The sequence below is a fragment of the Rhizobium mongolense USDA 1844 genome (genome assembly GCF_000419765.1).
GTDB lineage: Bacteria > Pseudomonadota > Alphaproteobacteria > Rhizobiales > Rhizobiaceae > Rhizobium > Rhizobium mongolense.
This window is the reverse complement of the sequence record NZ_ATTQ01000002.1, coordinates 1-114,219: the sequence shown is the minus strand read 5'-3', so window position 1 is coordinate 114,219 and position 114,219 is coordinate 1. Positions and strand designations below refer to the sequence as shown.

Sequence of the window (114,219 nt, the reverse complement as noted above, 5' to 3'; positions counted from 1 at the left end):
TGACGCAGCAGCTCGCGAAGAACCTGTTCCTGTCGCCGGATCGCACTCTGGAGCGCAAGGTGCAGGAAGTGCTGCTCTCATTCTGGCTAGAGCAGAAATATACGAAGGATCAGATCCTTGCGATGTATCTGAACCGCGTCTTCTACGGCTCGAATGCATACGGCGTCGAGGCGGCCGCCCGCCGCTATTTCAACAAGTCCGCGCGTGACGTGAACCTCGGGGAAGCGGCTTTGCTCGCCGGTCTCGTCAAGGCGCCGTCGCGCCTCTCTCCGGCCCGTGATCCAGACGCCGCAAACGCCCGTGCCCAGGTCGTACTGCAGGCCATGCGCGACCAGGGCTATATCACCGACAACGAGGTGAAGACGGCGATGACGCAGACGCCGTCCAAGGCGAAGAGCTACTGGTCGGGCGCCGGTCAATATGTGGCCGACATGGTTATGGACGGGCTACCCGGGCTGGTCGGCGAGGTGAAAGAGGACCTCATCGTCGATACGACGATCGACAAGGGGCTGGAAAAGAAGGCTGAGCAGTCGCTCAACGACATTCTCGGCAAGGACGGCGCAAAGCTGGATGCGTCCCAGGCCGCCCTCGTCTCGATCGACGGGACTGGCGCGATCCGGGCGCTTGTCGGCGGCAGGGATTATGCCGAAAGCCAGTTCAACCGCGCGGTCAAGGCAAAGCGCCAGCCGGGCTCCTCTTTCAAACCTTTTGTTTATGCCGCCGCACTCGAAAAGGGTCTGACGCCCTATTCCGTCTTCAACGACGCACCAATTCGCATCGGCAACTGGACGCCTGAAAATTACGAAAAGAAATACAATGGCGAGGTGACACTTGCGACCGCGCTTGCGAAGTCGTTGAATACCGTCGCCGCCCAGCTCGTCATGTATGACGGGCCGGAGCAGGTGATCAAGCTTGCGCACCGACTCGGCATCGAGACCGAGCTGCAGCCGAATGCCTCGATCGCGCTTGGCACGTCTGAAGTGTCGCTCACGGAGCTCACCGCTTCCTACGCCGCCTTCATGAACGGCGGCTATAAGGCAACCCCGCATGTGATCCGCCGGGTGACGACCGCCGAGGGCAAGGTTCTCTATGAGAACACCTATGACAACCCGCCGCGCGTTGTTTCTGAAACGGTCGCCGCCAACATGAATGCCATGATGATGGGCACGATCGAGACCGGCACGGGCAAAAGCGCCAAAATTCCTGGCTGGCAGGCGGCCGGCAAGACGGGCACGACCCAGAATTCGCGCGATGCGCTCTTCGTCGGTTTCACCAGCAATCTGACAACCGGCGTCTGGTTCGGCAATGACGACGGCACGCCGATGAGGAAGGTTACCGGCGGCGGCCTGCCTGCGAAGGCATGGCAGGAATTCATGATTGCCGCGCACAAGGGTCTTTCTCCAGCTCCGCTTTTCGGAAACGGCCAGTTCATTGCGGACCCGAATGGGTTCGGCAATCAACCGATGGCGCAGGCTGAACCGCAGCCGATGCAGGAGCAACCGACAACGATCGGCGGCATCATTTCCGGCGTTTTCGGAGGTGGAAGCAGCACGGAGGCGCAAACATCGTTTCCACCGGCACCCGGCCAGCAGCAACAGGCCGTGGCGCTCCCTGGCGGACCGATTCCACCGGGAGATGTCGGCAGCCCTGCGGCCACCTCTTCCGTCCAGCCGCGCCGCACCACGCTGCTTGACCTGATCATGGGCCAGTGAGCGCAGCCGCCTCATGCTCGGTGCAAGCCGGCTTTGGTAAGTCCGCGGAGACGCGAAGCAAGGCGGACTTTTTTCGCCCACCGTAGAAAGTGAATGCAACACGTTCGTTTTGCTGGATTTCGGGCTCATTCTCGCCTTGCAGTCAAGAAAACCGCTCCTTATATACGCCGCATCACCGCAATCACGATTGCGTTAATTCCGAAGACCCACATCCCGTAAGGGGCTGTCAGGGAAATGCCTTCTCGGGGTTCCGACAGCTTGCTTCAAGGAGTAAATGACATGGCAAAAGTAATTGGTATCGACCTCGGAACGACAAATTCCTGCGTCGCTGTCATGGACGGCAAGGACGCGAAGGTCATTGAGAACGCGGAAGGCGCACGCACGACTCCTTCCATGGTAGCATTTACCGACGACGGCGAACGCCTTGTCGGCCAGCCGGCAAAACGCCAGGCCGTCACCAATCCGACGAATACGCTCTTTGCTGTCAAGCGCCTGATCGGCCGCCGTTACGAAGATCCGACCGTCGAGAAGGACAAGGGTCTTGTGCCTTTCAGTATTTCGAAGGGCGACAATGGCGATGCCTGGGTCGAAGCCAATGGCAAGGGCTATTCGCCCGCGCAGGTCTCCGCAATGATCCTTCAGAAGATGAAGGAAACGGCTGAATCCTACCTCGGTGAAAAGGTCGAGAAGGCCGTCATCACGGTTCCGGCATACTTTAACGACGCGCAGCGCCAGGCAACCAAGGATGCTGGCAAGATCGCGGGTCTTGAGGTTCTGCGTATCATCAACGAGCCGACCGCAGCGGCCCTCGCTTACGGGCTTGACAAGAAGGAAGGCAAGACGATTGCCGTCTACGACCTTGGCGGCGGTACCTTCGATATTTCGATCCTCGAAATCGGTGACGGCGTCTTCGAAGTGAAGTCCACCAACGGCGACACCTTCCTCGGCGGTGAAGATTTCGACATGCGTCTCGTCGAATACCTCGTTGCAGAGTTCAAGAAGGACAACGGCATCGACCTCAAGAACGACAAGCTCGCACTGCAGCGCCTGAAGGAAGCTGCCGAAAAGGCCAAGATCGAGCTCTCGTCCTCGCAGCAGACCGAAATCAACCTGCCCTTCATCACGGCTGACGCTTCTGGCCCGAAGCACCTCACGCTGAAGCTGACGCGCGCCAAGCTTGAAAGCCTGGTCGATGACCTCGTGCAGCGCACGATCGCGCCGTGCAAGGCAGCCCTCAAGGATGCCGGCGTCACCCCGGCTGAGATCGATGAAGTCGTTCTCGTCGGTGGTATGAGCCGCATGCCGAAGGTTCAGGAAGTCGTCAAGCAGTTGTTCGGCAAGGAGCCGCACAAGGGCGTCAATCCGGATGAAGTCGTTGCGCTCGGCGCTGCCATCCAGGCCGGCGTTCTGCAGGGCGACGTCAAGGATGTGCTGCTGCTCGACGTGACCCCGCTATCGCTGGGCATCGAAACCCTGGGTGGCGTCTTCACCCGTCTGATCGAGCGCAACACGACGATCCCGACCAAGAAGTCGCAGACTTTCTCGACTGCCGATGACAACCAGCAGGCCGTCACCATCCGCGTTTCGCAGGGCGAGCGCGAAATGGCTGCCGACAACAAGCTGCTCGGCCAGTTCGACCTCGTCGGCCTGCCGCCGGCGCCGCGCGGCGTTCCGCAGATTGAAGTTACCTTCGATATCGACGCGAACGGCATCGTGCAGGTTTCGGCCAAGGACAAGGGTACCGGCAAGGAACAGCAGATCCGCATCCAGGCTTCCGGCGGCCTTTCGGACGCCGACATCGAAAAGATGGTCAAGGATGCAGAATCGCATGCCGCGGAAGACAAGAAGCGCCGCGAAACCGTAGAGGCCAAGAACCAGGCAGAAAGCCTGGTTCACTCCACGGAAAAATCGCTGAAGGATTACGGTGACAAGGTTTCCGAGGCCGACCGCACCGCGATCTCCGATGCGATTGCGGCTCTGAAGTCTGCAGCCGAGGCGACCGACCCGGATGCCGAGGACATCAAGGCGAAGACGCAGACCCTCATGGAAGTGTCCATGAAGCTCGGTCAGGCGATCTACGAAGCCCAGCAGGCGGAAGCCGGTACGGCAGATGCTTCGGCAGGTGATGACAATGTCGTTGATGCCGACTACGAAGAAGTCAAGGACGACGACCGCAAGAAGTCCGCATAATTCGCGGCGAAGCGGTTATGCTAAACACTGCAATCCGGCTGCCCGAGGGCAGCCGGAAATCCATTTCCGGGGTTTAAATTGGCAAAAGCGGACTTTTACGAAACTCTGGGCGTCGCCAAAACGGCGGATGAAAAAGAGCTGAAAAGCGCCTTCCGCAAACTGGCAATGAAATATCATCCGGACAAGAACCCGGACGATAAGAACGCCGAAATCAAATTCAAGGAAATCAACGAGGCCTATGAAACGCTGAAGGACCCGCAGAAGCGTGCGGCCTACGACCGTTATGGTCACGCAGCCTTCGAGCATGGCGGCATGGGTGCGGGCGGCTTCGGCGGCGGTGCAGGCTTCGCCGGTGGTGGCGGCTTCTCCGACATCTTCGAAGACATATTCGGCGAGATGATGGGTGGTGGCCGGGGACGGCAGCGCTCATCCGGCGGACGCGAGCGTGGTGCCGACCTTCGCTACAATATGGAAATTTCGCTGGAAGAGGCGTTCTCCGGCAAGACGGCGCAGATTCGTGTTCCAACCTCGATCACCTGCGATATGTGCTCGGGTTCCGGCGCCAAGCCCGGCACGCAACCGAAAACCTGCGGCACCTGTCAGGGCTCCGGCCGCGTTCGCGCGGCCCAGGGCTTTTTCTCGATCGAACGAACCTGCCCGACCTGTCATGGCCGCGGCCAGACCATTCCCGATCCATGCCCGAAGTGCCATGGCCAGGGCCGCGTAACGGAAGAGCGTTCGCTCTCGGTCAATATTCCGGCTGGTATCGAAGATGGCACGCGCATCCGCTTGCAGGGCGAAGGCGAGGCCGGCATGCGCGGCGGACCGGCGGGCGATCTCTATATCTTCCTGTCGGTGAAGCCGCACGAATTCTATCAGCGCGATGGAGCCGACCTCTATTGCGCCGTTCCGATCTCGATGACGACGGCAGCGCTCGGCGGCACTTTCGATGTGGCGACGCTCGACGGCACGAAGTCGCGCGTCACCGTTCCGGAAGGCACGCAGGCCGGCAAGCAGTTCCGCCTCAAGGGAAAGGGCATGCCGGTGCTGCGTTCCAGCCAGACGGGCGATCTCTACATCCAGATCCAGATCGAGACGCCACAAAAGCTCTCGAAGCGGCAGCGCGAACTGCTCCAGGAATTCGAGCAGCTTTCTTCGAAGGAGAACAATCCGGAATCGACGGGCTTCTTTGCGCGCATGAAGGAATTCTTCGAGGGATAAGGACTGGCGTGCAAACATAGCGCAGGTTGAAAGCCGGGGTTTCCATCCCGGCTTTTTTCATGCCCTGGACGGCGTCGCCCAGACATGGTCGCTCATGTTAGCCGAGGAAACGCTCCTTCCGATGCCAGTTCAGGGCATCCATGCTGAGGTGCAGTCTTGGTTGGGTAGGCAGACGTAGCGGCTGACCCTCAGGTCGTAATAGTGCCTTCCGTTCTGGAAGAACTCCTTCAGGCGCCCGCTTACGACAAAGCGGAAATCAGAATCGGCGGGTGCGTTTCCGCGATCGAAAACCTTGTGGATCTCCGCACGGAGCAGAAGCTCATTGCTGATCGGGTGCTCACCGCCGGCTCCATGGCCCTGATGTGCGCGCATCACGCGGGACCGCGGTCAGGACTGCGTCGGCAAAACAGGCTTTGCAAAAGGGAGGCATATGACAGCGCATGCCGTGATGATTGCGACCATCATCCACGCTTCGTTGAGCGCTTGGACGGTTGCCCCTGTCTGGACAAGGGGGTTCAATATTGCTGTCGCGTCCGCATCAAAAGCGCCGGTGTGACCGGCAACGATCTGGGCCGATGAGCCGATGAACTCGGCAGCCTCCAAATCCCCTGCCTGCAAGCGATCCCAGAGCTTTTGTCCAAGCGGCTCCGAGCGCGTATATAGGACGGTATCGATGAGCGCGATCCCAATTGCGCCGCCAAGGTTTCGCATCAAATTGAACAGTCCACTTGCATCTGGAACACGCTCGGGCGGCAGCGTGCCGAGCGCCAGACGGGTCGGCGGCAGGAGGCAAAACATGATGGAGACGCCTCTTATGATCTGTGGCCAGAACATTGCGTCATAATCTGAGCGAGGGTCTTGTGAAGCACTCATGCCGATGCCGATTGCAAAGAGCGCGAAGCCGGCGGCGGACAGCAGGCGGGGGTCCATTCGCTTCTCGAGCGCAACAGCAATTGGCGCTGTGCATAATTGCGCGATGCCGGTTACGAGCATTGTCATACCGATTTCGAATGCGTTATGTCCTCTGACAAAGGCCAGAAACACAGGCATCAGATAGACAGAACCGAATAGACCGAAGCCGAGGATGAAGCTTAGCGTCGAGCCCACCATAAAGTTTCGATCTTGGAAATTATGAAGCTCTACCAACGGCCGGGCTCGATGCAGCGATCGCCATATGAATGCCAATGCTGATAGGGCTGAGACGGCGAACAGACCACTGTCATAGACTGACATCCAGCCGCTCGTGGGCGCTTCCTTCAATCCAAGCTCCAGTGTAATCAGAGCGACGGCCATTGTGGCCAATCCCACCGCGTCAAGCCCGCGAAGTTCCCAGACGTCGACGCGCTCTTGAGGGAGCGATCGCATTGCAATAAGAGCCGCAAGAATTCCAGGAATGATATTGATCAAAAAAAGCCAATGCCAGGAGTAGGTCTCTGTCAGCCAGCCGCCGACAATCGGCCCGACGGTCGGAGCGAGGACGGCAAGAACGCCGGCAATGGTCGTGGCAAGGGCTTGGCGCTCGTTTGGAAACAGAATGAACACCGCCGAGAAGACAGAGGGTATTAGCGTTCCGCCTGAGAAGCCCTGCAGAACCCGCCAGGCGACGAGTTCGCTGAAGCCGCTGCTGATCGCACACCCCGCGGACGCGATCACGAAAAGTACCAGCGACGTCACGAACAGCCATCGCATGGTGAGAAAACGCGTCAGGAACCCGGTTAACGGGATGGCGACTACCTCGGCAATCAGATAGACGGTCTGAATCCAGCTCATCTGCTCGGGATCGATGTCGAGAGCAGACTGGATCGTTGGCAACGACGTCGCCACAACTTGCACATCCAAGATCGCCATAAACATGCCGATGCACATGGCGAAGAAACCGATCCAGATGAGGGTCTGGCGGCGATCGGTAAGTTCAGACGCAAGCCGGTTCGGCATGGGACAATCCTGCAAGTGCGGCATTCTCGGCCTTGAGGCGAATGGTCACAATGATTGCATTGGCGATGGAACACAGAAGTGCGTAAAGTGGCAAAACCGAGTGGGAGTGCCGCGATCTCGCCCATCACGACAACATAGTTCGGGTGGCGAAAGAACGATACGGGCCATTGGATCGTCCCGTCCAGCGCCACAATGATGCTCAGACAACAAAACGGATGATGGGGCTATCTCAGTTCAGGCGGGTCCAAATCTGGGTCCTGCACAATACGCTCGTCGCGCAGCCCCGGAGTTTCAGGCTGTTTCCTGATACAGTGAGCCTGCCGCTATAGGTTGTCTTGGTCCGCGGATCTGTGAGCCGGCCGGTGTATGTATCGGCCCTGCCTGAAAAGAAGCCGATCTGCTGTCCCGCATAACGCCCGCTCTTCGCCACAATGCAAAAATTCGCTCCGCAATGGTCGATCGCCGATGTCTCACCGGTTTCCGTCTTCCAGGTTCCCACGACTGTATCGGCACCACTCGCGACGCTGGCTATCAATATGAAGATTGTTACGAACACAGACCTGCTCGTCATCTGGAAACTCCCATTGCGATGTCTGCCTGATATGTAACGGCAGTAGCGCCATCGAGTTCCTCGGACTTCTGATAGGCGGCTGCGCGCGATCTTCTGCGCTGATATCTTTTGAGATGGACTATGACTGGCGGGCTCCCGGATTTCGGGTCACCGGTCTCAATCATCGCAAGGACGAGATCATTAAGATCGTCGCTGCCCGCGCGCAGGCTCATCATGTCGCCGGTCATCGACGGTTCCTTCGAAACAGGTTGGTGTCAGCAACCCGATCCAACGGGGGAACATCGATGGCCACCGCTACGCCGCTTGCTCGCTACGGCGCTGTCGAGGGCGCGCTCCCGAGCGGCCTCGCTACCGTCCAGCCACACCACTTGTCGGGACGCGACCCCGGATGGACCGCCGCCCGGCACATGGCGCGCATGTCTCAAAACCACACGAATCGAGAACCGCTCCGTAGTGCCGGCCAATTCTGTTCCAATTTGAAACAGAGAAAAGCGGCAATACGTCCTGCGTTAACGCAGGCTGCGGATGCCGCTTGCAACCTGCTGAAATGGCATCACTACTACCCTCATAATTCTGGGGAACAAACCAAATGAAGGTCACTTCCATGACGGCAGCAGCCTCCTTGTCCTTTCAGCCGGATGACGTCGACGTCCTTGCCGGCGCGCTTTACGCTTGGTGTGCCGAGCGCAACATCAAGCTTCGCAGCCAGCAGGGCCTTTCGATCGCCAGCATTGCGATCGACCTTTATCATGCCGGGCATCACACGCAGGACGACTTGCTTGTCGCGCTGCACGAGCGCGAACTTCATTAGAATCCCGAAAAAAAGAAACCCGCCTGCGGCGGGCATAGTACCGGGATACTCTTTTGTTATGGCGCCGCAATCGGAGCGTCAGGCAGCCTTTTCCGCGCTCATCAGCGTCAGAATGGTCTTGACCGCTTCTTTGCCCGCCGGCGAGTGAAGCCTGTCATAATTGACAGCCAGTTCATAAGCCTCGGGGCTTAGCGCCACTTTCGACGGGAATTGCGACGTTTCCGCGCCCTCAAAGAGGGCGGAGATCTCAACGCCAAGAAAGACCGCGATCTGGTGCAACTTGCTGGCGGAGACGCGGTTGGTGCCTTTTTCGTATTTCTGAATTTGCTGGAACGTCAAACCAAGAGCTTCCCCCAGCTCGAGTTGCGAGACACGGCGGCGGGCGCGGAGTTGTCTGACGTTGCGACCGACGAGGATATCTACGGGATCCGGCACCTAGCATTCCCTCATTTATTAACGAATTCCTAACGATACTATGCCGGTTCTTGAGCAGAACTCAACCCGATAGTTGCAAAATTCAACCGACTTTTTTTGGACTTTACGCTACGTCAGGGTAACCGAGCGTCAGTGCGTAGATCGGCGCATGAGCAGGATTGCGCAGACCAACCAATTCGCCGATCCGCGTATGGCTTAAGGCCGCGGTGGGGCAAGCCGTCATGCCGTGCGCCGTGGCCGAAAGCATGATGTTTTGCCCGATGTGCCCGGCCTCGATCAATACCACGCGGTAGGCGTTGGCATCGCTGTATTTCCACATGCTGCGGTCCATATGGGCAACGAGCACGATCATGCAGGGCATGGTATCCGCCCATTCCTGGCCGCCCACGAGATCGGCGAGAGGAGGCGAAGCGTCCGATATCTTTGCCAGCGAATGCTCGAAGGCCGAATAGTGATAGATTCCTGGCGCCAGCCCATCGACCGCCTTCACAAAAACATAGGCTTCATAAGGGTTGCGTGCGCCGCCGGACGGTGTCATCGACAGCGGCAGCGTCACCACGGAATTTCGTGCAGTGCCGGTAATCCCAAGGCCCGCGAAAAGCGCTTCGGAGAGCGCGTGCAATGACACGGCCTTCGTAAGACCGTGGCGTTGAGTCCGCCGCCTCGCCATCAGCTCCAGCAAGGAATTTCCGGAGGGTTCGGCGGATAGCGAAATGACATCGCCTTGCCCCGAATTGAGGCTGTAGAGCTCGATCTCGCCATCGCTTGCGAGCGCAGCGCGCTGCAGATCTTCGGCCTCATTAAGGGACATGTAATCGGGGTCCTGAACGCAAAAATGCATCAGGGCGGCGGGCACGCCCCACTTCCAATGCTGGCGGAAAGCGTCTTCCCGCATCTCAAGTTCAGATCCTTCGACGACGAGTGCGGACATCTCGACGAGCGCCGCAAGCGTTTCATCGAGTTCGTCCTCACTATGGCCGGGCGCTTGATCGCGGATCGCGGCGCGATCACTCCACTCGGCAACAGCGCGCAAAAAATCCAGAAGGTCCGGGCTGCACTCGAAGACAGCCTTGGTGAGGAAATTACAGGCTACGAACTCGGCACCATCATTATGGAAGACGAGTGTGCGGGAGGAACGATAGCGCATCGCAGAAAAATGCCCGCCGCAACGCATTCGCCCGGCAGGCATCTCATCGCTTAATCGATGCGGAACATCATGCCGCGGCTGACAAACGTCGGCTTGGCCTTGGCTGCAGTCACCTTAAGGTTCGGCTTGCTCTTCTTCTGCATGCTCCATCTCCTCGGTTCGAAAGCAATCGGTGTTGATCGCAGCCCGAACAATGAGGCGCCAATCGAAAATATTCGATTAATTCGCAAATATTAGTTTGATACATCACAGTGGCGTATTGCTTCAGTTTAAGTCAAAAATCGATAATTTCTGAATTAAAATCGTTATTTTTGTGTTTATACAGAAATATCTAGCCGAAAAACGTGAATTATGCCAATCATAATGTGAGAATGAACTCGACTAGACGCCGGAGAAAGCACGATGACTCATAAAAAGACTGCACAAGCCGAACAAACGCTGATTTTGAATGATGGGGTCGGTGACTATACGATCGACATGCTGAACACGCTGATCGCGCAGAGCCGCAGCGCCCGGCAGCCAATGCTGACCTACCTCTTGTCTATGGCGCTGATCGAGGCGCACCGCGTCAACGTCGATCACGCGCCCGCGACCCATGAAGCCGGGCTGTCGCTCAACTAACCGAGATCGCGTGTGACCGAAGAGATGAAATCGGCACGTTGCTGGGTAATCATGTCCCGTACGATCCGCGGAACGGCCTCATCGGCCGTTCGGTAGACTTTCGCGACGCGCAGCGCCGTTCTGAGGTTTATCCTCGTGCTCAGCGGCACCATCACAACGGCGCTGAAGGACGGTCCAGCGGGCGTAAAAATCATGGCGTGCCCTCCAAGCAGCTTCTCGGAAAATGGCAGCCACCGAAGGCGCATGAGCGTCGGCTCTTGTGTACCAATCTGATTGGCCGCGACGAAGGAAAGGCAATTGAGCCGCTCGACGACAATGCCTTTGTGATCGCCGGTGAAGCGGGACCAATATTCGCCCTTCTTGATCGCGCGATTGGTAAGACGCCGGAAAGTCGTGGCGCTTCCCTGCTTGGCAATTACAACAACGGCACAAAGTAGGCTCTCCGGCGTACCAGGGATCGTCATGTAGGCATGATAAATGCCGGGTGCGATACCCGCGGAAGGATCGGCAAAGAGGAGCGGTTCCAGTGCATCCCGCGCAGCAGACAAGATGCGTTGCGCTGATGGACGGCCGTGGTCCAAATCGACCGCAACCGGCCGCTGGTACATCTCTTCCTCGGTCACACCGAGATATTCGCAAATCTTCTTTACAGAGGCCCGGCCGGGTGCGCGCCGTGCCTGAAGATAGGATTCGATCTGCGAACGGCCGATCTGCATACCGCGCGCGGCAGCGCTGATGCTGCCTGCCTTGGCAAGGCAGAGGCGCCGCAGATTTTCGGCGAAATTCTCAAGTGCAGACATGTCCGCGATGGCTTCCAGGAGATGATTCGGCCTCAAACTAGCGGCTCGAAAGACGGAACACAAACGGGCCGCGAGACAAATCCGGGGATGATCCGGTTGAGCCTGATCTGCGCGGCGGCGATACACACTGCCGGCAGCCCGTGTGATCTGCCGGTATTTTTTCGTTATAATTCAACGATAAATGAAGCGATGCGCCGGACAGCCGGCATGACCAGCGACAGCACCGGAAAAGCGACACCCTAAGAAAGCAGCCATTGGACACACAGCCAAAGCAAGCGGGCCAATGCTTTGCGTGGCGACGATAACGATGGCGGAGACGACGCGTGTCATCGCGTTGATTGACGTAAACGCTTACCGAGCTTTGCTTGAAGCAACGGCATTCCTGTGCTCGAAAGCCCACAAGCTTCCGATCGTGCCATGCGCGTCCGTCATTCCCGTCACAATCGAATCGGATAAGATGCCGCTGATTTTGACATGGGGGTATCATTGTTTCTGTTCTCGAAGTTAGTCTGGGTCGTCGGCCAGCCGCTATCGCTGGTGTTCTTCCTAATTCTCTTCGCATTCCTTGCCGTCGTTCTCCGCTTCAGAAGGCTCGCCGTGTTTTTCTCGGCGCTCGGCACACTGCTGCTCTTCGTCATCCTTTTCACCACAACAGGCAATTACCTCCTCCAGGATCTGGAGTTGCGCTTTCCAAAGCCGGGCCGTGATCCGGATAATTTGCAATGCATGATCGTTCTCGGCGGCGCATTTGAAAATGAAGTGAATACGACCAGCCACGGAATTGAGTTCAATGCGGGCGCGGATCGTTTTATCGAGGCGCTGCGGCTGGCGCAGCAATATCCGCAATCGCGTATTCTGATTTCCGGCGGGGATGGCTCGATTTCTGGAAAATATGAAGGCGATGCGGCCGCCTCGTCGCGCTTCTTTCCGCTTTTCGGGATTGCGCGTGAACGGCTTGTCGAAGACAGAACATCCCGCACGACCTTCGAAAATGCGCTTCATACCAAGGAATTGCTGGCAAGCCAGGGACTTTCGAACTGCCTGATGATCACATCAGGCTATCACATGCCGCGTTCGGTCGGCATTTTCCGCAAGCAAGGCATCGATGTCGTGCCGTGGCCGACGGATTACCGGACGGATGGTCATGTTGCGCTGGGCATCGACTTCACCCAGCCGAGCCTCAATGCCCAGAACATGGCGACCGCCGTGCGCGAATGGTACGGTCTCGTTGGCTATTACTTTGCTGGTCGAACGTCCGAGCTCTATCCAGGCTGAACCACTATTTCTTTGAAATGGTGACAAACTTCGTGCCGCGAACGCGCGCCGTTACGATACAGGGACCACCGTCGGTGCGATCGCAGAAGCGTGGATGCATCTTCATGGCCAGCACCATATTGCCGAAGCGCTTGATGAAATCGTAGCCGTAAATCTGCGCCGTCGCGATCATGAAATAGCCGCCCTCGGCCACCTGCAGGTAGAAATTATAGGTGCAGCCATCGTCGTTGCACTGCGGCCCCTTCTTTCCGTCGCAGGTCAATTCGCCCTCATTGACCACGGCGTCGATAAGGCCGTCATTGTTGATGTCCTGGCGCGTGATGTAAGCGTCCGAAAATTCGGCCTTCGTACATTGCTCGGTGAAATGCTTCTTCTCGTAGATTTCCGGATCCGAGATCAGCGATTGCTGCGCAGAGGCCGACTGGGAAACAAGGAGGGCTACGAAGTTCAGGACGATGAGAAGCGCTTTCACGGCTTTCCTCTTTTGTCGGATGGACACTGACAGGCGTCCATCCTGGACGATCTGCCTTGCGCAGCCCTTGCCGCCGTGATTCAGTTCAGTATCGTCTGCCGGCTTTGGGGGCCAATCAATGTCTCTGCTCGTCTATCTCGATTATGCTGGCATCGCACTCTTTGCCGCGACGGGTGCGCTCGCCGCCTCGCGCAAGCAGCTCGACCTCATCGGCTTCCTTTTCTTTGCGATGGTAACAGGCACCGGCGGCGGTACGGTGCGCGATATCGTGCTTGGCCGCGTGCCGGTATTCTGGGTGCTGAACCCAGCCTATATCGTCATCTGCTGTCTGGTAGGCATCGTGGTTTTCTTCACCGCCCATCTCGTGGAGTCGCGTTACCGGCTGCTGATCTGGCTCGATGCGGTGGGGCTCGCCGCCTATTGCGTCATGGGTGCGGCCAAGGGACTTGCCGCGACAGGCTCGCCGACGATCGCGATCGTGACAGGGACACTGACGGCAACCTTCGGGGGCGTGTTGCGCGATCTGATGGCTAACGAGCCTTCCGTGCTCCTGAGACCCGAAATCTACATCACCGCAGCACTCTTCGGTGCGGGCATCTTTACCGGTGCAACTGAACTCGGCCTGCCGCTTTATGGCGCGTCCGCCCTCGGCGTTGTCGCAGCCTTCGCCGTACGCGGCGGCGCATTATGGTTTGGATGGACGTTCCCGACCTACAGGCACAAGCCCGGTCGCCACCCTGACGATGTCATGTGAACTTCAGCGCTTCGGGCGCAGGCGGATTACAACGTCGACATGGGCGATTTCCATGCCCTGCGGCGGCTCCGGTAGATTGCCGATCATTAAGTTGCTGACCGGAATATCCAGCACTTCATTTTCGCCTTCGACAAAGAAGTGATGATGGTCGGAGACGTTGGTGTCAAAATAGGTCTTGGCGCTCTCGACGGCGAGAACACGGATCATGCCGGCCTCGGTAAACTGGTGCAGCGTGTTGTAGACGGTCGCCAGAGAAACCGGGACGCCGGCGGTAACTGCTTCCTCGTGCAGTTCCTCGACAGTCAGATGCCGGTCGCCTTTTGCAAAAAGCAGATCGCCGAGCGCAACGCGTTGACGCGTCGGTCGCAGGCCTGCGCTGCGCAGTCTGGCTTCGATTGCGATCGGGGCTGCAGCCGCCATAAGGGAAGAACTCCGGTTATTCTAGCGTCAATCAATCAGGTTTCCTAAGCCATATATCTTTTGCGCGGGAGCCTTTCAATAGTTCCGATGGGGACAATGGCCCCCGAAACGCCGGAAAATCGGGCTTTTGACGCAATTGGGTCTGGCCGGGGCCTTGGCCTTCCTGTATGCGACCACCAAATAAGGCGACAAGTCAGTTCAAAGGCGGGGTAGAACTAGCCATGCTTATGCTTCATTTTCCTTGGAACTTGGACTAAACACTCACTCCATTGGCACGTGCGGGGGAAACAGAATTTTGATGACAACGAAACGATCCAGCTTCACCTATGAGGAAATCCTGACCTGCGGCCGCGGCGAAATGTTCGGCCCGGGTAATGCGCAGCTGCCGCTGCCGCCGATGCTGATGTTCAATCGCATTACGCAGATTTCCGAAGACGGTGGACCGCATGGCAAGGGTTTCATTCGCGCCGAATTCGACATCACGCCGGACCTCTGGTTCTTCCCCTGTCACTTCATGGGCGATCCCGTGATGCCGGGCTGCCTCGGCCTTGACGCCATGTGGCAGCTGACCGGCTTCTTCCTCGGCTGGCTCGGTGAGCCTGGCAAGGGCCGTGCAATCTCTACCGGCGAGGTGAAGTTCACTGGCATGGTGACGCCGAAGACGAAGCTTGTCGAATACGGCATCGACTTCAAGCGCGTCATGCGCGGCCGTCTCGTTCTCGGCATCGCCGATGGCTGGATGAAGGCCGACGGTGAGGTCATCTACAAGGCTACCGATCTGCGCGTCGGCCTTTTCCAGGAAAAGGCCGCCTGACTCTACCGGGCGAAACGGCCCGGTATTCCAAGATAGAAAAAACGAAAAGGTCGAAACACATGAGACGGGTAGTTGTCACGGGTCTGGGCGTTGTTTCCTCGATCGGCAATGATGCTGGTGAGGTCACGGCCTCGCTGCGCGATGCCAAGTCCGGCATTTCCTTCTCCAACGATTTTGCCGAGCATGGCTTCAAGTGCCAGGTCTGGGGTCGTCCCAGCCTCGATCCGACCGATCTGGTCGATCGCCGCGCAATGCGCTTCCTGTCGCAAGGCGGCGCCTGGAACCATGTCGCCATGAAGCAGGCGATTGCCGATTCCGGTCTCGAAGAGTCCGTCATCAGCGGCAACGAGCGCACCGGCATCATCATGGGCTCCGGCGGTCCATCCACCCGCACGCTGATCGAAGCTGCCGAGATCACCATCAAGAACAACAGTCCGAAGCGCATCGGCCCGTTTGCCGTGCCGAAGGCAATGTCGTCCACGGCTTCGGCGACACTTGCAACCTGGTTCAAGATCCACGGCGTCAACTACTCGATCTCGTCGGCCTGCTCGACTTCTGCACACTGCATCGGCAATGCCGCGGAGATGATCCAGTGGGGCAAACAGGACGTGATGTTCGCCGGCGGTCACGAAGACCTCGACTGGACCATGTCCAACCTCTTCGACGCCATGGGCGCGATGTCTTCCAAGTACAACGACACGCCGGAAACGGCTTCGCGCGCCTACGACGTCAACCGTGACGGCTTCGTCATCGCCGGCGGCGCCGGCGTTCTCGTACTTGAAGAGCTGGAGCATGCCAAGGCACGCGGCGCGAAGATCTACGCCGAGATCGTCGGCTACGGCGCGACCTCCGACGGTTACGACATGGTCGCTCCTTCGGGCGAAGGTGCTGTGCGCTGCATGCGTCAGGCACTCTCGACGGTGAAGGGCGATATCGACTACATCAATACGCACGGCACCTCTACGCCGGTGGGCGACAGCAAGGAAATCGGCGCGATCCGGGAGGTCTTCGGCGACAAGATGCCTCACATCCAGTCGACCAAGTCGCTGACAGGTCACTCGCTGGGTGCAGCCGGCGTCCAGGAGTCGATCTATTCGATCCTGATGATGCAGGAAGGCTTCATCGGCGAAAGCGCCCACATCAAGGAACTCGATCCTGAATTCGATGGAGTGCCGATCGTCCGCAAGCGCATCGACAACGCCAAGATCGACATCGCCCTTTCCAACTCCTTCGGCTTCGGTGGCACCAACGCGACGCTCGTTTTCCAGCGCTACAACGGATAAGAACATGACCGCAATCATGCAGGGTAAGCGCGGGCTCATCATGGGCGTCGCCAACGACCATTCTATCGCCTGGGGTATATCAAGGGCGCTTGCAGCCCAAGGCGCCGAGCTTGCCTTTACCTATCAGGGAGAGGCGCTTGGCAAGCGGGTGAAACCGCTCGCAGCGGAAGTGGGCTCGGATTTCGTCCTACCCTGCGACGTCGAAGACATTGCCTCAGTCGACGGCATTGTCGGTGCGCTGGAGGCGCGTTGGGGCAAACTGGATTTCATCGTCCATGCCATCGGTTTTTCCGACAAGAACGAGCTGAAGGGCCTCTACGCGGATACGACGCGCGAAAACTTCAGCCGAACGATGGTCATCTCCTGCTTTTCCTTTACGGAGATCGCCAGGCGCTGCGCACCGCTGATGGCCGAGGGCGGTTCGATGCTGACGCTCACCTATAACGGTTCCACACGCGTCATCCCGAACTACAACGTCATGGGGGTTGCAAAGGCTGCTCTGGAGGCGTCCGTGCGCTATCTCGCCGCCGACTACGGTCCGCGCGGCATCCGCGTCAACGCCATCTCCGCGGGCCCGATCCGCACACTGGCCGGCGCCGGCATCTCGGATGCCCGTGCAATCCTCTCCTGGAACCAGCGGAATGCTCCCCTCCGCAAGACCGTCAGCATCGATCAGGTCGGCAATTCCGCCCTCTACCTGCTCTCCGACCTGTCAGCAGGCGTGACCGGCGAAATCCATTTTGTGGACGCTGGCTACAACATAACCTCGATGCCGACGCTGGATACGCTGCGTAAGGCAGATGTAGAGTAAGCGTGGCAGATTAATTTAGTCGCCGGCGATGCCTGTTGCTCCAGGGCGGCAGGACACCGGTCTTCTATCAGCGAAATGGCCGCAGCGGATATCTGCTCTGTTATTGGACAGAGTTCGGAAAGCCGTCAGTTGTCACCGCTTGCTCGCTTCAATTCCGAAAGGCCGCTCCTTACAAATCGCCGCTACAATCTGGTGCGGGGTTCGGTCTGCCCAAGCAGCCAGCCAAGCGCTTCTTTGGTTATCTCGAAGTGCTTCCGGTAGCGCGCCTTCACACAGGCTTCGATGACGATCTTGTACCAGGCTTTATGGCGGTACAGCCGGCGGTCCTGGTCTTCTCCAGTCCCCGGAGGAATTGCAGGGCGTGGGATGGCGGACTGGCCGCCTTTCCTATTTCTTCGCCCAGAGCACTTTGAAGCGCGCGTTTCGGCAGGTTTCGCCGCTTTCCTTGAAATTTGCAGCAAGCACCGGCTCGTAGGGCAAACCGCGATTGGCGACGAGCATGAGACGGCCGCCACCGCGTAGCGCCGATGCAGCCGTCTTGATCATTGCCTGGCCGAGCGAAGGCTCAGCCGCGTGTCCTTCATGAAAGGGCGGGTTCATGATGATCAAATCGTACTTGTCCTTGACCGGTTCGGCCGCCAGATCGTGCCAGAAGAAGCGTGCCGGTGCGTTCGGGCAGTTCTCGGCCAGATTGGCCTTGGCGGCCTCCAAAGCCGCGTGGTTGGCCTCGTAGAGGTCGAGGCGCTCGAGGTTCGGCGATTTCTCCGCAAGCTCGACCGAGAGATAGCCCCAGCCTGCGCCGAAATCGGCTGCGTCGCCGGTGAAATTTGTCGGAAGGCGCGAGGCGAGCAGCTCCGAGCCGTCATCGATGCGGTCATGCGAGAACATGCCGGCTGAAGCATTGAAGCGTCCGTCGACGCGCACCGGTGACTTGGCGAATTTCGAAACAGCTTCGCTGACGTCCTTCGGCCGCGTAAACCAGAATGCAACACCGTGGTATTTCGGCATGTGCTTGATATCGAGGCCGAAGCCTTCCAGATGCTTGCGCAACGGCTGGATGCCGTCTTCCTTGCCACCGGCAACGACGATCAGGCCACCGGCCTTCAAGCGGGAAAGTGCTGCAGCGATATTCGCTTCGTTCTCGCCTTTGTGCTTCGTGCAGAGCACGAGCGCCGCATCATAATCTTCGCCTTCGATCTGAGGCCATGCTTCGATTCGCTGCGACAGAAGCTGCCTGTAGAGCGGCCGGAAGCCCTGTACGGCGCTGAGGGACGCGGCAAAGCCCTCCGGCAGCACGAAGCCTGCTTCGGCACCCAGGAACAGTACGCGCGCACCCTCGCGCGGCGGATCAATGGTACCGCTCGCAAAGGGATGGAGCAGGGTCTTCAGCGTTTCGCGGCTCATGATCTCTTCTCGATTTCATACAAAAAGGGCGCGAGAAAAATCCCGCGCCCATGAACGGTTGGTAAGGCGCGGCTTACTCAGCCGCCTCCTCCTTCTTCTTTTCGGCAGCCGGGAGTTCCTGGCCAGTCGTCTGGTCGACGACCTTCATCGACAGGCGGACCTTGCCGCGCTCATCGAAGCCGAGGAGCTTGACCCAGACCTTCTGGCCTTCCTTGACGACGTCCTGCGTTTTCGCAACGCGCTCGGAAGCCAGCTGCGAAATATGGACGAGGCCATCACGGGCGCCGAAGAAGTTGACGAAAGCGCCGAAGTCAGCGGTCTTGACGACCGTGCCTTCGTAGATCTGGCCAATCTCCGGCTCGGCGACGATCGAGTGGATCCACTTGCGGGCCGCTTCGATTTCCTTGCCGGAAGACGATGCGATCTTGACGGTGCCGTCGTCTTCGATGTTGATCTTCGCGCCCGTCTTTTCGACGATTTCGCGAATGACCTTGCCGCCGGAGCCAATGACTTCACGGATCTTGTCGACCGGGATGTTCATGACTTCGATGCGAGGAGCAAATTCGCCGAGCTGGCCGCGGCTTTCGGAGATGGCCTTCGCCATCTCGCCGAGGATGTGCAGACGGCCGCCCTTCGCCTGATCCAAAGCGATCTGCATGATCTCTTCGGTGATGCCGTGGATCTTGATGTCCATCTGCAGCGAGGTGATGCCTGCTTCCGTACCGGCAACCTTGAAGTCCATGTCACCGAGATGGTCTTCATCGCCGAGGATGTCGGAAAGAACGGCAAAGCGTTCTTCCTCCTTGATCAGGCCCATGGCGATACCGGCGACCGGCTTTGCGAGCGGAACGCCTGCATCCATCAGCGCCAGCGACGTACCGCAGACGGTTGCCATCGAGGAGGAACCATTGGACTCGGTGATTTCCGAGACGACGCGGAGCGTATAGGGGAACTGCTCAACCGACGGCAGCATCGGGTGGATGGCGCGCCATGCAAGCTTGCCATGGCCGATCTCGCGGCGGCCCGGGGAACCCATGCGGCCCGTTTCACCGACCGAGTAGGGCGGGAAGTTGTAGTGCAGCATGAAGTTTTCCTTGTACATACCCGTCAAGGAATCGACGTACTGCTCGTCTTCGCCGGTGCCGAGCGTGGCGACAACGATCGCCTGCGTTTCACCGCGGGTGAACAGAGCCGAACCGTGCGTGCGCGGCAGCAGGCCGACTTCAGCGACGATCGGGCGAACGGTCTCGAGATCGCGGCCGTCGATGCGGCTCTTGGTGTCGAGAATGTTCCAGCGAACGATCTTTGCCTGCAGGTGCTTGAAAATCGCGCCGACTTCTTCGGCCGTATATTCGGCTTCGCCTTCTTCCGGCAGGAAGTGCTCCTTTACCTTCGCCTTGACGGCATCGACAGCGGCGTAGCGATCAGCCTTCTGGGTGATCTTGTAGGCTTCGCGAAGTTCGGCTTCTGCAAGGCCAAGCATTGCGTTTTCGAGAGTCGAATAGTCTTCCGGTGCAAAATCGCGAGGCTCCTTGGCGGCAACTTCAGCGAGCTTGATGATCGCTTCGAGAACCGGCTGGAAGCCCTTGTGGCCGAACATGACGGCGCCGAGCATGACGTCTTCCGGAAGCTCCTTGGCTTCAGATTCGACCATCAGAACCGCGTCATGCGTGCCGGCGACGACGAGATCGAGGCTCGATTCGTCCATCTCGTCGAGATGTGGGTTCAGGACGTATTCGCCATTGATATATCCGACGCGCGCGCCGCCGACCGGACCCATAAAGGGAACGCCGGAGAGCGTCAGGGCAGCCGAGGTCGCGATCATCGATAGGATGTCCGGATTGTTCTCCAGGTCATGCTGGACGACAGTGACGACGACCTGCGTGTCGTTCTTGTAGCCTTCCGGGAAGAGCGGACGGATCGGGCGGTCGATCAGGCGGGAAACGAGGGTTTCGTTTTCGCTCGGACGGCCTTCGCGCTTGAAATAGCCGCCGGGGATCTTGCCGGCCGCGTAGGTCTTTTCCTGGTAGTTGACAGTGAGCGGAAAGAAGTCCTGGCCCGGCTTCGGCGCCTTGGCGGAAACGACGGTGGCGAGAACCACGGTTTCGCCGTAAGTCGCGAGAACGGCACCATCAGCCTGACGGGCGATCTTGCCAGTTTCGAGCTTCAGCGGGCGGCCAGCCCACTCGATTTCCACGGTATGGGTATCGAACATATGTCTTGTCCTTCGATGCGGGAGCGCGCGCCGTCGCGGAAAGCGCAGCGCACAGTCGACCGCAATTAGTGTGACGTATCATGGGCAAGACAACGGGAGGCTTTTCATCCCCAGCTTCCTGAGAAACCGGACCAAAGCCCTCCTTGAAAGACTTTGGCCGAAAGCATCCGGCAATCCTGCCCCATGACAGGTCAACGGTTGGTTTGGCAGAACCGGCCCATCCGGGTCCACCGTATTTCCTCCACGCGAAGATAGGGCGCGGCGGCAGAATTTCATGGGGCCATCGGCCCCCTCAAAAGCATCCGGCGGGCGTCCATAAGGAACGCCCGCCGGAAATCATTAGCGGCGGATACCCAGGCTGGTGATCAGCTTGGTGTAGCGGCCTTCGTTCTTCTTCTTGAGATAGTCAAGAAGCGAGCGGCGGCTCGAAACCATCGTCAGCAGGCCACGACGGGAATGGTTATCCTTCTTGTGACCCTTGAAATGTTCCGTCAGGTTGTTGATACGCTCGGTCAGGATCGCAACCTGAACTTCCGGAGAACCGGTGTCGCCTTCGAACGTTGCGTATTCCTTGATGAGAGCCTTCTTGCGCTCAGCTGTAATCGACATCGGATGTTCCTTTCTATGAGAGGAGATTAGGTCGCCAAAAGCCGGGATGTCGTCCAGCTTCGGCCGCGAACGCACTCAGGTCCTGCCTGATGCTGGCGCTGCCTATAAACCAAATGAGCCTCGATGGAAAGGGCCCCGCACCAGATGGCGGATTTATCACTTGCCCGCCATCGCGTCACGGATCATCGCATCGTACCCTTCGGGATCCTGCAGCATTGCGAAATGGCTGGCATCCTTCAGGATGACGAGCTAAGCACCGGGGATCTCCTTCGCCATCCTTTCGGTGTGATCGAGCTTGATCGCTTCGTCGTGATCGCCGATGGCCAGGGTGACGGGCACGGTAATCTTGCCGAGGTCGGCAGCAGTCCAGGCGGGCTCACTCATCCACATCGCCGAAATCTGGTTGACGAATGCGTCATATTCGTTCGGTGTCGGCGAGAGCTTCTTGTAGGCTTCGCCCGCGGAATTAATGTAGGCGCTGAACGTCTTGTTCGTCATCACGTCCGGCTTTACGCCCTCCGTCGTCACATTGGCAGCCTGCGCGATGACACGCGTCAACTTCTCGGGATGTTTCATCGCCATATCGATGCCGATGATGCCTCCATCCGACCAGCCGACAAGCGTGACCTGGTCGAGCTTCAGATAATCGAGCAGTGCGACATAATCGGACGTCATGAGATCATAACCGAAGGGCTCTCCGCTGCGCGTCGAACGCCCGTGCCCGCGGCTGTCGGCGACGATCACAAGATGGTCTTTGGCAAAATCCTCGACCTGACGGCCCCGGACGTCGGCACTGCCGAGGCCCCCATGGATGAACAGGATCGGGTCGCCCGCACCGTACGCGGCGTAATACATCTTGATGTCGTTTACTGGCGCCATGCCGCTCGCCTTCGTCGCCGGCATGGGAGGGAAGGCGGGCAATTCCGCCCGGCCGACCGGGCGCTTGCGGCCGTAAGAACGGCCGAAAGAATATCGCGACTGCGACCGCAACTGCGCGCATGACCTGCTCCTCAAGCCGGGCGGCCTTCTAGCCGCAAAGAGGAGAAACATAGCTCAAGGGCGATGATTGACAATTACCATCCGTAGCTCAATTCGGCGCGGTGGCGTTCCCGGAAAGACGCATTGCGACTTAAACGAAGACGCGCTTCGGGCGGAACTCTCCCTGACCGATCTCGCCGATGGCGACGAGCTTTCCGCGTGCCGTCGCATAGGCTTCGCTTTCGGAAACCGGCGCATCACGGCCACGCACCAGAATGGGATTGCCCATCCTCAGGCGATGTGCCTGATCGTCGTTGACGGCAAGGTGTGGGAGTGAGGACAAGGCTTCGCTGGTATCGATCAGCAGGGCGTCGAGCGCGGCAAGACGCTCGTCCATGTTTTCAAGTTTCTCAAGCGCAACGAGGCTTGCGAGAGCCACCATGCTGTCTTCGGCAAAAGGTGCCACGAAGGTCCGGCGTAGCCCGGAGATATGGCCGTAGCAGCCGAGCTCGCGGCCGAAATCGCGAGCCAGCGCGCGTACATACGTGCCCTTGCCGCACTCGACTTCGAAATGCGCGGTATTCTCATCCAGGCAGGCAAGCAGCGTCAGGCGAAAAATCTCGACTTCACGGGAAGGAATCTCGACCGTCTCGCCGTCGCGCGCCAGATCATATGCGCGCTCGCCGGCGATCTTGATCGCGGAAAACTGCGGCGGCACCTGGCTGATGACACCGGTGTATTTCGGAAGAAGATTGCGGATCTGCTCCTCTGTCGGGCGCTTGTTGGAACTCCGAGTCACCTCGCCTTCGAGGTCGTCGGTTGCGCGCTCCTCCCCCCAGGTCACTTTGAATTCGTAAATCTTGCGGCCGTCCATGACATAGGGAACAGTCTTCGTCGCATCGCCCAGCGCAATCGGCAGCATTCCAGACGCCAGCGGGTCGAGCGTGCCGGCATGGCCGCATTTCTGCGCTTTGAAGAGCCACTTGATCTTGGAGACGGCCTCCGTCGAACCGAAATCAACGGGCTTGTCGAGGATCAGCCAGCCGGAAACCGGGCGGCCTTTGGGTTTGCGTGGTTTAGACATTCGCTTCTTCTGCTATTCTTCTTCAGTGTCGCCGTCGAGGTCGCGCTGGACTTCGGGCGAGCGCAGCAATTCATCGATCTTCTTGTAGTTGTCGAAGCTCGTATCGTCGCGGAAACGGACCTCCGGCATGTATTTCATCTGCCGAAGCTGCGGGCCGAGACGGCCGCGGATGTATTTTGCGTTGCGGTTCAGCGCATCGATGACTGCGCCATGATCGGAAATGCCAAGCGGCGTCACATAGGCCGTCGCGATCTTCAGGTCCGGAGACATGCGGACTTCAGAGATCGAAATGACGGTCTTTTCGATCACGTCATCGCGCACTTCGCCGCGCTGGAGAACCTGCGTGATCGCGGCACGCACTTGTTCGCCGACGCGCAACATGCGCTGCGAAGGTGCCGAGGATGTGGGTTTTGTTGCCATTATTCTCTGCCCAAAAAGGTTCGGGCGCCGGCCTCTGATGATCCGGCGCCCGTCGAAAATTCCAGTCTCGCGCCGTTAAAGCGTGCGGGTGATGTGCTCGACGCGGAAGCATTCGATCGTGTCGCCCGCGCGGATGTCTTCGTAATTCTCGAAGGCCATACCGCATTCCTGGCCGGAATGTACTTCCGAGACTTCATCCTTGAAGCGCTTGAGTGTCTTGAGCTTGCCTTCGTGGATGACGACGTTGTCGCGGATGAGGCGGACGCCGACGCCACGCTCGACCTTGCCTTCGGTAACGCGGCAACCCGCGACCTTTCCGACCTTCGTGATGTTGAACACCTCGAGGATCTCGGCATTGCCGAGGAAGGTTTCGCGCCGCTCCGGAGAGAGCAAGCCTGACATCGCTGCCTTAACGTCATCCACGAGATCGTAGATGATGTTGTAGTAACGGATTTCTATGCCCTGACGCTCGGCGAGCGTACGCGCCTGCGCATTCGCACGAACGTTGAAGCCGATGATTGCAGCACCGGATGCTTCCGCAAGGGAGATATCCGACTCGGTGATACCGCCAGCCGCAGAATGCACGATGCGAGCGCGAACTTCGTCCGTTCCCAGCTTGTCGAGCGCACCGGCGATCGCCTCGATCGAGCCCTGCACGTCGCCCTTGACGACCAGCGGGAACTCCTTGACGCCAGCCGTCTGAAGCTGGCTCATCATCTGTTCCAGCGAGCCGCGCTGGCCCGAATGGCGGGCAGCAGCCTTGTCGCGGGCAAGCCGCTGACGGTACTCGGAAATCTCGCGGGCGCGAGCTTCGTTTTCGACAACGGCGAACTTGTCGCCCGCCTGCGGCGTGCCTGAAAGTCCCAGAACCTCAACCGGAGTGGCCGGCCCCGCTTCCTTGACATGGTTTCCCTTGTCATCGACGAGGGCACGCACGCGGCCCCAGACATCACCAGCGACGATAATCTGGCCGGGACGCAGCGTACCCTTCTGGACGAGGACCGTCGCAACGGAACCGCGACCGCGATCAAGCTGAGCTTCGATGACCGTGCCTTCCGCGGTGCGGTCCGGGTTGGCCTTCAGATCAAGGATTTCCGACTGCAGCAGGATCGCCTCGAGCAGCTTGTCGAGGTTGGTGCCGTTCTTCGCCGAAACTTCGACGTCGAGAACTTCACCCCCCATGGACTCGACGAAGACCTCATGCTGCAGAAGTTCGGTGCGAACCTTCTGGGCATTGGCAGTCGGCTTGTCGATCTTGTTGATCGCAACGATGATCGGAACGCCTGCCGCCTTGGCATGGTTGATCGATTCGATCGTCTGCGGCATCACGCTATCGTCGGCAGCGACGACGAGAACGGCAATATCGGTTGCCTGCGCACCGCGTGCACGCATTGCCGTAAAGGCGGCGTGGCCGGGGGTGTCGATGAAGGTGATCTTCTGACCGTTCTGTTCCACCTGATAAGCGCCGATATGCTGCGTAATGCCACCGGCTTCGCCAGCAACCACGTTCGCATGGCGGATGGCGTCGAGCAGCGAGGTTTTGCCGTGGTCGACGTGACCCATGATGGTGACGACCGGCGGACGCGAGACCTGTTCGCCGCCTTCATCCGTCACGTTGAAGATGCCGAGTTCGACGTCGGATTCAGAAACACGCTTAACGGTATGACCGAATTCGCCAGCGATGAGTTCTGCCAGATCGGCGTCGATGACGTCGCCTGGCTTCATCATCTGGCCTTCCTTCATCAGGAACTTGATGACGTCGACGGCGCGTTCGGACATGCGCTGCGACAGTTCCTGAATGGTGATGGTCTCCGGCAGAATGACTTCGCGGGAAATCTTCTCGCGCGTTTCCTGCATCTGGCTGCGGCGGAACTTCTCCTGGCGGCGACGCATAGCGGAAAGCGAACGGCCGCGCGCATTGCCGTCGTCGTCGACATTTGCCGTCGTGATCGTCAGCTTGCCGCGGCGGCGCTCCTCTTCGGTCTTCGGACGCGTCGTCACCGGCTTTGCCGGTTCCGGACGAACGACCCTGCCACGGGCAGGAGCCCCGCGAGGAGATCCGCGCTCTTCCTCCTCACCTTCGGGACGGCGGCCACGGACCACCGGCGCAACCCCAGCTGGAGCCGGACGTGCAGAAGCAGGCGCCGAAGTCTCGGGACGGCGCACGGCCGGCGCCGGGCGCGGAGCCTCCGCCTGGACCTCAACTGCTTCGGGCGCAGGAGCTTCCTCGACCGGCGCAGACGGACGGGCGGCCTCTTCGGCTGCACGTCGGGCTGCTTCGGCTGCTTCCGCTTCGCGGCGGGCGGCGTCTTCGGCTGCACGGCGCTTTTCTTCTTCAGCCCGGCGGACTGCATCTTCTGCATCACGGACCTGGGCCAGCGCTAGCGCGCGCCGTCGGGCGTCCATTTCCTCAGGCGAAAGATGGTTCAGGACAACCGGACGCGGGCGGTCCTGCTGGCGAGGAGCCTGCGAAGCCGGCTGCTGCGGGCGCGGCGGCTGGCCGCCCGGCTGTTGGATGCGAGGCGCAGGCGCCTGCGCCTGCGTTGCCGCCGGAGCGGATTCTGCCGCGCGGGGCGCTGGAGCCGGCGTGGTCGGGCGATCGTCTTCGGGGCGCATCGGGCGCCGCTTGCGCGTCTCGACAACGACCGCCTTGGTGCGACCACGGCCCATATCCTGGCGCACGGTGCCCTGGCTTATCCCCGATGGCTTCAGGGTAAGCGTCTTCTTTGCTCCAAGCGTCTTGTCGTCATTGCTATCTGTCATTCGTTCCCGTTCCTTCGGACAGGGAGCGATGACGTCATCAAACCCTATCGTTCAAATACTTTTCGATCAATGATAGGCCGGCCGGTGCCGGTCGCCGCATCATTGTTTTTGCTGGCCAGCGCCGCCTGGTGCCCGGGATTGACCGCCGCTGCGGTACATTTCGAGCATCTTTGCGCGCTTCACTACACCCTCACCTGCCTGCCCTGCAAGCACTGCGGCATGGATAAAAGCATTCTGGCCCATCACGCCTTCCATTTCGCTCTCCGAGAAGAGACGGAAAGAAGGTATTTTCTCCTCGGTTTCCATTCCGAGGTGCCAGGCCTTACGAGCCTGGTCGATTTTTCTCACGCCATCGTCCGCGGCATCCGTCGAATGGAACACGGCGAGTGCTGCTCCGCTTCTGACTGCGGCATCCACTTTCGAGGAGCCGCTGACGAACTGGCCCGCCTTGCGCGCCATGTTCATCATCTGCATCAGCTGCTGTGCCAGCAGCCGGTCGACGGTTTCACCGAGATCGGCTGCTGCCTTCACATCCGCCTTCAATGCGCGGGCGAAAGACTTCTTCGCCACCGCCTTGTCGACCAACGCGCGATCAAGCTTGACCCAGCAGCCGCGTCCCGGAAGCTGACGCTTCAGATCGGCGATCACCGTCCCGTCGGGCGCTGCAACGAAGCGGATCAACTCATCCGGCGATCCGCTTTCACGCGTCACAATGCACATGCGGCTGTTCACGTCATAACCTGCAAGATCATCATCCTCAGGAGAAGCGTGCAGCTCCGCGATCATTATGCTTCCTGCTCGGCAGCGTCGGCTTCGACTACTTCAGCGTCCTTCGCAAGATCCTCCTCGGTAATCCAGCCGGCAGCAAGGCGTGCCTGGACGACCATCTGCTCGGCCTCGACACGTGAAACGTCGAACTTCGAGAAGAGGCCTTCGAACTTCTTGGTTTCGCCGTTCTTGCGCTCTGTCCAGCCGACGAGATCGTCCGCCGCGCAGCCTGCGAAATCTTCCAGCGTCTTGATGCCGTCTTCGCCAAGCGCAACCATCATCTGGGCGGTCATACCGTCGATCTGACGCAGTTCGTCGGAAACGCCGAGCGCCTTGCGCTTCTCGTCCATCTCCGCTTCGAGCTTCTCGAGATATTCGCGAGCACGCTGCTGGATTTCCTGCGCCGTCTCTTCATCGAAGCCGTCGATCGACGAAATTTCGTCGAGGTCGACGTAGGCGAGTTCTTCAACGGCGGCAAAACCTTCGGAAGCCAGAACCTGGCCGACCATTTCGTCAACATCGAGCGCATCCATGAAGAGGTTGGTGCGTTCGTTGAATTCCTTCTGACGGCGCTCGGATTCTTCGGCTTCCGTCATGATGTCGATATCCCAGCCGGTCAGCTGCGACGCGAGGCGCACGTTCTGACCGCGACGGCCGATCGCCAGCGAAAGCTGCTCGTCGGGAACCACGACTTCAATGCGTTCTGCATCTTCGTCGAGAACGACCTTGGCGACTTCAGCCGGCTGCAACGCGTTGACGACGAAGGTCGCCGGATCCTGCGACCAGGGAATGATGTCGATCTTTTCGCCCTGAAGCTCGCCAACGACGGCCTGGACGCGCGAACCGCGCATACCGACGCAGGCACCGACCGGATCGATCGAGCTATCGTTCGAGATGACGGCGATCTTGGCACGCGAACCCGGGTCGCGGGCGACCGAGCGGACCTGGATGATGCCGTCGTAGATTTCCGGCACTTCCATGGTGAAGAGCTTGACCATGAACTGCGGATGCGTGCGCGACAGGAAAATCTGCGGACCGCGCTGTTCGCGGCGGACGTCATAGACATATGCGCGAACGCGGTCGCCGTAGCGGACGTTTTCGCGCGGGATCATTTCGTCACGGCGGATGATACCTTCGCCACGGCCGAGATCGACGATGACGTTGCCGTATTCGACGCGCTTGACAGTACCGTTGACAATTTCGCCGACGCGATCCTTGAATTCGTCGAACTGCCGGTCACGCTCGGCTTCGCGAACCTTCTGGACGATGACCTGTTTGGCCGACTGGGCGGCAATACGGCCGAAATCCATCGGCGGCAGCGGATCAGCGATGAAGTCGCCAAGCGCTGCGTCGGGATTGCGGTCGCGGGCCAGCTCCAACGGGATCTGCGTGGAGTAGTCTTCTGCCTTCTCGACGACTTCGAGCAGGCGCTGCAGGCGAATTTCGCCGGTCTTCGGATTGATATCGGCGCGGATGTTCGATTCCGTGCCGTAACGGGAGCGCGCCGCCTTCTGAATCGCATCCGCCATCGCGGCAAGCACGATTTCGCGGTCGATGACCTTTTCGCGCGCCACTGCATCTGCGATCTGCAGAAGTTCGAGCCGGTTCGCACTAACTGCCATTGTCTTATCTCTCCGTCCTGGCCTTCCGGGTTCCCGTCCCTGGAGCCGTAGTTGATCGGTTATTCTTCGTCTTCCGCCTCGTTCTGATTCGCTGCCTGCGCTTTCGCGGCCTTATCGGCGCGCAGCGCATCGCGAATCAGATCGTCGGTCAGAATGAGCTTCGCATCGCTGAGCGCCGTGAAGGGAATGGTGACCTTCTGCTCTTCGCCATCGGCAACCTGGTCACGTTCGAGCGTGAAACCATCCGCGTCCGCTTCGATGATCTTTCCGCGAAAGCGCTTGCGGTTGGCGACTATGATCGACGTTTCGCACTTCACAAGGTGCCCTTGCCAACGGGTGAAATCGGATTTCCGCACCAAAGGACGGTCGATACCGGGCGAAGACACCTCCAGATGATACTCCCGATCGATCGGATCTTCCACATCAAGAACCGGAGAAATGGCCATCGAGACCTCTTCGCAGTCTTCGACGCTCATCGTGCCATTGTTGCGCTCTGCCATGATCTGCAGCGTAGCGCCGTTCTGGTTGAGCATGCGCACGCGGGTCAGGCGAAAGCCCATGCCGGTGAGCACGGGTTCGATGATGTCGGCAAGGCGCTGGTCAAGCCCGGTTTCGGTAATCAACCGCGGCTCAAGTTCATTGTCTGCGTTCGTCGGATCCGACAAGCGATGCGCTCCTCGCAATTTTCATGCATTTAGACGATCGCGCTAATAAAAAAGAGCGGGTCCTTGCGGCCCACTCTTCATCGCACGATCAAGAATTTGAGTGGCATATAGGCCTGTTTTTACGAAATTGCAAGCTCTCGGCTCAAATGCGCCGCGGCGGCGCAATCGCGCCTAGCCACCGTCGAGCTTCATCATATATTGGAAGCCGAGGGAAATTTAGCAAGCGGGAGGAATCGTGCCATCCAATTCATCAACGCTGGCGCCGCTGAAGCATGAAACCTACCGCACAATCTGGTTCGCAAGCCTCGCCTCGAATTTCGGCGGGTTGATCCAGGCGGTAGGGGCCGCGTGGATGATGACGACCCTCACCGCTTCCGAGGACATGGTGGCGCTGGTCCAGACCTCGACAGCGCTTCCCATAATGCTGTTCTCGCTCATCTCGGGCGCGCTCGCCGACAATTTCGACCGGCGGCAGGTGATGCTGACGGCGCAATTCCTCATGCTAGCCGTCTCGACGATCCTCACCGCCTGTGCCCTGCTCGGCTGGATCACGCCCTGGCTTCTCCTGTTCTTCACCTTCCTGATCGGCTGCGGCACGGCGCTCAACAACCCCTCCTGGCAGGCCTCCGTCGGCGATATGGTGCCGCGGGCAGACCTGCCGAACGCGGTGACGCTGAACAGTATGGGCTTTAACATGACCCGCAGCGTCGGCCCCGCCATCGGCGGCGTCATTGTCGCGACGGCGGGTGCCGCCGCTGCCTTTATGGTGAATACGGTCAGTTATTTTGCGCTCATCTACGCACTCACGCGCTGGAAGCCATCGCTGCCCGCTTCCAGTCTCCCGCGCGAAAGCCTCGGGAGTGCGATCTCCGCCGGTCTTCGATATGTCTCGATGTCGCCCAACCTTGAAAAGGTACTTATCCGCGGATTGATCTTCGGCGTGGGCGCGAGCTCGGTGCTCGCGCTTCTGCCGATCGTCGCAATCGATCTTGTCGGCGGCGGGCCGCTGACCTACGGCTTCATGCTCGGCTCCTTCGGCATCGGCGCAATCGGCGGCGGGGCGCTCAATGCGCGGCTGCGCGAAATGTTCAGCAGCGAGACCATCATCCGCTACGCCTTCACCGGTTTTGCCATCAGCATGGTGATTGCCGCGGCAAGCCCGTTTGCCGTGCTCACCTCGGCGGGGCTGCTCGTTTCTGGCGCGTGCTGGGTACTCGCGCTTTCGCTATTCAACACGATCGTACAGCTTTCGACGCCGCGCTGGGTCGTCGGCCGGGCGCTGTCGCTTTATCAGACGGTCACCTTCGGCGGCATTGCCGGCGGCAGCTGGCTTTGGGGTGTGGCCGCCGATCGCTTCGGCGTTTCGAATGCGCTTTATGGCTCAGCCGCGGTTATGCTGGTCGGCATCTTTATCGGACTTCGCTTCTCGATGCCGGCCTTCGCCTCGCTCAATCTCGACCCGCTCAACCGGTTCATCGAGCCCGCGCTTGGGCTCGACATCACGCCCCGCAGCGGACCGATCGTCATTCAGGTCGATTATCACATCGGCGATAGCGACCTGCCCGAATTCCTGAAGCTGATGGGGGAACGGCGGCGCATCCGAATCCGCGACGGAGCACGCAACTGGGCACTGATGCGAGACCTCGAAAATCCCGGCACCTGGACTGAAACCTATCACACGCCGACCTGGGTCGAGTATATTCGCCACAACCAGCGCCGCACGCAGGCCGATGCGGAAAACGCCGATCGCCTGCGCGCCCTCCACCGCGGCACGGCAGCGCCGCATGTTCACCGCATGATTGAGCGGCAGACCATCCCCCCATCCGACGATGTGTTCCACAAGGCGCCGATCGATCTTCACCACTGAGGCAATGCGATGATCCACGCATTCCGAAAAGCCCGCGAAACCGATCTTATCGACATCATCCGGCTGCTTGCCGACGACGATATCGGGCGAAGCAGAGAGGTCGTCGCCAATCCCGTCGATGGGCGCTATCAGACAGCCTTTGCCGCAATCGAGGCGGACAAAAACCAACTGCTGGCGGTTGCCGTGGATCAAAAGCATCACGTCGTCGGCTGTTTGCAGCTCTCGTTCATTCCCGGACTGTCGCGCACCGGCATGTGGCGCGGGCAGATCGAGAGCGTAAGGATTGCTAAGGAAGCGCGCAGCAGCGGGCTAGGGACCGAATTTATCGAATGGGCGGTAGAGACATGCCGTGCGCGTGGCTGCAAGCTCGTGCAGCTCACCTCGGACAAATCCCGGGCGGATTCCATCCGCTTCTATGAAAAGCTCGGCTTTACTGCGAGCCATGAAGGGCTGAAGCGTAGCCTATAGGACGGCTACTTCAGCTTGCCCTTCATCGAAGCATCGGGAAAACAGGTCGGTTGCATACCGTTCTTTTCCTGCCACTGTCCGATCGAACGGCGGGTCTTGTAGCCCGGCAGGCCGTCCGATCCGCCGACGTCGTAGCCTTGGCGCTCCAGTGCTTTTTGCATTGCCGCCACATCGGATCGTAGCATTTTGCCGACATCGCCCCAAGCACCCTGAAAGGCGCCAGAGCCATAAGCGATCCGGTCGGCGAGGTTGCCGATATAGAGCGCGTAGAGATCGGAGTTGTTGTATTCCTTGATGATGTAGAAGTTCGGCGTGACGATGAATTCCGGCCCATCCCGCCCCGCCGGCACAAGCATCATGCCCGCAGCCTTCATTTCCCCGGATGGAAAGCCCTTGCCGGACTTGCGATTGATGCCGAGCGAAGCCCAGTGCGAAAGCGGCTGTGCGATATCGGGTCCTTCCTGCGCGCAGGAAATCGCCGCCGGGATCGTCACCTCGAAGCCCCAGTCACGATTTCGCTGCCAGCCTTTCTTAACAAGATAGTTGGCTATGGATGCCAGTGTATCAGGTACGGACGTCCAGATATTGCGGTGCCCGTCGCCATCGAAGTCGACCGCATATTTCAGATAGCTGGTGGGCATGAATTGCGGCTGGCCGAGCGCTCCCGCCCAAGAGCTCCTGAAGCCGGCCGGCGTCACGTCACCGCCATCGAGAATGTGAAGCGCCGCGATCAGCTCGACCCTGAACATTTCCTTGCGGGTCGACATAAAGGCCTTGGTCGCCAGCACCTCGATCGCCGAATTCGGGATCTTCGCCGCGCCGAAGCCCGTCTCGCGGCCCCAGATCGCCAATACGATCGAGCCCGGCACGCCATAGGTCTTTTCGATGCGCTTCAGCGTCGAGGCATATTGTGAGGCAAAACCGCGTCCGGTTGCCGCCAGCTTCTTCAGCCGGTCCTCGTTGAAATACGGACCCGGCGAAGAAAACTCCGCCTGCGTCTGCTTTCGTTCTTTCGCCGGTGGGAATCCGGGAGGCGCAAGATCGGGAAGACTCCAGTTGAGGGCGATACCCTTGAATGCGGCCTGAAGCGTCTTTTCTGAAATGCCGGCCTTCTTCGCATCAGGGCCAAGATCGCTGATGATCCATTGCTGGAACTGTCTTTCCACCGCCGGCCTGTTCTGGGCAAGCGCAGGAAGAGGGAAGAGAGCGAGGAAACATGCCAAAGCAATGGCCCAACGGCAAATGCTGCCCCACTCCGCCCTGCTGGGCATCTCTCCCACAATGGGGGAGATCGGCAGGAAGCGGCCTCGCCGAGCGCCATCTGATCTCCCCCCTCGTAAGGGGGATGTCACAAAGTGGCAGAGGGGGGTGTCGTCTCGCATTTTTCCTCCTCAGATCGCAGTCCTTGCCCTCAAGGCAGCAGCCAGTGTCCCCTCGTCGAGGTAGTCGAGTTCGCCGCCCACCGGCACGCCATGCGCCAGCCGCGTGATCTTCACGTCCAATCCCGTCAGCTGGTCCGTTATATAGTGCGCTGTGGTTTGACCCTCGACGGTCGCGTTAACGGCGATGATGAGTTCGCGAATACCGCCTTCCCCGATGCGATCGATCAGCCCGCGAATGTTCAGGTCATCCGGTCCGATGCCATCGAGCGGCGAAAGCGTGCCGCCGAGGACATGATATGCTGCGTTCATCGCTGCGGCGCGTTCCAATGCCCAGAGGTCGGAAACATCCTCAACGACGATGATGACGGAGTGGTCGCGGCGCGCGTCGGTGCAAACGGTGCAGGGATCGACGGTATCGACATTGCCGCAGCGCGAGCAGACCTTCACCTTGTCATAGGCCTCACCCATCGCGGTCGACAACGGTCCGAGCAGTTGGTCCTTCTTCTTGATCAGGTGCAGCGCCGCGCGCCGGGCCGAGCGAGGCCCGAGACCCGGCACCTTCGCCAGAAGCTGGATGAGTTTTTCGATTTCGGGGCCGGTGACTCGCTTTGTCATGTGCCGTTCTTAGCCCATATGTCGTCAAAACGGAATCGCGGAAAGAGTCGACCTTATGATGAAAATACGTGCCGTCTGCACCGCCAATCCTGAGCGGCTGCCCGGCAAGAAATACAAGACGGGTATCTACAAGCATGCCGTCAAGGGCGCCGTGATCATCGACTCCGAAGGTCTCGTCGGCGACGCCATTTGCAACCGCGAGCATCACGGCGGTGTCGATCAGGCCGTCTATCTCGAAGGATCGCTAACACTCGACTGGTGGGCGGGAGAGCTCGGGCGCCCGATCGAGCCCGGCACGTTCGGTGAAAATCTTGTGATCGACGGCCTCGACAACCGCGCAGTTTCAGTTGGCGATCGCTTAATCGCGGGCGAGCTCGTTCTCGAGGCGACGTCGGCGCGCATTCCGTGCGCGACCTTCGCCACAAGGATGGCCGATCCGAAATTCGTGAAGCGCTACACCAAGGCCAGCCGCCCCGGCATTTATTGCCGGGTTATCACTGGTGGGGTGGCGGAGGCGGGAATGCCCGTCGAATACGTGCCGTACGGAGGTCAGAAGGTGACGATGCCCGAGATGCTCGCAACATTCGGCAAGTTGCTCTCCGCCGAAGACCGTGGGCGGTATCTCGCCGCGCCCATTCACAACAAGCTGCGCCACCTTCTGGAAGCGCAGCTCTCGGACTTGCAACGATGACGGTCATCCGGCTGCCAAGCACGCACCAGCACATACGCCCTACTTGAAGCATTTTTTCAGAGAGGCTGCGGCTGACGGGAGAGGACTGCTTCATCCTCTCGCCGTTGGAACTTGAAGCCACTGTCCACAGCATCGCCGCAACGGCGCGGTTACGATTTCGCTCGTGCTGCGCGGCGAACCGCCAAAGCCGGTTGGTCGCGATCTGTTGCGACTGACCTAAACCGCTCCTGACAGTCGGCTGCTTGTCGACGAAAAGCGATGTTGTGGATTTCGCCCGGATGTGACTCAGCGCATCGCGATTGCGACGGCGGCACCGGCCATGGTTCCGGCGCTGGCACGGTTTGCGATCCTGATCGCACGACGGCTTTTCAGGAAGCCGCGGGCTTTTGCGGCAAGCAATGCCCAGCTGACGTCGATCAGAATCAGTACGACGAACATGGTCGCGACGAGTTCTGTCCAGCCGACAATCGTCACCGAATGGATATCGATGATCGAAGGCAGCAGGGCGACGTAGAACATCATGATCTTCGGATTGCCGAGCGTCACCGCCATGCCAGCAAAGAAGAGCTTTGCGGCGGATTGCGCTTCAGGAAGCTTTTCCTCGCTCGCATCATACGAGGCGAACCACATCTTCCAGGCGAGATAGAGCAGATAGCAGACCCCGAGCCACTTGATGGCGACGAAGGCCAAATGGAAGGTTTCGGCAACTGCGGCAAGGCCAGCCACCGCACAGGTCAGCCAGATCGCTTCGCCGATCCACATGGCGGCGAGGAATGGCAGAACATCACGGGCGCCCTTCGACAATACGCGGGCGACAAGCGCCGCAACGCTCGGCCCCGGCGAACCGGCGGCCATGAAGAGAGCGCCGGCAAAAACAATGAGACTGGTCAACGTCATCGACGCTCTGCCCACCTAGATCGCTGCGAAGCTCAGAAGGGCATCTTGAAGCCGGGCGGGATTGGCAGGCCAGCGGTCAGCGCCTTCGTCTTTTCGGCTGCAGCGGCTTCCGCCTTGTCCTTGGCATCCTTGTGGGCGGCAATGATCAGATCCTCGAGGATCTCGACATCGTCTTCCTTGAAGAGCGACGGGTCGATCTTCAAGCTCTTGAGTTCGCCCTTGCCGCTCATGACAACGGTCACGAGACCGCCGCCCGCCTTTCCTTCAGCCTGGAGCTCGGCAATTTCCGCCTGCATCTGCTCCATCTTGGCCTGCATTTCCTTGACTTTGCCCATCATGCCCATGAGGTCGCGCATCGTCTGGTTCCTTCTTCACCTTCAGAATTCTATGTCGTCGCCGGGCAGAATGTCACCCTCTTCGGATTCAGCGACTGCAGGCGGTTTCGCCTCGCCTTCCTCCTCCGGTTCGGGTGCCCTTACCCGGACGTCGATGATCTTTGCGCCCGGGAACTGCGCCAGGATTGCCGCCACATCCGGATCCTGCCGGGCGTCGCTCACCTGCTGCTCCTTGGCCTTGGCTTCTGCCTCGACCATCGTCGGGTCGCCGGCCTCGCGGCTGAGGCTGACGATCCAGTGTATGCGGGTCCACTCCTTCAACTTGACGGCAAGCTCGTTGAGCAGTGTCGCCGGCGCCCCGTCGGTGAGGCTAACGTCGAGACGGCCTGCTTCGATCTTCACGGGCCGCACGAAATTGCGCACGAGTGCCTTCAGCTTCGGGTCGCGCTTTTCCGCAGCGAGATTGACGATATCGGCGATCGAATTGACATGAACGAGCGGCTTCGGCGCTTCCGCTGGCTTCGTCTCGATGCGGCCTGCCGTCTGCATTAGCTGCGGATCGGGATCGGGTACGGCACGCAACATGGCCGGTCCCCCTGAAGGCTGCGGCCTCGGCGTGCTCTCCGTCGCGCGCACGGCTAGCGTCGACTGATATGGTACATGGGCACCATTGCCGCTACCGTTACCCGACGGCGTAGGCGAAGGACGCGTACCGCTGCCGTTTTCGGAGAGCTCGGCAAGGCGACGCGCGGCATCTTCGGGCGACGGCAGATGCGCCGCATGTGCCAGCCGGATCAGCACCATTTCCGCCGCACCGGCCGTGCGCGAAGAGCTTTCGGTCTCCGGAATGCCCTTCAACAACATCTGCCAGATCCGCGACAGCGTCGTTACCGCAATCCCTTGAGCGAACTCGGAAGCCCTGGTTCGCTCAACTTCGCTGAGCGACGGGTCATTAGCAGCGTCCGGCACATATTTCAGCCGGGTAACGAGATGGGTGAAATCGGCAAGGTCGGTCAACACGACGACCGGATTTGCGCCGGCTTCGTACTGCGCCTGAAATTCGCCAAGCGCTGCGGCGACATCGCCTCTGGCAACATGCTCGAAGAGATCGACGATGCGAGCGCGATCGGCAAGGCCCAGCATGCCGCGCACCGCGTCCGCCTGGACCACGCCGCTACCATGGGCGATTGCCTGGTCAAGCAGCGAAAGGCCGTCACGTGCCGAGCCTTCGGCGGCACGCGCGATCATCGCCAGCGCATCCGGCTCCGCATCGAGGCCTTCCTTCGCTGCGATGGTTGTAAACAAGCCGACGAGATCCGCCGCGCTGATGCGGCGGAGATCGAAGCGCTGGCAGCGCGAGAGAACGGTAATCGGAACCTTGCGGATTTCGGTGGTCGCAAAAATGAACTTCACGTGCTCCGGCGGCTCTTCGAGCGTCTTCAGCAAGCCGTTGAAGGCCTGTGTCGAAAGCATGTGTACTTCGTCGATGATATAAACCTTGTAGCGCGCCGACACCGGCCGATAGCGTACCTGCTCGATGATTTCACGGATATCGTCGATACCGGTATGGGAGGCGGCGTCCATCTCGATCACGTCGACATGGCGGCCTTCCATGATCGCCTGGCAATGTTCGCCCGGCACGCGCAGATCGATCGTCGGCTTGTCGATCTCGGGCGTCTTGTAATTCAGCGCGCGCGCCAGAATACGGGCTGTCGTCGTCTTGCCGACGCCGCGGACGCCGGTCAGCATGTAGGCCTGCGCAATGCGGCCGGTCTCGAAGGCGTTGGTCAGGGTGCGGACCATCGGCTCCTGGCCGACCATGAGGTCCGTGAAATCCTTGGGGCGGTATTTGCGTGCCAGCACCCGGTACCCGGTGCCCGTCGAGGCGGCATCTTGTGACTGTCGCTCGGTGTCGCTCATCGCCCTGCTTATCGCCCGGAACGCCGGGCATTTGGAAGAGAGAAGGGTGGGAGGCTGGCACGATGACCCGTGCCGGGCTCGTTAGGGCTGCTTCCTTCCGGACCTGACCCGGTTGGCGAGTGGCTCGTCCACCACCAACCTCCCGGATGCACATATCGGCAATATCGCCATCAAAAGCAAGCCAAGCTCAAAAAAAACTGCTAATCATAGGAAAAATATGGAGGAATGCCTGTTGGACGATTTCATTCTCGACCGTCGGCTGGAGAGCGATAGCGACAGCGTCATGCAAACGGGTCTGTGCGATCTCCGATTATCGAAGGACGCCCGCTGGCCGTGGCTGATCCTGGTGCCACGCAGGGCCAACATGACGGAGATCTTCGAACTCACGCCGCTCGATCAGGTGCTTCTCACCTTCGAAACGGAAATGACCGCGGCTGCCCTGAAGAAGATCACCGGCGCCACAAAAATCAACATCGGGGCCCTTGGCAACATCGTCCGTCAGCTTCATGTTCATGTCATTGCCCGCTTCGAAGGCGATGCCAACTGGCCAGGCCCCGTCTGGAGCTTCGGTAAGGCCGAGCCCTATGAGGCGGGCAAGAGAGATGAATTCATAGCGAAGTTGCGGGAAGCCCTTTCATCATGAACCGTTCGCTTTTCGATTCGGATGTCCCACATCCGGAACCCAGCAATCTCACCGCCTTTGCCGCAAACGACCTCAACCGCGATTCTGAACATCGCGACGAGCAGTCCGTCGAAAATGCGCTGGCGAAGGACGGCACGCATATCTTCGCCTTCGCCAAGGACAAGCTTGTCCTGAAGCATGATGGACAAGTGCTCGATCCGCTGTTTGCCCGCTACGAACTGCAGGAACTGCAGCCACATTGGGATGAGACGATCCTGCTCGGCTACCGCAAGACGGGCGAACCGCGGCTCGCCGTTCCCGTCGGCATTCCGGCCGAGGAACTTGAAAGCCATTACAAGCCCGCCGACGGCCGGACGCTCTACCGCGACCAGCTCGTCGACGACGTTCTGCTTGGCGAATTCGCCCAGGCCGCAAGCCTCATTCGCTGGAACGGCGACAACCACTTCTGCGGCCGCTGCGGTAGCACGATGGAGATGCGCATCGGCGGCTACAAACGGGTGTGCACGGCCTGCGAACACATGATCTTCCCGCGCACCGACCCGGTGGTCATCATGTTGACGATCGATGAACAGCGCGACCTTTGCCTGCTCGGCCGCAGCCACCATTTTACGCCGGGCATGTATTCCTGCCTCGCCGGCTTCGTCGAGCCCGGCGAAACGATCGAAAACGCCGTGCGCCGCGAGACGCTGGAGGAATCCGGCATCAAGACCGGCCGGATTCGCTACCACGCGTCGCAGCCCTGGCCGATGCCGCATACGCTGATGATCGGCTGCTATGCCGAGGCGAAATCAACAGAGGTCCACCGCGACGAATCGGAACTTGAAGATTGCCGCTGGTTCACCCGCGAGGAAACACTTGAAATGCTCGAACGCCCCGGCGCCAACGGCCAGGCTTCGCCGCCCAAAGGCGCTATCGCGCACCGCCTGATGCGCGATTGGGTGGAGTGGAAAAAGCAATAGGCTGATGCGATGGCGCGCTCGGAACGCCTTCTGACCCTGCTTCAGACGTTGCGGCGCTACCGCCGTCCGGTGAGCGGTGCCGTCCTGGCAACGGAAACAGGCGTCAGCATCCGCACGCTCTATCGCGATATCGCCAGCCTCCAGGGGCAGGGCGCTCTGATCGAAGGCGAACCCGGCGTCGGCTACGTCTTGAAACCCGGTTTCATGCTGCCGCCGATGATGTTTTCGCAGGACGAAATCGAGGCACTGGTCCTCGGCTCGCGCTGGGTCGCCCGCGCCGCCGATCCGCGTCTTGCTGCTGCCGGCGCCGATGCGCTGGCGAAGATTGCCGATGTCCTGCCACACGAAATGCGCGATGAAATCGAGACCTCGACGCTTCTCGTTCACCTACGTCCGCCCGTCGCCGACAAGGCGGATCTTGACGCCATTCGCAAGGCGATCCGCAGCGAACGGATTCTCAAGCTGACCTATTCCGATGAGAGCGGAACCGTCTCCGTCCGCAATATCTGGCCCTTTGCGCTCAGCTACTTCGAGCAGGTCCGCGTCGTGGTGGCGTGGTGCGAACTGCGGCAGGATTACCGTCATTTCCGCACCGACCGGATCGTCGAAATGAGACCCCAAGAGGTACGCTATCCGCGCCGCCGCGCAGTGCTTCTCAAGGAGTGGCGGGATCAACAGGAAATTTCGTCTTAGCCTCGAGGATACTGCCATAAACTGACAGTGGTCAGCGCTATTATCGGGACGATCCCAAACTGGAGGACCGATGATGACGAGCTTGAACCTCACCCGATCGACATGCAGAAATCGCGTTGTCGAGGACACGACTACGCAAGCGAGATACCCGCAATCTCTGATGCTGCGAATGATGCTGAACGCATCGCGCAACCTGGTGCGGAGGCGCTATCCTCAGCTCGATCTCGATGCGATGTCCGAGTATATGAAGCGCGATATCGGGTTCATGGACTGGAACCACCCCCACCACGAGAGCAACTGAATTCGCTACATCGCCTCATCGACGTAGCGCCGCCGCATCCGCGGCGGCTTTAGCGCTTGCCGTCGGTAGTCGCCGGTAAGCGCTAAATCTGTGCAACCTTTTCCAAATACGAGGGACACCGATATGACCAGCCCGAACCTCATTATTCTTTACGTCAAGGATCCTGCCGAAAGTGCGATCTTTTACAAGGATCTGCTCGGCCGCGAACCCGGGGTTGCCGCGCCGAATTTCGTCGCGTTCCCGCTCGACGGCGGCTTCACGCTCGGCCTGTGGCGGCGCAGCACGGTCGAGCCGCAACCTTCCGCGATCGGCAATCGCGGCGAGGTCGCCTTCATGGTGGCTGGCGAAAATGCCGTTGCCAAACAATACGAGGATTGGCGAAAGCGCGGTCTGCCGATTGCTCAGGAGTTGACCGATCTCGATTTCGGCCCGACCTTTGTCGCGCTCGATCCGGACGGCCACCGGTTGCGCGTCTGCGAACCCGACAAGTAAGAGAGCAGCAAGGGCGCCACCGGCGCCCCTCGTCACTTGTGCAGTTGGCCGCGCATCGGGTGGCCCCTGTAGACCCCGAGAATGCGGACATTTTCTGAAAAGAACCGCAACTCTTCCAAAGCCCGGCGCACATGGGCATCGTTCGGATGGCCTTCGATATCGGCGTAAAACTGCGTCGCCACGAATTTGCCACCCAGCTGATAGCTTTCAAGCTTCGTCATGTTGATGTTGTTTGTCGCGAAACCACCGAGAGCCTTATAGAGCGCGGCCGGAATGTTGCGGACGTTGAAGACGAAGGTTGTGACGATCTTTTCTTCCCCGGAGCTGCGGTTTGCCCATTCCTCGTCGCGGGAGAGCACGACAAAGCGCGTAACATTGCTCTCCGTGTCCTCGACATTTTCGGCAACGATGTCGAGGCTATAGAGTTCGGCGGCAAGACGCGGTGCAAGCGCCGCCATGGTTCGGTCGCCGGTTTCCTTGACGAGCTTCGCGGCACCTGCCGTATCTCCCGCAATCACCGGCTTCCAGCCATTTGCGCGCACGATCTTACGGCATTGGCCCAGCGCGTGGATGTGGCTGTGCACGGTGCGTATTTCGTCCTTCGAGACGCCAGGGAGCACCATCAGCTGAAAACGGATCGGCATGAAGTATTCGGCGATGATGTGCAGCCGCGACTCCGGCAGGAGGTGATGGATATCGGCGACTCGGCCCGCGATCGTGTTTTCAATCGGGATCATCGCAATATCGGCATCACCGTTGTCGACCGCCATGAAGGCGTCTTCAAATGTCTGGCAAGGCAACGGCTCCATTGTCGGGAACATGTCACGGCAGGCCATGTCGGAGTTCGCGCCGAATTCGCCTTGAAACGAGATTCGATTGGTCTTGATGTTCATGACGATGTCCTTCATGCCTTCCTTGCCGAAAGAATGCGGCGGGCTTTCTCGAGATCGGCAGGCGTATCGACCCCTAGCGGAACGGTTTTAACGATCTCCACGTCGATGCGCATGCCGGCTTCGAGCGCGCGAAGCTGCTCCAGGGATTCGCGCTTCTCAAGGGCCGACGGACCGAGCGAGACGAATTTCTCGAGCGCAGCCCGGCGATATGCATAGAGGCCGATATGGTGATAGAGCGGCCCTTGGCCATAAGGCGCTGTCGCGCGGGTGAAATAGAGCGCGTGAAGACGCGTTTCAGAGAGCGGAGACCCCACGACCTTGACAACGTTCGGATTGGTCCTCTCTTCCTCATCAGTGATCTCGACGGTCAGCGTCGCGATATCGACGGTCTCCTCTTCCAAAGGGCGCAATGCAGCGCGGATCGTTTCGGGATCGATGGTCGGCAGATCACCTTGGACGTTGACGACGATCCTGGCGCTCGCGTCCGGATCGACCTTGTGCAAGGCTTCGAAAATGCGATCGGAGCCGGATTGATGATCCTTGCGGGTCATAACGACTTCGAAGCCGGCCCTCGAAACCGCCTCGAAAACCTCCTCGTCGTCGACCGCGATGACGACACGGCCGATCTCCGCTTCCTTCGCCCGCAAAGCTACCTGGACGATCATCGGCAATCCGCAAATATCGGCTAGCGGCTTGCCGGGAAGGCGGGTGGACGCCATGCGGGCGGGGATCAGAACCAGCACGTCATCTAAATTTGAAGCAGTCATCGTTCGGACCTTCTATTCCAGGCGGGAAAGTGTCAAAAAGTCTCACGTACAAGACCATTTAGACAGTTGCAACGAACTGCCAAAAGACATAGGTTCCGCGCGATTTCAAGATGGTGCCTATTCAGGGTCTGCCGACTGCACGGGGAGCATTGCAGATGAATTCTTATGTCAATATGGGCGTTGGGGCGCTGCTCGGAACGATTTTCGTCCTGATGTCAGTGTCGATCGCGTCCGAAGGGATCTTCCACTCCGAAGCGCCGGAGAAGGAAGGTTTCGCCATCGTTGCGGCAGAGGCACCCGCTGCCGGCGGTGGCGAAGCTGCACCTGCAGCAGCTATGGTTCCGATCGCCAAGCTTCTTGCCAGCGCCGATGCCAAGGCTGGCGAAACGGTATTCAAGAAGTGTCAGTCCTGTCATGACGCGACCAAGGGAGGGCCAAACAAAGTCGGCCCGAACCTCTATGGTCTCGTCGATCGTCCGATCGCTTCTCATGCGGGCTTTGCCTATTCCTCCCCCATGAAGGATTTCTCCAAGGGCGGCAGCGAAAAGTGGACCTTCGATCACCTGAACCACTTCCTGCTGGCACCGAAAAAGCAGGTTCCGGGTACGGCCATGGGCTTTGCCGGTCTGCCGAAGGAACAGGATCGCGCGAACGTGATCCTTTACTTGCACACGCTGGCAGACGCCCCAGTTCCGTTGCCGGATCCGAACGCGCCCGACACCGTTACGCAGTAATCCTGCAGAGCTTTCCGACGGAATCGAGAGCCCGGCCGACGTCGGGCTTTTTTTGTTGCGATCAGGCGCCGAGCAGGTAGGCCCAGAGCGAAACCGAAATGGCCCCGAGTGCCGTCGTGACCGTGATGGTGGAGGCCGCGAGGCTGTGGCCGACGCCGAAACGGTTGGCGATCAGCCAGGCGTTGACGCCGGTGGGAACAGCGGCGATCAGCACCAGCGCCGCGGTCCAGCTGCCTGTCAATCCAACCAGGTGGCTTGCGGCCCAGACGCAGCATGGAAGCAACACCAGTTTGAAGGCAGATGTGACGCTGGCAATGCCGACATTGCCGGAAACGCCATACTTCTCGAGCGCCATGCCCAGAGATACCAGGGCCACAGGCCCAGCAACGCCTGCCAGCTGGTCGACAATGGTCGCCACCGGCAGCGGCATTGGAAGACCCGCAACGTGCACCGCAGCACCTGCGACAAGACCGATAACGAGCGGATTGCGGACAAGGTTGAGACCGATCTGGCGAAAGAGTTTCAGCATGCTGCGTTCGCCTTTGCCCGCAATCTTCCGCTCCGCCCGCTCCATCATGATCGTGCCGATGACCATCATGACGGGCAGATGCACGGCGATCAGGATGGAAAGCGGCACAAGGCCCTCATTGCCGACGGTGCGTTGAACAAGCGGCAGACCGACGAAGATCGTATTGGCAAATGCCGACGAAACGCCGGCAAGCACGCCGATGCGATCATCACGGCCAAAAAAACGGGTCGCAGCGATGTGACCCGCCGTCCAGGTCACCGCAACGCCGGAGAAATAAGCGATCCAGAGACGAAACGGCGAAGCGCCATGAAAATCCGCTTCCGCGATCGTGCGGAAAAGCAGCAGAGGGACGGCAATCTTGAATACGAAATCGCTCAAGGCGTCGCCGACATCTGCCTTCATCAGTCCAGTTTTGACGATCAGCCAGCCGATCAGGATCATGATGAAGATGGGAAGGACGTCGAAAATGATGGCTATCATGCGGAGGGATGCCTTGCGCGGGGATACCCTGCTCTAGCAGCAAAACTTCTTCGTTGACAAATGGATTGGCCAAAGAGGCGCGCAAGGAACCGGACGGAAGCCACAAAAAAAGCGGGCAGTGCCCGCTTTTCCGCATCCGGACTGGCCGGACACCCGGTTCCGGTGCTGCCAGTTCATCCGTGGTCAGCGCCTGCTCCGGTACAGTCGAAGGGCATCATCCCCTTCTCATCCGGCCGCAACCCAAAGGCTGCTCATGCCGGTCTGCTTGTGATCGTGTCTAAAAGCTCAAGGTGACACCGGCATGACGGATCGGCGGCATTTGCGAAGAAATGGGCCACTGGCGGCGTTTTTTCTTCCAAAGCCCGGAAATTCCGGTAAGACCGGATCCCGGCTATCATCTAATCCGGAACCTTCCCTTTCATGACAAAATTCGATGTTCTGACTGTCGGCAACGCCATCGTCGATATCATCGCGCGCTGCGACGACCAGTTCCTCATTGACAACAACATCACCAAGGCGGCGATGAACCTTATCGACGCCGCCCGCGCCGAACTTCTTTATTCGCGCATGGGACCGGCACTCGAAGCTTCAGGCGGCAGCGCCGGCAATACGGCAGCGGGCGTTGCAAGCCTCGGCGGCAGGGCCGCCTATTTCGGCAAGGTCGCGGAGGATCAGCTCGGCGAGATTTTCGCCCACGACATCCGGGCACAGGGCGTACATTATCAGACGAAGCCAAAGGGCACGTTTCCACCGACCGCGCGCTCGATGATCTTCGTCACGGATGACGGCGAACGCTCGATGAATACCTATCTCGGCGCCTGCGTCGAACTCGGCCCGGAGGATGTCGAACCCGAGGTCGTGGCACAAGCCAAGGTGACCTACTTCGAAGGCTATCTCTGGGATCCGCCGCGCGCCAAGGAAGCGATTCGCGAATGCGCCCGCATCGCGCATGAGAACGGCCGCGAAGTCTCCATGACGCTTTCGGACAGCTTCTGCGTCGATCGCTACCGCGCGGAGTTCCTCGACCTCATGCGCTCCGGTACTGTCGACATCGTGTTTGCCAACCGGCAGGAAGTACTCGCGCTCTACGAGACGGACGATTTCGAGGAAGCGCTCAACAAGATCGCCAAGGATTGCAAGATCGCGGCCGTGACGATGAGCGAAAACGGCGCCGTTATGCTGAAGGGCAACGAGCGCTGGTATGTCGATGCGATCCGCATCAAGGAAGTGGTCGATACGACCGGCGCCGGCGACCTCTTCGCTTCAGGTTTCCTCTATGGTTACACGCAGGGACGGACGCTGGAAGACTGCGGCAAGCTTGGCTGCCTTGCAGCCGGGATCGTCATTCAGCAGATCGGACCGCGGCCGATGAAATCGCTTTCCGAAGCCGCCCGCGACGCGCAGCTTATTTGAAAGCTTCGCCCGGGTAAGCGCCCCAGATTTCCGACTGCGCCACCCAACCTTCGGCGCTGTCGGCTTCGGCATGACACCAATCTCCGTTGCATTCGGCGATATGGATCATCACACCCGGCTCCAGCTTGGCAACCACGGTCGCTGACGACTGCGGCTCACGGCGCATATTGACATAGACGAACTTGCCTTTGCCCTTCATCCACGGTGCGGCAATCGCCGCGCGCTGGCCCGACAGCAGCGATTGGTTGACCCATCCTTCCGTGCCATCCGCATCGCGGATACGGCGCCAGTTGTCGTATTCCTGGATGATTTCGACCGGCAGGCCGGCTTTCAGATACATCCACGATGCTGCATAATCCGTTCCCGGGCCGATGCGCAGATTGACGCGCTTCGACTTCAGCGAGACGAACCGCGGAAGCGGTAGGCCGCTCGGGCCCTTTGCCACCTGCGCATACGCGGGTTCGACGGCGTCCGCCGCAAACATCAGACCAACCGCAAAGACGAGGCAGACCTTCAAATAATTTCCACGCATGGAGATTTCCGTTCGCTCAAGTTCGCCAGCAGATCCAGCCTGCTTGCCGCCGGGCTTTGAGATTCACCTAACGCTACCCGCGAGTTTTGTTTGTCTTCGCGTGCGGGTCTGGTAGAAAATGCCCGAGACGGGAAAATTATCCCCCGTCTTGGTTAAAGACCTCTGAACAAGGCATGGCCGGCCGCGATGACATCAAAGAAAAAACCGAAGGTCTACATCACCCGGAAACTGCCGGATGCGGTGGAAACCCGCATGCGGGAACTTTTCGACGCCGAGCTCAATATCGATGATTCGCCACGCTCTGCCTCTGAACTCATCGAGGCCGTAAAGACAGCCGACGTCCTGGTGCCGACGGTGACGGACCGCATCGATGCCGCTCTTATCGAGCAGTCCGGGCCGCAAATGAAGCTGATCGCGAGCTTTTCGAACGGCACCGACCACATCGACGTCGAGGCGGCAGCCCGCAGGGGCATTACCGTCACCAACACGCCGAATGTTCTGACCGAGGACACTGCCGACATGACCATGGCGCTGATCCTCGCCGTGCCCCGCCGTCTCGGCGAAGGTGCACGGGTGCTTACCGACAAGCCCGGCGAATGGGCCGGATGGTCGCCCACCTGGATGCTCGGCCGGCGCATTCACGGCAAGCGCATCGGCATCGTCGGCATGGGCCGGATAGGCACGGCCGTTGCACGCCGCGCCAAGGCATTCGGCCTGTCGATCCATTATCACAACCGCAAACGGGTGAGCCCGGCGACCGAGGACGAACTAGAGGCGACATATTGGGAAAGCCTCGACCAGATGCTGGCACGGGTCGACATCGTTTCCATCAATTGCCCTTCGACGCCCGCAACCTTTCACCTGATTTCTGCTCGCCGCCTCGCGCTGCTGCAGCCAACAGCCTATATCGTCAACACGGCGCGCGGTGACGTCGTGGATGAGAGCGCCTTGATCAAATGCCTGAGGGAGGGAAAGATCGCCGGCGCCGGCCTCGACGTTTTCGAAAACGAACCTGCCGTCAACCCGAAGCTTGTCAAACTTGCGAACGAGGGCAAGGTGGTGCTGCTGCCGCACATGAGTTCGGCAACGATCGAAGGCCGCATCGATATGGGCGACAAGGTGATTATCAACATCCGCGCCTTCATCGATGGCCACCGGCCGCCGAATCGCGTTTTGCCCGGCCGCTAAAGGGCGAGCACCTTGCGCATTTCGATATAGGTGACCCGATCGAAACCCGGATGAGATTTTTCGGCCGTCTTCGCAAAACCCCAGGCGGCAAAGACTGAATGATTGCCGGTCAATTCGATGCGCGTGTCGAGTCGCAGCGCAGATAGCAGACGCTCTCTCGCAGCCGCCTCGGCCACCTGCAGCAACAGCCTGCCGATACCCCTGCCCTGCGCCTCCGGCGCGACCGCGAGTTTGCCGAGATAAAGACATCCCGGCTCGGGCCGCAAGAACATGCAGCCAAGCAAATCCTCGTCTTCAAGCACGACATAACCGATCTCGTTTAGGGTTTTCTCGGCAAGCGATTGCGGTGTCAGGCTGAGCGCCGAAGACGGCGGATTGATGCGGCCGTTCATATAGGCGAAGGACGAGAGGATTAGTTGCAGCAACTCGTTCCAGCGGTGAAAATTCGCATCGATCCGGACGATCTTCATGAAACGCTCGGCCCTTGCGCGCGGCGGCGCTTGTAACGGACGCTGTCGAAACGGGCAGCAAGCGCATCGTAGAGCAGCAACCGGCCGATAAGCGGTTCGCCTGCGCCGGTAATGAGCTTGATCGCCTCCATCGCCATCAGCGTGCCGATGACACCGGTCAATGCTCCGATGATGCCGGTTTCGGCGCAGGCGGGAATGAGGCCCTCCGGCGGGATTTCCGGAAAGAGATCGCGATAGGCGGGGTTGAGCGCGCCGTCTTCGGCTCGTTCGTAAGGTTTCAACACAGTCAAAGAACCGTCGAAACGGCCAACAGCGCCGCTCACGAGCGGAATTTCCGCTTTCTCAGCGGCATCGGCTGCGGCGTAACGCGTCTCGAAATTGTCCGACGCATCGATCAGCAAATCGAAGCCGGAAAGTTGGCGGCGAGCGGACTCCGACGAAAAGCGCTCTTCGAAGCGGATGATGTTCACATTCGGATTCAGCCGGGCGATTGCAAGGGCGGCGCTTTCCGTCTTCAGTTCGCCAATTGTGCCGGAGTCATGAATGACCTGCCGCTGCAGATTGGAGAGCGAAACGCGATCGTCATCGGCAATGCCGAGTGTGCCGATCCCGGCAGCTGCCAGATATTGCAGAACCGGTGCGCCAAGCCCGCCCGCGCCGATTACCAGCACACGCGCGGCCTTCAGTCTTTGCTGACCCGCCCCGCCGATCTCAGGCAGCAGAATATGACGCTGATATCTTGCGATTTCTTCCGAGCTCAAAGGTTCCATGGACGCAATGCTATCATGGCCTGAAGGCGCGGGGAAAGCGGCATCCGTCATTCGAAGACGCGGCCCTCGGCAACAGTGAAGAATTGAGCGCGGTCGCCGAGGAGAGAAAACATCGAGCGATCGGTGCCGGTCATGAAGGCCTGGCCGCCAAGCGCATCGATGAGATCGAAGAGCGCTCCGCGGCGGGCCTCGTCAAGATGGGCGGCGATTTCGTCGAGAAGCAGAACCGGCGCGTGGCCGGTGAGATTGGCGACGAGCTTGGCATGGGCGAGGATCAGTCCGACAAGCAGCGCCTTCTGTTCGCCCGTCGAGCAACGCTCCGCTTCCATCTGCTTTTCGCGGTGCCGGACCAGCAGATCGGCTCGGTGCGGGCCGTCAAGCGTGCGCCCGGCGCCGGCGTCGCGATAGCGGTTTTCAGCGAGCATCGCGGCATATTCATCTTCCAAGTCTACGGAAGGACGCGCGAACTGGCCATCCATGAAACCGGAAAGTTCGAGTGTGGCGGAGGGGAAAGGCGAGGTTTCGCGCGTTTCCTCTATCAGGCGGGTAAGCAGGCCGAGCATTTCCTCGCGTGCAAGCGCCATGGCGATGCCGAGGCTTGCCATCTGCTCTTCGATGCCCGAGAGCCAGGCGGGATCGAAACGGCCGTCGTCCAGGAGTTTGTTGCGGCTGCGCATGGCGCGCTCGAAATCGGTGGCGCGGCGGCCGTGTGCGGGATCGAGCGACAGCACGAGGCGGTCGAGAAAGCGGCGCCGGTCTGAAGATCCGCCGGTAAAAAGGCCATCCATGGCAGGCGTCAGCCAGAGCACGCGTAGATGATCGGTCAACTCGTCGGCCGTCTTTGCGGGCGTGCCGTTGATGCGCAGCTTGCGGCCGGCATTTGCATCGCTAGTATCGATGCCAGTCCCGATCTCGACCTCACCTTCCATACCGTCAAGTTCGGCAAAGATCGAAAACCCCGCGGAGGCCCCGACCCGCGTGACATCAGCATAGGTGGCGCGGCGAAGACCGCGACCAGGCGAGAGGAAGGAAACCGCCTCCATCAGATTGGTCTTGCCGGCACCGTTATCCCCAGTCAGCACGACATGCCGCCCGTCGAGCACGAGCGAAGCCGCCGCGTAGTTGCGGAAGTCGGTCAGCTTCAGACACGAAAGGGAAACCTTGTGGGGCATCGAATATCCGGATTCGGGGTATTGGGGCAGAGCTATGCCGAACGGCAGTTCATGGCAAGGGTCGGGTATGAGACAAGCCGCTTTATAACTGCGGGGCGGCTGCTAGAATGGTTCGCTTGGGAAACGACACCACGCCGACCAGCACCGAATATTAACTTGAAATCTGGAGATCTTGGTGGAGAAGCGGGCTACAACTCTCCCCATCTTTTTCGTGTTTTGTTTAAAATTGTTGTTAAAATTCAATTGGTTCTTTGACTAAGGCTGGGTACTTTTGTGGGTACGCACCCGAGATTTCATGCCAGCGCCATTGTCAGCCGACACCAAGTACCTCGAAAGCCACGGGCGCAAATGGCGTGTGGTCGTAAACGTTCCGAGGAAGCTCCGGAAGAAGCTCGGAACTAAGCTCAAGCGCCCTCTTGGCGAAGAGGCCGACTGTCGCCTTGTGTCGGAAGTTGATAGACTTCGGTCACGATCTCAGTGGAAAGGTCCATGTTTTCCGCACGGCCCTCGACCGATCGGGGCACGTTGCTGTCGTCCAGCGAGATCGAGCGCTCAGGACTTGGGCTGACCGCGACTGCGTCGAGAGTGAAACTCGGTCGGACGTGTCCAGAAGAATCGCCCGTATCCTGGTGCGGTTGGGGACGTTTCACGCGCGTAAGTCCGAGGCAGAGCTCTTAGTAAGGTTCCCATGATCTACGGCGAGTGGGGCTTCTGATGAATGAGTCGTCCGGTCAGCCACCAGATCGCCAGCGCTACTGCGGTCGCCACATAGCCATCTACGGCGTAGTGCCAGCCGGTGTAGACCGAACCATAGAAGATCATGGCTGCGAAAGCCCAGCCGACAACGCCAAGCCACCTGTTCAAAGAGGACAGGAACAGCGCGTTGAGCACTACAAGGCCGACATGCACGCTGGGCATGGCCGAGATACCGCTACCTAGCCCTGTCTGGCCCGCCTCGTAGAGGTCGAGCAGGTAGTAAGCGTATTCGCTATGGCCGAGGCCGTCCATCGCGACCTTCAGGCCGTGGAACCGGTCCCCTTCGACAAAATGGTCGTAGTAGATCGGGCCCACCGAGGACAGCGCTACGGCGAGGACGGTGCCTATGGTGAAGATCGTCAAGGCATGGGCCCATAGATAGCGAATGCGGCCCACCCTGTTAGACCAGAGAGAGACGAAAAGCACGGTCCCGAACCACTGTACGAACCACAAGACCTCGTAGCACTTTAAGACGATGAGAGACCACATCTGGTTGTCGAAGCGGTGCACCAATTCCCAGCTCGGAGCCCCATGAAGCCATTCGTCCAGATCGGCGAGCCAGATGTCGGCGTAGTAGGGCACAATGAATGGGATGGTACTCTTGAAGGTTGAGAAGGCGGTCAGTCCCGTGAAGAAGAACGCCATGACCGTCGCGAGAGTGCGCCAGCGTTCCTTGAGGACACTAACTGCATAGCGTGTGGGGGCGTCCCGACCAAACAGCAGAGCCATTGTCCCCAGCCCACCAATAAGTAGGATGGGTGTGCTGGCGATGAATTTACTGGCATAGACTTCCGCAAGGGTCGCGAAGGACGATGGCCGAAGAAGCAGGGCCGCTATGGCATAGAGAGCTATAAAGAAAGCCAGCCGGGTGGACCATTTATCCGATTGGCTGTCCTGGCTGAGCGCAATTTGTAAGTTCATCGTGCAATCCGACAGCTCATGGGGTGTCCGCAACCGGTGGCAATGCACGGTTGTAGGCCTGCCAACCTTAAAATGCGGTTTACATTGTTGCTGGATGCTGATCTGGGCAGAAGCCATTTCACTTAGGCATGAAGCTGGGACGCGACTTGGCCTTGGTTGCCCGGGGGGCTTCTACAAGCTGGTTCGCCTCGTTCAGCTACCAAGCATCGGATTTCCACCACCAGAGGTGTCGCGGCGCAGCCTGTATCCCGACGCCGACCTCGCCGAGCGGCGGGCGCTACCAGACCGACTGGAGAGACCGAAAGACGGCTCGAGTGCTGAGCGAGGGTCCACGGGCCAGTGGGAGGCAGTGAGGGATTGCATTTCTTTGGTAATTAGAGATCGAGAAGAGAGTGGTGGAGCTAAGCGGGATCGAACCGCTGACCTCTTGCATGCCATGCAAGCGCTCTCCCAGCTGAGCTATAGCCCCATCAGGGTGGTCCGGTATTTTGCCGGTCCTGGGATACTCCGTGGCATATGCCTAGCGGAGTGGCGGCTTCTTACTTGCGGTTTTCGCAGATGGCAAGCCAAAAAAACGGCCCGGAGATTTTTTGTCGTCCGGGCCGCGCTTTACGATCAGACTTCGTCTTCGTCGCCGGTGACGCCGATGATGTCGCTCATGTCGTCATCTTCATCGTCTTCGTCGGCTTCGAGGAAGGTATCGTCGTCATCGCCTTCGATTTCGACGTCGTCATCGCCGATATCTGGGATATCATCGCCGGATGCGCCTTCATCAGCGTCTTCCAGCGATACGAGTTCGACTTCGGTGTTTTCGGTATCGACTTCCTGAACCTCGTCTTCTTCGGCGATCTCGGCTGCTGCGGCCGAGGTTTCCTGGAAGAAGGACAATGGGTAGGACTTTCCGGTATATGGTGAAACGATCGGATCCCGGTTCAGATCGTAGAATTTCTTGCCGGTTTCCGGATCGGTACGCTTGGTTCCAAGTTCCGCTTTCGCCACTATAAGCCTCGTGAGAATGGCCGAATGCTAAATTCGGCAAATGCCGTTCAAACCGGCGTTTCATCGGAATTTATAAGCCGGTCCCCATAATCGTTGCGGCCAACGATGTCAAAGCTAAACTTCGCGCTGCAACCAGTATGGCGAAATGATCGTCAGATGACCGGCAAATAACATTGTGTTAGGTAGCGCCGGAAACGATAAATCATCGAGAAACAGATGTATCAATCGCCCCATTTCAGGGAAGATGATCTGGCGACACAGCACCAGCTGATCCGCGCCCATTCAGGGGTCGTCCGTGATGCACCTGAGGATTTCATCCGAGCGCAACTCAAAGGCATCATCGGCGTCGAACTCGAGATTGCGGCGATCGAAGGCAATTGGAAAGTCAGCCACAACCGGCCGGTCGCAGATCGCGAAGGCGTGGCGAAAGGCGTCGGCGATACGACTGGTGAGGCCGAGATGCTGGACCTTGTGAAGCGCTACCGCAGGCTGGAAGGAAACCATTGAGCAAGACATTTATAATCGCCATCGACGGACCCGCAGCCGCGGGCAAGGGTACCCTTTCGCGGCAGATCGCCGATGAGTACGGCTTTCATCATCTCGATACTGGCCTGACTTATCGAGCGGCCGCGAAGGCGTTGCTCGATGCCGGCCTGCCGCTCGATAACGAGCAGGTCGCCGAAAAGATAGCTCGCGAGGTTGAACTGGGCGACCTCGCACGCGATATACTTTCAAAGCATGAGATCGGCGAAGCCGCCTCAAAGATTGCCGTCATGCCGGCCGTGCGCCGGGCGCTGGTGGAGGCGCAGCGGCGGTTTTCGGAGAAGGCTCCGGGAACAGTGCTCGACGGACGTGATATCGGCACCGTCGTCTGCCCGGAGGCGCCGGTTAAGCTTTATGTGACGGCTTCCCCGGAGGTGCGGGCCAAGCGCCGCTACGAGGAGATCATCGGCAAGGGAGGAACGGCGGATTTCGATGCGATCTTCGAGGACGTCAAGCGGCGCGACGAACGCGATATGGGACGGGCCGACAGCCCCTTGAAACCAGCGGAAGAAGCACACTTGCTTGATACGTCGGAAATGAGTATAGAGGCCGCGTTTCAAGCTGCGAAATCGATCATCGATGCAGCATTGAGCCGAAATAACTGAATTCGAGCGATCGTTCCGTGCTTTTGCCGGGAAGCGCTTTATTGAAAGCCTGAAATTCCGTCCAAGCGCCGGATTGCTTCCTTGCAAGGAGGCGGACTGGGTTCAGGCCCGTTTAACACGAACCAACCGGCGCATACGTGGGCCTTGTCAGTATCAAAGGTCACGCAGGAGATTTTATGTCAGTAGCTACTCCCTCTCGCGAGGATTTCGCGGCCCTTCTCGAAGAGTCCTTTGCCAAGAACGATCTGGCTGAAGGCTATGTCACCAAGGGCATCGTCACCGGCATCGAAAAGGATGTCGCCGTTGTCGACGTCGGCCTGAAGGTCGAAGGCCGCATCGCGCTCAAGGAATTCGGCGCGAAAGCCAAGGATGGTTCGCTGAAGGTCGGCGACGAAGTTGAAGTGTATGTCGAGCGTATCGAAAACGCGCTTGGCGAAGCGGTTCTGTCGCGCGAGAAGGCTCGCCGCGAAGAAAGCTGGATCAAGCTTGAAGCAAAGTTCGAAGCCGGCGAGCGCGTCGAAGGCGTAATCTTCAACCAGGTCAAGGGCGGCTTCACGGTCGACCTCGACGGTGCGATCGCCTTCCTGCCGCGTTCTCAGGTCGATATCCGTCCGATCCGCGACGTTTCCCCGCTGATGCACAACCCGCAGCCCTTCGAAATCCTCAAGATGGACAAGCGCCGCGGCAACATCGTGGTTTCCCGCCGTACGGTTCTGGAAGAGTCCCGTGCCGAGCAGCGTTCTGAAATCGTTCAGAACCTCGAAGAAGGCCAGGTTGTTGACGGCGTCGTCAAGAACATCACCGATTACGGTGCGTTCGTTGACCTCGGCGGCATCGACGGCCTGCTGCACGTCACCGACATGGCATGGCGCCGTGTGAACCATCCGTCGGAAATCCTGAACATCGGCCAGCAGGTCAAGGTTCAGATCATCCGTATCAACCAGGAAACCCACCGCATCTCGCTTGGCATGAAGCAGCTCGAGAGCGATCCGTGGGATGGCATCCAGGCCAAGTATCCGGAAGGCAAGAAGATTTCCGGTACAGTCACGAATATCACCGACTACGGTGCGTTCGTCGAGCTGGAGCCGGGTATCGAAGGCCTGATCCACATCTCGGAAATGTCCTGGACCAAGAAGAACGTACACCCCGGCAAGATCCTGTCCACGAGCCAGGAAGTCGAAGTCGTCGTCCTCGAAGTCGATCCATCCAAGCGCCGTATTTCGCTCGGCCTCAAGCAGACGCTGGAAAATCCGTGGGCAGCATTCGCCCGCAACCATCCGGCCGGCACTGAAGTCGAAGGCGAAGTCAAGAACAAGACCGAATTCGGCCTGTTCATCGGTCTCGACGGCGACGTTGACGGCATGGTGCATCTCTCCGACCTCGACTGGAACCGTCCGGGCGAGCAGGTCATCGAAGAGTTCAACAAGGGTGACGTCGTCAAGGCAGTCGTTCTCGACGTCGACGTCGAGAAGGAACGCATCTCGCTCGGCATCAAGCAGCTCGGCAAGGATGCGGTTGGCGAAGCAGCTGCTTCCGGCGACCTGCGCAAGAATGCAGTCGTTTCCTGCGAAGTCATCGCAGTCAACGACGGCGGCATCGAAGTGAAGCTCGTCGACCACGAAGACATCACTTCGTTCATCCGCCGCGCAGACCTCTCGCGCGACCGCGACGAGCAGCGTCCGGAACGTTTCTCGGTTGGCCAGGTTGTTGACGCCCGCGTCACCAACTTCTCCAAGAAGGACCGCAAGATCATGCTGTCCATCAAGGCGCTGGAAATCGCAGAAGAGAAGGAAGCTGTCGCTCAGTTCGGTTCATCCGATAGCGGCGCTTCGCTCGGCGACATCCTTGGCGCGGCTCTGAAGAACCGCGGCGAGTAATCGTTAAGCCTTTGAAATCAAGATCCCGCTGGAGCGATCCGGCGGGTTTTTTGTTTGCTTATTCCCAGCCGGCCATGCGCTGATAGAGTGCGTAAACCGGATCGGCGACGGTATTGCCGGATGCTGTGGCGTCGACCTCGGGCAGATCCTGCGGCGCGACGCCTTCCGCTCGTTGCTCGCCTTCAGCCTCTGCGTCCTGATGCTCGCTGCCTGTGTTGGCCTGCTGCTCGTCCTCGGAGCCACTGCCTTCGTAGTCCCGACGATGCATTTCGCCGTCGCGACGTTGGGCACCGTCCTTGGCGAACTGGTAAGGATGCTGGGCGTATGGCATCCCATCAATTGGCTTCAGCAAACCTGACTTCTGCACGGCCTCTGCAACATCGGCAGGATGAACCTGCGGCTGCGCCACGATGTCTTTCTGCTGGTGGATAATCTGTGTGGAATCGGCAACCGGTAACCGCGCAGTCACGACTGTCTGCTGCAGCTTGGCAGGGACAGCGGCTTCGGAAATGTCTGCCGCCGGCTCTGCCTCGGCTACCATGTCCCCGGCTGTCGTCTCGGTTGTTCCCGGCACCGCTGCCAGATCGTCCAGGAGTGTTGCCGTTTCCTGCTCGCCGATGATTGCAACGATGAGCTCCGAAGCTTCTTCGGTCATCGAGGCAAGAACACCGGTCCAGACTTTCGGAATAACCGGCTCCGAATGATCCGAGCGCACCGTCGGGATCTGAGCTTCAACGTCTATTGGCTCGTCGATCAAGTTCGGCGAATCCGCCGAAACCGGATCCTCGGCCTGCACGTCAACCGCATCACGGTATTCGAGAGGGTTGTCCTCTGCGCGCGCAGGCTCTTCAAATGCCGCCTCGACGATTTTGACCGGTTGCTCCGCCAATTCGGCAATGAGCACAGCTGGCGCAAGCGGCAACGCTCTCTTGGTTGGCAGGGAGGCCTGAGCTTCCCGTACGGGCAATTGCTGCGCCTTTGCGATTGGCGGCAATTTCTCTTCCTGGATGGCGATGTTTGGCCGTGCTTCCGGGCGCAGAGGCGAAGCGTCGTTCTGGCGATAGGAGCGAACGACGGCGCGGGCCGCCAGATCACGATCCTTATAACGGATCGTTTCCAGATAGGCGATCACACGGGCTGCCTCCGGACCGGCCGGATTCTTCAGTGCCTCAGCAATCAACCGCAGTGGCAGAGTATGACCGGCGCCTGCGAGCTGGGTCTCGATCTCGTTGATCCGGGCGTCCGGAAGCTTCTGGATGGCTTCTGCGAGACGCGATGCAAAAGCGAGGTTGCTTTCCAATTCCCGGCGCGGCAGCGGCAGCTCGCTGGAGGCGGCATTGATGGCATCGAGCAGCGCGTCGAACATGCGCTCGCGAGCGGCTGCGAGAAGGATATTGAGCTTGCCGGCAATCGCTGAATTGAGGTCTGCGGCTTCGACTGCCTGGACAGGCGTCGGCGCAACGACTGAGCGACCGAGCCCGTTGGCAACGATCACCGCAGTTTGGCCGTGGGAGGAAAAGCTTGCATTTGACGCTGCACGAACCGGAGTCAACATGGCATGCTCCTTTTGTCGCAAAGTGACGATGGAAGCAGATCACAAGAAGACCGCGCTCATCCGGCCCCTCGCATTCTCCCGCAGATCCTCCTGTCCGCATGGCGCGTCATCGCACCGTCGAATGCATAAAAATTAACGACAATGTTACCGACGTTTCGTTAATGAAACGCTAACGGCCGGGCGGGGATGAAATCCCGCCCGGCCGCCGCAGCCGTGTTTTGGCCTTAAAGACTTCAGCTATGGGCGAAGATATCCGCTTCTTCCCAGCCCAGCAGATCGAGTTTGGCGCGGGTCGGCAGGAATTCGAAGCAGGCGGTTGCGTGGTCGATGCGGCCGTCGCGGATCAGCCGCTCGGTCAGCTTGTCGCGCAACGCATGCAGATAGAGCACATCGGAGGCGGCATATTCGAGCTGCGCCGGCGACAGGGTCGCCGCTGCCCAATCCGACGACTGCTGCACCTTGGAGATGTCGACGTCGAGCATTTCCTTGAGATTGTCCTTCAGGCCGTGGCGATCCGTATAGGTGCGGCATAGGCGCGATGCGATCTTGGTGCAGAAGACCGGCGCCGTGGTGACGCCGAAGGTGTGGAACAGCACAGCGATATCGAAGCGTCCATAATGGAAGATCTTCTGGCGAGCCGGATCGGCGAACATGGCGACGAGGTTGGGCGCTTCCTTCTGTCCGGCGGCAATGCGGATGACATCGGCGGTGCCGTCGCCCGGCGAAAGCTGCACGACGCAGAGCCGGTCGCGGCGCGGCACGAGGCCGAGCGTTTCCGTATCGATCGCGATCGCGCCTGTATAACGGGCGGCGTCCGACTCTGAAATATCGCCTTCGTGGTAACGGATGGTGGCGGCCATGGCTGTCTCTTATCGTTTCAATGTCTCACGTCGCGCTATAGCGCAAAGGCAGCCGTAGCGATACCGCTTAACGCTCATTGAGCGTTAGAATGTGGGTGGCGTATTGATCCACAGGAGCACGGTCTCGCCATCGTGACGATTGCGCCAGGAATGATAGCGGCGGCTTTCGAAGTAGAGCGAGTCACCGGGGCCGAGATCGAAGAACTGGTCGGAATCGAGAACGAGTTCGAGGCGACCGGAAAGTACATGCATGAATTCCTCGCCTTCATGCCGGTAGGCGCCTTCGCTGGCAGCCCCCGGTGCCAGCACGAAACGATGGCAATCCATCATCCGTCGGCCTTCGGCCAGCAGTTGCACCGTAACGCCGGGCGTCGTCTGCGGCCAGGTGCGCCATTCGCCGGAACGGATGATTGCGGTAACGTCTTCGCTCTCCTCGCCGGAAAGGCGCGAGACTGTGGTGCCGTAATATTCCGCGAGATCGTGCAGCGTCTTGAAGCTGACACCCTGCGACGTGCGCTCCAGTGTCGACAGGGTCGAAGAGGTGATGCCCATATCGCTCGCCACCTGCTCCAGCGTCTTGCCCGCCGCATGGCGAAGGCTGCGGAGCCGGCGGCCGATGTCGGAAGTGCTGCTGCTCTCGGCGTTTTCGGCCGATGGCTCCTCGATTTCCAGCGCCTCGCGGATCGCCGCCGGATTGAGGCCACGCTCGACGCGATACCACGAAATTCGCTTCAGGCGGGCGACATCCTCGGCGCTGTATTGCCGATGCCCTGTTTCCGAGCGGCCGGGAACGAGCAGGCCCTGGCTTTCCCAGAGGCGCGCCGTGGAAGCGGAAATGCCTGCCAGCCTTGCCGCTTCGGCCACCTTGTAGCGTACCGGACCGTTGTTGTTCATCAAGCAATAAATCCCTGATTCCGTTTTTGTTTTAGGCGCCGTGCGCGTCAGAATCTTCTGGCGAGCATCCATCAAAAAGCGTGATGTTTGAAGCAAAAAATGCCGCTTGATTTCCTACAGGAAAAATGTAGGAATTTTCTAACTTCCTTGCAGAAATTATGCAAGATAATTCCTCGACCCTTTCCAGCGCAGGAGCGCGAGCGCACGATGACCACGATCACCCTTACAGACCGGAAGAATGCCGCGATTTCGCGCGGCGTTGGCATGACCACGCAGATCTATGCCGACCGGGCGGAGAATGCCGAAATCTGGGACAAGGAGGGACGTCGCTACATCGATTTCGCGGCCGGTATCGCAGTGCTCAACACGGGCCACCGTCATCCACGGGTGATCGCCGCGGTAAAAGATCAACTCGATCACTTCACCCATACTTGCCATCAAGTCGTGCCTTATGAAAGCTATGTGCATCTCGCCGAACGTCTGAACGCACTCACGCCCGGAAACTTCGCCAAGAAGACGATCTTCGTGACGACGGGCGCCGAGGCCGTCGAAAACGCCGTGAAGATAGCGCGTGCTGCGACCGGCCGCTCCGCCGTCATCGCCTTTGGCGGCGGCTTCCATGGCCGCACCTTCATGGGCATGGCGCTGACCGGCAAGGTCGTGCCCTACAAGGTCGGTTTCGGCGCGATGCCGGGCGATGTTTTCCACGTGCCCTTCCCCATAGAGATGCATGGCGTGTCTCTTGAACAGTCGCTTGCCGCCCTGAAGAAGCTCTTCGCCGCCGATGTCGATCCGCAGCGCGTAGCCGCTATCATCATCGAGCCGGTTCAGGGCGAAGGCGGTTTCTATCCGGCGCCGGTCGCATTCATGAAGGCGCTACGCGAACTCTGCGACCAGCACGGGATTTTGCTGATTGCGGACGAAGTGCAGACGGGCTTTGCACGCACGGGTAGGATGTTTGCGATGGACCACCATGAGGTCGCGCCCGACCTGATGACCATGGCAAAGAGCCTTGCCGGCGGCTTTCCGCTGGCTGCCGTCACCGGCCGCGCAGAGATCATGGATGCACCTGCCCCTGGCGGTCTCGGCGGCACCTATGGCGGCAACCCGCTCGGCATCGCCGCGGCGCATGCCGTGCTCGACGTCATCAAGGATGAGGATCTCTGCAACCGAGCCAACCAGCTCGGCAGCCGCCTGAAGCAACGGTTGGAATCTCTGCGCGACAAGGTGCCGGAAATCGCCGACATCCGCGGGCCGGGCTTCATGAATGCCGTCGAGTTCAACGACAAGGCGACAAAGCTGCCGAGCGCGGATTTCGCGAATAAAGTCCGCCTGATCGCACTGGAGAAGGGTCTCATTCTTTTGACCTGCGGCGTGCACGGAAACGTCATTCGCTTCCTTGCCCCGATCACCATCCAGGACAATATCTTCGTCGAAGCGCTCGATATCCTCGAAGCCTCTATCCTTCAAGCAAGTGCGGGCAAGTAACCGCCCTTCGGAGTAAATGACATGTCATTCACGACTGCACTGACCAAGCATGTGCCCTTTTCTTCGCCGTTCCTCCGCGACTCCGGATTCATCAACGGCGAATGGACAAGGGGCGAAGCAACGAAAACCTTCGACGTTTTGAACCCGGCCACAGGCGAAGTGCTCGCCTCGCTGCCGGACATGGGTGCCGCCGACACCCGCAAAGCGATCGACGCGGCCTATGCGGCGCAACCTGAATGGGCAGCACGTCCTGCAAGGGAGCGTAGCGCTATCCTGCGCAAGTGGTTCGACCTGATGGTTGCCAACGCCGATGAGCTGGCGGCGATCCTGACGGCGGAAATGGGTAAGCCCTTTCCTGAAGCGCGCGGCGAGATCCTTTATGCCGCCGCTTATATCGAATGGTACGCGGAGGAAGCCAAGCGCATCTACGGCGAAACGATTCCCGCTCCTTCCAACGACAAGCGCATGATCGTCATCAAACAGCCGGTCGGAGTCGTGGGCACCATCACGCCCTGGAACTTCCCGGCGGCAATGATCACCCGCAAGATCGCTCCGGCGCTAGCTGTCGGCTGCACGGTTGTTTCGAAACCCGCCGAGCAGACCCCGCTCTCGGCAATCGCGCTTGCGGTTCTTGCCGAACAGGCCGGCATTCCGGCTGGCGTCTTCAACGTCATTGTCGGCGAAGACGGTCCGGCGATCGGCAAGGAACTTTGCAGCAACGACAAAGTGCGCAAGATCAGCTTTACCGGTTCGACGGAAGTTGGCCGCATTCTGATGCGCCAGTGCGCCGACCAGATCAAGAAGGTGAGCCTCGAGCTCGGCGGCAACGCACCATTCATCGTCTTTGACGATGCCGATCTCGATGCCGCCGTCGAAGGCGCGATCGCCTCCAAATACCGCAATGCCGGCCAGACTTGCGTTTGCGCCAACCGGCTCTACGTCCAGTCAGGCGTCTACGACGCATTTGCGGCCAAGCTGGCAGCAAAGGTCGAAGCCATGTCCGTCGGCGACGGCTTCGAGGCAGGCGTCACGATCGGCCCGCTGATCGACGCGCAGGGCCTTGCGAAGGTCGAAGATCACGTCAGCGACGCGCTTTCCAAGGGCGCCAGGGTTCTGACCGGCGGCAAGCGCATCGAAGGCGCCGGCACCTTCTTCACGCCGACCGTATTGACCGGCGTTGCCCGCGGCATGAAGGTAGCACGTGAAGAAACTTTCGGTCCTGTTGCTCCACTCTTCCGCTTCGATACTGTTGAAGAGGTGATTCAACAGGCGAACGACACCGAATTCGGCCTTGCCGCATATTTCTTCGCCGGCGATCTGAAGAAGGTCTGGAAGGTTGCCGAAGCGCTAGAATATGGGATGGTCGGTATCAATACCGGCCTGATGTCCACGGAGACGGCACCCTTCGGCGGCGTCAAGCAATCCGGGCACGGCCGCGAAGGATCGCGCCATGGCGTCGACGATTATCTCGAAATGAAATACCTCTGCATCGGCAATCTCTGAGCCGAAAGGAAAAGGGCGCCGTCAGGGGCGCCCTTTTTCTGCCAGTCAATAGTGCGGTGGACGCGTGATCGCCGGGGCTTCGAGGGATTGCTCCTCAAGGGACAGAAAGCGTTCCGTCAGCCGGTCGAGCTTGGTGCGCATCTGCTCGACTGCCTTCCATTGCTCCGCGAGTTGATCGGAAAGCTCGTCGATCGTCTTTGCCTGATGGGCGACCATTTCCTCAAGTTTGGTGATTCGACCCGTCTCGTCGGACATCGGTTTTCTCCCGGCAATTTCTGCCTTTCCAAAGCGGAAATAAGTCTTTGCGTCAATGCTTTCGAGGCTCGTAAAAAACGATTCCGAAAGTGAACCGTTTAGTTACTAATAGGGCTTGCCGTCCTTGCTCAGGTGGGATAGGCCCTGTCTAATCAGGGAGGAAATCTGATGGATGTAGGAAACGGCTTTCTTCATCCGGACCGGCTCTTTCCGGCCGATCCGGCAACGCGAACCATCGCGCGCGAGCTTTACGAAGCGGTTCGCAATTTGCCGATTGTCAGCCCGCACGGGCACACCGAACCTTCGTGGTTTGCCGAGGACAAGCCTTTCGAGGATGCGGCTTCGCTGCTTGTCATTCCCGATCACTATCTTTTCCGCATGCTGCACAGTGTCGGCGTCAAGCTCGACGATCTCGGCGTGCCGCGGCTCGACGGCAAGCCGGTCGCAGAGGGCCGGGCGATCTGGCGGGCCTTTTCTGTACAGTATCACCTTTTCCGCGGCACGCCTTCCAGCCTCTGGGTCGATCATGCGATGTCGGCCGTGCTTGGCTGCGACGAACCGCTGACGCCGGATAATGCCGATAAGCTTTACGACCACATCAACGCACAATTGGCGCTGCCCGAGTTCCGGCCGCGCGCGCTGCACAAGCGTTTCGGTATCGAGACGATTGCGACGACGGAAGGCGCGCTCGACCCGCTGACCCATCACCAGAAGATGGCGGCGGAGGGCTGGATCGGCCGCGTGCGCACCACATACCGGCCGGACAGTGTCACCGATCCGGATGCCGTCGGTTTCCGTGCCAATCTCCTGCAATTCGGCGAAATCACCGGCACCGACATTACCCGGTGGGATGGCATGGTCGATGCGCACCGCAAGCGCCGCGCCTATTTCCGCCAGTTCGGCGCAACGGCCACTGACCACGGCGTGCCGACGGCCTTTACCGCCGATCTCCCGCTTGCCGACAAGCAGGCGCTGCTCGACAAAGCCCTGAGAGGCCCTCTTTCTGGGGCAGATGCCGAGCTTTTCCGTGGCCTGATGATGACGGAGATGGCCGGCCTCTCGGCCGAAGACGGCATGGTGATGCAAATTCATGCCGGCTCCCGCCGAAACACCGACAGCGGCCTTTTCCAGACGCGCGGTCCGAACATGGGCGCCGATATTCCGACACGCACGGACTGGGTCGGCGGCTTGAACGCACTGCTGGCGAAATACGGCCATGCGCCCGGTCTCAGGGTTGTGCTCTTCACGCTCGACGAGACGACCTATGCCCGCGAACTGGCACCGATGGCCGGGCACTGGGAGTGCCTGATGATCGGCCCGCCCTGGTGGTTCCATGACAGCCCGAACGGCATTCGCCGCTATCTCGACCAGGTCGTTGAAACGGCCGGCTTTGCCAATCTCGCCGGCTTCAACGACGATACGCGGGCACTGCTTTCAATCCCCGCCCGCCACGACGTCTGGCGCCGCGAGGTCTGCCGCTTCCTGGCGCAGCTCGCAGCCGAGCACCGGATTTCAAAGAAGGATGCCGAAATCGTCGCGCGGGAACTTTCCTATGACAATGCGAAGAAGGCATACAAGCTGTGACGGAGCGACTGCAAAACCTGACGGGCCTCGCGCCGAGGGCAAAACTTCCGGCCTATGATCGAAGCAAGCTGAAAAGCGGCATCCTGCATCTCGGTCCGGGTGCCTTTTTCCGCGCGCATTTTGCACCCTTTACCGATGCGGCACTTGCGGCCGCCGGCGGCGACTGGGGCATTGAAGTCGCAAGCCTGCGCACCGCCGATGTCGCGGATCACCTGAACGAGCAGAACGGCCTCTATACGATGCTGATCCGCGATACGTCGGGAACGACGGCGCAGGTGATCGGCCCGATCCTGAAGGCGCATGTCGCAACGCGTGACCCGGCAGGGCTGCTTGCGCGCCTGGAAGATCCGGCAATCCGCATCGTCAGCCTGACGGTGACCGAGAAGGCCTATGGTCTGGATACCCTTACCGGCGGCCTCGATCTCAACCATCCCGACATCGCCGCCGATCTTATCCATCCGCATACGCCGCGCGGCGTTGTCGGCTATCTTGTCGAAGGGCTGGCCCGTCGGCGTAAAAAGGGTACTGCGCCCTTCACGCCGCTAAGTTGCGACAACCTGCCGAGCAACGGCGCAGTCCTCAAGCGCCTGGTTCTCGAATTCGCGAGCCGCATCGATCCTTCGTTGCACGACTGGATCGAACAGACCGTACCCTTTCCCTCCACGATGGTGGATCGCATCACCCCGGCCAGTACCGACGTTACCTATGCCGATGCCGAGCGCCTGACGGGACGGCAGGATCTTGCGGCGATTGAGACCGAGCCCTTCACGCAATGGGTGATCGAAGACCATTTCGCCAATGGCCGCCCGGCCTGGGAGAAAGCTGGCGTGCTGATGGTCGAGGAGGTCTCGGCCTACGAGAAGATGAAGCTTCGCATGCTGAACGGGGCGCATTCCCTGCTCGCCTATCTCGGATATATAGGTGGCTATGAATACATTCGCGATGCCATGGAAGATGCCGGGTTGGCAGCGCTTGCGCGGCGGCACATGAGCGCGGCAGCTGCGACCCTCGATCCCGTTCCAGGGATCAATCTCGAGCACTATGCGGAAGAACTCATAGCGCGCTTTGCAAATAAGGCGATCGCGCACCGCACCTATCAGATCGCCATGGACGGGACGCAGAAACTGCCGCAACGTCTCCTGGAGCCGGCAACGGAAGCGCTTGCTCATGGCAGCAAGGCGGAGACTTATGCAATCGCAGTCGCCGCCTGGATGCGCTATGCGCTGGGCGTCGACCGGAACGGCAAAAGTTACGAATTGCGTGATCCGAGAGCTGGTGAAATCGCAGATCTCCTTACAGATGTCCCGCGAAACGGCGCTGCGGTAGCGGCGACGATTTTCGGCCTGCCTGGGCTCTTCCCGGCGGCACTGGCGAAAAACGCTGCTTGGACCGAGGACGTGGCGAACAAGCTGGAGATTCTGATCCAGGATAACAGGCTGCCGTTGATTTGAGTGGGGGCGCGCCGCGTTACTCCGCCGCCGCTGCGCGCCCAGGTCATTAGACGCTGAGGCTCGTTAAACGGGTGATTCACGGCGCAGACGCGACGTCTCTGGGCGCCTGTCACAAGGACAGGAATGAGGAGAGAGCTGAGCGCTTGCCACAATCTGGCAGTACAGCCGCATTGCAAACGCCTATTAAGCCTTGATGCGCTTCATCTCCGGATCATAGAGCGGCTTCAGCGACACCGTGCAGGGAATACGCTCCCTCGCAACGTCCAGTTCATAGGTTCCCGACAACATGAAATCCTCGGTCACGCCGTCGGGATTGCGGATGTAGCCGTAACCGATCGGTTTGCCGATCGTGTAGCCGAAACCGCCGCTGGAAAGCCAGCCGACACGTTTGCCATTCCGATAAATGGTTTCGCGGCCGAGAAGGACGGTCTCCGGATCGTCCGGCACGACGCAAGCGAGCATCTTTTTCACACCGCCTGAAAGTTGGCGCTCGATCGCCTTGCGACCACGGAAGTCGATGTTCCTCTTCGTTTTGACTGCCCAGGCGAGCCCCGCCTCGATCGGTGTATGATCCGGACCGATGTCCGAACCCCAGGCACGATAGCCCTTTTCCAGACGGCAGCTTTCGATGGCACGGTAGCCGGCATTGACGAGACCGAAACCGCTGCCGGCAGCCATCAAGGCATCATAGACCGTCGTTGCATATTCGACAGGGACATGGAGTTCATAGCCCAATTCGCCGACATAGGTGATCCGCAACGCCCTGACGGGGCAGCCGACGATGCCGATGGTCTTTACCCGGCCGAATGGAAAGGCGGCGTTGGACACATCACTGGTAGTGACTTTCTCAAGGACAGTGCGGGAATTCGGCCCCATCAGGGAAAGAACCGAATAGGCCGATGTCACATCGACAAGTTCGGCCCGCATATCTGCCGGTATATTGCGGGCGATCCAATCGAAATCGTGAGTGGCAAAGCCGGTGCCGGTAACGATGTAGAATTCGTTCTCGGTGATGCGGGCGACGGTGACGTCGCATTCGATGCCGCCCTTGTCGTTCAGCATCTGCGTGTAGGTGAGCGATCCGGCGGGCTTGGCGACATCATTCGAGGCGATCCACGAAAGAGCAGCCTCTGCATCCCTCCCCTTCAGAACAAACTTTGCAAAAGATGTTTGATCGAAGATGACAGCCGCTTCGCGCACGGCCTTGTGCTCGCGGCCGACGGCATCGAACCAGTTTTGACGGCCGTAGGTATAGACATCCTTCGGCTCCTCGTCGGCAAAGAGATCGGCGAACCAGTTCGGCCGCTCCCAACCGAGTTTTTCGCCGAAGCAGGCGCCCTGAGCCTTGAGGCGATCGTAAAGCGGCGACTTGCGGCAGGGGCGGCCGCTCGAATGTTCTTCGAAGGGCCAAGCCATCGTATAATGCTTGCCATAGGCCTCGAGCGTGCGGGTACGCACCCAGTCGGTATCGAAGTGGGGGCGGCCGAAGCGGCGGATGTCGACCGGCCAGAGATCATAAGGCGGCTCACCTTTGGCGACCCACTCGGCGAGCGCCATCCCGGCACCACCGCCGGAGGCGATGCCGAAAGCGTTGAACCCGGCGCCGACGAAGAAATTCCTCAGCTCCGGGGCTTCGCCGAGAATGAAATTGCCATCCGGCGTGAAACTCTCAGGTCCGTTCAGGAGCTGTTTGACCCCCGCCTTCTGCAAGCCTGGAACCCGCTCCAGCGCCTGCTCCATGATCTGCTCGAAGTGATCGAAATTGCTGTCGAGCAGCGTGTAATGGAAACCTTCCGGAATGCCGTTCACCGCCCAGGGGATTGGATTCGGCTCATAGCCGCCCATGACGAGCCCGCCAACTTCTTCCTTGTAGTAGGTGAGGCGATCCGGATCGCGCAGCGTCGGCAGATTGGAAGGCACGCCGAAGGATTCGGTGATGATGTACTGATGCTCGACGGAGACGAGCGGCACGTTCACGCCGAAACGGGCAGCGAAAGCCCGGGTCCACTGGCCGGCGCAGACGATGACGCGTTCGCATTCGATGCGGCCCTTTTCGGTGATGACGGCGCGGATCTTTCCTTTGTCGATTTCGAGGTCGAGGACTTCCGTATCCTCGAAGATCGAGACGCCGGACATCCGGGCGCCTTTCGCCAGCGCCTGCGTGATGTCGGAAGGATTGGCCTGGCCGTCGGTCGGCAGATAGGCCGCGCCCACAAGGTCGTCGATCGTCATCAGCGGCCAGAGTTCGAAGGCTTCCTGGGGAGTGAGCAATCGCATGTCGAGACCGAAAGATTGCGCTGTCGTTGCCTGGCGCTTCACTTCCGTCCAGCGCTCTTCATTGCAGGCAAGCCGCAATCCACCGTTCATCTTCCAGCCGGTGCCGAGACCGGTTTCGGCTTCAAGTTTTTTGTAAAGATCGACGGAATAGCCAAGCAGCTGGGTGATGTTGGCGCTGGTGCGCAGCTGACCGACGAGGCCCGCGGCATGGAAGGTGGTGCCGGAGGTGAGCTTCTTGCGCTCGAGCAGCACCGTATCCGTCCAGCCGAGCTTGCCCAAATGATAGGCCGTCGAGCAACCGATGATGCCGCCGCCGATGACCACGGCTTTCGCCGTCTTCGGTAATTCCTTCGCCATATTACTGGTCCTGTTCAAATGCCTTGTAGGCACGCTCGAAGCGCGCGAGGTTTTCGGCTGTGTAGGCTGCATAATTGAAATCGATGGTCGAATGGATCTCGGAGACCATGCTCCAAAGCGTTTCGCGAAGCAGAGAAGAGCATTTCATGGCGCTATAGCGCTGCCAAAGATCCCGCGTCAGCGGCCGGCCGAAATAGGTTTCCAGCATTTGCCGCTCGGCACCTTCCGAAAACTCGTTGTTCGAGGCGAGGCCGCCGAGATCAAAGAGAGGCGTGTTGAAACCCGCGTAGTCCCAATCGATCAGCCAGAGACGCTTGCCGTCATCAAGGAAGTTCGCGGCGAGAAGGTCGTTGTGGCCGAAGGCGATATCGAAAGGGCCGGCGGCCTGTTCGAGGAGTTCGGCCCGTTCGAGCAGCGCGGGAAGCATCGGCGCATAGCCGCTTTCCGCGGCAACCAGAGTGGCCGCGTAGTCGCGGATGACATGGAAGACCCAGAAGATCATCGCCTGGCCCCGGAAATGAAGGGGGATGTCATGATGGCAGGCGCGAACCAGTGGCACGATGCGTGCGAGCATTTGCGCATCCTGGATGTCTTCCGCCGTCAGAGCCCGCGCCTCGATGAAATCGAGGACGAGCACGCCGGGCTCATGATGGATGACCGCAGGCGAAAGTCCGGCAGCGTGGGCTGCCTGGCTGGCCGCAAGCTCGTTCTGGCGGCTGATATGATGAACCGGGATGTCGACGCCGAGGCGCACGACGCGGCGCGATATGCGATCGGTTACGAGATAGTTCCGGTTGGTAATGCCGCCGGCAATCGGTGCGATTTCGATCGGGCCTTGCCAGATGCCGAGTGCATGAATCCTATCTTCAGGCGTCACGCTTTCCCCCTCGCAACCCACCTGCAAAGGATGGGCCAGAGCAGGCTTGGCTGTCAAGCAGAGCAGGCTTTATATCGTGGCGCCCGAAGCATCGAAAACATGACAGCGGGCGGGGTCGAAGGACGCCGTCACATTCGTGCCGCGCTCAACCTTCTGCTGACCGTCCAGAGCCACCGTCAGGTTCTGGCCGTCCGGCGTCTTCGTATAGAGCATAGTGGCGCCGCCAAGGTTTTCGACCAGGTCGATGTCGACGGTCGCAAGTGCGATGCCACCATCAGCCACGGACAAGTGTTCCGGACGGATGCCGAAGGTAACCTCCTGACCGGCCGAACCTTTCAAGCGGCGCGGCAGGCGGATTGAACTGCCGCAGACATTGATCGTCGTGTCGCCGTCATTGACCCGCTCGATCTTCGCCTTCAGGAAGTTCATCTTCGGGCTGCCGATGAAGCCTGCGACGAAGCGATTTGCCGGATTGTTGTAAAGGTCGAGAGGAGCGCCGACCTGCTCGATGCGGCCCGAATTCAGCACCACGATCTTGTCCGCCATGGTCATGGCTTCGACCTGATCGTGGGTGACATAGATCATCGTATTGCCGAGATTACGGTGCAGGCGGGAAATTTCGACGCGCATCTGAACACGCAGTTCCGCATCAAGGTTCGACAACGGCTCGTCGAAGAGAAAGATGCGTGGCTCGCGCACGATGGCGCGGCCGATCGCGACGCGCTGGCGTTGACCGCCGGACAAGGCCTTCGGTTTGCGCTCCAGAAGCTTCTCGATCTGCAGGATTTCAGCGGCGCGGCGCACCTTCGGTTCTATCTGGGCCTTCTTGTATCCGGCCGTCTCAAGACCAAAGGCGAGGTTCTTGTAGACCGACATATGCGGATAGAGCGCATAGGACTGGAAGACCATGGCGATGCCGCGCTTGGCAGGCGCCACTTCGTTCATGCGCTCGTTGTCGAGCAGCAGGCCGCCGCCTGAAATCTCCTCAAGGCCGGCGATCATGCGCAACAGCGTGGACTTGCCGCAGCCGGACGGGCCGACGAAGACCACGAACTCGCCGGGATCGATCGTGAGGTCGATGCCATGGATGACATCCAGCGACCCGTAGCGCTTCTCGACCTTCTGAAGAACGACACTTGTTGCCATCTTCTAAACCCTCTCCTGGTCCGTTATCTCGTTCTTGCACGCCAGTCGGCGTATTTAGGGCTGTCGCGACCGATGGGCAGCGCTACGTCTGCGCCGCTATCGGACGATTGATAGATCGCTGTTACCAGTTCCAGCGCACGCCGCGCATCGGCGCTGGTGACCGGCAGCGGACCATTACCGCTGAGATAATCATGAAAGCGGGCCATTTGCGTGTTGAACCGCGGCGCAACCGGTCGCCAGTCGCCAACCGCAGCGTCAATCCTTGCCTGCACTTCGTCGTTTGCGGCGATGATCTGCCACGGCCCCTTGCCCGGCGCGTAGGGATCGTGGTTGCTTTCGAAAGTAACGTTCTCGAAATGTAGCCGCAGCCGGCTGATCTGCTGCTGCGAACCCAGCGTGCAGGAAAGCGAAACGAAGGCGCCGTTCTGCATCTGAAGGCTAACGGAGGCGCAATCTTCCACCTCGATGTTATTGACGCGAGTGGCAACCCTGCCAAAGACGCGGGCGGCCGGACCTGCGAGGTGGAAGAGCATATCGTGCAGGTGCAGCGCATGCGTTACGAGTACGCCGCCGAGTTCAGTCGCCCATTTGCCGCGCCAGGGAACCGCGTAATATTCGGGCTTGCGCAGCCAAAAGGTCTCGACAGCGCCCATGTAGAACTTGCCGGCTATGCCTGCGTCGATGATGTATTTCGCCTTCTGGATGCCATCGCCATAGCGATACTGGAAGATCGGCATCAAAGCGCCCTTGGCGCGTTTTTCAGCCTCCACGATCTCATCAACAGCGGCCAGGGAGCCGGTGAGCGGTTTTTCGCAGACGACATGCTTGCCCGCCGCAAGAGCTGCCACGACCTGTTCACGATGAATGCCGGGTGGCGTGCAGATATCGATGATGTCGATGCCGTCGTCGCCCAGAAGCTCCGTAAAGGAGGTCGTACGCTTCTCAATTCCAAACTCGGCGCCGACGGCCTTCAGGCGCTCCTCATTGAGATCGCAGATGGCTGCGACCCTGAACTTATCCGGATGCGGCAGGTAGCCCTCGACGATGTGAGAACGCCCGATACCGCAGCCGACGATGGCAACAGTCTTGATGCTCATGTCACTTTCCCATCCGCATCAGCGCTTCATGCCGGTCGTGGCGATGCCTTCGATCAGCAGGCGCTGGAAGAAGAGGAAGAAGAAGAAGACTGGCACGAGCGAGAGCGTCGACATGGCGAATAGGCCGCCCCAATCCGATGCACTGGTCGAGTCGACGAAGGTTCGCAGACCGAGCTGGATCGTGTACGTGTTCATGTCATTCAGGTAGATCAGCGGACCAAAGAAATCGTCCCAGGTCCAGATGAAGGAGAAGATTGCGGCCGTCGCCAACACTGGCAGCGATAGCGGCAGCATGATCTTCCAATAGATGCGCCAAGCGCTGCAGCCGTCCATCATCGCGGCCTCATCCAGTTCGCGCGGAATGCCGCGGAAAAACTGCACCATGAGGAAGATGAAGAAGGCGTCGCTTGCCAGGAACTTCGGCACCACCAGCGGCAGGATGGTATTGACCCAGCCGAGGTTCAGGAAGAGCACATATTGCGGGATCAGCGTCACGTGATAGGGGATCATCAGCGTGCCGAGCATGATCGCGAACCAGAAGTTCCGGCCAGCAAAGCGCAAGCGCGCAAAGGCGAAGGCAGCGAGGGAACAGGCAATGACATTGCCGATCACCGTCAGCACCGAGATCACCAGCGAGTTCCAGAAGAACCGACCGAAGCTGACATCGAGGCCGACCCACCCACGAAGATAGGACGAGAAATCAATGGACGATGGAAAAATCGACGTTGACGTGAAGATTTCGCTTTCCGGCCTCACCGAAGCCGAAACCATCCAAAGCAACGGATAGAGCATCAGGAGCGAGCCGCCGATCAGCAGGGCATGGACCAGGATCGAGCCCGCCAGGCTGCGCTTGTTGACGTCCGAAGGCGGCTGCGGAGCGGTGACAATGGCAGTCATCTCAGTCATCGTAGTGCACCCAGTAACGCGAGGACAGGAATGAGAAGGCGGTGAAGATCGCGATAATGATCACTAGGATCCAGGCAAGCGCCGAGGCATAGCCCATGCGGAAGTTCCCGAAGGCTTCCTGGTAGAGATAAAGCGTATAGAACAGCGTCGAATTGATCGGGCCGCCGGTGCCGCCGGAGATGATGAAGGCGGGCGTGAAGGCCTTGAAGGCGTCGATCGTCTGCACGACGGCGTTGAAGAAGATGACCGGCGTCAGAAGCGGCAGCGTGATCTTGTAGAACTGCCGGAACTTCGAGGCGCCGTCGAGACTGGCGGCTTCGTACATGTCCTGCGGGATCTGACGCAGACCGGCAAGGAAGATGATCATCGGCGAGCCGAACTGCCAGACGCTCAGCGCAACCAGCGTATAGATTGAATAGTTCGGATGCGAAATCCAGCTCGGTCCCTGAATGCCAAATTGTGCAAGTGCCGCATTGACCAAGCCGTCACCGGCAAAAAGCTGGCGCCAGAGGACGGCGATCGCCACGCTCGCGCCGAGCAGCGAGGGCAGATAGAAGATAGCGCGATAGATTGGCAGGCCTTTGATGCCCCGGTTCAGCGCCAACGCAACCATCAGCGCGAAAGCAAGCTTGAAGGGCACGGCCAACATCACGTAGGTTAGTGTGACCGACATCGCCGAGGCGAATTTCGGATCGGCAGTGGCGATGCGCACGTAGTTTGCCGCGCCCACCCAGCCCGGCGACCTCAACATGTCGAAGTCGGTGAAGGATAGGTAGAGCGACATCAGGGCAGGTCCGAACGTCAGCCCGAAGAAGCCCAGAAGCCAGGGCAGCAGGAAGAGATAGCCTGGAGCATTGGCATTCCACAGCCGCTTGAACCGGCTGTCGGCCACCGCCCCCCGATACCGTTCTACCGTCGCCGCCTCTGCAGGCATCGTGCGCATCGCATTATTCATATGGATCAGCCCCGCGCGAGAATGCGCGTAAGTTCGTCCACGAGCTGCTTGGCGCCGTCTGCCGCTGTCAACTGCCCGAAGCCGACCTGCTCAGATATGTTTCGAAGCGTGAGCTCGCCCTCACCGGCACCCGCAGGCGGCGGTGGCGGCAACTTGCCGGCGAGATCGCCAAGGCCGGAGACGTATTCCAGCGGCACTTTCCCGACAGCGTCGAGCTTGGCTGCCACGACCTCACGCATCGCTGCCGATTCCGGAATGCCGCGTTCAACACCCAGCGCCAGCGCGGCATCCGGGTTCGTGACGAAGAAATTCACGTAATCGACTGCCTGATCGACCACTTTCGACTGAGCTGAAACCGAGAAGAACATCGAAGGCTTGCGGTAGTGGCCGCCCTTCGAGTCCTTTGTCACTCGCATGTGGTTTGCCAGAGTGAGCTTGTCCTTGTTCATCTGCTGATATGCCACGAATTGGTTCGAGTGCGCGAAACCAGCGGCAGACTTGCCAAGGGTCAGCGTATTGGTCTCGATGTCGTTCTTGTCCAAAGCCTGAATGTCAGGCGGAACGCATGCACCGCTTTCACGGAACTTGTTCCACATATCAAACCATTCGGATGCCTCTTCGACGCCAAAGCCAATCTTCGCATCGGCAGTGTAAAGCGCCTTTCCGCGTTGGCGAAGGTAGTTTTCGAAAAGCGGCTCCCCACCACTGCCATCGGCCATTCCGAACATGCCTTTGCGCTTGCCAGCCTTGGTCAGTTCGGCTGCCATCTTGCCAAACTCTTCCCAGGTCGTTGCCTTAGTCGGAAGATCGATGCCCGCTTCCTCGAACGCGGTCTTGCTCAGCATGGTTGCCGCCGAATTCGCACCCAGGCTCACGCCATAAAGATGTCCATCGACGCTGCCGCCCTCGATCTGCGCCTTGTCAAAGTCACCTAGATTGAGCTTCGACGGCATGTAGGAATCGAGAGGCGCAAGTGCGCCGCGGTGTGCATACTCGACGATGTAGCGGTAATCCATCTGGATAACATCGGGGGCATTCTTGCCAGCGACCTGCGTCGCGAGGCGAGGCCAGTAATCACCCCAACCGAGAAACTCGCCGGTTATCGACGTACCCGGATTCTTTGCCTTGTAGAGTTCCGATACCTTGTTGGTGCGATCTGCACGTGGCTGGGATCCCCACCACAGCAGCCGCAGGCGTGCGTCCTGCGCAAAGGCACTGGAACCCAGTGCCGAAAGCGAGAGAAGCGTTGCCCCGCCCGCCATGAAGTTACGTCTGCTTACGCGTAGTGTCATCTGTTTTTCCTCCTCCCTTGGGGAGCGCCTCCACACGCTCCTTGCTGGTTTCTCTTGCAACAAATAACTAATTGGTTACAAGCTATGGACAAGCATCGGGCCTGTCAAGCGGTGATAATTTCGCGAGGTTCTCCTCCCGGATTGTCGCTTTTACAATCTTGCACCGAAGCCTTATGAGCGCAACAGAGCGTCTGGGGAGATAAGCGGATGGATAATAGCGGCGAGACCGGGGAAAAGAAAAAAGCCAAGCGGGTGGCCAGCGAACGCGTATTGCAACGCGACCCCGAAAGAACCAAGGCCGCGATCCTGGAAGCAGCTACGCGCGAATTTGCCGAAAACGGCATGGGCGGGGCGCGCGTCGACGCAATTGCCGAGCGGGCCGGCACCAATAAGCGCATGCTCTATCACTATTTTGGCGACAAGGAGCAGCTGTACCTGCGTGTGCTGGAGGAGGCTTATGTCGGCATCCGTACAGCTGAGCGTGCCCTGCATATCGGCGACCGCAGCCCGGAAGAAGGAATCAGCGAACTTGCGCTCTTCACCTGGCGCTATTTCCTCAAGCATCCGGAGTTTTTAAGCCTTCTCGGTACGGAAAACCTGCACCGCGCCCGGTGGCTTCGGCAGTCTGTCCGGCTCAAGGAATTGCATTCTCACCTGATCGGCGAGCTTGCGCGGGTTCTCGAGCGCGGCAAGAAGGAAGGCGTCTTCATCGAGAACGCCGATCCCCTTCACGTCTATCTGACGATCGCCTCGCTCGGATACTTCTACCTTTCGAACCAACATACGCTCTCGACGATCTTCGGGCGCGAACTGATTGAGCCCTCAAATCTCGACAGTTGGGAACAGCATATCGTCCACGTGACACTCGCCTCCATCAAGCGCTGAAAATTCAAAATTGGATTTGACTATTGACAGCCCTACTTCCGATCTGCCATCAAGTAACCGTTTAGTTACTGGCTTGGGAGGGCCGGGCAACGCCCGCTCCCGACGTTCGATAATTTGGCAGGGAGAAATAAGATGGCTCGTCTGGGGATCATTTTGCACGGCGTTACAGGCCGCATGGGCTACAATCAGCACCTAGTGCGATCGATCCTGGCCATCCGCGACCAGGGCGGTTTGTTCCTGAAATCCGGCGAGCGGCTGGAGATCGACCCCATCATCGTCGGCCGCAACCGAGACAAGATGGAAGAGCTGGCGAAGAAGCACAACATCAAACGCTGGTCGACAGATCTGGACGGAGCACTCGCCAACCCGGACGATCAGATTTTCTTCGATGCCGGAACGACCTTGATGCGTGCCGAGCTGCTTTCTAAGGCACTCGATGCCGGCAAGCACGTCTATTGCGAAAAGCCGATCTCCGACGACCTGCAAGTGGCCGTTGACCTTGCAAGGAAAGCGCGAGCCTCCGGCCTCAAGCACGGCGTCGTGCAGGACAAACTCTTCCTGCCGGGTCTCCGCAAGCTGGCGCTGCTGCGCGATTCCGGTTTCTTCGGCAAAATTCTCTCGGTGCGCGGCGAATTCGGCTATTGGGTTTTCGAGGGCGATTGGGGCGTCCCGGCGCAGCGGCCGTCCTGGAATTACCGTAAGGGCGATGGCGGCGGCATTATCCTCGACATGCTCTGCCACTGGCGCTACGTGCTCGACAATCTTTTCGGCGAGGTGAAAGCGGTTTCCTGCCTCGGCGCAACGCATATTGGCAGCCGCGTCGACGAGCAGGGCAAGACCTACGACTGCGATACGGATGATGCGGCTTATGCTACCTTCGAGCTTGAAGGCGGCGTGATCGCGCAGATCAATTCGTCCTGGGCCGTGCGCGTACGCCGCGACGATCTCGTGACCTTCCAGGTCGACGGCACGCACGGTTCTGCCGTCGCCGGTCTTACGAAATGCTGGACGCAACATCGCGTCAATACGCCGAAGCCGGTGTGGAATCCGGACCAGCCGCAAACGATCGACTTCTACCAAACCTGGGACGAGGTGCCGGATACGCAGGCATTCGACAACGGTTTCAAGGTGCAGTGGGAAATGTTCCTGCGCCATGTCGCCGAAGACGCCCCATGGCCCTACGGCCTAGAGGCGGGCGCCAAGGGCGTCCAGCTTGCGGAGTTGGGCCTGAAATCTTGGGCCGAGCGCCGCTGGCTCGACGTTCCGGCATTGGAGTTCTGATATGCAGACGATCAATCTTCCCCTCGACGGCAGGATCGGCCCCTATACGCTGACCGGAACGCCGATCGAGCTCAAGAAGCGTGACGCGAAAGACTTTCCGCGCGTGGTCTATGCCGCTGCCCATGTCGTCGCCGACCCGCTGGCGGACAACGATCCATGGCTGACGCCTGCCATCGATTGGGAACGGACACTCGCCTTCCGCCACCGCCTTTGGGACCTCGGCCTCGGCGTTGCCGAAGCGATGGACACGGCGCAGCGCGGTATGGGACTTGGCTGGCCGGAAGCGCGCGATCTCATTCGCCGGGCGCTTGCTGAAGCACGCACGCGCAAGGATGCGCTGATCGCCTGCGGCGCCGGCACCGATCATCTGGCTCCCGGTCCCGACGTGACGATCGACACGATCATCAGGGCCTACGAAGAACAGATCGAAGCCGTTGAGGCGGAGGGCGGGCGCATCATCCTGATGGCAAGCCGCGCGCTTGCGGCCGCTGCGAGAGGGCCGGACGATTACATCCGCGTCTATGACCGCATCCTGCGGCAGGTGAAAGAACCGGTCGTCATCCACTGGCTGGGGGAGATGTTCGACCCGGCGCTGGAAGGCTATTGGGGTAATCCGGATCACATCAAGGCCATGTCCACCTGCCTGCAAGTGATCGAAGCCAATGCCGCAAAGATCGACGGCATTAAGGTTTCCTTGCTTTCCAAGGAGAAGGAAATCGCAATGCGCCGGCAACTGCCGAAGGGCGTGCGCATGTATACCGGCGACGACTTCAACTATGCGGAACTGATAGCCGGCGACGAACAGGGACACTCCGACGCCCTGCTCGGCATATTCGATGCGATTGCTCCGGCCGCCTCCGCCGCTATGGAAGCACTGGGCCGCAAGAGCAACCGCGAATTCTTCGACTTGCTCGATCCGACCGTTCCGCTTTCACGTCACATCTTCAAGGCGCCGACGCGCTTTTACAAGACCGGCGTCGTCTTCCTTGCCTATCTCAACGGCCTGCAGGACCACTTCACGATGATCGGCGGGCAGCAGAGCACGCGTTCACTGACGCATCTCGCGGAGCTTTTCCGGCTGGCCGACAAGGCACGCGTTCTTGCCGATCCCGATATGGCGGTCAACCACATGAAGCGGGTGCTCGCCGTTCATGGCGTTTACTGACGCCGATCGGGAGCGGGAGGAATTCATATGCAGATCGAAGGACTTTCGATCAATCTTGCGACGATCCGTGAACAATGCGGATTTGGCGAAGCCGTCGATATCTGCCTGAAGCAGGGCATCACCAGGATCGCACCCTGGCGGGAGCAGGTCGCCAAAGTTGGGCTCGCCGAGGCCGTTCGCATCGTCAAATCGAACGGACTGAAGCTGACCGGCCTTTGTCGCGGCGGTTTCTTTCCGGCGGCAAACGAGGCGGGATGGCAGACGAACCTCGACGACAACAGGCGCGCAATCGATGAGGCTGCCGCACTCGGCGCCGATTGCCTCGTGCTCGTCGTCGGCGGGCTGCCGGGCAGTTCCAAGGACATCGGCGCAGCGCGCCAGATGGTGTTCGACGGTATCGCTGCGGTATCGCCGCATGCAGAAGCCGCCGGCATGCCGTTGGCAATCGAACCCCTGCATCCGATGTATGCGGCGGACCGAGCCTGCGTGAACACGCTCGCCCACGCGCTCGATATGTGTGAGCAGCTGGGCGAAAACGTCGGCGTTGCAATCGACGTCTACCATGTCTGGTGGGATCCGGATCTCGCCAACCAGATCGCGCGCGCCGGCCAGATGAAGCGCATCTTCGCGCATCATATCTGCGACTGGCTGGTACCGACAAAGGACATGCTAACCGACCGCGGCATGATGGGCGATGGCGTGATCGATCTCAAAGGGATCCGGCGCATGATCGAGAAGGCAGGCTTCTTCGGCGCGCAGGAGGTCGAAATCTTTTCGGCAGAGAATTGGTGGAAACGGCCAGCGGACGAGGTCATCGCGACCTGCGTCGAGCGGTACCGTCGCTGCTGCCAGGCATAGTTCGATACATTTGAGCACGCATGAGGAGGATCATTCGATGGAGAAACGCCGTTTTGCACTGATCGGGACAGGAAATCGCGGAACCACCATGTGGGGCAAAGAACTGCTCGCCGGTTGGCGCGAACATGTCGATCTCGTCGCGATCGTCGAAAAGAACTCTCTTCGCGGCGAGCGCGCCCGCACGATGATCGGCAGCAATGCGCCGATCTACGAGGATATCGATGCGATGCTGGCCGAGGTCAAACCGGACCTTGTCATCGTCTGCACGCCGGATCACACGCACGATGCGATCGTCGTGCGGGCGCTGGAGGCCGGGATCGACGTCATCACCGAGAAACCGATGACGACCGCAGTCGACAAGATTCGCCGGATCATCGACGCCGAAAAGCGCACCGGCAGGCGCGTCGACGTGTCCTTCAACTACCGCTATGCGCCGACCGCAGCCAAAATCAAGGAATTGCTTAATTCCGGCGAGATCGGCCGCGTCAGTTCGGTCGATTTCCACTGGTACCTGAACACGAAACACGGCGCCGACTATTTCCGCCGCTGGCACGCCTATACCGAAAATTCCGGCAGCCTCTTCGTTCACAAGGCAACGCACCATTTCGATCTGCTGAACTGGTATCTCGACAGCGATCCCGAAGCCGTGACGTCCTTCGCCGATCTACAGAATTACGGCCGCAAGGGCCCCTTCCGCGGCCCACGCTGCAAGCTCTGTCCCCACACGCATGAATGCGACTACTATCTCGATCTGGAGGCAGATCCCTTCCTGGACACACTCTACGAGGAACCGTCTAAGATCGACGGATATTTTCGCGACGGCTGCGTCTTCCGCGAGGATATCGACATTCCGGACACGATGGTCGTCAGCATCCGCTATCGAAACAACGTGCATGTCTCCTATTCGCTGAACACCTTCCAGCCGATCGAAGGCCACCATCTGGCATTCAACGGCACCAAAGGCCGGATCGAAATCCGCCAGTATGAAGCCCAACCCTGGGAGGTGAAGAAAGAGGATGAGATCCTGCTGATCCGGAATTTCCCCAATGGGAAGGAGGCGGTCGAGCGTATCATCGTGCCGCATTCCTCCGGCGGCCACTACGGCGGGGACGACCGGATGCGCAATATGATCTTCAAGCCGGACATGCAGGACAGGCTTCATCAGCGTGCGGGAACGCGTGCCGGGGCCATGTCGGTGCTTTGCGGCATTGCAGCGCTTCAGAGTTCCCGCACCGGCAAGGTCGTCAATCTCGCCGATCTGATGCCTGAGCTTGCCAATGACGACTCGCCGAATTCCCGCAGGGTTGAATAGGCTCAGGCCATCTTTTCGAGATCCGCGAGTGTGACGCCATAACGAAGCGGCTCGCCCTTTAGGAAACGTTCGATCTCGTCCACCGCCATTTCGCCGAGGCGCATGCGCTCCAGTCCGACGGCGCCTGCAATATGGGGCGTCAGGAACAGATTCGGCAGATCGTAAAAGGCCGATGAAGGTTCGGGGATTTCCGGGTCCGTGACATCGATGATGGCATCGATGCGGCCGGTTGCAAGCCTCGCCAGCAGCGCAGCTTCATCGATGATTGCGCCTCTAGCTGTGTTGATGAGCGTTGCGCCGTCCTTCATCAAAGCCAGCCTGTCCGCATCGATCATATGTTGCGTGGAAGGCAGGGACGGCGCGTGAAGCGAAATGATGTCGGAAACCCTCATGAGCGTATCCAGATCGACCTTCTCTGCTCCAAGCCCCTGAGCTTCAGCCATGCTAATCGTCGGATCGAAAAGGACAAGCTGGTAGTCAAACGGCTTCAGCAACTCGATGACGCGACGGCCGATCCGCGATGCGCCAATGATGCCGACCGTGCGCCGGTAGTTGCCGATCGCCAAACGCTGCATCGGGTGGGTGCGATCACGGTTGCGGTCTGCCACGTAATGGTCGCGGAAGCGGAAAACTTGTTTGCCGGCAAAGAGAATGGCTGCGAGCGTAAACTCAGCAACCGGTGTGGCATTGGCTTCCGCGGCATGGCTGACCGCAATCCCGGCCCTGAAAATCTCTTCACCGATAATGCCTTTGACGGTGCCGGCCGCATGAGCGACAATCTTCAGACGCCTCGCTGCGGCGAGCACCTCACCGCCCACCTGCGGCGCGCCCCAGCCTGTAATGAGGATTTCCGTCTCCGCGAGCACGCGTCGGGCGCGCTCATCAGAGAAATTCTGCAGCGGTTCGCGGTCGAGCAAGCGGCCGATGACTTCCAGGCGTTGAAGCAACTCATCCGAGACGACATGTTCCGTGCGCCCCGGATGCATGGCAAGCGCGATGCCGGGACGGCTCATGGCATCTGTCCCGGCGCGACAATGGCGCTGACAGACATGCCGTACTCCTTCACCTGCTGTTCCAAAGCTCCAATGTCCGGGACAACAGGGCGCTTCATCCAAACCCCGGAAACAGCTTGCGGATCATTGACTGCGAGCACTGCCGTGATCAGCACGCTCTCACCTGCGGGGATTTCGCCGCGCAACTGCGGCACCAATGTCTTTGCAACAATAAGGTTCGTATTCGGCAAGGCTTTCTGCGCAAGGCCGGTGCGCGTCACGGTCGAGCCAAGATCGGCGATGCCGGAAAAATCACTCTCGCCGATGACATGCGCGGCACCTGCTTCTGCCGAAAGCGTATCAAGATCGAAATCCCGTTTGGCGATCGCGAAGCCGCCTTCGGACGTCTGCAGCGCACGTGGCGTATTGATCCTGTGAACGCGAATATGCCAGGGCGCTGCCGGTACGAGCCATGTTTCGACCGAGACATCCTTGAACGGCGACCACTTCGAATAAAGCACGTTGCCGGCAATCTTGGCTTCCGCATTCGTCTCGCGAACTCGGTAATGCAATCCATCGTCGCTGAAAGCCAGCGCCGAATCAAAAGCGCCGCCGGCGAAATTTCGCTCGTCGGCCTCAACACTGAATCCGTAGCGCGCTGAATATGCGAATTTTGCGTATTTTTCCGTCCCAAAACGCATCTGCAAATTTTCCTGGCCGGAGGAAAGCGCCACGACATCGCCGCCCGCTCGTATCATGACCATGCCCGGGTGGCGCTGCGGGGAGACGGCGACCGCTTCCGGCGCCGTTTCCTTTGACGTCCAGAACGGATGATCTGCTGGAATTGCGAGCGGCAAGAAGGCCTTGAAAGCCCAATAGGGCGAGCCTGCAGAATTATAACTCTCCGACATTAGCAGATTGGGATAGCCGAAACCGATTGAAAGGATGCCGTCTCGGTTCGTCATCGGCTTGTCCCTCCACCAGCGCAGATGCTGGAGGCAAAGATGCTTGACTTCACCCCAAGGCAAAGCTTCGAGGTCGGCGAAGGCAAGCGCTGACCAGAAACCTGCGCAGGCGAAGCGGTATGTCAGGCTGCGGCCGAAGGGGATCGTCGCCCCATCGGCTGCAAACCAGTTCTTGAAATCCTTCGCAAAGAGCACGGCCCGTTCGCGGTATCGCTTGGCATAGTCATCATCGACAAGCTTCGAATAAATCAGGCCGTAAAAGTGCATCGCGAAGGGAATGTAGTGATCGATACGGCGGACATTGCCGTCGCGATACCAGCCATCGTCGATATAGAAGCCCTCCAGCTCTTCCAGATATTGCCTAGTGAGGCTGCGATCGAAATCCGCGCCCAATCGGTCAAGCGCGATATCGACGAAGATGCGGAAGAACTTCCAGTTGTTGTCGGCGTAGTCAAATTGGCGCGCGTGCTTGAGATAAGCGATGACGTTGTTGCGGGCACGCCCATCTAGTGGCTCCCAGATCTTTTCCGGGACAAGCGCCAGCGCAAAACCGAGCGCGGCAAGCTCCACCATGCGCTGGTCGCGGCCGTTGACCGTGCCCCAATATTCCGGATGCTGCGGATCGGCGCCATTAGCGAGGCCTTCGGCGAAACGGTTCCAATGCTCGAACCGGCCGTTTCCCGCACCCAAAGGAGCAAGACCCCACAGAGGCCGGGCGAAGCCTTCCAGATCGGCCGCGGCACGATCGAAATGCGCGCCGGCGCCATCCAGCCGCACGCGGGCATTGCCCTTCGAAAAATAGGGCAGCAGTGGATCGAAGAGATCGAGAAGCGCGCGGCCCATGTCCTCGCGGGTTTCGAGCGGGTTGCCTGCAAGCGGATTGGCGCTGGCCGGATCATAGGTCATCGGAATCACTCATGAGGTTGCAACATCAGATACGGTGCCCCCGGCAACGGGGATGACCCCGTGGCATACATGACGAGCGGGGGCCGCCCGGTCGCGGAAACGGGACATCATCAGACCGATCGCCTCCCGGCCAAGCGCCGCACGATCGACGCGCATGGTGGAAAGCGGCGGATTGGTCATCAATGCGCAGGGCAGATCGTCGAAACCGACGATCGCGAAGTCTTCCGGCACCCGAAGGCCAGCTTCCGTGACGGCTTCCAAGACACCGACTGCGATAAAATCGTTCATGCAGAAGGCGGCAGTGAAACCGGCATTCTCCGCAAGAATCGCCGCCGTCAGCTCATGCGCCTCGCGGCTGGCACTGCCATGAAACGTCATCGGCACAAGCCGGCCTTCTGCATCCGGGACCGAGGTTATCGCCGCCTCGAAACCGCGAACACGCTCGCGGATCGTATTGCGGTGGGAACCGGTCAGATGGAGGATGCGGCGGTGGCCGGCCTTCAGCAGCCGCTGGGCAGCCTCGAAGGCACCGAAAAAATTGGAAGGCGAAACACCGTCGAGGCGGAGCTGAGGATCCGTCCCGTTCACGAGGACAACCGGAACCTTCTCGTCGTCGATCCAGCCACGCAAAGCCCCACTCGGATCAATGCCGACGAGAAAGAGACCCTCGGCGCGCGCCGACTTCATATAGTCTCGAATGACTTCGGGCGTCGCGCGGTCTTCCCGGATGAGGCGAACCTCAAACGACATGCCGTGCTCGGCCGCCGCCGTACGCAGACCCTCGACGATGGACTCGTAGAAAACGCTCAGTCCGCCCGTGACGCCATCGCTGGCAATCAGCGCAAGTCCGCCCGGAACCGCTTCCGGAGCAGACCTCACCTGGTATCCATGCTCGGCCGCCACCCGCAGAATATGTTCGCGCACGCTCTCGCTTATGCCTGGCTCATTGGCAAGCACGCGTGAAACCGTCGAAACGGAGACGCCTGCCAAGGCTGCGATGTCGGCCTGACGCGGCCGTCTCGGTTTGATTTCGTTCATAACTCAAACATATGCAAATCATGCAAATTTGCAACGAGAATATAATTTGTTGCAAACCGAAATTATTTGCGTACTCTACCGGTGACATGCTCGAGAACCGTTGGAGGACGGCACGGGCAGACGACAAAGGAGGATCATCATGCAGATCAATCGACGTTCATTTCTGATGGGCTCGGCCGGTGTGGCTACGGGCCTCGCATTCGGCGCGGGTAGTGCCATGCCGGCATTTGCCGACGACGCGCAACTGCGTGCTATGTGGTGGGGTTCTAACGACCGCGCCAAGCGCACGCTGGAGGTTGCAAAGCTCTATCAGACCAAGACACCGGGCGTCACGATCGTCGGCGAGTCGCTCAGCGGCGACGGCTATTGGACGAAGCTCGCGACGCAGATGGCTGGCCGCGCGATCGCCGATGTGTTCCAGCTCGAGCCCAGCACGATCTCCGATTACTCAAAGCGCGGCGCCTGCATGCCCCTCGACGAGTTCGTTCCCTCGGCTCTCAAGGTCGACACCTTCGGCAAGGATATGCTGAACCTGACCACCGTCGATAGCAAGCTCTATGGCATCGGCCTCGGCCTTAACTCCTTTGCGCTCTTTTTCGATCAGACCATCTTTGAAAAGGCTGGACTTCCCTTGCCGACGCCGGACCTCACTTGGGACGAATATGCCAAACTGGCCGTCGAGCTTACAAAAGCTGCCGGCAAGGACAATTACTGGGGCGGCCCTTACGGCGCCCGCTATGCCTATGTCTTTGATGCCTGGCTGCGCCAGCGCGGCAAGAGCCTTTACGCCAATGGCAGCCTGGGCTTCGACGTCGAGGATGCCAAGGAGTGGTACAGCTTCTGGGAGGACCTGCGCAAGAAGGGTGGCACGGTCGCGGCGGATGTACAGACGCTCGACCAGAACACCATCGATACCAACTGCCTGGCGCTTGGCAAATCGGCGATCGGCATGGCCTATTCAAACCAGCTCGTCGGCTATCAGCTGATCTCGAAGAATAAACTGGCGATCACCATGCTGCCGCGCGAAAGGAAGGGTGGTCCCTCCGGCCATTACTACCGTCCCGCGCTTATCTGGAGTATCGGAGCGACGACGAAGAACGGCGAAGCGGCCGCCAAGTTCATCGACTTCTTCGTCAACGACATCGACGCCGGCAAGATCCTCGGAGTGGAACGGGGCGTACCGATGTCGGCGACCGTCCGCGAGGCGATCCTGCCGAACCTTAACCCGACGGAGCAGGATACCGTCAAGTACGTCAACCTTCTTAAGGATCAGGTCGGCGATTACCCGGCACCGGCCCCGCTTGGCGCGACAGAGTTCGACCAGCGCGTCCTTCGGCCCCTCGCTGACGAGCTCGCGTTCGAACGCACGACCCCCGCCGATGCCGCCGCTCGCCTGGTGGAACAAGGCAAGGCAACGATCAGAAGCTGAATCCAGGCTTCTCCTCCCGGGAGGGCCCGCCCTCGTGACTGACAACTTTCAGGGGTCAGTTCAGCGTGGCGGGCCTCTTTATTGAGCGTTGGTTGCGGGCTCCGGCCCCGCAGATAGGCGGGCGCGCCGAGGCGGCGGGCGACGGTAAACGGTTCCCCGAGTGCTGAGCCCGAATGCTAGGAATGTGCGGGTTTCCGCTCCACCAGGTTCTCTCTCCTTATCCGGAACCACGCCACATAGAGCGCCGGAGGGAAAAGAAGCGTCAGTGCGGTACCGACGACAATGCCCCCCATCATGGCGTAGGCCATGGGATCCCAGAAGACTTCCCGGGAGATTGGAATGAGCGCCATTGTCGCGCCGCCGCCGTCAACATGATCGGACGCATCCGGTGCTCCGTCGCCTCGACGACGGCGCGCCATGGCGGCACGCCTTCGCTCCGAAGCTGTTCAATCTGCACGACCAGGATGACAGAGTTTCGGATCAGGATCCCTATAAGCGCAAGCACGCCAAGAATTGCGAATCCCATGGGCGCGTTGCTGAAGAGCAGTGCTATAACCACACCGATGAGTGCCGTCGGAGCCACTGCGAACACCAGGAACAACCTGCTGAAGCTTTGCAACTGGATCATCAGGATCGTCGCCATGGCAAACAACATCAGCGGCGCGACCGCAGCGATCGGTCCTTGCGCCTTGGCGCTTTCCTCGACGGAACCACTGTTGGCGATGCTGTAGCCGGCTGGAAGACCCTTGCGGAACGCATCGACTTTGGGCTGTAGTTCGGTGACGATAGTCGCCGGCTGTGTCGGCCCGACGACGGCAGCCTTGATGGTAATTGTCGGCGTGCGCGTGCGACGCCAGATCATCGGCTGCTCCAGCTCGTAGCGGAAATTGGCAACTGCCGAGAGCGGTACCGATTTGCCGTTTGAGCCAGGCAGCTGAAGGTTCTGCAGCGTCTCGATGGAGCCGCGCTCACGCGCGGTGGATGTCGTGATCGGCAGCCGCGATTTTGACGATGACGAATCGTTCCGTACCGGTCTTTTCGAACGCAAGCTCGGTCCGTCGACGCCTTATGTGATCTGTGCAGCTCCGGCCTATTTCGCAGCCGTCCGATGGCAACGGCGAAGACCGAGATCACGATGGTTGTCGCGTTGGCCTAACGCAGAGGAGCTTCTCGAGCTCCGCCCCCTCACGCTTTATTACCAATACTACAATCTCAACTTCCCTCTTTCCAACTCTGTTCCCTTGGCGCCGAACGCTCGAGTCCCATTGCGATCTCGGCGCAGAAGTCTATGAAGGCCCTCACCTTTGCCGGCGGATGTTTGCGCGATGGATGGAAGGCAAACAGCGGGAAACGCTCCCCATGCCAGTCCGGGAAAAGGTCGACCAACGATCCTCTCGCCAGCGCCTGCCCAATGCCCCAACCGATAACCTGAGCGATGCCCGTTCCCGCGAGGCATTCGTCGAGCATCGCCTTTGGGTCAGTGAAGGTCAGCGGTCCCGTTGTCGGAAAATCGATGGCCTCGTCGCCCCGGATGAACTCCCATTCGAAGGGCCGCCCGGTATAGGGGTCGAGAAATTGCAGACATCGATGAGCGGTGAGGTCGCGGGGATGCGCCGGGCGACCATGGCGCTCCAGATAGCGAGGCGACGCCACGGTCAGGATCGGCGCTTCTATCAGCTTTCGCGCAACCAGGCTGGCAAGACGTGGCTCACCGAAACGGATCGCAAGATCGATCCCGTCCGCGACAAGATCGCCGACATGCTCCTTGGTCACGAACTCGATTGAGAGATCGGGATGTCTTTCACAGAAGGTACCGAGCCGGCCTGCGAGCACGAGTGGCAGAAAGAACGGATCGATATCCACTTTCAGGCGGCCGCGTACCGCTGACGCCGCACCGGAGGCGACCACGGCGGCATCTTCGATCGCGTTCAGGTGCGGTTTCACCTCTTGGTAGAAACGTCGTCCTTCGTCGGTCAGGGTCACCGAGCGCGTTGTCCGATCGAGCAGTCGCACTCCAAGGCGCGTCTCCAGACGGCCGATCGCTCGGCTGACGCCGGAGTCGGTGATGCCGATCAATTCGGCGGCTTTGACGAAGCTGCCGCCTTCAACGACGGCGGCAAGTACGCTTACCCCGGAGAGAATCCGTCCATCGAAAGACATGCGACAACTCCTGACTTTTCGTCAGGAAACATCTGACATAAGCGCAATTAAATCAAGCACTCTGCGGAGCGATAACGGTCCTGCCCGATAAGAACGCTGAAAGGACCAAGTCATGAGCAACCTCAACAATCACCGCACGCTCTTTAAGGGCGGCACGATCTTAACGATGGACAGGACCGTCCCCAATCTTGCAACCGGCGACTTGCTTGTCGAAGGCGACAAGATAGCAGCCATCGCCCCAAATGTCCCCCTCGGCAATGCAACCGTCATCGACGCCTCCGGCAGCATAATAATGCCGGGCCTGATCGACGCCCATCACCATATGTGGCTAGGCGTCATGCGCCGCATGATGCCCGATGTTGATGATCTCTTTGCCTATATCGATGTCGTCGCGGAAAAGCTGGGCGCCCATTACCGCCCGCTCGACATGTATCTCAGCACAAAGATCACAGCGCTTGCGTGTATCGATGCCGGCATCACGACCGTCATCGATGCGTGCCATTCCTCCCGCAGCCCCGAACACACCGACGCGGCCCTCGATGCCCTTGACGACAGTGGCATCCGCGCCTTGCACATGGTGGGCGCGGCCATGGACAGGAAGGCGTCTACTACGCATCTGCCCGGCGACCTGAAGCGGCTGGCCAGCAACTGGAGCAGCGGTACTGGTCTTGTGGGCGTCGGCCTGTTCGGACAGCTCAACCTCGACTGGTGGAAGGTCGCCCGTAGCCTCGATATGCGTATCCTGACCGAGTTCATCGGCGATCTTGCCAAGTTAGGGCCGGAGTTCGCGGAAAAGGGCGTGCTGGGTCCGCAAAACATCTTCAATCATTGCACCCGGGTTCCGCAGGAAACGTGGCGACTGCTTGCCGATGCCGGCGTGAACATCACGGTCAACCCGCGCTCGGACGCACTGTTCGGCTTCGATGACGAGAGTTTCGCCTATCAGCAAGCTATCGACCACGGCCTGACCCCGGCCATCGGCATCGACCTCGACACTGCCTTCGGCAGCGACATGTTTGGCGAGATGCACGCCCTGTTTTCGCAGCAGCGCTCGGCCATGCGCTACCGCAAATTCCGGGGCGAAGAGAACGTGCCTTCGCCGATCACCGTCGAGCGCGTCCTCAACGCGGCAACCATCAACGGTGCACGCGCCGCGGGACTTGAGGGTGCGGTCGGCTCGCTGGCGCCCGGCAAGCAAGCCGACATCATCATGGTGCGCACCGACGGCGTCGCCGTCCTCCCCGTCAACAACGCCGTCGGCACAATCGTCCAGGCGGTCGCGCGCTCGGATGTCGATACGGTCATGGTCGCTGGCGAGATCCGCAAGCGTGGAGGAAAGCTGGTGGGCGCCGATCTCATCAAGCTGACGGCGGACGTCACCGCCTCGCGCGCCTACCTGATGGAAAAGAGCGGCTATCGCCCGGACCTGTTCGACACATCCGCCCCCACAAAGACGGCCTGAACCGGAAGCGCTGCCGGCTCCTGGCGGCGCTGTCACCCACAAGCTATTCAGCATGGAGGCTGTCATGTCAGCATCTGTTATCAACGCCACGGCCGAACCGAAGGCTGCTCCTACAAATCTTTCCCGCCCTGCCAGCGGCATCATCGCAGCGCTCTTCTGTGGCTATCTCGCAGTTGGGCTGCCGCTTCCCGTCATGCCGCTCTTCATCCACGACAACCTCGGCTTCGGCAATCTCGTCGTCGGCCTGGTGATCGGCATCCAGTTCCTCGCCACTGTGCTCAGCCGCGGCTATGCGGGGCGCCTGACCGACATCCACGGCGGCAAGCGTTCCGCCTTGCAGGGTGTCGCAGTCAGCACGACCGCAGGGCTGCTTTATCTCGCCGTGGCCATGCCCGGGCTGTCGCCGAACGTCAGTCTTGCAATTGTCATTCTCGGCCGCCTAGCCGCCGGTCTCGGCGAGAGCCTGTTCGTCACTGGCTGTGTCTCCTGGTCGATTGCTTCGGTCGGACCGCAACGCGCCGGCATTTCGATGGCGTGGACCGGCACTGCCATGTTCGCGGCTCTGGCGATCGGTGCGCCGATTGGCATGGCGCTCTATCAGGGCTATGGCCTGGAAGCCGCAATAGTTGCTTGCGTTGTGGCGCCAGTGACTGCGGCTGCAATCGCCTTGCGTGAGATTCCCTACGCGACAGCCGCCGGCCCTCGCCTGCCCTTCTACAAGGTAATCGGGCAAATTTGGCGCGAAGGCGCCGGCCTGATGCTGCAAGGCGTCGGACTGTCGGGCCTCACCGCGTTCGCCTCGCTTTATTTCGCAGCACATCACTGGGACAATGCCGGCTTGGTCATGACCGCCTTCGGTGCCGGTTTCATCTTCGTACGGATTGTCTTCGGCTCTCTGCCCGACAGAATGGGCGGCTATCGCATCGCACTCTGGTCATTCGTGATCGAGGCAATCGGCCAGGCCATAATTTGGACAGCGCCAAGCGAGGCTGTAGCGCTCGGCGGAGCACTGGTGACTGGCTTTGGTTGCGCGCTGGTCTTTCCCGCTCTTGGCGTGGAAGCCTTGAAGCGGGTGCCTCCCGCCAACCGCGGCAGTGCCTTGGGCGCCTTCGTAGCCTTCCTCGACATTGCCTATGGCGTTTCAGGTCCAGTCGCGGGCGTCATCGCCGGACAATTCGGCTATGCTTCTGTTTATCTGTTCGGTGCCGCCTGCGCCCTCGCCGGTGCCACGCTCGCCCTGATGGCCCGCGTTTCGCAATCCTGACCATTGTTCCACGTTGCCGGCGAGAAGAAGTCGCCGCCGTCCACACAAAGGAGATTTCCCAATGTCCCGCATCTTCATTACCGGATCGTCCACCGGCCTTGGCCTCATGGCGGCTGAGCTTCTAGCCGAGCAAGGTCATCAGGTCGTTCTTCATGCCCGAAGCGCCGCCCGTGCCAGCGATGCCCGCCGCGCTCTGCCACAGGCCGAGGCCGCCGTGACGGGCGACCTTGAAACCATCGCGGGCGCCAAGCTTGTTGCCGCCGAGGTCAAAAAACTCGGCCACTTCGATGCCGTGATCCACAATGCCGCCGTCGGATACCGCGAAGCCCATCGCCTCACCTCCGATGGCCTGCCACATGTCTTCGCCATCAACACTCTCTCTGCCTACATCCTGACCGCCCTTATCGACCGGCCCAAACGGCTCGTCTTTCTCTCTTCCGGCATGCATCATCATGCAGACGCCAATCTCGACGATATGCTCTGGAAAAACCGCCGGTGGAACGGATCGGAAGCCTACGCAGAAAGCAAGCTGCACGATGCCATGCTCGCCTTCGCGGTCGCGCGCCGCTGGAAGGATGTATTCTCGAATTCGCTGGAACCGGGCTGGGTGCCCACCAAGATGGGCGGTCCCGGCGCGCCTGACGACATGGCGCAGGCGCATCTCACGCAAGCGTGGCTCGCGGCCGGCGACGACCCGAAAGCGGATGTGACCGGAGAATATTTCTATCACATGAAGCGTCGGTCCGCGAACCCGCAAGCTCATGATCCGGAGCTTCAAGGCCGGCTTATCGCCATCTGCGAGGAGATTTCCGGCATGCCCCTGCCGGGATGATTCACCTGCTGACAGTTGTAGCGGATCCCCGTTCGCGATCTGCTGGAGAAGTGAGGGCGCGGCGCACTTCGCGCGGAGATCGCCGCGACCTTGCCTCTCGAGGAGGCTGTGGATGCGCAGCGCTGCTGGCGGACCGCTTCCGCCGTGAAAAAGTTGTCGTCCCGTGATCGACCGCGCCGCCGCGTTGCTGTCCCACCTCACGCAACGCGATTTACCAATTGCTCGCCGGCATGAAGACGCAGAATATTCTCTGCGACACCCTTGGCGATGTCGCTCATCGAACTTCTGGTGATCCCGCCAAATGCGGCGTCGCGATGACGTTCGGCAAATCGAGCAAGGGATCCGTGGCGTCGAACGGCTCCTTCGAAAAAAACATCCAGACCGGCGCCGCCCAAATGCTCGTCGCGCAGCGCGTCAAACAAAGCCTCATAGTCCACGAGGCCGCCCCGAGCGACATTGACCAGCCGGTGCCTCTCGGCATAGATCGCAGTTCCTTCTCGCCGATAACACCGGCATTGTCCTGTGACGGCCGCAGGCATAGGATCAAGCCGTCTGTCTCGGCAAGGTAGGCATATCTCTTTTCCGATGAATAGACCCCGGTTGACCTGCTTTCTCACGAGTGCATAAGGGCGCGGCTTCCAAGCGGCGTGATCATGGATTGGGAAATGGGCCGCCGCCCCCGCGAATATGCGGAATCGAAGGTGTCGCGCAGGTTGATCGTCGGACCTACGGAACTTGCTGCAAAGGCTGCGGCGAGCGGGCTTGGCATTGCCTATACGGATGCGCGGGAGGCCGCGCCCTTCCTTGAGAGCTGCGAGATCTTGCAGATCATGGCAGACTGGACGCCGTCGCTCGGCAGCGAAGCTGCTCTATTGTCCGGAGACCCGCTTGCCGTCTGCCGCCTCCAGGTCGTCCGTCACCTTTATCCGCGCCAGAAGGGTTAAGGCGTAAGGATCGCGCGGGGCTCCAGCAATTCGTCCAGACCGTAGGATCCAATTTCGCGTCCCAACCCGGACTGCTTGAAGCCGCCAAAAGGCGCGCGGGGATCGTGTGGCGCGCCGTTGATCACGACCCTGCCAGCCATCAGCCGATCCGCGAAGCACCGTGCACGGTCGACGTCCGCCGAAAGTACATAGGCTTGCAGACCATAAACGCTGTCGTTTGCAATGGCGGCTGCCTCGTTCTCATCGTCATAGCCGATCAGGCAGATCACTGGTCCGAATATTTCCTCACGCGCAATCCGCATTTGGTTGGTCACATCAGCGAAGATTGTCGGCCGAGCGAACCAGCCTTTCTCGACACCACCGGGACGCCCCTCCCCGCCCGTCAGCAACGTGGCGCCCTCTCGCAGCCCAAGTCGGATATAGGACTGTACCCGCTCCCACTGAGCCGCATTGGCAAGTGGTCCGATACGAATTTGGGGATCGCGAGCATCGCCAACCTTTAGCCCCTCCGTTTCATTCGTTAGGCGCCGCGCCACCTCGGCGAGCCGTGCACGTGGGGCAAGAATGCGGGTGCCGGCCACACAGGCCTGTCCGCTGTTGGTGAAGCCAGCCATCAGGGCAATCGGGATTGCCGTGTCGAGTTCTGCGTCAGGCAGTAGAACCGTAGGTCCCTTGCCACCGAGTTCGAGGATGACCCGCTTCATGCCGTCTATTGCTGCGCGCTGGATGATCCTTGCCGCCGCCGTGGAGCCCGTGAAGCTGATAGTCGCCACATCTGGGTCGCCGGTAAGGGCCGCACCCACCACCGGGCCGGTTCCGTTGACGATGTTGAAGATGCCGCCCGGAAGACCTGCCGCATGCAGCCTCTCTGCAAATACCTGGGTCTGCATTGCACTCTGTTCGGCCGGCTTGATGACGATGGTCGAGCCGGACCCAATGGCATGAGCGATCTTGGTAGCCATAAAGCCGAAATTGCTGTTCCACGGGGTGATCGCAGCGATCACGCCTCGCGGCAGCATCTTCACAGCGCTTCGTCCTGCAACGCGATCGAAGTCGTACGCACCGACAGTCTCAGCCATAATATCGAAAATGGAAGTCGCATTCCGTACTGAGAACGCCGCGAAATAAGCCGGCGCGCCATACTCCTCGGTCATGGTTTCGATTAGTTCGCTAGGCCGTGCAGCGACAGCGTCACGCAGGCTGTTGAGCATGTCAATGCGCTCTGCCTTTGTTGTGGCGGCCATGGCGGGAAATGCCTGCTTTGCCGCAAGAACGGCGCTGCGTGTGTCCTTCTCATTGGCAATCCGCACCTCGCCGATTCTTTCCTCGGTAGCTGGATTATAGAGGTCAAGCCTCTGATCCCCGTCTGGAATTACGAATTGGCCATCGATGTAAACGTGTTCGACTTTATGCATCCCTCAGTCCTCATATTGTCCTGGCATGAGAAATATGAAGGCATTACAGTTGAGTAAATCCACGCGAGCGTTGACGGACTGATGAGGGAAATAGATCAATGATCCAAGCGAGCCTCCCGGAACTGCAGGCGGTTACGGCCGTCGCCCGCAGGGGTGGGTTTCGAGCCGCAGCACGTGAACTGGGGATCTCGTCCTCTGCCGTGAGTCACGCCGTATCTGGTCTTGAAGCGCGGATCGGCGTGAGATTGTTCAACCGCACGTCCCGCAGTGTGGCGCTGACCGCGGCAGGCGAACGTCTGGCGGCAGAAATCGCTCCTGCACTGGCGATAATCGGCGTGGCACTTGAAAACGCCGGGAGCGAAGGACCGGATCCTACAGGCGTGTTGCGTCTTAACATGGCGCTGGGTGCTGCACGAATGCTGCTTGCGCCCTTGATTCTGGAATTTCTGCGCCTCTACCCGCGCATGGCGGTGGAAATCATCACCGAGGATGCACTGATCGACGTGATCGGCGAGGGCTTCGACGCAGGCGTGCGGCTGAAGGAATTCGTCTCGCCGGATATGATCGCCGTTCCATTGATCCCCAGAATGCGTTCAGTGGTGGTAGGGGCACCCAGCTATTTCGAGAAACGGGATAAACCTGTTCTGCCCCACGACCTTCTAACACACGAATGCATCCGCCCGCGTATGGCGAGTGGACGCTACTATCACTGGGAATTCGAACAGCAGGGGCAAGAGATCCGTATCGATGTGCCAGGCCGGCTGGTTCTCGACGAAAGCGGGCTGATGCTGGAGGCGGCACTTGACGGAGCCGGGCTTGGCTATTTGGCGGAGCATTCGGTAGCGCCCTATGTCGCCAACGGCAGGCTCGTCCAGGTTCTGGACGACTGGACGCCCTCGTACGAGGGCCTGTGCCTCTACTACAGTGGCCGCCGGCACTTACCGGCAAAGCTAAGAGCTTTCATCGATCTGGCGAAACGCTTCGCCGCAAGAGTTTGAGCTCACGGGCAGGTCTCATGACGCCCGCGAGCCCGACAGCTTCAAGCCTTTGCGGGCTTGAGTAGATCGCCGAGGCCAACCCGGTGCAGCATCTCGGCGCGCAGCCGGTCAAGAACCGCGAATCCGACATTTGCCCCGTCTTCCGCCGGGTCGTAATGGATGCGGAATGGGCGCTGTCCGAAAGGCGCATTGACGACATCGACGATCATGCCGGCGACCGGTGCCGGATCGGCGTCATCGGGAACAATGGCAGCAAAGACCTCCTGAACTTTTGCGCCGAAACCGGCATAGGGACCGTTAGCTTCGTACTCGGTGAGCCGGATTTCGTCGGCCGGACTACCGGAATGGGCGAAGTGGTTGGTGCCCTTTGTGAACGCGCCGGGTACGACGATCGTCGTCTCGATACCCCAGCGGCTCAACTCGCGGGCATATTGCACGGCAAGCGAATCCATCGCGGCCTTGGCGGCAAAGTATGGCGAGAGGTAGGGCGGGGTGCCGCCAGCCGAACTGGAGCTCGATACCCAGACCAGCAGCCCCTCCCGGCGCTTGCGCATATGCGGCAGGACGGCTCGGTTCACCCGCTGCGTGCCGAGCACGTTGACATCGTATTGCTGGGCGAACTGTTCGGGCGTGAATGCCTCCGCTGGTCCAAACATCATGTGGCCCGCATTGTGGACGACGACATCAATCCGGCCGCTTTCGGCGATGATCTTTTCGGTGGCCTCGTTAACCGAAGCCTCGAACTGCACGTCCAATTCGAGTGGTCGCAGATCGATGTCTTCCTTGCCGGAAAGTTCGGCCATCTGAGCGGCATTTCTGGCATTTCGGCCTGCGATATCGCGCATGGAGGCGTAAACGGTATGACCGGCGCGGGCCAGGGCTTCGGCGGTCAGGCGGCCGAAACCGCTGGACGAGCCAGTGACGAGGGCGATTTTCTTGCTCATGTAAGGATCCTTTTTACTTTCTCGTCGATCGAAATCGTATGGGAAGGGGGCGGCATCAGATGATCCCGCCGTTGGCGCGCAGCACCTGCCCGTTAATCCAGGCGCCGTCGGGGCCCGCAAGGAAGGCTACTGTGTTGTCAAGGTCTTCGGGTTGCCCGAGGCGCTCCAGTGGGGCCAGCCTGGTAAGATTGTCGATAACCGCCTGCGGCTTGCCGTCAAGGAAGAGGGCGGTCGCGGTGGGGCCCGGTGCTACGGCATTGACCGTTATGTTGCGGCCTCGCAGTTCCTTGGAAAGCACATGCGTCATCGCCTCGATCCCGGCCTTAGTAGCCGCATAGACGCCATAGGCAGGTTGATAGAGACCCACCACACTGGACGACAAGTTAATGATCCGACCGCCGGTGCGCAGCCTCGCGCAGTTGATGCTGCCCTTGAGATTGATGGCGATCTGGCCGTCAACGAAGGCCTCGTCGCCATCCGCGATCGTGGCGAGTGTCATAACGCCAGCGTTGTTGACCAGCACATCCACGCCGCCGAAAGCGGCTTCCGTCGTGTCGAACAGGCGGCCGACTGCCGCTGCATCGCTGACATCGGCCTGTGCCGCAAGCGCCTTTCCGCCGGCGCTCTCAATTCGGTCGACCAGTTCCTCGGCTGCCTTCGCATTGCTGGCATAATTGACGACGACGGCATAGCCCTCTCTGGCGAGCCGCCCGGCGATCGCCGCTCCGATGCCACGCGAAGCGCCGGTGACGATCGCGATCCTGTTTTCGATGTTTGCCATTTTCGTTCTCCTTCAAGCGACGCGCAGCAGCGCATTTCGACGAGAACAAGATGGCTCATTGATTTCTTCAGATAATCAGGCATTATCCGCCATCATCATCCGGAGATGGCGAACAATGGACCGGTTCGACGCCATGCGTCTTCACGCGTGTCGCCGAGCGGCATAGCTTCTCACTCGCGGCAGAAGACCTGGGCCTGCCGCGCTCCACGGTGACGGATGCGGTGAAGTTGCTGGAAGGGCGGCTTGGGGTGCGGTGGAGCGCACGACGCGCGTAGTACGTCCAACGCTGGACGGCGAGGCCTATTATCAGCGTTGCATCCGCCTGCTCGCCGACCTCGACGACGCCGAAGTAGGTTTCAGCGGAGCAAAACCGTCCGGTCTCCTGCGCGATCGACCTGCATGGCACCCAAGCGCGCAACTTCCTGCTGCCCACGTTACCGGGCCTCCTGGAGTGCTATCCCATTCATCTTCACATAAGCGAGACACATCAGCCGATGGATATCGTACGCGAGGGTTACGGCTGCATCGTGCGGGTGGGAGCGCTCTCTGACTCCAGTCTCATCCAACGCAAGCTCACTGAACTTGAGCGCGGCGCATTCGCAAGCCCAAGCTACTTGACGAAGTTCGGAACACCAGCGACGCCGGAGGATCTGGAAAACGGCCATCGGATGGTCGATCTGCTGGCCCCCAATATGCCCTCGGTTGCTCCCTTGGCCTTCCAGATAGACGGTCGTGTCCGCGAGATGCTGCTGCTGACCGTCATCACCGTCACTGGCGCGGAAACCAACGTCGCCTCGGCCTGCGCTGGTCTCGGCATCATCCAGGTGCCGCGATACCGAGTTGTACGAACTCGCAAAGGGACGTCACGAGGCCGGAATTCTTGGTAAACCTGGACCATTTGCCCAAGGATTTGGTGGCTGGCCTCGCTCTGCCACCTGTTTTCGTCTTTGATTTGGGCCGAGGGGATGACGCTTTGCGGCAAACGCAAAAAGGGCTCCGATTTCTCGGAGCCCATTGAGTTTGTGGTAATTTTTGGTTGCGGGGGCCTGATGGTACCGAGACTTTCGAAGTTCTCATTCCATCGTTTGATCAGACGCAGGGCGCGACAAGGACACTTGCACAGCATCCCCGCCTTCGAACGCGAACTGGCGTGGCATGCGATCGCTTCACGCAAAATCAACCCATAGGGGAAGGCTCATTCTTATCATCAGGCCCCCTTGCCGCCGGCGCTGTGCCACGACTTCGCCGCCATGGCGTTCGAATGCGTATTTGGTGATTGACAGCCCAAGGCCGAAACCGCCTTCCGAGGTTGATCCGCTTCCCCTGGTGAACGGCTGAAAGATTGCGTCCAGCAGATCTTGCGGCACACCCGGCCCGCAATCCTCGACCGTCAGGAGGAAGCGGTTGGAGTCTTTCCCTGCCGTTATGATGACCTCCGTGCCATCAGGCGCATGCTTGACCGCATTGCGGACGACATTCTCGACTGCCCTATAGAAGAGTTCGCCGTTGACGGTTGCGACCAGCCTTTCGATCCCGCGATACTGAACGGTGAGATTCTTCTGAGCACTCTCGAAGATACTGTCGTCGACGATCGATCGCACAAGTTCGATCAGATCGACCGTCTGCCGCTCGAGCGGCTGCTGCCGGCCCGCGGTCAATCTCGCCAGTGTGAGTATCTCCCCAACGAGATTGTCCATCCGCGCAATCTCGCGCTCGACGCGCTCCATCATTGCCTCTAGACGCGCAGGATTGAGGCGGAGTACGCCAACGGCAGCCTGTAGCCTTGAAAGCGGCGAGCGAAGCTCGTGCGAGACGTCATGGAACAAGCGACGCTGCACCTCCTGAAACTCCTCAAGACGGGCGGCGGTCAGATCAAAGTCATGCGCAAGGGCGGCGACTTCATCACGCTTGCGGTTGATCTTGTCGCCGATCCTGACGTCAAACCGCCCTTGCGCAAGAGAGCGAAGCCCTTCTTTTAGCAACTCAACCGGACGGGTCAGATATCGCGCTATCCACAGAGCCGCGCCCGCGGCGGCGAGAAAGGCCGACATCCAGGGCGCCAGCCGCGGAACGAGGCGGGACAGCAAGCCGATCTCGTTCCTCTCGACCACCACCCGGTAGCACGACGAACCACTCGAAACCATCCGTTGGCTATCGGTGTTTGCCGCCGTCTCGGCACAGTCGATCGCCGGACCGATTGCCTGAACGAGAAGCTTGACGGCAACGCGATTGGCCGAGGCTGCCTCGGCAAACTGCTGCGCTGCGGTTGGACCATTCTTCTCGAGCAAATAGACCGCCGAATCGAGAGCGAAATACAGGCGTCCACGCTCGACCTCCTCCTGAAACGGGAAAATTCGTACGAGGTAGACGGTTGTGAACATCAGGATGATGGAGGCCGTTACCGTCAACCAGACGATCAGAAACGCTTTTCTATAGAGCCTTTGCATCACGTTTCCTGCACCAGCTGATAGCCTTGGCCGCGGACGGATTTTATCCAGGAGGAACCGTCTGATCGCAGCCCCAGCTTTTGGCGTACGCTGCTGATGTGAACATCGATCCGCCGGTCGAAAGGGGTGAGGCCCCGGCCAAATGCGCGGCGCGATATTTCCTCCTTCGCCACAAGATGTCCCGCCTGACGGACAAGAACTTCCAGGATACTGAACTCGGTCCCCGTCAGATCCAGCGCCTGGCGTTTCCATTCTGCGGTGCGGCTGGACGGGCGCAAGACCAGGTCGCCCGATTTCAGGAGTTCAGCATCATCAACCGTCTTTCCGGCCGTCCGTCTCAGGATGGCGCGGATACGGGCGGCCAGTTCGCCCGGGGAGCATGGCTTTGCAACGTAGTCGTCGGCTCCGAGATTGAGGCCCGATATGCGATCGACATCGTCGCCCTTGGCCGTCAGCATAATAACGGGGACATTGCTGAGCCTGCGGATGCGCTGAAGAGCGTCTATCCCGTTCATCCTCGGCATCATCACGTCAAGAATGATGATATCCGCGCTGTTGCCGGCCGCGTCTGCGATGCCGAGACGCGCATCATCGGTGGTTTCGACGATGAACCCTTCTTCCGTGAGGTATTCACTGAGAAGCGAAGTCAGCTCGGTATCGTCATCAATGAGAAGAACTCTTGTCATTCCGCGGTCCATTAGATTCTGATGCTGCCATAGCGGCCGCCGCCGGGAGAGAAAGAAGATTTACGCAACTTTACCTTCTCTTAACAGCGCTTAACGCTGAGATCACTATTGACTGCCTCATCGCACGCAGATCCGGAGTCAATTTTGATCAATCTTCTGGCGCAGCCAAATCGATATTCTCACGCCAATCCAACGCTTCCATCATTAACCTCATTTCGACACGTGGGAACGACAGCGCTGGTCGCTGCGCTGTCTGTTCTCTCTGGCTGCGTTGTAGGGCCTGACTATCAGGCGCCCAAGATGGCGCTCGCCGACAAATGGCATGCCACTGGAGCTGCGAAGACCTCATCGCCTGCCCTTGCACAATGGTGGCAGCGTCTGAACGATCCCATCCTCAATGATCTCGTTGAAAAGGCTGTCGCATCGAATCTCGATGTCGCAAAGGCGAAAGCCAGTATCCGCGAAGCACGCGCGACGACGCGGCAGGAATATGGTTCGCTCCTACCTTCCGTCTCGGGATCCAGTTCGGCCACGCGCGATCGCGGGCAAGTTTCCGGTTCGGAACCGACTGTCTACTCACAGTATCAGGCCGGGTTCGACGCCTCCTGGGAAATCGATTTGTTCGGCAGCACACGAAGAGGTGTCGAAGCTGCAAAATATGGTGAACAAGTAACGGAGGAGCAACTTCGCGACACGCTGGTTACCCTCGTCGGAGACGTTGCGTCCTACTATGTCCAAGCGCGTGAATATCAGCTGCTGACCGCGCTTGCGCAGCGCTCAGCCAAATCCCAACGGGAAACTGCAAGGCTGACCAGAGAGCAGATCGATGCGGGCATCGTTTCGCGTGTGGATGTCGCCAAGGCGGAGGCTCAGGCGGCCTCGACGGAAGCGGATATTCCCTCCTATCAGATCACCTATGCGACATCGGTCAACCGCCTCGCTGTTCTGCTCGGGCAGTCCCCGATGACGCTCGACGCAGTCATGCGCAAGAGCAAACCAATCCCTTTTCCGCCGTCAAAGACGGCTGCCGGCGTACCGGCCGATGTGTTGACAAATCGTCCCGATGTGCGCGCTGCCGAACGCCAACTAGCTCAGGCGACTGCAAAGATCGGGCAGGCCGAGGCAAATCGCTATCCTTCCCTCAGCCTCACGGGTTCGATCGATACTTCGGCTACCAACCTTGCCGATCTCGGGAAGAAGTCGACCATCAGTTGGTCCTTCGGCCCCCAAGTCAGCGTTCCGATCTTCCAAGGCGGACAATTGAAGGCCGCGGTCGACGTGGCCAAGGCGCAGCGAGATGAATATTTCTTCGCCTATCAGTCTTCCGTGCTCGGGGCGATGGAAGATGTCGAGAACGCAATCACCTCGTTGAACCGCGCGAGATCGCGGCTGGCGTCACTCACGAAATCGGCTCGCGGCTATCGCGAGGCCTCGTTGCTGTCTAAGGAGCTTTACGAGGCTGGTAGCATCGATCTCTTCGACGTCCTGGATGCCGAACGCTCGCTTTATTCGGCAGAATCAAATGCCATCCAGGCGCAAGCCGACATCGCCACCTACTACATCGCGCTGAACAAGGCGCTCGGCGGCGGATGGGCGGGACCAGTTGATATCGGGCAAAGCCCGGTCGCCGACACCAACGAAGGACCGCATCTAGCGTCCAATCCGGCCGGCGGTCTGAAAGCTGCTGCGAGGAGCCCGCAATGAGACGTATATCTCTCCTGTTCCTCGGCAGCTTCGCAGCGCTCGCTATCGACGCCTATCCAACAGTGGCGCAGACCCAGCCGGGACACGCTGCTGCACTAACGGTAAAGACGGCCCAACCACAATATGAGCAGTGGCCGCAGAATATCCCTGCAAGCGGCTGGCTGCAGCCATGGCATGAAGCCGTCATCGCGTCGGAAACAAGCGGGCTGCGCATCGACGAGGTTCTGGTCGACGTAGGATCGGTCGTCATAAAAGGCGACCCGCTCGTTCGTCTGAATTCCGAGACCGTGAGCGCTGATCTGCGCAAGCAGGTGGCAGCGGTTGCAACGGCACAGGCGGACCTTGCCAAGGCAAAGGCTGATGCAGATCGCGCACGCCAGATCGGGCAATCCGGCGCGCTCTCGGATCAAAAGCGCACCGAATATCTGATCGCCGAACAGACAGCGACCGCCAGTCTTCAGTCCGAACAGGCGGGCCTTGAGAGCGAGCGCATCAAACTGGCGCAAACGACGATTTCCGCTGCAGACGACGGGATCATCAGCTCGCGATCTGCCTCGCTTGGAGCGGTCGTGTCGTCGGGGACGGAGCTGTTCCGGCTGATCCGGCAGCAGCGCGTCGAATGGCAGGCAGAGGTCTCCGCGCGCTTTCTCCCGCAAATAGACGTCGGCCAGACCGTCGAAATCTCCGCGCCTGGAGGCGAGCCTCTCCAGGGACGGGTCCGGCTGGTCTCTCCGACGGTCAGTAGCGAGACCGGCCGCTCGATCGTCTATGTGGAAGTCCCGGCACAGCCGAAGCCGCGCGTCGGCCTCTACGTCTCCGGCGAGATCAAGATCGGCACCGAGCGTGCGCTCACAGTTCCCGAGACCAGCTTGGTCTTCCGGGACGGCATCAACTACGTGTTTGGGGTCGACGAGCAGAAGCGCGTGCATCGCATGCGTGTCGAGATCGGGCGCCGGCGTGACCAGCGCGTAGAAATACTGTCCGGCCTGACGGGATCGGAGCAGATCGTGGAGTCGGGCGGAGCATTCCTCTCCGACGAAAGTCTCGTCCGCATCGCGGAGGAGCAGAAATGAACTTTTCGGCCTGGTCGATCAAAAACCCCGTCCCATCAATCCTGCTTTTCGTCCTGCTGACAGTCTGCGGCCTGCTCTCCTTCGAGAAGCTTCAGGTCCAAAACTTTCCGGATATGGACCTTCCCACGGTGAAGATTTCCGCGTCGCTCGAAGGAGCCGCTCCCACGCAGCTGGAGACCGAGGTTGCCCGCAAGATCGAAGACAAGCTGGCTTCGTTGAGCCTCCTCGATCACATAACGACAACCATCACAGATGGATCGGTCGCTATCAGTGTTTCCTTTGAACTGGAAAAGGACAGCGAGGAGGCCCTGAACGAGGTTCGCAACGCCGTCGACAGTGCGCAGGGAGAGCTTCCCTCCGAAATGGAATCGCCGACTGTCTCGAAGGTTTCGGTGCAGTCATCGCCGCTTGTCACCTATGCGATCCGGTCGGACAAACTCGGCGAGACCGAGCTTTCCTGGTTTGCAGACAATGATCTCACCAAGGCACTTCTATCAGTCAGCGGCGTCGGCGAAGTCAGCCGGCTTGGTGGTGTCGACCGTGAGGTCCATGTCGATCTTGATGCGAACGTTGTGACATCGCTCGGGGTGACGGCATCGGACATCTCGTCACGACTTGCTTCTGTCCAGGCCGACCGGTCTGGCGGCAGGGCTGAGGTCGGCTCAACGCGCCAATCGATAAGGACCTTCGGAGCCGTTCAATCAATCGAAGAGCTATCCGCACTATCGATACCTCTCTCGAATGGAAAGAGCGTCCGGCTCGAAGAATTGGGGACCGTCACTGACAGCTACGCCGATCGTTCGTCAATTGCCTATCTGGATGGCAAGCCGATCATCGCCGTCGAAGTGAAACGTTCCAATGGATTTTCCGACACCGCGGTCGCGGACGCAATCGAGACCAAGATCAAAGCATTTTCTGCCGAGCATCCCGAAGTCGAGATCACCAAGGCCTACACGACAGTCGAGCCGATCGTCGAGAACTACGACGCTTCCATGCACATGCTGTACGAAGGCGCGCTTCTTGCGGTGATCGTCGTGTGGCTGTTCCTGCGCGATTGGCGCGCAACGTTCCTGTCCGCAGCCGCGCTTCCGCTTTCCATCATTCCGACCTTCCTCGTGATGCATCTGGCGGATTACAGCCTCAATACGGTGACGCTGCTGGCCCTCTCGCTCGTCGTCGGGATCCTCGTCGACGATGCCATCGTCGAAATCGAAAACATTGACCGCCATCTTCAGATGGGCAAGTCTCCGATGGCTGCGGCTTTGGAGGCGGCCGACGAGATCGGCCTAGCCGTCATTGCGACGACTTTCACGCTGGTCGCAGTCTTCCTTCCAACGGCATTCATGAGCGGTATCCCCGGCCTGATTTTCCGCCAGTTCGGCATTACCGCCGCCGTTGCGGTCCTGGCATCCTTGCTGGTTGCGCGGCTCCTCACGCCGATGATGGCGGCCTATGTGATGAAAAATCACGACAGCCAGCATCGGGACGGACGGATCATGGGCGCCTATCTGGCGGTCGTGCGAACGTGCCTCAGGCACCGCGTGCTGACGATGCTGGCGACCTTCACATTGCTTGGCCTGTCGGTCTCAGCCATCCCGCTGCTGCAAACCGGCTTCCTTCCGGCGTCCGATGACGCACAGACGCAGGTCACGCTTTCCCTGCAGCCCGGAGCCACGCTCGAGGCGACCGATGCGATCGCCCAGCGCGCCGCTCACATAATCTCCGGCGTCAGAGACGTCCGCTCCGTTTTCACCGCTGTCGGATCGGCTTCCTCGGGCGGCATGGATAGCTCGACGACCACCGACGTCACACAGGCGACCTTGGTCGTCGACTTGACGAAGATAGACGAACGCGACCGCAAGCAGTCAGAGGTGGAGGCCGATATACGGCAGGCACTTTCGGCCCTTCCCGGAGTCAGGGTGGAAGTTGGCACTGGCGGCAACGGCACGAAGCTCGAGATCACCTTGGCCGGTGATGATGCAGATAGCCTGGATCCGGCGGCAGACGCACTTGAAGGGCAGTTGCGGTCGATAGAGGGCATCGGAGCGGTCACATCGAGCGCCTCGCGACAGGCCCCTGAGATCCAGATCACACCCGACTTTGCAAGAGCGGCCGCCTTGGGCGTGACATCGGAGGCGATCGCGGATGCCGTTCGGGTATCAACGAACGGCGACTACTCCAATTCGATGGCAAAGCTCAATCTCCCGCAGCGCCAGATTTCCATCAGGGTGCGCTTTGATCCGCATACGCGGACCGACCTCGATGCTCTATCGCGCATCCAGGTCGCCGGCACAAACGGCAAGGTCGCTCTCGGCAGCGTTGCTAAGATCAGTATTGGAGGAAGCCCGTCTGAAATCGACAGACTCGATCGTGCCCGCAACATGACCTTGTCGGTCGAACTGAACGGCCGGATCCTCGGTGATGTGAACAAGGAAGCCCAGGCACTGCCGGCGTTGCGCCAGTTGCCGCAGGGCGTCTACCAAGTCCAGCAAGGAGAACTGCAGCGCAGCTCGGAATTGTTCGAGAGCTTCGGCACGGCCATGGCAATCGGCGTGTTCTGCATCTATGCGGTCCTGGTCCTTCTGTTCCATGACTTCCTTCAGCCCGTCACCATCTTGATGGCGCTGCCTATGGCTTTGGGCGGAGCGCTTCTTCCACTGGTGCTCACGGGCACGAGTTTCTCGATGCCGGCTGTGATCGGCCTCCTGATGCTGATGGGCATCGTTTCGAAGAACTCAATTCTGCTCGTCGAATACGCCATCATGTCACGGCGTCAAGGCGCAACGCGATACGACGCACTGGTGGACGCCTGCCACAAGCGTGCGCGACCGATCATTATGACGACCATCGCAATGGGTGCCGGCATGCTTCCGGTTGGCCTGAGCCTTAGCGGCGGCGATTCAAGCTTCCGTCAGCCCATGGCAATCGTCGTGATCGGTGGCCTTTTGACGTCAACCTTCCTGAGCCTCTTGGTCATCCCCACCGTCTTCACCTACATCGATGATTTTCTTCAACTTCTTAAACGCCCCTTCTCGCGTGGACGTCAAATACCGCCGCAGGCGGCGCCGGCTGTGGTCTGTCACGACAATCACTCAAGCGAGGATAATGTGAGGAGATTGAAATGATCACAGAACGCTTGCTGTTCTTGATCCCGGCCACCGCGCAGTCGCCGGCAAGCTTCTTCAAGCCATGGCGCTTCAACACGGCCCGCAGGCATATCGTCCAATGTGCGCTGGAACGGTGTCAGCCATCAGGATCTCACCCCACAGCATGGTGGCAACCGGAAAGAGGGGCAATACGCCTGCCCCTCTTTCCGCTCTCTATCTTGGCGCCGTCGCCAACCCTGGATCGGTCCTCATGAAAGGCCAGGGATATCGCGATCCCGCTGTTTGCCAGTCCGTCTAGGCGAGCGCTCCCAGTGTGTTTGTAAGGCACGGGTACGAAAGCACGTCGCTTGGCAAGATCGCCGACGCCGCCGGCCTCTCCCGCGTGCTTGTGCGTAGCCAATTTTCTGGAAAGGACGATTCCTCGCCTCAGTGATACGGTCCAGCTATATAGGCGAAGAGTATGAAGGAGATGACGATCAGCAGCCGGTCACGGAATGGCCGGAGCGCTTCTTCAGGATCGCTGATGGCAACGGCGCAATGACGGACAGCTGGTTTGAGCTTTTGTCCATATGACGGCCGGAACGCCGAAGACTTGCCGGCTTGCCAATATTTTCCTGGAGAACGGAGTGCTGGCTGCACCCAGGCGCCTGGGCGCATCTGTCCAAACAGACGACCCAGGTCGTATCGAGCTTGATGATCCGGAAAGCAACGCCCGTTCTTTGGTCGACGCCGTATGGGGACGGGCTCCTGGGCATCACGCCTCGACCCGGATTTTGCCGATCGCGGCTCCCGGCTCCAGCATATGAGGTTCTGCATATCGGTCTTTTGCCGCGGCATTGCTTCAAGCCGGACGTCGATCATTTGTAGATAAAGCCGACGGAACCCTGATAGCGCCCGGGTGAAGCGTCGTTGCCGTTGTTTCCATAGATCTTGTTGACGCGATTCAGAAAAAAGGCTTCGGCGTCATCCGCAGGCGAGAAATTGTCTGCCGGTTGACTGAGGTTTGCCTGTCCGACCGGCCGAACAAGGTAGGCGGTTGCTATGATGACAATTTCGCTCTCGACGATCTCGTTCGTCTTCTGCCGGAAAAGCGCGCCAATAACGGGGAACTTCGAAAGACCGGGCGTGCCGTTGGTCGTCTGCGAGACGTTGTTCTGCAACAACCCGCCAAGCACGAGCGAGCCGCCTGACGGGATCTCGATCGACGTTTTTGCAGAGCGCTTCTGATAGGTAGGCACAGACCCGGAAACCGATGTCGTGGGCTCCGAGACCTTTGCCGAAATCTCCAAGCTTATTCGCCCCGCCGACAGGACGACAGGCTTGAAAGCCAGGTCGATGCCATAGTCATAGGCCGTGTAGGTCGTGTTTCCATCATCATCGGTCGTCGAGTAGAGCGCTTGGCCCCCCGAGCTGAAGCTCGCCGCCTGCCCTGATATGGCGGTCAAGGTTGGTTCTGCGAGCGACTTGACGACTTTCGCCTGTTCCAAGGCGTTCAGATACACTGAAAGGTCGTATCCCCCCAGAGAGCCCTTGAAGAGCGCCGCCAGGCCCCCCCCGGTTGTTGCGGTCGAGGCATCGCTGGATGAAGAGCCTAGCTGCGCAACCGCGACACCATTTGAACCGCTCACCACATGATCGAAGCCGATCTGCTTGAGGATATCACGCCGGATCTCAGCAACGGTGACCTTGAGCGTGACTTGATCCTCTCCCTGGATCTGGAGCAAATTGACGATCTGCGAGGTCTGCCTTGCCTCGGCAAACAAGGCGACCGATCCCTGCCCGCCTCCACTGCTCGTCGCGGTTTCGCTCCGGGTTGTCGCCTCCCCGCCCTTCAGAAAAGCAGTCGCAAGATCAACAGCCCGTGTGGCATCGAGCGCTGACCTGACCGTCCCGGTCAAAACAATATTGTCGGAGACAATTTCCACTGTGATTGCAGCGTCCTGGATGAACCTGTTCAGATTTGCTTCCAGACGGGCGACATCGCGTTCCACCGTAATGTCGAGCGTAAGGGCCGGCACGCTGTCCGGCCCAAAGACGATGATGTTGGTTTGCCCGACGGACTTGCCGAACAGGTAGATGCGGTTTGCTGAGCGAATGACAGCATCCGCCACCGTAGGGTCAGCCACCAGAATGTCGTGGGCGCTTTCCGGCAGATCGACCACAAGCGCTTTGTTCAAGCCAAGCTTGAGGTGGCGATGGTCGTCGCTGTTTCCATTGCGGATCGTCACCACCGCGTCGGATCCTGCCGCAACCGGCTGCGGCACCGCAGCGAGCACGACGAGCATCACTGCCGCGCCGGCCAGGGACGCTTTTCTTTTCTCGGATTCCAGGCCCATGTCAATTCCCAAACCTTCTTTAGCGACCATCGAACCATTGAGTAAGATTGCCGGGTGACCCGGGCGCCCCCTCCTCCGATGTCAAAATGCTGAGTTGACGCCGATCTTGAACCGCTCGAGCTCGTCGGACTCTTCGTAGGCAAGTGGAAGGGCGTAATCGACGCGAAGGGCGCCAAAGGGAGAATCCCAGACGAGACCGACGCCGACGGAGGCCCGCAGTGATCCATTGTCTCCCTCGACAACGTCAGATCCCAACACCTGAACCCGGTTGGCGAAGAGCGTCCCTGCATCGGCGAAGAACGTGCCGCGGAAGCCAGCATCTCTCGGCACCGCAGGCAGTGGGAAACTGACCTCTGCAGAGCCATAGAAATACGAGCTGCCGCCGAGCGTCTGATCGTCGGCATCCGCAATTCTGGCGCCGATGCCGCGCTTGGCAAAACCGCGTATCTCGTTGCCGCCCAAGCTGAACTGGTCGAACGTATTGAGGCTACTTCCGAAAGCGAAAATCTGTCCGCCACCAAGCGTCAGAGATCCAATGACATCGGCGTCTTCGGCGAGGAGCTCGTAGTAGCGAAGCTTTCCCGTCACCTTGAAATATTGCGAGTCGCCACCGAGCCCCGCGAATTCTTCGGTCAGCGTCGCGTAGATGCCACTACGGGGTTGCTTTACGGAATCGAGGGAGTTGAAGGTCAGCGTGTTCGAAACCGAAGAGCGGACCCATGGGCCGTCATCGATCAGGTGTTGGTAGGTTGCAGACAGGTCGCTGGAATCGCCGCCATAGTCGAGATAGGTGAGATTATATCGGAACGTGCTCGCCAACTGCTCGTTGATCGGCGCCGTCACGCGCAACGAAAGTCCGGCCTGGTCCAGATCATAGTCATCGTAGGACGTTTCCGAGTAGTTGAGATCAAACCCCGCTGCCAGGTGATAGCCCAGGAAATAAGGCTCGGTGAACGCAAGGCTGTAGTTACGGCTATCGTCGTCATCCCATCCGCCGCTGGCTGCGAGCTTGATGTATTGGCCGCGACCAAGGAAGTTGTTTTCTTCCACCGATGCCTCGAGAACGGGTCCATCCGACGACGCTCCGGCACCGATGCCAAAGCTGCCTGTGGAACTGTCCTCGACATCGACGGTGAGAACTACTCTGTCGGCAGCACTTCCCTGTGTTGCTGTGATGTCGACGGATTTGAAGAAGCCCAGCGCCTCCAGGCGCCGCTTGCTCGCCTCGATCATCTGCCGGTTGTATGGGTCGCCTTCGCTGACATCGAACTCGCGCCGGATGACATAGTCTCGGGTCCGTGTATTGCCGCGGATGACAATTCGCTCGATATAGGATTTCTCGCCCTGATCGATCTGGTATTCGAGCGAGATCGTGTTGTCTGCCAGATTGTGGGTGGCTCTTGGGGTGACCTTTGCGAAGGGAAATCCCTGTGAGGCGGCTACGTTCGTCAGGCTCTCGACGGATGTCTCGACGCGGTCTGCATTGTAGCGCTCGCCCTGTTTCGTCCTTAGGGCCTTCTCAAGCTCGCCATCTGGCAAACCGTTGATATTGGAGAGAACGGCAACCTTTCCAAAGCTGTATAGCGGCCCTTCGTTTAGCGTGAACGTCAGCGCGTAGCTTTTATCGGACGGATCGAAATGCGCTTCGGCCGACAAGACTTCAAAATCGGCAAATCCGTGCGTGGTGTAGAAATTCGCGAGCGCCTTCTTGTCCGCCTCCAGCTTCTCCTCGAGAAACACGTCCTTACGTGTGAGGAACGACAAGAGGTTGCTTTTCTTCAGCCCAATGACGGAGGACAGCCGCTCGGCGCTGAACGCACTATTGCCGATGAAGTTGATTGAATCGATCTTGGTCTTCTCACCCTCATTGATCGTGAAGGCGACATTCACGTAGTCGGGGGACAGGACCATTGTTTTTATGCCGACATCAACATCGGTCCGCCCGGTTGCCGCATAGGCTTGCTTGATCGCTTCGATGTCTGATTTGATCTGCGCTTCATCGTACGGCCCGGTCGGCTTGGTCTTGACGATCAACGCCAGATTGTCGTCCTTGATCTTCTGGTTGCCGTTGAACACAACCTGATTGATCAGCTTGTTCTCCTCGACGACAACGACGAGCTCCTTTCTCGCGACAGTGATCCGAACATTCTTGAACTGGCCGAGAGCGTAGAGCTGCCGAATGGAATCATCGATATCGCTACCGGCAAACTCGACGTTTGGCCAGATTGTGATATGCGAGCGGACAAACTCAGCCGAGGTCCGCGCCGCGCCCTCGACGACGATGGATGTGACGGTTTCGGCCCTTGCCACCGCTGCCGTCAGGGATGCGACCGACAAGCTGCCGGCAATCAGGATTGAGCTTTTTTTCACTGAGCTGTTCCATTCATTTCGAGGCGTTGCGCCGCAGCAGCCAAAGATCGTGACGGCTTGAAGGGCCTGTCCGATTGATGATCATCCCGGACCGGGCTACCGGGAGCCCTGCAAAGCCATGAGCGCGATGCTTCTATCCAGCGCCTCTGGAAAGCCGCTGAGCGAGATCGAAAAATTCACCGGAACGCCTTGGCCGACAGCGGAGAACCCGGACACTTTCAACGCCCTGCCCGTTCGCAGGCTCGTCATGAAGGTCTCGTCGAAGGCAAGCCGGGCGACGCACCCCTCGGGAAGGCATGTGTGGATCCTGATGACCCGCCGCTGCAGAGAGCCATCGACGGCAATTGACGTTTCCTGATCGATAGCAATTCCAAGCGGCAGGACAAGCATCCCGCCCAGGCCACCGCCGTCTGGAACGCCGATCTCGACATAGAGAACATCCTGCCGCCGCCGGGTATCGATGAGGCGCTGCTGGAGCGTGCAGCGCGTCTTGCCGATCGTTTCGGCGCATGCCACCCGCCAGTCGTTGTAGTCTTCCTGGAACTGCACGACCCTGTCGGTAGGACTGACCATGGCTTGCGTCAGAACAGTTCCGGCAGGCGCGAAGGCAGACATCGAAAGTGTTCCGAAGGCAAGAAGCGCGGAATAAGCAATATCCATGACGGCCCGGTTTCCTCGATGGTACGTGGGGGACGGAGGCTAGGGCGGTTCAGGGTGCCGTGGGGAGACAAGACCCTAGCCTCCTAGATCGCGTGCGATCTGTCAGGAGCTTTCCATTTCCGGCACGTCGAGAGTTCGGCGCGAATGTTATGAAATATTGCTGGCAGATTACATTTCTTTGCTGGCAAGGATTGCTGGCTTGCAACTCCGCCCGGCGCACGCGAACCGTGGCGCCGGCGTGCGTATGCGTTCAGCGCCTAGCAGGCGGGAAAGGTAACGACCTGGCGCAGGCCGCTGCCGTCCTTGTTGGCAAGCTCAATCGTTCCACCAGCGCGAGCGATGATTTCGCGGGCAATCGCAAGTCCCATGCCCGCGCCTGCGAATTGCTTGCGCCTTGCCGCATCGACCCTGAAAAAGGGCTCAAACACCTGAGCAATCAGCGCTTCGGGGATACCAGGCCCCTCGTCTTCTATGATGACAAAAGCGGAAGGCCCGTAAGACGTCACAGAGACTGTAGCCCCGCCGCCGTGAGTGGCGCTGTTTACGATAAGGTTGGAGAGTGCTCGCTTCAATGCAAGTGGAGCCGCGTTGACCACCGCATGGTCGAGATGATGGACGTCGGCTCTGTGTCCCGCCAGCGTGATAGATTCGACCGTATCGGCAACGAAGCCATCGAGCTCTATCGGCTCAATGGAATTCGGACTGACTTCTTCACGCACGAGACTGATGGCGCTGTCAGCTATTTGCTCCAGCTCGTCAATATCCGACAGCCACTGAGCCCGGTCGTCAGCATTGTCGATGAACTCGGCCCGCAGCCGCATACGGGTCATAGGCGTCCGCAGGTCGTGTCCAGCTGCCGCGACAAGCCGCATGCGGCTTTCGATCGCAGTCTTGAGATGCTGGGACAGCCCGTTCAAGGCCTTGGCCGTCATTCGCGCCTCGGCAGGTCCAACTTCAGGTATCGGGGCCATGATCCCGCTGGGGCCGATCGAGGACATCGCACTGTCGATCAGACGGAAAGGCATCGCGATCTTGGATGCCGCAAATACCGAGATGATTGAACTGCCGGCGGCAATCAGCACAATCCAGCCTGCGAAGACATAGCCCCCCGAGCGTGGAGGCGCCGTGTCTGAAAGAGGAACCCTTAGCCAGCGTCCGTCCTTCAGACGAATTGACGCCATCATCTCGGAGGGCTGCGCCGTCTTCACCACACGCACTTCGGTCAGAAGGCCGGCGTCGTGGATGGCGTCCGCAAGGATATGAGATTCCATCTCGTCTGCCGGCCCCGTGAACGGTCCGTCCGATATCGTCCCGCCCATTGCATCGACGAGTTCTTCCTTCTCCATGGCAACGTAGGTCAGGGCCTTTACGAACCGCACTGAGACTTTGAAGAAGCCCGCCCGCGACGGAGGCTCAAAAACTGACATCGCGGCCAAGGTTGCCAAAGCGACGACCGCGACAATCGAGATGACGAGGAGGATAGCTATGCGCGCCCGCAAAGTGCTCATTGCTCATCTCTTTCAGCGCTGACCCGAGCGGTGAACTGATAACCGCCATTTCGTATCGTGCGAAACAGCACTGCCCGGGAGAATTCCGACAGCTTTCGCCGCAGCCGGCTCAGAAGCACGTCGATCGAGCGATTAAAAGGATCGCACTTGCGGCCGGCTGTCAGGTCCAGGATTTTCTCGCGCGTCAGCAGTATTCCCGGACGGTCGAGAAAGATCTTGAGCAGATCAAATTCCGCACCGGTCAATTCCACAGGCGAGCCATAAGCGGTAGACAGGCGCCGGACTGTCGGCTCAAGTGTGAAAACGTCAAACCGGTATCTACTGACCGGGCGGTCTTCGACGGTCGCCCGCAGGTATCGCCTCAATACCGCATTGATGCGCGCGATGAGCTCACGGGGCACGAAAGGCTTAACCATATAATCGTCCGCTCCGATCTCGAGCCCGATGATCCGGTCGACATCCTCCTTCAAGGCTGTCAGCAAGATAATCGGGATCTGGTTGCCGCGTTCACGCAGCGACTGGCAGAGCGTCAACCCGGAGCGGTCCGGGAGCATGACATCCAGCAGGATCAGGTCCGGTTTGGTGGATAGCAGAAGCCGCTCACACTCGTCGCAACTTGCGGCAACCGATGTGCGAAATCCCTGCTCTTCGAGATAGCGGCTCGTCAGTTTGCGAATCTCGGAATCATCGTCGACGATTAGAATATGCCTGACCATAGGAGATACCAATAGGATCGGCCGGAGCGCGATACACCGCCTCTCCGGCTCATGCAGATGAAATGAAATTGGGCCGGTTGGTTCATCTTGATGGCTGCCGGAAAGCGCGCACCGTGCCAGCACTCACCATCTCGTGAGCGGAGAATTCATGGGCGCCTCAACGATCCGCCGGGTTGTCCGCATCGCGTTGCTGGCGATTGCGCGAAGGATCTCAAGTTCGCCCGAGCGCTCGAAGGCGACAGCGACCGCAACCTCATGCCACTCGCGCGAAGGTTCGTCTGCTTCCAAGCCGTGATCCGCGACCGGCCGAATATTCGCTTCAGCAAGCCGGTCCCGCGTCTCGCAGGCCGGCAAGCAGGATTGAAAATCAACGAGGCCCTCGGCCCTGTGCGTCGGCTCATTCCTTGATCTGTTGACGCCTGCGTCCGGGGGAATAGGGACAGGAATTCGTGAGGGTAGGTCTGCAAGCACGGTTTTGGACTGCCTGGCAACTGCTGCCAGGACGTCATCCTTGTCGAAGCGGCTTAGCAATGGCGGCGCTCGGGAGACAACCACTTCAATGGCCGGGACCGACCGAACGCTCTCAAGCGTACTCGCATTGATTAGCCAGCTTGCCGCCAGACCGGCACTGGTCACGCTGAAGAGCAGGAAGCTGCTGCGCAAAATAAATGGCATGGTCTTCAAACCTTTGCTGAGATGGCGAGCGCGATCACACGAGGAAATCTTGTCGCAAACTTCTCGGAAACGTGGTCGGAAATGGGCAACATGTTTTCGAGTTTTTCGGAAACGGCCTGACGGCCAACGAGGCCCTGGAACAGGCGTCCAGCAGCCGTGTCGGTTGGACCAAGGGTATCTCTGCTTGGCCCAACCGATGCTGCCCGCCATTTGGCGGTGGCGGAACGATCCCCTTGTGCCAGGCTCGCATGGCGACATTCCGGTAGTTTTATTGCGGATGATTTCAAAATATTGCCTTGTGTGACGTCATCATGTGTCCAGGACGCCGGAACTAAGAGAAGTCAATCGTCCAATTTCCCTGATCATTGGCAAAGGCCCCCGGTCCGACCTTGCGGCGACCATAGACCGGGCATGGATTGAAGAGGTAGGAGTTTTGCAAAACTTGCCTTTTCTTGACATCACTTTACGAAATGATGCTCTGGTACGACGTGGCGTGGTATTTAATGAGGTAATCTCTATCCCCGGTTCATCGATGAACTCCGCTTCTGCCTCAGCACTGCTGCGATCTCAGCCGCATTTGACCGCCGCGAGGAGGCGGGCCACGTCCTGATCGAGCCGCATTTAGAGTTGCGGGGGGAGCGTTTGACTGGTGTATGAACGCTGACCGAGGATTTATACTAGCCGCGTGCTGGGAGATTGCGAACGCAAAAAGGGCTCCGATTTATCTCGGAGCCCATTGAATTGGTATGGAATTTGGTTGCGGGGGCAGGATTTGAACCTGCGGCCTTCAGGTTATGAGCCTGACGAGCTACCGGGCTGCTCCACCCCGCGTTATTGTTTTTTTGAGCGGAAGGGACCGCTTATGTTTGCGGCGTGTTTTTATCGGCTTAAGGCCGATGTTTTGTGTTGAGAAGATTGTTTTTGTTGCGTTTTGCAGACCTGGCGGCGACCGACTCTCCCGCGTCTTGAGACGAAGTACCATAGGCGCTGGGGCGTTTCACGGCCGTGTTCGGAAAGGGAACGGGTGCAGCCACCCCGCCATAACCACCAGGTCAGCGAAGCGCAACGATTTGAGAAGCTGGTGAAGTTTTCACTTC

Annotated in this window: 103 protein-coding genes, 2 tRNA genes, 1 rRNA gene, 1 other RNA gene and 2 pseudogenes (1 of these 109 only partly in view); 45 read left to right on the top strand and 64 right to left on the bottom strand. The window is 59.6% G+C overall.

What is annotated here, in order from left to right; translation table 11 throughout:
- From A3C3_RS0103640 to dnaJ, 3 genes are all read left to right on the top strand, one after another.
- Positions 1-1,712, top strand: partial view of a transglycosylase domain-containing protein gene (locus A3C3_RS0103640; RefSeq protein ID WP_022713258.1) — the 3' portion only. 574 nt of this gene lie to the left of the window's left edge; only the last 1,712 of its 2,286 coding nucleotides appear in the window; the start codon falls outside the window, past its left edge; it ends in the stop codon at positions 1,710-1,712.
- Between the two features lie 279 nt (positions 1,713-1,991).
- The gene (gene dnaK, locus A3C3_RS0103635; RefSeq protein ID WP_028739374.1) at positions 1,992-3,902 is read left to right on the top strand and encodes a molecular chaperone DnaK; all 1,911 of its coding nucleotides are present in this window, start codon (positions 1,992-1,994) and stop codon (positions 3,900-3,902) included.
- A gap of 78 nt (positions 3,903-3,980) precedes the next feature.
- A complete protein-coding gene (gene dnaJ, locus A3C3_RS0103630; protein WP_022713256.1) occupies positions 3,981-5,123 on the top strand; it encodes a molecular chaperone DnaJ in 1,143 nt (380 codons plus the stop codon).
- A 387-nt stretch (positions 5,124-5,510) separates the two neighbouring features.
- On the opposite strand, the gene A3C3_RS0103620 is transcribed toward dnaJ, so the two are convergent.
- From A3C3_RS0103620 to A3C3_RS0103610, 3 genes are all read right to left on the bottom strand, one after another.
- Complete coding sequence (locus A3C3_RS0103620) at positions 5,511-7,058, bottom strand: DHA2 family efflux MFS transporter permease subunit (protein ID WP_022713254.1); 1,548 nt, start codon at positions 7,056-7,058, stop codon at positions 5,511-5,513.
- 229 nt (positions 7,059-7,287) lie between these two features.
- Complete coding sequence (locus A3C3_RS0103615) at positions 7,288-7,629, bottom strand: DUF2147 domain-containing protein (RefSeq protein WP_022713253.1); 342 nt, start codon at positions 7,627-7,629, stop codon at positions 7,288-7,290.
- Positions 7,626-7,856 (bottom strand): hypothetical protein, encoded by a 231-nt coding sequence (locus tag A3C3_RS0103610; protein ID WP_022713252.1) that lies wholly within the window; start codon positions 7,854-7,856, stop codon positions 7,626-7,628. Before A3C3_RS0103610 ends, A3C3_RS0103615 begins: the two co-directional genes overlap by 4 nt.
- 377 nt (positions 7,857-8,233) lie before the next feature.
- On the opposite strand from A3C3_RS0103610, the gene A3C3_RS0103605 reads away from it, so the two are divergent.
- Complete coding sequence (locus A3C3_RS0103605) at positions 8,234-8,440, top strand: hypothetical protein (protein ID WP_028739373.1); 207 nt, start codon at positions 8,234-8,236, stop codon at positions 8,438-8,440.
- Positions 8,441-8,518: 78 nt separating this feature from the next.
- Here A3C3_RS0103605 and A3C3_RS0103600 read toward each other — a convergent pair whose 3' ends face one another.
- Complete coding sequence (locus A3C3_RS0103600; protein WP_022713250.1) at positions 8,519-8,875, bottom strand: helix-turn-helix domain-containing protein; 357 nt, start codon at positions 8,873-8,875, stop codon at positions 8,519-8,521.
- Between the two features lie 103 nt (positions 8,876-8,978).
- Positions 8,979-10,022, bottom strand: coding sequence for a SagB/ThcOx family dehydrogenase (locus A3C3_RS0103595; RefSeq protein WP_033419593.1), 1,044 nt, complete (start codon positions 10,020-10,022; stop codon positions 8,979-8,981).
- A 402-nt stretch (positions 10,023-10,424) separates the two neighbouring features.
- Between A3C3_RS0103595 and A3C3_RS0103585 the strand changes: the two genes are divergently transcribed.
- On the top strand, positions 10,425-10,643 hold the full coding sequence (locus A3C3_RS0103585) for a hypothetical protein (RefSeq protein ID WP_022713247.1): 219 nt from the start codon (positions 10,425-10,427) through the stop codon (positions 10,641-10,643).
- On the opposite strand, the gene A3C3_RS0103580 is transcribed toward A3C3_RS0103585, so the two are convergent.
- On the bottom strand, positions 10,640-11,443 hold the full coding sequence (locus A3C3_RS0103580; protein ID WP_022713246.1) for a helix-turn-helix domain-containing protein: 804 nt from the start codon (positions 11,441-11,443) through the stop codon (positions 10,640-10,642). The two genes, A3C3_RS0103585 and A3C3_RS0103580, sit on opposite strands and share 4 nt — an antisense overlap.
- A 486-nt stretch (positions 11,444-11,929) precedes the next feature.
- Here A3C3_RS0103580 and A3C3_RS0103575 point away from each other — a divergent pair, with 486 nt between their 5' ends.
- The gene (locus A3C3_RS0103575; protein WP_022713245.1) at positions 11,930-12,718 is read left to right on the top strand and encodes a YdcF family protein; all 789 of its coding nucleotides are present in this window, start codon (positions 11,930-11,932) and stop codon (positions 12,716-12,718) included.
- Between the two features lie 4 nt (positions 12,719-12,722).
- Here A3C3_RS0103575 and A3C3_RS0103570 read toward each other — a convergent pair whose 3' ends face one another.
- Complete coding sequence (locus tag A3C3_RS0103570; protein WP_022713244.1) at positions 12,723-13,190, bottom strand: hypothetical protein; 468 nt, start codon at positions 13,188-13,190, stop codon at positions 12,723-12,725.
- Between the two features lie 118 nt (positions 13,191-13,308).
- Here A3C3_RS0103570 and A3C3_RS0103565 point away from each other — a divergent pair, with 118 nt between their 5' ends.
- A complete protein-coding gene (locus A3C3_RS0103565) occupies positions 13,309-13,944 on the top strand; it encodes a trimeric intracellular cation channel family protein (protein ID WP_022713243.1) in 636 nt (211 codons plus the stop codon).
- Between the two features lie 3 nt (positions 13,945-13,947).
- On the opposite strand, the gene irrA is transcribed toward A3C3_RS0103565, so the two are convergent.
- A complete protein-coding gene (irrA, locus tag A3C3_RS0103560; RefSeq protein WP_022713242.1) occupies positions 13,948-14,364 on the bottom strand; it encodes an iron response transcriptional regulator IrrA in 417 nt (138 codons plus the stop codon).
- Positions 14,365-14,662: 298 nt separating this feature from the next.
- On the opposite strand from irrA, the gene fabA reads away from it, so the two are divergent.
- The 3 genes from fabA to fabI are packed head-to-tail and all read left to right on the top strand — an operon-like array spanning position 14,663 to position 17,272.
- Positions 14,663-15,178 (top strand): 3-hydroxyacyl-[acyl-carrier-protein] dehydratase FabA, encoded by a 516-nt coding sequence (fabA, locus tag A3C3_RS0103555; RefSeq protein WP_022713241.1) that lies wholly within the window; start codon positions 14,663-14,665, stop codon positions 15,176-15,178.
- 59 nt (positions 15,179-15,237) lie between these two features.
- Positions 15,238-16,461, top strand: coding sequence for a beta-ketoacyl-ACP synthase I (gene fabB, locus A3C3_RS0103550; RefSeq protein ID WP_022713240.1), 1,224 nt, complete (start codon positions 15,238-15,240; stop codon positions 16,459-16,461).
- A gap of 4 nt (positions 16,462-16,465) precedes the next feature.
- Positions 16,466-17,272, top strand: coding sequence for an enoyl-ACP reductase FabI (gene fabI, locus A3C3_RS0103545; RefSeq protein ID WP_022713239.1), 807 nt, complete (start codon positions 16,466-16,468; stop codon positions 17,270-17,272).
- A gap of 387 nt (positions 17,273-17,659) precedes the next feature.
- Here the strand turns inward: fabI and A3C3_RS0103540 are convergent, their stop codons facing one another.
- The 10 genes and pseudogenes from A3C3_RS0103540 to rimP all read right to left on the bottom strand — a co-directional run bounded on the left by A3C3_RS0103540 (position 17,660) and on the right by rimP (position 29,800).
- Positions 17,660-18,676: a class I SAM-dependent methyltransferase gene (locus A3C3_RS0103540; protein WP_022713238.1), complete on the bottom strand. Its 1,017-nt coding sequence runs from the start codon at positions 18,674-18,676 to the stop codon at positions 17,660-17,662.
- 73 nt (positions 18,677-18,749) lie between these two features.
- Positions 18,750-20,891 carry a polyribonucleotide nucleotidyltransferase gene (gene pnp / locus A3C3_RS0103535; RefSeq protein ID WP_022713237.1) on the bottom strand — a complete coding sequence of 714 codons (2,142 nt, stop codon included), beginning with the start codon at positions 20,889-20,891 and terminating at the stop codon, positions 18,750-18,752.
- A 339-nt stretch (positions 20,892-21,230) separates the two neighbouring features.
- The gene (gene rpsO / locus A3C3_RS0103530; protein ID WP_022713236.1) at positions 21,231-21,500 is read right to left on the bottom strand and encodes a 30S ribosomal protein S15; all 270 of its coding nucleotides are present in this window, start codon (positions 21,498-21,500) and stop codon (positions 21,231-21,233) included.
- 156 nt (positions 21,501-21,656) lie between these two features.
- Positions 21,657-22,500: pseudogene (locus A3C3_RS41145) on the bottom strand (alpha/beta fold hydrolase).
- 129 nt (positions 22,501-22,629) lie between these two features.
- Entirely contained in the window at positions 22,630-23,562 is a 933-nt protein-coding gene (gene truB, locus A3C3_RS0103520; protein WP_022713235.1) for a tRNA pseudouridine(55) synthase TruB, read from the bottom strand.
- Between the two features lie 12 nt (positions 23,563-23,574).
- Complete coding sequence (gene rbfA, locus A3C3_RS0103515; protein ID WP_022713234.1) at positions 23,575-23,982, bottom strand: 30S ribosome-binding factor RbfA; 408 nt, start codon at positions 23,980-23,982, stop codon at positions 23,575-23,577.
- 75 nt (positions 23,983-24,057) lie between these two features.
- A complete protein-coding gene (gene infB / locus A3C3_RS0103510) occupies positions 24,058-26,745 on the bottom strand; it encodes a translation initiation factor IF-2 (RefSeq protein WP_022713233.1) in 2,688 nt (895 codons plus the stop codon).
- Between the two features lie 99 nt (positions 26,746-26,844).
- On the bottom strand, positions 26,845-27,531 hold the full coding sequence (locus A3C3_RS0103505) for an RNA-binding protein (protein WP_022713232.1): 687 nt from the start codon (positions 27,529-27,531) through the stop codon (positions 26,845-26,847).
- On the bottom strand, positions 27,531-29,135 hold the full coding sequence (nusA, locus tag A3C3_RS0103500) for a transcription termination factor NusA (RefSeq protein ID WP_022713231.1): 1,605 nt from the start codon (positions 29,133-29,135) through the stop codon (positions 27,531-27,533). The genes A3C3_RS0103505 and nusA overlap by 1 nt, the downstream gene beginning before the upstream one ends.
- 59 nt (positions 29,136-29,194) lie before the next feature.
- On the bottom strand, positions 29,195-29,800 hold the full coding sequence (rimP, locus tag A3C3_RS0103495; RefSeq protein WP_022713230.1) for a ribosome maturation factor RimP: 606 nt from the start codon (positions 29,798-29,800) through the stop codon (positions 29,195-29,197).
- Positions 29,801-30,035: 235 nt separating this feature from the next.
- On the opposite strand from rimP, the gene A3C3_RS0103490 reads away from it, so the two are divergent.
- Complete coding sequence (locus A3C3_RS0103490; RefSeq protein ID WP_022713229.1) at positions 30,036-31,667, top strand: MFS transporter; 1,632 nt, start codon at positions 30,036-30,038, stop codon at positions 31,665-31,667.
- A 12-nt stretch (positions 31,668-31,679) separates the two neighbouring features.
- The gene (locus A3C3_RS0103485) at positions 31,680-32,135 is read left to right on the top strand and encodes a GNAT family N-acetyltransferase (protein WP_028739370.1); all 456 of its coding nucleotides are present in this window, start codon (positions 31,680-31,682) and stop codon (positions 32,133-32,135) included.
- Between the two features lie 5 nt (positions 32,136-32,140).
- Here the strand turns inward: A3C3_RS0103485 and A3C3_RS0103480 are convergent, their stop codons facing one another.
- Entirely contained in the window at positions 32,141-33,406 is a 1,266-nt protein-coding gene (locus tag A3C3_RS0103480) for a lytic murein transglycosylase (RefSeq protein ID WP_022713227.1), read from the bottom strand.
- A 120-nt stretch (positions 33,407-33,526) separates the two neighbouring features.
- The gene (gene recR, locus A3C3_RS0103475) at positions 33,527-34,132 is read right to left on the bottom strand and encodes a recombination mediator RecR (protein ID WP_022713226.1); all 606 of its coding nucleotides are present in this window, start codon (positions 34,130-34,132) and stop codon (positions 33,527-33,529) included.
- Positions 34,133-34,190: 58 nt separating this feature from the next.
- On the opposite strand from recR, the gene A3C3_RS0103470 reads away from it, so the two are divergent.
- Positions 34,191-34,823, top strand: coding sequence for an MOSC domain-containing protein (locus tag A3C3_RS0103470; protein ID WP_028739368.1), 633 nt, complete (start codon positions 34,191-34,193; stop codon positions 34,821-34,823).
- 285 nt (positions 34,824-35,108) lie between these two features.
- Here A3C3_RS0103470 and A3C3_RS0103465 read toward each other — a convergent pair whose 3' ends face one another.
- From A3C3_RS0103465 to ffs, 4 genes are all read right to left on the bottom strand, one after another.
- The gene (locus A3C3_RS0103465; RefSeq protein WP_022713224.1) at positions 35,109-35,720 is read right to left on the bottom strand and encodes a LysE family translocator; all 612 of its coding nucleotides are present in this window, start codon (positions 35,718-35,720) and stop codon (positions 35,109-35,111) included.
- A 32-nt stretch (positions 35,721-35,752) separates the two neighbouring features.
- Positions 35,753-36,076 (bottom strand): YbaB/EbfC family nucleoid-associated protein, encoded by a 324-nt coding sequence (locus tag A3C3_RS0103460; RefSeq protein ID WP_022713223.1) that lies wholly within the window; start codon positions 36,074-36,076, stop codon positions 35,753-35,755.
- Between the two features lie 21 nt (positions 36,077-36,097).
- Positions 36,098-37,975 (bottom strand): DNA polymerase III subunit gamma/tau, encoded by a 1,878-nt coding sequence (locus tag A3C3_RS0103455; protein ID WP_022713222.1) that lies wholly within the window; start codon positions 37,973-37,975, stop codon positions 36,098-36,100.
- A gap of 46 nt (positions 37,976-38,021) precedes the next feature.
- Positions 38,022-38,118: signal recognition particle sRNA small type (gene ffs, locus A3C3_RS43165), an RNA gene on the bottom strand.
- A gap of 89 nt (positions 38,119-38,207) precedes the next feature.
- Here ffs and A3C3_RS0103450 point away from each other — a divergent pair.
- From A3C3_RS0103450 to A3C3_RS0103430, 5 genes are all read left to right on the top strand, one after another.
- Complete coding sequence (locus A3C3_RS0103450) at positions 38,208-38,618, top strand: HIT domain-containing protein (RefSeq protein ID WP_028739367.1); 411 nt, start codon at positions 38,208-38,210, stop codon at positions 38,616-38,618.
- A complete protein-coding gene (nudC, locus tag A3C3_RS0103445) occupies positions 38,615-39,577 on the top strand; it encodes an NAD(+) diphosphatase (RefSeq protein WP_022713220.1) in 963 nt (320 codons plus the stop codon). The genes A3C3_RS0103450 and nudC overlap by 4 nt, the downstream gene beginning before the upstream one ends.
- A gap of 9 nt (positions 39,578-39,586) precedes the next feature.
- Complete coding sequence (locus A3C3_RS0103440; protein ID WP_022713219.1) at positions 39,587-40,270, top strand: helix-turn-helix transcriptional regulator; 684 nt, start codon at positions 39,587-39,589, stop codon at positions 40,268-40,270.
- A gap of 73 nt (positions 40,271-40,343) precedes the next feature.
- Positions 40,344-40,571, top strand: coding sequence for a hypothetical protein (locus A3C3_RS0103435; protein WP_233450660.1), 228 nt, complete (start codon positions 40,344-40,346; stop codon positions 40,569-40,571).
- A gap of 123 nt (positions 40,572-40,694) precedes the next feature.
- A complete protein-coding gene (locus A3C3_RS0103430; RefSeq protein ID WP_022713217.1) occupies positions 40,695-41,063 on the top strand; it encodes a VOC family protein in 369 nt (122 codons plus the stop codon).
- A 32-nt stretch (positions 41,064-41,095) separates the two neighbouring features.
- Here A3C3_RS0103430 and A3C3_RS0103425 read toward each other — a convergent pair whose 3' ends face one another.
- Together A3C3_RS0103425 and A3C3_RS0103420 are read right to left on the bottom strand one after the other, a co-directional pair.
- Positions 41,096-41,956: a prephenate dehydratase gene (locus tag A3C3_RS0103425; RefSeq protein ID WP_028739366.1), complete on the bottom strand. Its 861-nt coding sequence runs from the start codon at positions 41,954-41,956 to the stop codon at positions 41,096-41,098.
- A gap of 11 nt (positions 41,957-41,967) precedes the next feature.
- Entirely contained in the window at positions 41,968-42,723 is a 756-nt protein-coding gene (locus tag A3C3_RS0103420) for a 3-deoxy-manno-octulosonate cytidylyltransferase (protein ID WP_022713215.1), read from the bottom strand.
- Positions 42,724-42,878: 155 nt separating this feature from the next.
- Here A3C3_RS0103420 and A3C3_RS0103415 point away from each other — a divergent pair, with 155 nt between their 5' ends.
- A complete protein-coding gene (locus A3C3_RS0103415; protein ID WP_022713214.1) occupies positions 42,879-43,457 on the top strand; it encodes a c-type cytochrome in 579 nt (192 codons plus the stop codon).
- A gap of 61 nt (positions 43,458-43,518) precedes the next feature.
- On the opposite strand, the gene A3C3_RS0103410 is transcribed toward A3C3_RS0103415, so the two are convergent.
- Positions 43,519-44,466, bottom strand: a complete 948-nt coding sequence (locus A3C3_RS0103410; RefSeq protein ID WP_022713213.1) for an AEC family transporter — start codon at positions 44,464-44,466, stop codon at positions 43,519-43,521.
- Positions 44,467-44,886: 420 nt separating this feature from the next.
- Between A3C3_RS0103410 and A3C3_RS0103405 the strand changes: the two genes are divergently transcribed.
- The gene (locus A3C3_RS0103405) at positions 44,887-45,879 is read left to right on the top strand and encodes an adenosine kinase (RefSeq protein WP_022713212.1); all 993 of its coding nucleotides are present in this window, start codon (positions 44,887-44,889) and stop codon (positions 45,877-45,879) included.
- Here the strand turns inward: A3C3_RS0103405 and A3C3_RS0103400 are convergent.
- Positions 45,872-46,411: an SH3 domain-containing protein gene (locus A3C3_RS0103400; protein WP_022713211.1), complete on the bottom strand. Its 540-nt coding sequence runs from the start codon at positions 46,409-46,411 to the stop codon at positions 45,872-45,874. The genes A3C3_RS0103405 and A3C3_RS0103400 overlap by 8 nt on opposite strands.
- A gap of 186 nt (positions 46,412-46,597) precedes the next feature.
- Between A3C3_RS0103400 and A3C3_RS0103395 the strand changes: the two genes are divergently transcribed.
- Positions 46,598-47,599 carry a 2-hydroxyacid dehydrogenase gene (locus A3C3_RS0103395; RefSeq protein WP_022713210.1) on the top strand — a complete coding sequence of 334 codons (1,002 nt, stop codon included), beginning with the start codon at positions 46,598-46,600 and terminating at the stop codon, positions 47,597-47,599.
- On the opposite strand, the gene A3C3_RS0103390 is transcribed toward A3C3_RS0103395, so the two are convergent.
- The 6 genes from A3C3_RS0103390 to A3C3_RS0103360 all read right to left on the bottom strand — a co-directional run bounded on the left by A3C3_RS0103390 (position 47,596) and on the right by A3C3_RS0103360 (position 52,687).
- Positions 47,596-48,069, bottom strand: coding sequence for a GNAT family N-acetyltransferase (locus A3C3_RS0103390; RefSeq protein WP_022713209.1), 474 nt, complete (start codon positions 48,067-48,069; stop codon positions 47,596-47,598). The two genes, A3C3_RS0103395 and A3C3_RS0103390, sit on opposite strands and share 4 nt — an antisense overlap.
- Positions 48,066-48,890, bottom strand: a complete 825-nt coding sequence (locus tag A3C3_RS0103385; RefSeq protein ID WP_022713208.1) for a molybdopterin-synthase adenylyltransferase MoeB — start codon at positions 48,888-48,890, stop codon at positions 48,066-48,068. Before A3C3_RS0103385 ends, A3C3_RS0103390 begins: the two co-directional genes overlap by 4 nt.
- Positions 48,887-50,011 (bottom strand): DNA replication/repair protein RecF, encoded by a 1,125-nt coding sequence (gene recF / locus A3C3_RS0103380; RefSeq protein ID WP_022713207.1) that lies wholly within the window; start codon positions 50,009-50,011, stop codon positions 48,887-48,889. Before recF ends, A3C3_RS0103385 begins: the two co-directional genes overlap by 4 nt.
- Before the next feature lie 693 nt (positions 50,012-50,704).
- Positions 50,705-51,688 carry a phosphatase PAP2 family protein gene (locus A3C3_RS0103370; protein ID WP_022713205.1) on the bottom strand — a complete coding sequence of 328 codons (984 nt, stop codon included), beginning with the start codon at positions 51,686-51,688 and terminating at the stop codon, positions 50,705-50,707.
- 393 nt (positions 51,689-52,081) lie between these two features.
- A tRNA-Ala gene (locus A3C3_RS0103365) sits at positions 52,082-52,157 on the bottom strand.
- Between the two features lie 146 nt (positions 52,158-52,303).
- On the bottom strand, positions 52,304-52,687 hold the full coding sequence (locus tag A3C3_RS0103360) for a TIGR02300 family protein (RefSeq protein WP_022713204.1): 384 nt from the start codon (positions 52,685-52,687) through the stop codon (positions 52,304-52,306).
- Positions 52,688-52,903: 216 nt separating this feature from the next.
- Between A3C3_RS0103360 and A3C3_RS37640 the strand changes: the two genes are divergently transcribed.
- The 3 genes from A3C3_RS37640 (at position 52,904) to rpsA (ending at position 55,712) form a co-directional block, all read left to right on the top strand.
- Positions 52,904-53,194, top strand: coding sequence for a hypothetical protein (locus tag A3C3_RS37640; RefSeq protein ID WP_022713203.1), 291 nt, complete (start codon positions 52,904-52,906; stop codon positions 53,192-53,194).
- Positions 53,191-53,835 (top strand): (d)CMP kinase, encoded by a 645-nt coding sequence (gene cmk, locus A3C3_RS0103350; RefSeq protein WP_022713202.1) that lies wholly within the window; start codon positions 53,191-53,193, stop codon positions 53,833-53,835. Before A3C3_RS37640 ends, cmk begins: the two co-directional genes overlap by 4 nt.
- A 176-nt stretch (positions 53,836-54,011) precedes the next feature.
- Positions 54,012-55,712: a 30S ribosomal protein S1 gene (gene rpsA / locus A3C3_RS0103345; RefSeq protein WP_022713201.1), complete on the top strand. Its 1,701-nt coding sequence runs from the start codon at positions 54,012-54,014 to the stop codon at positions 55,710-55,712.
- 58 nt (positions 55,713-55,770) lie between these two features.
- On the opposite strand, the gene A3C3_RS0103340 is transcribed toward rpsA, so the two are convergent.
- The 3 genes from A3C3_RS0103340 to A3C3_RS0103330 all read right to left on the bottom strand — a co-directional run bounded on the left by A3C3_RS0103340 (position 55,771) and on the right by A3C3_RS0103330 (position 59,021).
- Complete coding sequence (locus tag A3C3_RS0103340; protein ID WP_022713200.1) at positions 55,771-57,267, bottom strand: hypothetical protein; 1,497 nt, start codon at positions 57,265-57,267, stop codon at positions 55,771-55,773.
- A 233-nt stretch (positions 57,268-57,500) separates the two neighbouring features.
- Positions 57,501-58,127, bottom strand: a complete 627-nt coding sequence (locus A3C3_RS0103335) for a ribonuclease D (RefSeq protein ID WP_022713199.1) — start codon at positions 58,125-58,127, stop codon at positions 57,501-57,503.
- 84 nt (positions 58,128-58,211) lie between these two features.
- The gene (locus A3C3_RS0103330) at positions 58,212-59,021 is read right to left on the bottom strand and encodes a MerR family transcriptional regulator (RefSeq protein WP_028739365.1); all 810 of its coding nucleotides are present in this window, start codon (positions 59,019-59,021) and stop codon (positions 58,212-58,214) included.
- Positions 59,022-59,228: 207 nt separating this feature from the next.
- Here A3C3_RS0103330 and A3C3_RS0103325 point away from each other — a divergent pair, with 207 nt between their 5' ends.
- Together A3C3_RS0103325 and A3C3_RS0103320 are read left to right on the top strand one after the other, a co-directional pair.
- Positions 59,229-60,509 (top strand): 4-aminobutyrate--2-oxoglutarate transaminase, encoded by a 1,281-nt coding sequence (locus A3C3_RS0103325; protein WP_022713197.1) that lies wholly within the window; start codon positions 59,229-59,231, stop codon positions 60,507-60,509.
- Positions 60,510-60,530: 21 nt separating this feature from the next.
- The gene (locus A3C3_RS0103320) at positions 60,531-62,012 is read left to right on the top strand and encodes an NAD-dependent succinate-semialdehyde dehydrogenase (protein WP_022713196.1); all 1,482 of its coding nucleotides are present in this window, start codon (positions 60,531-60,533) and stop codon (positions 62,010-62,012) included.
- A 45-nt stretch (positions 62,013-62,057) separates the two neighbouring features.
- Here the strand turns inward: A3C3_RS0103320 and A3C3_RS0103315 are convergent, their stop codons facing one another.
- On the bottom strand, positions 62,058-62,267 hold the full coding sequence (locus A3C3_RS0103315) for a SlyX family protein (protein ID WP_022713195.1): 210 nt from the start codon (positions 62,265-62,267) through the stop codon (positions 62,058-62,060).
- A 168-nt stretch (positions 62,268-62,435) separates the two neighbouring features.
- On the opposite strand from A3C3_RS0103315, the gene uxaC reads away from it, so the two are divergent.
- A complete protein-coding gene (gene uxaC / locus A3C3_RS0103310) occupies positions 62,436-63,851 on the top strand; it encodes a glucuronate isomerase (RefSeq protein WP_022713194.1) in 1,416 nt (471 codons plus the stop codon).
- Positions 63,848-65,302 (top strand): mannitol dehydrogenase family protein, encoded by a 1,455-nt coding sequence (locus A3C3_RS0103305; RefSeq protein WP_022713193.1) that lies wholly within the window; start codon positions 63,848-63,850, stop codon positions 65,300-65,302. Before uxaC ends, A3C3_RS0103305 begins: the two co-directional genes overlap by 4 nt.
- A gap of 183 nt (positions 65,303-65,485) precedes the next feature.
- Here the strand turns inward: A3C3_RS0103305 and A3C3_RS0103300 are convergent, their stop codons facing one another.
- From A3C3_RS0103300 to A3C3_RS0103270, 7 genes are all read right to left on the bottom strand, one after another.
- Positions 65,486-67,936 (bottom strand): GcvT family protein, encoded by a 2,451-nt coding sequence (locus tag A3C3_RS0103300; RefSeq protein WP_022713192.1) that lies wholly within the window; start codon positions 67,934-67,936, stop codon positions 65,486-65,488.
- A 1-nt stretch (position 67,937) separates the two neighbouring features.
- Positions 67,938-68,813 (bottom strand): phosphotransferase, encoded by an 876-nt coding sequence (locus tag A3C3_RS0103295; RefSeq protein WP_022713191.1) that lies wholly within the window; start codon positions 68,811-68,813, stop codon positions 67,938-67,940.
- A gap of 69 nt (positions 68,814-68,882) precedes the next feature.
- Positions 68,883-69,959 (bottom strand): ABC transporter ATP-binding protein, encoded by a 1,077-nt coding sequence (locus A3C3_RS0103290; protein ID WP_022713190.1) that lies wholly within the window; start codon positions 69,957-69,959, stop codon positions 68,883-68,885.
- A 23-nt stretch (positions 69,960-69,982) separates the two neighbouring features.
- Positions 69,983-71,056: a Gfo/Idh/MocA family protein gene (locus A3C3_RS0103285; RefSeq protein ID WP_022713189.1), complete on the bottom strand. Its 1,074-nt coding sequence runs from the start codon at positions 71,054-71,056 to the stop codon at positions 69,983-69,985.
- A gap of 18 nt (positions 71,057-71,074) precedes the next feature.
- Complete coding sequence (locus tag A3C3_RS0103280; protein ID WP_376774922.1) at positions 71,075-71,953, bottom strand: carbohydrate ABC transporter permease; 879 nt, start codon at positions 71,951-71,953, stop codon at positions 71,075-71,077.
- 1 nt (position 71,954) lies between these two features.
- Complete coding sequence (locus A3C3_RS0103275; protein ID WP_022713187.1) at positions 71,955-72,917, bottom strand: carbohydrate ABC transporter permease; 963 nt, start codon at positions 72,915-72,917, stop codon at positions 71,955-71,957.
- 5 nt (positions 72,918-72,922) lie between these two features.
- Positions 72,923-74,209: an ABC transporter substrate-binding protein gene (locus A3C3_RS0103270; protein ID WP_022713186.1), complete on the bottom strand. Its 1,287-nt coding sequence runs from the start codon at positions 74,207-74,209 to the stop codon at positions 72,923-72,925.
- A 207-nt stretch (positions 74,210-74,416) separates the two neighbouring features.
- Here A3C3_RS0103270 and A3C3_RS0103265 point away from each other — a divergent pair, with 207 nt between their 5' ends.
- The 5 genes from A3C3_RS0103265 (at position 74,417) to A3C3_RS0103245 (ending at position 79,710) form a co-directional block, all read left to right on the top strand.
- Positions 74,417-75,094, top strand: coding sequence for a TetR/AcrR family transcriptional regulator (locus A3C3_RS0103265; protein WP_022713185.1), 678 nt, complete (start codon positions 74,417-74,419; stop codon positions 75,092-75,094).
- 132 nt (positions 75,095-75,226) lie between these two features.
- Positions 75,227-76,375, top strand: a complete 1,149-nt coding sequence (locus tag A3C3_RS0103260; protein WP_022713184.1) for a Gfo/Idh/MocA family protein — start codon at positions 75,227-75,229, stop codon at positions 76,373-76,375.
- A 1-nt stretch (position 76,376) separates the two neighbouring features.
- Entirely contained in the window at positions 76,377-77,540 is a 1,164-nt protein-coding gene (locus A3C3_RS0103255; protein ID WP_022713183.1) for a dihydrodipicolinate synthase family protein, read from the top strand.
- A gap of 27 nt (positions 77,541-77,567) precedes the next feature.
- The gene (locus A3C3_RS0103250; RefSeq protein WP_022713182.1) at positions 77,568-78,398 is read left to right on the top strand and encodes a sugar phosphate isomerase/epimerase family protein; all 831 of its coding nucleotides are present in this window, start codon (positions 77,568-77,570) and stop codon (positions 78,396-78,398) included.
- Between the two features lie 37 nt (positions 78,399-78,435).
- The gene (locus A3C3_RS0103245) at positions 78,436-79,710 is read left to right on the top strand and encodes a Gfo/Idh/MocA family protein (protein ID WP_022713181.1); all 1,275 of its coding nucleotides are present in this window, start codon (positions 78,436-78,438) and stop codon (positions 79,708-79,710) included.
- A gap of 2 nt (positions 79,711-79,712) precedes the next feature.
- Here the strand turns inward: A3C3_RS0103245 and A3C3_RS0103240 are convergent, their stop codons facing one another.
- Genes A3C3_RS0103240 through A3C3_RS0103230 form a run of 3 tightly spaced genes read right to left on the bottom strand, consistent with a single transcriptional unit; the run spans position 79,713 to position 83,611 of the window.
- Positions 79,713-80,723 (bottom strand): hydroxyacid dehydrogenase, encoded by a 1,011-nt coding sequence (locus tag A3C3_RS0103240; RefSeq protein ID WP_022713180.1) that lies wholly within the window; start codon positions 80,721-80,723, stop codon positions 79,713-79,715.
- Positions 80,720-82,573 (bottom strand): DUF2264 domain-containing protein, encoded by a 1,854-nt coding sequence (locus A3C3_RS0103235; RefSeq protein WP_028739364.1) that lies wholly within the window; start codon positions 82,571-82,573, stop codon positions 80,720-80,722. The genes A3C3_RS0103240 and A3C3_RS0103235 overlap by 4 nt, the downstream gene beginning before the upstream one ends.
- Before the next feature lie 9 nt (positions 82,574-82,582).
- Positions 82,583-83,611: a LacI family DNA-binding transcriptional regulator gene (locus tag A3C3_RS0103230; protein WP_022713178.1), complete on the bottom strand. Its 1,029-nt coding sequence runs from the start codon at positions 83,609-83,611 to the stop codon at positions 82,583-82,585.
- Between the two features lie 139 nt (positions 83,612-83,750).
- On the opposite strand from A3C3_RS0103230, the gene A3C3_RS0103225 reads away from it, so the two are divergent.
- Positions 83,751-85,040 carry an ABC transporter substrate-binding protein gene (locus tag A3C3_RS0103225; RefSeq protein WP_022713177.1) on the top strand — a complete coding sequence of 430 codons (1,290 nt, stop codon included), beginning with the start codon at positions 83,751-83,753 and terminating at the stop codon, positions 85,038-85,040.
- A gap of 176 nt (positions 85,041-85,216) precedes the next feature.
- On the opposite strand, the pseudogene A3C3_RS0103215 reads toward A3C3_RS0103225, so the two are convergent.
- Both A3C3_RS0103215 and A3C3_RS0103210 read right to left on the bottom strand, forming a co-directional pair.
- Positions 85,217-86,016: pseudogene (locus A3C3_RS0103215) on the bottom strand (efflux RND transporter permease subunit); the annotation flags it as partial.
- Positions 86,017-86,252: 236 nt separating this feature from the next.
- Positions 86,253-87,200, bottom strand: a complete 948-nt coding sequence (locus tag A3C3_RS0103210) for a LysR family transcriptional regulator (protein ID WP_022713174.1) — start codon at positions 87,198-87,200, stop codon at positions 86,253-86,255.
- A 112-nt stretch (positions 87,201-87,312) separates the two neighbouring features.
- Between A3C3_RS0103210 and A3C3_RS0103205 the strand changes: the two genes are divergently transcribed.
- The 3 genes from A3C3_RS0103205 to A3C3_RS0103195 all read left to right on the top strand — a co-directional run bounded on the left by A3C3_RS0103205 (position 87,313) and on the right by A3C3_RS0103195 (position 90,758).
- Positions 87,313-88,662: an amidohydrolase family protein gene (locus tag A3C3_RS0103205; RefSeq protein ID WP_022713173.1), complete on the top strand. Its 1,350-nt coding sequence runs from the start codon at positions 87,313-87,315 to the stop codon at positions 88,660-88,662.
- Positions 88,663-88,726: 64 nt separating this feature from the next.
- Positions 88,727-89,926, top strand: a complete 1,200-nt coding sequence (locus A3C3_RS0103200; protein ID WP_022713172.1) for an arabinose transporter — start codon at positions 88,727-88,729, stop codon at positions 89,924-89,926.
- A gap of 61 nt (positions 89,927-89,987) precedes the next feature.
- On the top strand, positions 89,988-90,758 hold the full coding sequence (locus A3C3_RS0103195) for an SDR family NAD(P)-dependent oxidoreductase (protein ID WP_022713171.1): 771 nt from the start codon (positions 89,988-89,990) through the stop codon (positions 90,756-90,758).
- A gap of 197 nt (positions 90,759-90,955) precedes the next feature.
- On the opposite strand, the gene A3C3_RS46615 is transcribed toward A3C3_RS0103195, so the two are convergent.
- Complete coding sequence (locus tag A3C3_RS46615) at positions 90,956-91,297, bottom strand: NAD(P)-dependent oxidoreductase (protein WP_376774913.1); 342 nt, start codon at positions 91,295-91,297, stop codon at positions 90,956-90,958.
- 126 nt (positions 91,298-91,423) lie between these two features.
- Here A3C3_RS46615 and A3C3_RS0103185 point away from each other — a divergent pair, with 126 nt between their 5' ends.
- Positions 91,424-91,702 (top strand): type 2 periplasmic-binding domain-containing protein, encoded by a 279-nt coding sequence (locus A3C3_RS0103185; RefSeq protein WP_145611929.1) that lies wholly within the window; start codon positions 91,424-91,426, stop codon positions 91,700-91,702.
- Here the strand turns inward: A3C3_RS0103185 and A3C3_RS0103180 are convergent.
- On the bottom strand, positions 91,699-93,117 hold the full coding sequence (locus tag A3C3_RS0103180) for an aldehyde dehydrogenase family protein (RefSeq protein ID WP_022713168.1): 1,419 nt from the start codon (positions 93,115-93,117) through the stop codon (positions 91,699-91,701). The two genes, A3C3_RS0103185 and A3C3_RS0103180, sit on opposite strands and share 4 nt — an antisense overlap.
- A 101-nt stretch (positions 93,118-93,218) precedes the next feature.
- Between A3C3_RS0103180 and A3C3_RS0103175 the strand changes: the two genes are divergently transcribed.
- Positions 93,219-94,115 (top strand): LysR family transcriptional regulator, encoded by an 897-nt coding sequence (locus A3C3_RS0103175; RefSeq protein WP_028739362.1) that lies wholly within the window; start codon positions 93,219-93,221, stop codon positions 94,113-94,115.
- A gap of 41 nt (positions 94,116-94,156) precedes the next feature.
- Here A3C3_RS0103175 and A3C3_RS0103170 read toward each other — a convergent pair whose 3' ends face one another.
- Positions 94,157-95,059 (bottom strand): SDR family oxidoreductase, encoded by a 903-nt coding sequence (locus A3C3_RS0103170; RefSeq protein ID WP_022713166.1) that lies wholly within the window; start codon positions 95,057-95,059, stop codon positions 94,157-94,159.
- Between the two features lie 55 nt (positions 95,060-95,114).
- A complete protein-coding gene (locus A3C3_RS0103165; protein WP_022713165.1) occupies positions 95,115-95,840 on the bottom strand; it encodes an SDR family oxidoreductase in 726 nt (241 codons plus the stop codon).
- A 71-nt stretch (positions 95,841-95,911) separates the two neighbouring features.
- On the opposite strand from A3C3_RS0103165, the gene A3C3_RS48090 reads away from it, so the two are divergent.
- On the top strand, positions 95,912-96,115 hold the full coding sequence (locus tag A3C3_RS48090; RefSeq protein ID WP_312866204.1) for a helix-turn-helix domain-containing protein: 204 nt from the start codon (positions 95,912-95,914) through the stop codon (positions 96,113-96,115).
- 114 nt (positions 96,116-96,229) lie between these two features.
- Positions 96,230-96,727 carry a LysR substrate-binding domain-containing protein gene (locus A3C3_RS46605; RefSeq protein WP_312866203.1) on the top strand — a complete coding sequence of 166 codons (498 nt, stop codon included), beginning with the start codon at positions 96,230-96,232 and terminating at the stop codon, positions 96,725-96,727.
- Positions 96,728-97,006: 279 nt separating this feature from the next.
- Here A3C3_RS46605 and A3C3_RS0103155 read toward each other — a convergent pair whose 3' ends face one another.
- A complete protein-coding gene (locus tag A3C3_RS0103155; RefSeq protein WP_022713164.1) occupies positions 97,007-98,287 on the bottom strand; it encodes a HAMP domain-containing sensor histidine kinase in 1,281 nt (426 codons plus the stop codon).
- Positions 98,287-98,973, bottom strand: a complete 687-nt coding sequence (locus A3C3_RS0103150; protein WP_028739361.1) for a response regulator transcription factor — start codon at positions 98,971-98,973, stop codon at positions 98,287-98,289. Before A3C3_RS0103150 ends, A3C3_RS0103155 begins: the two co-directional genes overlap by 1 nt.
- 222 nt (positions 98,974-99,195) lie before the next feature.
- Between A3C3_RS0103150 and A3C3_RS0103145 the strand changes: the two genes are divergently transcribed.
- The 4 genes from A3C3_RS0103145 to A3C3_RS48405 all read left to right on the top strand — a co-directional run bounded on the left by A3C3_RS0103145 (position 99,196) and on the right by A3C3_RS48405 (position 105,290).
- The gene (locus A3C3_RS0103145; RefSeq protein WP_022713162.1) at positions 99,196-100,677 is read left to right on the top strand and encodes an efflux transporter outer membrane subunit; all 1,482 of its coding nucleotides are present in this window, start codon (positions 99,196-99,198) and stop codon (positions 100,675-100,677) included.
- Positions 100,674-101,750, top strand: a complete 1,077-nt coding sequence (locus A3C3_RS0103140; protein ID WP_022713161.1) for an efflux RND transporter periplasmic adaptor subunit — start codon at positions 100,674-100,676, stop codon at positions 101,748-101,750. Before A3C3_RS0103145 ends, A3C3_RS0103140 begins: the two co-directional genes overlap by 4 nt.
- On the top strand, positions 101,747-104,875 hold the full coding sequence (locus tag A3C3_RS37630; protein WP_022713160.1) for an efflux RND transporter permease subunit: 3,129 nt from the start codon (positions 101,747-101,749) through the stop codon (positions 104,873-104,875). Before A3C3_RS0103140 ends, A3C3_RS37630 begins: the two co-directional genes overlap by 4 nt.
- Positions 104,876-105,170: 295 nt before the next feature.
- Positions 105,171-105,290: a TetR/AcrR family transcriptional regulator gene (locus tag A3C3_RS48405; RefSeq protein ID WP_084796898.1), complete on the top strand. Its 120-nt coding sequence runs from the start codon at positions 105,171-105,173 to the stop codon at positions 105,288-105,290.
- Positions 105,291-105,714: 424 nt separating this feature from the next.
- Here A3C3_RS48405 and A3C3_RS0103125 read toward each other — a convergent pair whose 3' ends face one another.
- From A3C3_RS0103125 to rrf, 8 genes are all read right to left on the bottom strand, one after another.
- Entirely contained in the window at positions 105,715-107,142 is a 1,428-nt protein-coding gene (locus A3C3_RS0103125; protein WP_233450706.1) for a type II and III secretion system protein family protein, read from the bottom strand.
- A 132-nt stretch (positions 107,143-107,274) separates the two neighbouring features.
- Entirely contained in the window at positions 107,275-109,563 is a 2,289-nt protein-coding gene (gene bamA / locus A3C3_RS0103120) for an outer membrane protein assembly factor BamA (protein ID WP_022713157.1), read from the bottom strand.
- A 96-nt stretch (positions 109,564-109,659) separates the two neighbouring features.
- Complete coding sequence (locus tag A3C3_RS0103115) at positions 109,660-110,223, bottom strand: invasion associated locus B family protein (RefSeq protein WP_022713156.1); 564 nt, start codon at positions 110,221-110,223, stop codon at positions 109,660-109,662.
- A 257-nt stretch (positions 110,224-110,480) separates the two neighbouring features.
- Positions 110,481-111,731: an ATP-binding protein gene (locus tag A3C3_RS0103110; protein WP_022713155.1), complete on the bottom strand. Its 1,251-nt coding sequence runs from the start codon at positions 111,729-111,731 to the stop codon at positions 110,481-110,483.
- On the bottom strand, positions 111,728-112,447 hold the full coding sequence (locus A3C3_RS0103105) for a response regulator (RefSeq protein WP_022713154.1): 720 nt from the start codon (positions 112,445-112,447) through the stop codon (positions 111,728-111,730). Before A3C3_RS0103105 ends, A3C3_RS0103110 begins: the two co-directional genes overlap by 4 nt.
- Positions 112,448-112,570: 123 nt before the next feature.
- Positions 112,571-113,122: a hypothetical protein gene (locus tag A3C3_RS0103100; protein WP_022713153.1), complete on the bottom strand. Its 552-nt coding sequence runs from the start codon at positions 113,120-113,122 to the stop codon at positions 112,571-112,573.
- A gap of 754 nt (positions 113,123-113,876) precedes the next feature.
- Positions 113,877-113,953, bottom strand: a tRNA-Met gene (locus A3C3_RS0103090).
- Positions 113,954-114,059: 106 nt separating this feature from the next.
- Positions 114,060-114,174: ribosomal RNA gene (rrf, locus tag A3C3_RS0103085) — 5S ribosomal RNA — on the bottom strand.
- Positions 114,175-114,219: the final 45 nt, after the last annotated feature.

What these genes read in the sequence shown, in the direction of transcription:
- dnaK (WP_028739374.1), top strand. Translation starts at nt 1,992, where the DNA reads ATGGCAAAAGTAATTGGTATCGACCTCGGAACGACAAATTCCTGCGTC.
- A3C3_RS0103620 (WP_022713254.1), bottom strand. Translation starts at nt 7,058, where the DNA reads ATGCCGAACCGGCTTGCGTCTGAACTTACCGATCGCCGCCAGACCCTC.
- A3C3_RS0103615 (WP_022713253.1), bottom strand. Translation starts at nt 7,629, where the DNA reads ATGACGAGCAGGTCTGTGTTCGTAACAATCTTCATATTGATAGCCAGC.
- A3C3_RS0103610 (WP_022713252.1), bottom strand. Translation starts at nt 7,856, where the DNA reads ATGACCGGCGACATGATGAGCCTGCGCGCGGGCAGCGACGATCTTAAT.
- A3C3_RS0103605 (WP_028739373.1), top strand. Translation starts at nt 8,234, where the DNA reads ATGACGGCAGCAGCCTCCTTGTCCTTTCAGCCGGATGACGTCGACGTC.
- A3C3_RS0103595 (WP_033419593.1), bottom strand. Translation starts at nt 10,022, where the DNA reads ATGCGCTATCGTTCCTCCCGCACACTCGTCTTCCATAATGATGGTGCC.
- A3C3_RS0103585 (WP_022713247.1), top strand. Translation starts at nt 10,425, where the DNA reads ATGACTCATAAAAAGACTGCACAAGCCGAACAAACGCTGATTTTGAAT.
- A3C3_RS0103580 (WP_022713246.1), bottom strand. Translation starts at nt 11,443, where the DNA reads ATGTCTGCACTTGAGAATTTCGCCGAAAATCTGCGGCGCCTCTGCCTT.
- A3C3_RS0103565 (WP_022713243.1), top strand. Translation starts at nt 13,309, where the DNA reads ATGTCTCTGCTCGTCTATCTCGATTATGCTGGCATCGCACTCTTTGCC.
- irrA (WP_022713242.1), bottom strand. Translation starts at nt 14,364, where the DNA reads ATGGCGGCTGCAGCCCCGATCGCAATCGAAGCCAGACTGCGCAGCGCA.
- fabA (WP_022713241.1), top strand. Translation starts at nt 14,663, where the DNA reads ATGACAACGAAACGATCCAGCTTCACCTATGAGGAAATCCTGACCTGC.
- fabB (WP_022713240.1), top strand. Translation starts at nt 15,238, where the DNA reads ATGAGACGGGTAGTTGTCACGGGTCTGGGCGTTGTTTCCTCGATCGGC.
- fabI (WP_022713239.1), top strand. Translation starts at nt 16,466, where the DNA reads ATGACCGCAATCATGCAGGGTAAGCGCGGGCTCATCATGGGCGTCGCC.
- A3C3_RS0103540 (WP_022713238.1), bottom strand. Translation starts at nt 18,676, where the DNA reads ATGAGCCGCGAAACGCTGAAGACCCTGCTCCATCCCTTTGCGAGCGGT.
- pnp (WP_022713237.1), bottom strand. Translation starts at nt 20,891, where the DNA reads ATGTTCGATACCCATACCGTGGAAATCGAGTGGGCTGGCCGCCCGCTG.
- rpsO (WP_022713236.1), bottom strand. Translation starts at nt 21,500, where the DNA reads ATGTCGATTACAGCTGAGCGCAAGAAGGCTCTCATCAAGGAATACGCA.
- truB (WP_022713235.1), bottom strand. Translation starts at nt 23,562, where the DNA reads ATGTCTAAACCACGCAAACCCAAAGGCCGCCCGGTTTCCGGCTGGCTG.
- rbfA (WP_022713234.1), bottom strand. Translation starts at nt 23,982, where the DNA reads ATGGCAACAAAACCCACATCCTCGGCACCTTCGCAGCGCATGTTGCGC.
- infB (WP_022713233.1), bottom strand. Translation starts at nt 26,745, where the DNA reads ATGACAGATAGCAATGACGACAAGACGCTTGGAGCAAAGAAGACGCTT.
- A3C3_RS0103505 (WP_022713232.1), bottom strand. Translation starts at nt 27,531, where the DNA reads ATGATCGCGGAGCTGCACGCTTCTCCTGAGGATGATGATCTTGCAGGT.
- nusA (WP_022713231.1), bottom strand. Translation starts at nt 29,135, where the DNA reads ATGGCAGTTAGTGCGAACCGGCTCGAACTTCTGCAGATCGCAGATGCA.
- A3C3_RS0103480 (WP_022713227.1), bottom strand. Translation starts at nt 33,406, where the DNA reads ATGCCCAGCAGGGCGGAGTGGGGCAGCATTTGCCGTTGGGCCATTGCT.
- recR (WP_022713226.1), bottom strand. Translation starts at nt 34,132, where the DNA reads ATGACAAAGCGAGTCACCGGCCCCGAAATCGAAAAACTCATCCAGCTT.
- A3C3_RS0103470 (WP_028739368.1), top strand. Translation starts at nt 34,191, where the DNA reads ATGAAAATACGTGCCGTCTGCACCGCCAATCCTGAGCGGCTGCCCGGC.
- A3C3_RS0103465 (WP_022713224.1), bottom strand. Translation starts at nt 35,720, where the DNA reads ATGACGTTGACCAGTCTCATTGTTTTTGCCGGCGCTCTCTTCATGGCC.
- A3C3_RS0103460 (WP_022713223.1), bottom strand. Translation starts at nt 36,076, where the DNA reads ATGCGCGACCTCATGGGCATGATGGGCAAAGTCAAGGAAATGCAGGCC.
- A3C3_RS0103455 (WP_022713222.1), bottom strand. Translation starts at nt 37,975, where the DNA reads ATGAGCGACACCGAGCGACAGTCACAAGATGCCGCCTCGACGGGCACC.
- nudC (WP_022713220.1), top strand. Translation starts at nt 38,615, where the DNA reads ATGAACCGTTCGCTTTTCGATTCGGATGTCCCACATCCGGAACCCAGC.
- A3C3_RS0103440 (WP_022713219.1), top strand. Translation starts at nt 39,587, where the DNA reads ATGGCGCGCTCGGAACGCCTTCTGACCCTGCTTCAGACGTTGCGGCGC.
- A3C3_RS0103435 (WP_233450660.1), top strand. Translation starts at nt 40,344, where the DNA reads ATGACGAGCTTGAACCTCACCCGATCGACATGCAGAAATCGCGTTGTC.
- A3C3_RS0103430 (WP_022713217.1), top strand. Translation starts at nt 40,695, where the DNA reads ATGACCAGCCCGAACCTCATTATTCTTTACGTCAAGGATCCTGCCGAA.
- A3C3_RS0103425 (WP_028739366.1), bottom strand. Translation starts at nt 41,956, where the DNA reads ATGAACATCAAGACCAATCGAATCTCGTTTCAAGGCGAATTCGGCGCG.
- A3C3_RS0103420 (WP_022713215.1), bottom strand. Translation starts at nt 42,723, where the DNA reads ATGACTGCTTCAAATTTAGATGACGTGCTGGTTCTGATCCCCGCCCGC.
- A3C3_RS0103415 (WP_022713214.1), top strand. Translation starts at nt 42,879, where the DNA reads ATGAATTCTTATGTCAATATGGGCGTTGGGGCGCTGCTCGGAACGATT.
- A3C3_RS0103410 (WP_022713213.1), bottom strand. Translation starts at nt 44,466, where the DNA reads ATGATAGCCATCATTTTCGACGTCCTTCCCATCTTCATCATGATCCTG.
- A3C3_RS0103405 (WP_022713212.1), top strand. Translation starts at nt 44,887, where the DNA reads ATGACAAAATTCGATGTTCTGACTGTCGGCAACGCCATCGTCGATATC.
- A3C3_RS0103400 (WP_022713211.1), bottom strand. Translation starts at nt 46,411, where the DNA reads ATGCGTGGAAATTATTTGAAGGTCTGCCTCGTCTTTGCGGTTGGTCTG.
- A3C3_RS0103395 (WP_022713210.1), top strand. Translation starts at nt 46,598, where the DNA reads ATGACATCAAAGAAAAAACCGAAGGTCTACATCACCCGGAAACTGCCG.
- A3C3_RS0103390 (WP_022713209.1), bottom strand. Translation starts at nt 48,069, where the DNA reads ATGAAGATCGTCCGGATCGATGCGAATTTTCACCGCTGGAACGAGTTG.
- A3C3_RS0103385 (WP_022713208.1), bottom strand. Translation starts at nt 48,890, where the DNA reads ATGACGGATGCCGCTTTCCCCGCGCCTTCAGGCCATGATAGCATTGCG.
- recF (WP_022713207.1), bottom strand. Translation starts at nt 50,011, where the DNA reads ATGCCCCACAAGGTTTCCCTTTCGTGTCTGAAGCTGACCGACTTCCGC.
- A3C3_RS0103370 (WP_022713205.1), bottom strand. Translation starts at nt 51,688, where the DNA reads ATGAACTTACAAATTGCGCTCAGCCAGGACAGCCAATCGGATAAATGG.
- A3C3_RS37640 (WP_022713203.1), top strand. Translation starts at nt 52,904, where the DNA reads ATGTATCAATCGCCCCATTTCAGGGAAGATGATCTGGCGACACAGCAC.
- rpsA (WP_022713201.1), top strand. Translation starts at nt 54,012, where the DNA reads ATGTCAGTAGCTACTCCCTCTCGCGAGGATTTCGCGGCCCTTCTCGAA.
- A3C3_RS0103340 (WP_022713200.1), bottom strand. Translation starts at nt 57,267, where the DNA reads ATGTTGACTCCGGTTCGTGCAGCGTCAAATGCAAGCTTTTCCTCCCAC.
- A3C3_RS0103335 (WP_022713199.1), bottom strand. Translation starts at nt 58,127, where the DNA reads ATGGCCGCCACCATCCGTTACCACGAAGGCGATATTTCAGAGTCGGAC.
- A3C3_RS0103330 (WP_028739365.1), bottom strand. Translation starts at nt 59,021, where the DNA reads ATGAACAACAACGGTCCGGTACGCTACAAGGTGGCCGAAGCGGCAAGG.
- A3C3_RS0103325 (WP_022713197.1), top strand. Translation starts at nt 59,229, where the DNA reads ATGACCACGATCACCCTTACAGACCGGAAGAATGCCGCGATTTCGCGC.
- A3C3_RS0103320 (WP_022713196.1), top strand. Translation starts at nt 60,531, where the DNA reads ATGTCATTCACGACTGCACTGACCAAGCATGTGCCCTTTTCTTCGCCG.
- A3C3_RS0103315 (WP_022713195.1), bottom strand. Translation starts at nt 62,267, where the DNA reads ATGTCCGACGAGACGGGTCGAATCACCAAACTTGAGGAAATGGTCGCC.
- uxaC (WP_022713194.1), top strand. Translation starts at nt 62,436, where the DNA reads ATGGATGTAGGAAACGGCTTTCTTCATCCGGACCGGCTCTTTCCGGCC.
- A3C3_RS0103300 (WP_022713192.1), bottom strand. Translation starts at nt 67,936, where the DNA reads ATGGCGAAGGAATTACCGAAGACGGCGAAAGCCGTGGTCATCGGCGGC.
- A3C3_RS0103290 (WP_022713190.1), bottom strand. Translation starts at nt 69,959, where the DNA reads ATGGCAACAAGTGTCGTTCTTCAGAAGGTCGAGAAGCGCTACGGGTCG.
- A3C3_RS0103285 (WP_022713189.1), bottom strand. Translation starts at nt 71,056, where the DNA reads ATGAGCATCAAGACTGTTGCCATCGTCGGCTGCGGTATCGGGCGTTCT.
- A3C3_RS0103280 (WP_376774922.1), bottom strand. Translation starts at nt 71,953, where the DNA reads ATGACTGCCATTGTCACCGCTCCGCAGCCGCCTTCGGACGTCAACAAG.
- A3C3_RS0103275 (WP_022713187.1), bottom strand. Translation starts at nt 72,917, where the DNA reads ATGAATAATGCGATGCGCACGATGCCTGCAGAGGCGGCGACGGTAGAA.
- A3C3_RS0103270 (WP_022713186.1), bottom strand. Translation starts at nt 74,209, where the DNA reads ATGACACTACGCGTAAGCAGACGTAACTTCATGGCGGGCGGGGCAACG.
- A3C3_RS0103265 (WP_022713185.1), top strand. Translation starts at nt 74,417, where the DNA reads ATGGATAATAGCGGCGAGACCGGGGAAAAGAAAAAAGCCAAGCGGGTG.
- A3C3_RS0103260 (WP_022713184.1), top strand. Translation starts at nt 75,227, where the DNA reads ATGGCTCGTCTGGGGATCATTTTGCACGGCGTTACAGGCCGCATGGGC.
- A3C3_RS0103255 (WP_022713183.1), top strand. Translation starts at nt 76,377, where the DNA reads ATGCAGACGATCAATCTTCCCCTCGACGGCAGGATCGGCCCCTATACG.
- A3C3_RS0103250 (WP_022713182.1), top strand. Translation starts at nt 77,568, where the DNA reads ATGCAGATCGAAGGACTTTCGATCAATCTTGCGACGATCCGTGAACAA.
- A3C3_RS0103245 (WP_022713181.1), top strand. Translation starts at nt 78,436, where the DNA reads ATGGAGAAACGCCGTTTTGCACTGATCGGGACAGGAAATCGCGGAACC.
- A3C3_RS0103240 (WP_022713180.1), bottom strand. Translation starts at nt 80,723, where the DNA reads ATGAGCCGTCCCGGCATCGCGCTTGCCATGCATCCGGGGCGCACGGAA.
- A3C3_RS0103235 (WP_028739364.1), bottom strand. Translation starts at nt 82,573, where the DNA reads ATGACCTATGATCCGGCCAGCGCCAATCCGCTTGCAGGCAACCCGCTC.
- A3C3_RS0103230 (WP_022713178.1), bottom strand. Translation starts at nt 83,611, where the DNA reads ATGAACGAAATCAAACCGAGACGGCCGCGTCAGGCCGACATCGCAGCC.
- A3C3_RS0103225 (WP_022713177.1), top strand. Translation starts at nt 83,751, where the DNA reads ATGCAGATCAATCGACGTTCATTTCTGATGGGCTCGGCCGGTGTGGCT.
- A3C3_RS0103210 (WP_022713174.1), bottom strand. Translation starts at nt 87,200, where the DNA reads ATGTCTTTCGATGGACGGATTCTCTCCGGGGTAAGCGTACTTGCCGCC.
- A3C3_RS0103205 (WP_022713173.1), top strand. Translation starts at nt 87,313, where the DNA reads ATGAGCAACCTCAACAATCACCGCACGCTCTTTAAGGGCGGCACGATC.
- A3C3_RS0103200 (WP_022713172.1), top strand. Translation starts at nt 88,727, where the DNA reads ATGTCAGCATCTGTTATCAACGCCACGGCCGAACCGAAGGCTGCTCCT.
- A3C3_RS0103195 (WP_022713171.1), top strand. Translation starts at nt 89,988, where the DNA reads ATGTCCCGCATCTTCATTACCGGATCGTCCACCGGCCTTGGCCTCATG.
- A3C3_RS46615 (WP_376774913.1), bottom strand. Translation starts at nt 91,297, where the DNA reads ATGCCTGCGGCCGTCACAGGACAATGCCGGTGTTATCGGCGAGAAGGA.
- A3C3_RS0103185 (WP_145611929.1), top strand. Translation starts at nt 91,424, where the DNA reads ATGGGCCGCCGCCCCCGCGAATATGCGGAATCGAAGGTGTCGCGCAGG.
- A3C3_RS0103180 (WP_022713168.1), bottom strand. Translation starts at nt 93,117, where the DNA reads ATGCATAAAGTCGAACACGTTTACATCGATGGCCAATTCGTAATTCCA.
- A3C3_RS0103170 (WP_022713166.1), bottom strand. Translation starts at nt 95,059, where the DNA reads ATGAGCAAGAAAATCGCCCTCGTCACTGGCTCGTCCAGCGGTTTCGGC.
- A3C3_RS0103165 (WP_022713165.1), bottom strand. Translation starts at nt 95,840, where the DNA reads ATGGCAAACATCGAAAACAGGATCGCGATCGTCACCGGCGCTTCGCGT.
- A3C3_RS0103155 (WP_022713164.1), bottom strand. Translation starts at nt 98,287, where the DNA reads ATGCAAAGGCTCTATAGAAAAGCGTTTCTGATCGTCTGGTTGACGGTA.
- A3C3_RS0103150 (WP_028739361.1), bottom strand. Translation starts at nt 98,973, where the DNA reads ATGACAAGAGTTCTTCTCATTGATGACGATACCGAGCTGACTTCGCTT.
- A3C3_RS0103140 (WP_022713161.1), top strand. Translation starts at nt 100,674, where the DNA reads ATGAGACGTATATCTCTCCTGTTCCTCGGCAGCTTCGCAGCGCTCGCT.
- A3C3_RS37630 (WP_022713160.1), top strand. Translation starts at nt 101,747, where the DNA reads ATGAACTTTTCGGCCTGGTCGATCAAAAACCCCGTCCCATCAATCCTG.
- A3C3_RS0103125 (WP_233450706.1), bottom strand. Translation starts at nt 107,142, where the DNA reads ATGCTCGTCGTGCTCGCTGCGGTGCCGCAGCCGGTTGCGGCAGGATCC.
- A3C3_RS0103115 (WP_022713156.1), bottom strand. Translation starts at nt 110,223, where the DNA reads ATGGATATTGCTTATTCCGCGCTTCTTGCCTTCGGAACACTTTCGATG.
- A3C3_RS0103110 (WP_022713155.1), bottom strand. Translation starts at nt 111,731, where the DNA reads ATGAGCACTTTGCGGGCGCGCATAGCTATCCTCCTCGTCATCTCGATT.
- A3C3_RS0103105 (WP_022713154.1), bottom strand. Translation starts at nt 112,447, where the DNA reads ATGGTCAGGCATATTCTAATCGTCGACGATGATTCCGAGATTCGCAAA.
- A3C3_RS0103100 (WP_022713153.1), bottom strand. Translation starts at nt 113,122, where the DNA reads ATGCCATTTATTTTGCGCAGCAGCTTCCTGCTCTTCAGCGTGACCAGT.